Below are 115343 nucleotides of genomic sequence, written 5' to 3'. Positions count from 1 at the left end.
TGCTGTATCCCTTAACCGTGTTGACCAGGTTGGGAATCAAGTCGTTTCGCCGCTGCAGCTGCACGTCGATCTGGCTGGCTGATTCTTCAACCTGATTGCGCGTAGTGATAAAGCCGTTATAGATGCTGACGTACCAAACGATCAGCAGAATTACGACTACTACAGCGATAATTGCTGCCATCATAAAATACTCCTCCTTAGGAAATTGATTTTCTTAATCATAACAGTTAATGCCAGGCGAATAAAATGATTTTGCTGTTTTGCACTAAAACTTAATCTTTTATAAAATTAAACTGTAAAACCATTTATAAGGAGCATTTTTATGAAAGTCTTATTTGTCTGTCTGGGCAATATCTGTCGCTCCCCAATGGCAGAGGCAATGTTTAGACAAATGATCGCCCAAAATCACCTGGCCGATCAAGTCCAAGTCGACTCAGCCGCAACCAGCTATGAAGAAGAAGGCAACGGCCCGCATCCAGGCGCGCTTAAGATCATGCATAAGTATCATCTGCCGACCGAGGGGCTCATCTCGCGTCCCATCACTCAAGCAGATTTCGCCACCGCTGATCTGATCATCGGCATGGACGACATGAACATTCGGCATCTTAAAGCCATCGCGCCAAAAGAGGATCGCTTTAAGATTCATCAGGCCTTTGACGTAGTGCCAGGCAAGGCTGGTACGTCAATTCCCGACCCCTGGTATACGCATCGCTTCCAAGATACCTATGACAGCTTGGCCGAGGCGCTTCCTTATTGGTTGGATGTCGTAAAGCGCCAGCTGCACGATCAGCATTAATTCAGCGACGTAAAATCAATCATAAGTAAAAAGAGATCAGGCGTGAATAACCACGTCTGATCCCTTTTTATTCTTGATCGCGTCCCGTTGTATACTTGCTGCTGAGAGCTTTTTGCGCTTTTTGAGGTGCTTGAGAGAACTTCTCGCTGCGGACCAGTTTCCCTCTGATCATCAAACGTCCTTTACCGGTATCATCACAGGTAATCAAAGTGACGATGGCATTTTTGGTATCATTGACCACTTGAACGTCGGTTGCCTTGATGAACTTGCGCTGATAGATTCGATATTCATAGACCCGCTTCATATCGGTCAGATAGATCATCTGGCCCTTTTTGGCATGGTAATAAAGCGGTGAGAACAAGATTTTGCTGCCATTGGCCATATTATGTCCAGCCAAGGCATAGTTGCCCTTCCCCATCTGCATGTCTTCGCGCATCGTGCCGGCAGCCAAAGCCAACGTGGTATTGTCGACTCCTTTGGCAATCGGCAGCACCATATCAATGTCAGGAATGGCAATCTCGCCAATTACATTAATATCCTGTTTTTTAGCCCGCGCTGCTGCGACGCTTTGCAGGCTAAGATCCTGGACGCTGTCAAAATCATAGCTGGCCTTTTTCTTTTGATTTTTGGCCACAGTCTGCCGCGTAACGGTCGGTCGATAGCTGTCAACCAAAGCCGACTTGATCTGCTGATTAAAAATCAAAGCCAGCCCAACGACAAACAGGATTACGGCAGCGGTCCAGCGCAGCCAGTTTAACTTGCGATGCATATTTAGTTTCCTCGACTTTTATAATGATAAAACAAAAGTCCCACCGCGGAAAAATCCAGCAGTGAGACTTTTTGCCAAAATGCGACTTACTTGAGGCCGTACTTCTTGTTGAACTTGTCCACGGCACCATCGGCTTGCGTGAACTTTTGCTTGCCCGTGTAGAATGGGTGAGAATCTGAGGTAACTTCAACCCGGATCAGTGGGTATTCGTTGCCGTCTTCCCATTTAACGGTTTCGCGAGAAGTAGCCGTAGAACCGGAGATGAACTTGTAGCCGGTTGCTGAGTCTTCAAAAACTACCAAGTGGTAATCTGGATGAATTCCTTGTTTCATAAATTTTACGCTCCTTTTGCCATGAATCATTGCCTGAAACATAGATAATCAACCTTCACAGATTAACATATCTTTGTTCAACTTGCAACTACTCTGTCATTTTCTATTCTTCTTCAATCCTAACGTTGGCATTCAGCCGGTTGAGTTTCCAAACAACCCGGTCATAGCCGCGCAGGATATGATCCGCGTCATGAATCACCGTTTCGCCATCAGCCATCAATCCGGCAATCATCAACGAGGCCCCGGCACGAATCTCGCCAGCCTTGACATCGGCGCCATGCAGCTTTTCAGTATGGCGAACCACGATCCGACCATCCTGGGCCTCAATATCCATTCCCATCTTCTGCAGTTCGGGAATGTGCTTGACCCGCTTTGGATAGATCGTATCAACAATCGTGCTTTCACCAGCCGCTTTAGAAAGCAGTGGCGTCAATGGCTGCTGCAGATCAGTGGCAAAACCAGGATAAGGCATCGTTTTGACGCTGATTGGCTTTAGATGATCCGTTTTGGGAACATAGATCTTATCGCTGTCGATCTGCAAGTCAACGCCCATGTCGATCAGCTTGCTGGTGTAAGCCTCCAAGTGTTCGGGAATCACGTTGTTTAACATGACCCCATCCCCCATCGCAGCTGCTAATGACAGATAAGTCCCAGTTTCGATCCGGTCGGCAATGATCGTATGCGTGTTCATTGACTGCAGCGTATCGACACCGGTAATCCGAATCGTATCGGTCCCAACCCCACGAATCTTAGCCCCCATATTGTTTAAGAAGGTTGCCAGGTCAACGATTTCTGGTTCGCGCGCAGCATTTTCGATGATCGTGGTTCCTTGGGCTCTCACCGCTGCTAAAACCGCGTTGATCGTAGCGCCGACCGAAACCATATCCATAAAGATCCGCGTGCCATGCAGTCCGTTTGGCGCGTCCATCTTAACGGTGCCGCCCGACTCGCTGACGTTGGCGCCTAAAGCCTTGAAAGCCTTCAAGTGCTGATCGATCGGCCGTGGACCAATGTTGTCGCCACCTGGGAAAGTTACCGTTGCTCGGTGAAAGCGGCCAAGCAGGGCTCCCATGAAGTAGTAGGAAGCCCGCAGACTCTTGATCGCCTTGCTGGGCAGTTCAGCTTCCATGATTTGAGTGGGATCAATGTTTAAAACGCCGTGCTTGAATGATGACTTAACGTTCATTGACTCCAAAATAATCATCAGATTGTGAACATCCAAGATATCCGGCACGGTATCAAACTGAACAGGCGTATCGGCCAGAATTGCCGCCGGAATCAACGCCACGGTACTGTTCTTGGCTCCGCCGATGGTAACTTCGCCCGAAAGTCGGTTTCCTCCTTGAATGATCATTTTTTTCATGATTGTGTTTTCCTCGCTTACAAATTGATAATTGTTTTTAGTTGAATCTTTCTTTATTTTTAAAACAGTCAGCTTTAATGATAATTAATAAACCGCTAAATTACAACCTTTTCAAACAATCTTCATAACTTACGTGCCGCTAGCCTAAAAAGCGACGTGACCATCTCTGATCGCGTCGTTTTTTTAATGATACAGACTAATTATTTTTGATTTTCGGCAGCCGCCTTAACAAATGCGGCAAACAAGCCTTCGGGACGGTTTGGCCGTGACAGGAACTCTGGGTGGTACTGAGCCGCTACGAAGAATTTGTTCTTAGGCAGCTCAACGACTTCAACCAGGTTCCGATCTGGATTAACCCCCGAGATCACCAGACCAGCTTTTTCCATGGCTTCACGGTATTCGTTGTTAAATTCATAGCGGTGACGGTGCCGTTCATGAATCATCGTCTTGTTGTCATAGGCAGCCGCTGCTTTGGTCCCGGCCTTAAGCTTGCATGGGTAGGAGCCGAGACGCTGCGTGCCGCCCATGTTCTCAACATCTTCTTGATCCGGCATCAGGTCAATGATGTTGTGTTCAGTATTTGGATTAAATTCAGTTGAGTTGGCATCCTTGTAGCCCAGCACGTCGCGGGCAAATTCAATGCAGGCCGTCTGCATCCCAAGGCAGATCCCCAGGTATGGCACGTCGTTTTCACGAGCATACTTGATGGCAGCAATCATCCCTTCAACCCCACGTGAGCCAAATCCGCCTGGTACCAGGATTCCATCGTACTTACCCAGCTTTTCGGCAACGTTTTCGTCATTGATGTCCTCAGAGTTGAAGTGATCGATCTTAACCTTGGCATTGACTGGGTAGCCGGCATGACGCAATGCCTCATTAACTGAAATGTAGGCATCCTGCAGATCAGTGTACTTACCAACCATGGCGATCGTTACCGTGTTGGTCAGACCAGTTTCGATGTGGTGAATCATGTTGGTCCAGTCGCGCATGTCGGCTTCTGGAACGTCAAGGCCAAAGTGATCGACTACCAGCTGGTCCATGCCCTGTTTTTGCAGCTTCAGCGGAATCTCGTACAATACCTTGACATCGCGGGATTCGATAACGGCATTTTCATCAACGTCACAGAACATGGCGATCTTTTTGCGCATGCTGTCAGTAACCGGTGCTTCCGTCCGTACGACCAAAATGTTAGGCTGAATGCCCAGACCACGCAGTTCGCGAACGCTGTGCTGAGTTGGCTTAGTCTTCATTTCGCCCGCGGCATGCAGATATGGAATCAGCGTAGCGTGAATGTAGAGTACGTTTTCGGCACCGGCATCCTTTTTCATTTCCCGAATGGCTTCCATGAATGGCTGTGATTCAATATCGCCAACCGTCCCACCGATTTCGGTGATCACGATTTCAGCATCCGTACTTTCACCGGCCCGCTTGATCTTGTCTTTAATAGCATCCGTAATGTGCGGAATTACTTGAACCGTCCGTCCCAGATAGTCGCCGCGCCGTTCCTTGTGCAATACTTCTGAGTAGATCTTACCGGTCGTAACGTTGGAATACTTGTTGAGGTTGTTGTCAATGAACCGTTCGTAGTGTCCCAAGTCCAAATCAGTTTCCGTACCGTCATCAGTAACGAAAACCTCACCGTGCTGGTAAGGGCTCATCGTCCCAGGGTCCACGTTCAAGTATGGGTCAAACTTTTGAATGGCCACTTTCAGACCCCGGTTTTTCAGCAATCGACCCAGAGATGCCGCGATAATCCCTTTGCCTAATGATGAAACAACCCCACCAGTTACGAAAATGTATTTAGTCATTATTTCTCTCCTTTTGGAACTGCGTCCGGTTCTCTAATACAAAAAAGCTCCCCATTTCATTGAAACAGGGAGCCTTTTAAAACGAAAAGTCCCAAGATAAACTTGGGAGCCCAAGTAAAATAATACAAAGACCAAACAAGTTAGTCAAGAGCGATGTATTATTTATTCCTCGTCATCATCGTCTTCAACGTCATCTTCATCATCAAAGTTTTCTGATGAGAGCTGATCTTCCAGATTGGTGTCCTCATCGTCATCGGCGAGTGGATTGTCTTCATCGTAATCTGGGTTGTCGTAATCTTCTTCTTCGCCGTCGCCGTCATCTTCATCATCAACGTCGGCCAGATCGTCATCTTCTGGGTCATCATTGTCGTAGTCGATAACGTCATCGTCATCATCAGCCCCTGCCAAGAAGGCATTGACCTTGCGACGCTTCTTCTTTGGACGATCTTCTTCTTCTTCGTTTTCGCCAACCGTGGCTTCGTCGATTGATTCGTATGGGTACCATGCACGCAGGCCCCAAGTATTGTCACCAAGGGAAATAAAACTGCCATCGACGTTCAGGTCCGTGTAGAACTGAGGAAGCCGTTCTCGAATTTCCTCATCGCTCTTACCAAGATATTGCTGAACCTCGTTGGTCAAATCAGCGAACGCCATTGCTTCACCATGGTAAGCCAAAATAGCGTGCGCTACTTCGATCATGGACAGTTCCGACTTGTCTTGGCCATCGAAAACCTTTAAATCCAAATGGGTTAAATCCAAACTGGTGCACATCCCTTCAAAAAGTCTCAAAAAGTCTACTCTACATAATACGATATTACGCGCCAAATTGCAATTGAATCTGATAGTTGCCGATTAATTGATCCTGCATCAGCAGCTGATAGCAGATCTCAACATGACCGGCGATGGCTGCCAGATTCAAATCGGCATCCAAGCGATTGGTAACGACACGCAGGGCAATTCGACCATATTCTGTTTGATAGTGCGTCAGATGCTCGCTGCCATTGGCAAAGCGAAAATGCGTCTTCTGCGCGCCGCTGCGAATCAGATGAATCTCATCCGGCGCTAACCGAAACTGAACCGGCGTGGCTTGACTGCCCTGATGCTCGACATAGCGTAAATAATGCTGGCCATTTTCCAACGTAACGAATTGGCCATCTTCTTCAAAATGATAATGATCGCTTTTGCCATCCTGAGTCATTTTTGTTTTTAAGCTGACCTTAACGGGTACAATGGATTTGATAGACATCGGCCCCCTTTGCTCGATTTTTTCAATTTGATTATACGCGGATTGTTTTTAATTTCTCAACCAATGCGGGCTAAATAATAATTTTGTATAATTAAACCAACTGCTTTTTCTAAGAAAGGATTCGTCATGACATTTAAAGATGAACAGCTGCCGCGCGAAAAAGTCTTTCGTGACCCGATCCACGGTACGATTATCGTTGACAATCAAATCATTCTTGATCTGATTGATACGCCGGAATTTCAAAGACTGCGTCGCATCAAGCAGCTCGGCACCTCTTCAATGACCTTTCATGGCGCCGAGCATTCCCGTTTTGGTCATTGCCTGGGCGTTTATGAGATCACGCGCCGCATCTGCAACCTTTTTCAGCGCAACTATCCGCAGCAGGCGCCCCAAGATGGATTATGGAACGATCAAGAGCGTCCCGTAGCCCTTTGCGCAGCACTGCTTCACGATCTGGGACATGGGCCTTACTCGCATACGTTTGAACATATCTTTCACACTGACCACGAGCAGATTACGCGGCGCATCATCACCAGTGAATCAACCAATATCAATCGCATTCTGCGCCGCGTCGGCAATGATTTTCCTCAAAAAGTCGCCAGCGTGATTGATCACACCTATCAAAATCCACAGGTGGTTCAGATGATATCAAGTCAAGTCGATGCTGATCGGATGGACTATCTGCAGCGCGATTCGTACTATACAGGCACCAATTACGGCAAGTTCGATCTCGATCGCGTTCTGCACATGATGCGGCCGGTCAAGGATGGCATTGCTTTTGAGATCAATGGCATGCACGCTGTTGAGGACTATATTCTCAGTCGGTTGCAGATGTATCTGCAGGTTTACTTTCATCCGGTTTCACGCTCTATGGAAGTCATCTTGGATCACTTGCTGATGCGGGCCAAGTGGCTTTATCAGCATCCAAGTCAATACCAGCCTGAGTTCATGCCGCGACTGCTGATGCCGTTTTTTAACGGTCATTATGACTTGAATGACTATTTAACGCTTGACGATGGCGTTTTGACTACTTATTTTATTCATTGGATGAATTCAAGCGATAGAATCTTAAGCGATCTGGCCCAGCGCTTTATCAACCGGCGGCCATTCAAATCCGCCGTCTATGATCAGCAGACCCGTTCCATGCTGCCCAAGCTGCGTGAATTGATTGCCACGGCCGGCTTTGACGTCGACTATTACACCGCCGTCGACTCCAGCTATAAGCTGCCTTATGATACGTACAACCCGCAAGACTCAAAGCCGCAAACGCAAATTGAGCTCATCTATCCAAATGGCGAGCTGATTGAGCTGTCACAGATCAGCACGCTGGTGGCAAGCGTCTCAGGCCGAGAAGCCGGCGACCAGCGCTTCTTCTTCCCGCGTGAGATGCTGACTCAGCAAAATGACATCGAGATTTTCGAACCAATCTATGAAGCCTTTCAGCACTGCATTAAAAACAATCAAGTCGTTGCCAATTAAAGATCCAGGAGGTATTTTTTATGTCTATTAAACTTGTCGCGATCGATATCGATGGTACGTTAATCAATGACCAGCGTCAGATCACCCCACAAACCGTTGCCGCAATCAATGAAGCCACTAAGCGCGATGTCCGGATCGTTTTATGTACCGGTCGTCCGATGACTGGCGTGAAAGCCTATGTCAACCAGCTGGGGCTCGCCGATTCCGCAAGCGAATACGTTATCTGCTATAACGGTGCTTTGGCCCAGGCGACTGACGGTACCGTTTTGGCTCACTACACGGTTGATTTTGACGACTACATTGATTTTGAATCCTACTGCCGCAAGCAGGACGTTTCATCAATTATCGAGACCAGCGACTATATCTACACGCCTAACCAAGACATCAACCCATACACGGTTTATGAATCCAATCTGGTATCCATGCCATTGCGCTACCGCAGCATGGATCAGCTGAACCACATGCGCGATTCGATTACGATTGGCAAGGCCATGATGACTGACGAAAAAGAAAAAATCGATGCCGCTTTAGCCAACATGCCTCAAGAACTCAGTGATCGTTTCCGAGTCGTTCGCAGTGAGGACTTCTACCTAGAGCTGATCAACAAGCAGACCAGCAAGGGCGTGGCCTTATCTGCCCTGACCGATAAGCTGAATCTGACCGCTGATAACGTTATGGCAATCGGCAACGCGCAAAACGATGAATCAATGATTGAATTTGCTGGAACCGGCGTGGCAATGGCCAACTCGATTCCGCATACGCTGCAGATGGCCGACGTCGTTACCGAAAATGACAATAATCATGATGGCGTCGCCGAAGCTATCGAAAAATACGTTTTAAACGCCTGATCAATTACCAATAAAAACAAACGACGCCGCTCAAAGCAATCGACTGCTTTGAGCGGCATCTTTTTTGTCTGTTTAAGATTTTTAACTGATTCGTTTTTAAGCCTGAGCCTTTTGATGATGTTCTTTAATCAGCCGCTGCTGAAGCTCAAACAGCTTTGGCGTCAGGTAGACCTGGTAGACATCAGGATTGATCAAGCGCTGCGTAGCCTTAGGGAGCTGTGCCAATTGACGTTTCATCGATGCCTGCAGTCTCATTACATCGGTCTCAATCGAGCTGGCATTAGCGCCGACTACTTCCAGCTGCAATGGCTTGGCAACAAAATCGGTCAGCTCGATCTCGTCGTCAGTTGCCAGCGGATCGGCATTAATAGCCAAGAGCTTTTCGGGCAGTTTTTCATCAGCCAGAGCAATCACATCGGCAAAGGCTTGGTCCGGCGCATCTTTTCGGTAAAGCCGGTAGACCATTTTGTCGCCTGGCAGCGTAACCTTCTCACGACTGTTGCTGAGCTTGATCTTTGGCTGCCATTGGCCATCAACCTTGAGCGCTGCCATTTTGTAGACCCCGCTCAAGACCGGCGAAGTCGAGCTGGTGATCAATTTTTCGCCAATACCAAAGTTGTCCAGCGGTGCACCTTCTTTTAGCAATGCTTGAATCACCGTTTCATCCAAAGCATTGGAAGCCGTAATCTTGGCATTTTCAAATCCAGCTTCATCCAGCATCTGCCGGGCCTTGGTTGCCAATTGGGTCAGGTCGCCAGAATCAATCCGAATGCCAATCGGCTCATGACCAGCAGCTCGTAATTCCTTAAAGACCTTGATTGCATTTGGTACCCCACTCTTCAAAACGTCATAGGTGTCAACCAGCAGCGAGGCACTGTCTGGATAAACCTGTGCCCAAGCGCGAAAAGCCGTCAGTTCATCAGGGTAGCTTTCAATCCAGCTGTGTGCCATCGTCCCAGCTGCCTGCAGTCCAAACTTCTTAGCTGCCAGACAGTTAGAGGTACTGGTACATCCGCCGATTACCGCCGCTCTTGCACCAAAGACTGAGGCATCTGGCCCCTGTGCCCGCCGCGCGCCAAATTCCATGACCGCACGACCTTCAGCAGCAGCACAGATCCGCCGCGACTTAGTGGCAATCAGCGACTGATGATTCAAGATGTTCAATACGAACGTCTCCAGCAGCTGACACTGCAGCAATGGCCCTTTGACCGTCAGCATTGGTTCGCGAGGAAATACCGGCGTCCCCTCAGGAATTGCTCGGACCGTGCAGGAAAACTTTAAATTAGCCAGATAGTCCAAAAAGCCAGCCGAAAATAGATTCAATGAACGCAGATAGCTGATGTCATCATCCGTAAAATGAAAATTCTGCAGCGCTTCAACGACTTGAGCCAATCCAGCCGCAATGACGAAGCTGCCATTATCGGGGACATTGCGGTAAAAGACGTCAAAAACCGCTTCTTGATCATGCGGCAGGGTCGCATAATAGCCATTCGCCATTGAAAATTCATACAGATCAGTCAATAATTCTTCAGACATTGCCATTTCTCTTCTCCTAAACTTCTTTCAATCTTCTATCCGAGCGTTCAAAACGTTCTTAAAATGCTTCATCGCCCAGACCTGGCCAGCTGGATCAAAGGTCGCAACGGCTTTTTCGTGAACCACGATTTGATAGTTCAGATCATATGCCGCGATCGCCGTGTGCAGAACGCAGATATCCGTGCAGACACCTGCCAGATGCACCGTGTCAACTTTTCTTTCCCTCAGCCGCAGATCAAGCGGTGTCCCGCAAAACGATGAGTAATGCGTCTTATCCAGCAAAACGACATGCTCATCATCTTGGTGTTTGCGATACCACTTGCCAAGCCGGCCGTACAGTTCGCGTCCCCAGGTTCCTTTGATGTTGTGTGGTGGATAAAGCCGGCTTTCAGGATGGTACGGGTCATTTGGCTGATGAACGTCAGTCGGCAGATAGACCCACTTGCCAGCCTTTATAAAATCATCTGCCAATTGCGTAATGTGCTCGTCTAAAGCCTGAGCAGCCTGGCCACAAGTCAGCGCGCCGTCATCAGCCACAAAATCATTGGTGTAGTCAATAATCAGCAATGCTTCATTTGCCATTTGTCTCACCTCTTTGAATAAAAGTATAAATTACTTTAATCTTTGTAAAAAAAAGTAAAGTTGACTTTAATTGTTGTCAACTTTACTCCTTTCCAACGGATTTGGCAAGCTCGCCAGCGAATATATCTTGGGTGGTCGACCGCTGCGCTTGCGAATCGTTGCTGTCCCAACCTCTTTAAAAAGATGGTGGTGCGTCTTGCGGAAATTTGAATTATCAATCTGATCTGCCGTCAGCTGCCAAAATGGCGCATAGACCTCGCGTGCCTCTTTAAGCGTAAACGTAGGTCCCAATACCTGCAGAACCGTTGGCTGATAGTCCAATTTGTTGCGAATGCGCTGAATGGCCGTAGTAACGATTTGATCATGGTCAAACGCCAGTGCCTGTGAGGTATTCGAAAGATCAAACCGATGCCTGCCATCACTCAATAAGTAATGATGGCCAAAATTCTCAAAGGCAAACCATTCAGCAGCAACGGCACCATATCCCGGCTTAAGCTTAGGCATTGCCGGCAAAAAAGTCATGTACGCCAACGCCAATGCCCGCTCACCGACTGATCGGTGCGGCGCGGTAAACGTTGCCAATTGTTCCGTTGCCGTTGATCGAACCTCAAGCCCGATTTTATCCTTGATCAAGCGCAATGCGGCATCATCGGCACTTTCCGTACTCCGCAGCAGCGTTTCCGGCAGCGCCCAGGCATCTTTAAACGGCGCTTCAGACCGCTTGATCAAAAGCAGCTGCATCTCATGCGTCTGCCGATTAAAGCTCCAGATGATATTGGTGATCGTAATCAACGGACGGGCAATGATTTCCTCACTCATGCCATTTCTCGCCTTCTTACTTAGACTGGTTAATTGATTTTGGTAACTGCGCCAGTAGCAGCGTTGTACTGATAGATACCAATCAAATGAGCAACGGTATTATCATCGTTGTTTTGGCGAACCTCAAAGGTATATACGTCGCCATCCTTGCCTTCTGGAATAATCCCATAGCTCGACTGGTTAAAGTTCATCTTAGCCGCAAAAGCGTTGATTACGTCCATGCCGGTCTGACTGGCTGCTGCCGAATTAACTGCCGAACTGGAACTTGAGCTGGCTGATGCCGTCGTACTTGAACTGCTGGAGTTGGCCTGACTGCTTTGAGCAGAGGAACTGGCAGAAGCTGCCTGTTGAGCCTGCTTAGCCTTGTTCTTCATACTGATGAATGCCGAACGCATCGGTTTAGAATTTGATGATACCGAACTGAGATCGTTGACGGCTTCATCATATTCCTGATCATTATAGGCATCTTGAGCCGCTAAGTATTTCTGCAGATCTTTAATCATGCTGCGCGTCTGCGAATCTGGATTCTTGACCGCCAGCAGCGTTTTTAAGGCTTCCTTGTACTGACCAGACATAATCTGATTATTGGCTTGATCGCGAGCCTTGGAAGCCGCCGTCGTCTTGGTGGTTGATTGCGACGACTCTGATGACGACTCGCTTGACTGCGTGCTGGTCGAGCTGCCACAGCCAACCAGGCTAATCCCGGCTGCAACCGTGACCATACCCAGCATCAGTCGTTTCAGCAAAGTTTTAAATTTCATTTTTTTGCTCCTTTTTCGTCTTGCCTCAACTATTATACCATGGACCGCCTTTTAGTCCCAAAATCAAAAAAAGCCGCTTAGACAGCGACTCTTTTGATTAAATTTAGTCTTCGTTAGCCTGTTCAAAACGGTTGTTAAACAATGGACTAACGGGACGATTTTCATTGATCCGCTTGATTGCCGCGCCAATCAGCGGTGCCACGGAAACCTGCACGATCTTGTCAATCTGCTTTTCATCAGGCAGCTGAATCGAATCCGTAACCACGACCTGTTTTAACGGTGAATTATCCAAGCGTTCAATTGCCGGGCCCGACAAAACGGCATGCGTAGCTGAGGCATAGACTTCTTCTGCACCGGCATCCATCAAGGCTTGCGCACCTTTGGAAATCGTACCGGCAGTATCAATCATGTCATCAATCATGATACATTTCTTGCCCTTGACGTCCCCAATGATATTCATAATCTTGGCAACGTTTGGCCGTGGCCGCCGCTTATCAATGATAGCAATCGGCGCCTTGAGAAACTCTGCCAGGGCCCGTGCTCGCGTAACCCCACCATGGTCTGGCGAAACGACAACGGCATTGGCAGCCACGCCTTCATTGATAAAGTAGTCAGCCAAAAGCGGTGCCCCCATCAAATGATCGACTGGAATGTCAAAGAAGCCTTGAATCTGAGCAGCGTGCAGATCAAGAGCAACAATCCGCGTTACGCCGGAATTCTGCAGCATATTGGCAACCAGCTTGGCCGTGATTGGTTCTCGACTCCGCGCTTTCCGGTCTTGCCGAGCATAGCCGTAGTAAGGCAAGACCACGTTGATCGTATTGGCACTTGCCCGACGCAAGGCATCGATCATGATCATCAGTTCCATCAGGTTATCGTTTACAGGAGCTGAAGTGGATTGAATAACATAAACATTATCGCCACGGACGCTTTCTTCGATATTGATTTGAATTTCGCCATCACTAAAGCGGTCAACCGAAAGCTTACCCAATTCCACGCCTACCTCATCGGCAATTTTTTGGGCCAGTGGGCGGTTGGAATTTAAGGCAAAGATTTTTAATTTAGGGTCAGCATAACGTTCTTTCATGGGGTCCTCCGAAATCTGCATACTTTTTCTATCACTCTAATCATATTGATTTAAAGTCCAAAAAGCAACTGTTACCAGGGAAGCTTCTTAGCATAATCCGGTTTATTGACCTGCCGTGACCGAGCAATTGCCATATCAAAACGCTCCGTGCTGTCCGTAATCGTAGACCCAGCCGCAACAAACGAGTCTTCGGCAATATTGACAGGGGCCACGATATTAGAGTTGCTGCCGATGAAGGCATGATCGCCAACGTTGGTGTGATGCTTCTTGGAGCCATCATAGTTGACAAAGACCACGCCACAGCCGATGTTGATGTTCTTACCCAGGGTAGCATCGCCAACATAGCTCAAATGACCAATCTTGGTGTTTTCACCAATATAGGCTTTCTTGATCTCACAGAAGTTGCCGATATGAACGCCCTTGCCGATCTCAGCCTGAGGACGCAGATGACTGTTGGGACCAACGTCTGATCCGGTGTGCATTTCAGCTTCTTCCAGCGTTGAGGCATAGACCTTGACGTCATCATGCAGAACTGAATCCTTGATAACCGAGTGAGCGCCGATAAAGCAGTCGCTGCCAATCGTGGTATTGCCCTTGATCACAACGTTGCCTTCAATTACCGTATCGCGGCCCACTTTAACATCGGCATCGATATAAGTGGTTTCTGGATCAACCATGGTGACACCGTCTTTCATTAATTGAGTGTTGATCCGCTTACGCATGATCTTGTTGGCCCGTGCCAAGGCAACGCGATCATTGACCCCCATTGATTCGTCAAAGTCAGCCATTCGATAAGCCGTGACGATTTCGCCATGATTCTTTAAAATACCGATGACATCCGTCAAGTAGTACTCGCCTTGGGCATTGTCATTATTGATCAGCTTAAGGGCCTGGAACAGCTTTTGATTGTCAAAGCAGTAGACACCGGTATTGATTTCATGAATTTCCTGTTCTTCATGCGTGGCATCTTTTTGTTCAACGATCCGCTCAACGATACCCACGTCATTGCGAACGATGCGGCCATAGCCAGTCGGATCAGGCGCCACTGAAGTCAGAATGGTAACTGCTGCATGACGCTGCTCATGGTATTCAAACATCTTGTTGAAGGTTGCGGCAGTAAATAAAGGCGTATCCCCACTGACGATCAGCGTCTCGCCTTCTTGATCACCCAGCAGCGATTCAGTCTGCATAACCGCATGACCAGTCCCCAGCTGCTGTTTTTGCAAAGCATATTTGGTCCGATTGCCCAGCGTCTGCTCAACGGTTTCGGCACCATAGCCAACTACCGTCACGATGTTGTCGATCTTAGTTTCTTCCAGCTGACCTAAGACATGTTCAACCATCGTTTTGCCACACACTTGGTGCAACACTTTATAAAGCTTGGACTTCATCCGCGTACCTTTGCCGGCCGCGAGAATAATTGCATTGCGTTGCGTCATTTTTATTTATTTCTCCTTTTTATTGCCAAATACGGCTTCCATATAGCTGCCTGGCTGAGCAGTGATTTTTTTATTGGTCGTATCGTCAACGGCCTGAACCTTGATCAATGAAGTGCAGCCGTCAACCAAGCGCTGGCCACTGAATTGACCTTCTGCAAAGACCGTCATGCCGACCAGATGAGCACCGAATTCTTCAATCAGCGACTTCATCCCATTCAGCGTACCGCCACCCTTCATAAAGTCATCCACGACGATTACGTTGGCACCTTCTTTAAGCGTCCGCCGTGAAAGCTCCATTTTTTTGATCCGCTGTGACGAACCCGAGACGTAGTTGACGCTGACCGTTGAGCCTTCCGTAATGTGAGAGCTGTTGCGCACGATTACGAATGGCTTGTTCAGATACATCGCTACGCTTTGAGCAATCGGAATTCCTTTCGTCTCGACCGTCATTACCACGTCAACGTCATCGTCAACATATTGAGTCGCAATCAAACGACCGACTTCGCGAAGCACGTCTGGCCGTCCCAAAAGATCCGATAGATAGACATAGCCACCTGGTAAGAGCCGACTGTCATCGTCAACCGCCTTGACCAGATCATCAATGACCTGCGCAGCATTTTCTTCAGAGTAGAGCAGCGTCAAGCGGGCCCCGCCACTGGCACCAGGCAGGGTTTCCAGGCGACCGACGCCCCAAGTGTGCAGCGTCCGCCGAATGATGCTTAGATCCTCACTGATTGATGACTTGGCCGAGCCGTAACGTTCGCCAAAAAACTTCAATGAAACCAGCGTCCGTGGATGTTCCATCAAATAGCGCGTCATATCAACCAAGCGATTACTGCGTCTGACTTTCATGTGATTTCCCTCTTTTACTTGAGCTAATAATTATTGATACCTTCAAATCATAACATAATAGTTCGTCTTTTACCGCAATTTTATTCATAATCTTAAGAGCTATTTCGGCAAACAATCATGATGACAGCGCCACCTAAAAGGATTAACCGATTTAATCAAGCAAAAAAGAGAAATTCCGGACTTAGATTGCCAGCGGATGACTGATGCGACTGAAAATAAAAAACACCGCCCAAAGTTTGAGCCGTGTTTTATTTTAACACTTTCTGCTAATCATTGACCAAATGCTGAAAAATCAAGGCAGTCACATAGATCACGACTTCAATCACCGCAATAAAGAAACTCACCGGCCAGTTGGTCAAATATCCCAGATACAATCCCAGCCAGGTTCCCAGCATGGCAAATAGGATTGCCAAAACGATCATCTTGGCCACGCCATGCGTAAAATACTTGGCACTGGCAGCCGGCAGCGTCAGCAGAATAAAGATCAGCAGCGAACCAACGATCTGAGCCGCCACACTGACGCTTAATGCCAGCAAAAGCAAAAAGACGACCGAGATCAGCGTGCTGTTGATGCCATTAACACGCGCGCCGACTGCATCAAACGAATCAAACTTCAGCTGGCGGTAGCCAATCATCACGATCACCATCACCAAAAGCGACAGGCCCACCAGCTGCCAGACCTCTTGCCTGCTGATTCCAACTACGCTGCCAAACAGGATGCTGGTGGCTGAGCTGGCCGTTTGACTGGAAAGCGACAGAAACAAGATCCCTAAGCCGATAAAAAGAGCTGAGACCGCGCTGATAACAGCTTCACGGCGAGATTCCTTAATGCTCATCTGCCCCACTAAGACCGAACTCAGCATGGTGAACAAAAGCATCCCGTTTAATGCCGGCCACCCTGCAAAAACCGCAAATGAAGCCCCAGCAAACCCGATTTCTGACAGTGTGTGCGTCAAAAAAGACATGCTGCGTGCCATCACGAAAACGCCAATCGTACCGCTGACGATGGCAATAAACGTGCCAGCCATAAACGCATTGCGCATAAAGCTCAACTCAAACATTTTTAACCCCCTGTCGGAATTCTTCAATTGATCCGGTCTGATAGCTGCCCGGCATCATCTTTAGATAGCGCGTGCCGTAACTGCGGGCCAGATCCCAGTCATGCGTAATAAAGATGACGCTGAGTCCCTGCTTTTGCAGCTTGGCTACCAGGTCCAAAAGCTCATATTTCATTTCATTGTCGAGACTGGCTGTTGACTCATCCAAGATCAAAAGCCGCGGATTGCCCAACAGTGCCTGTGCCAGGTAGGCGCGCTGCTTTTCACCACCCGAAGCCTGCCCCAGCAAACGATCCTGGATGCGTGTCAGATCCGTCAGTTCTAAAATATGGTGCAGCTGCTGGCGCTCTTTTTGATTCAGCCATGGGCGCAGGCTCTTGCCGGCATTTAAAGCGACAAAGTCTTTAATCGATAAGGGATATTCTTCATCCAGATTGCGAAACTGTGGAACATAGCCGATCTTCAGCTTGTCAGGCATCTCAATCACGCCTTTTTTGGGTTTGAGCTGTCCCAAAAGCGATCTTACCAGCGTGGTCTTGCCGACGCCGTTATCACCAATCACGACCAGAAAATCGCCAGGCGCCAAAGAAAAGCTTAAGTCGTCAACGATATTCTTATCACCATAGGCTAAGGTCAGGTTTTTAACTGTAATAAGAGAAATGATCATTCACCTCGCTGTAGGATTCGATAGAGCTGCCGATACTGCTCCAGCATCCATTGCCGATAAGTTTTGCCATTAGGCTGGGATTCGGTAACGTTAAGGACCGGAACGTGATTTTCTTTAGCCAGTGCGACCAGATTGTCGATCGTCTTGCTCTGCGACTGCTTGTTATTAACAAAGAATGCGATCCGGTGCTCTTGAATATCCTGCTGCAGCTGCTGAATATCCTTTGGCGATGGATCGTTGCCATCTTCAATTGCTTTTTCAAAATGACGGTCATTGATCTGATAGCCTAGATTCGCTAAGGCATAATCAAAAACCGGCTCGCTGACGTCAACTTTTTGTTTTTGAGCGAGCTGACGGCATTTTTCAATCTGCTGATCAATTACTGTCAATGAACTGACATATTTTTTGGCATTGCGATAATAGTATTGTTTATGCTCAGGATCAAGCTTGGCATATTTTTTTGCCAAATAGTACGCCAGTTTTTTCATCGTCTGCGGGCGGTACCAGACATGCTCGTTGGCACCATTCTTTTGGCCGGCGATCTGTCTGCCGACGTTAACGACCGTTTGTGATCCATTTTGATTAGCCTTAACCAGATCATTCATCCACTGATCATAGCCCAGACCATTTAAAATCACAACATTCGCTTTGGCAACCTGCTCGGCTTGAACGGTCGCTGGCTGATACTCATGCGGGTCAACTGCCGCATTATCGATTACGGAAACAGTTTGGCCATATTTTCCCGCGACGGCCTGAGCAGCTTCGCCATAAAAATTCAGACTGGCAACGACTTTAATCGGCCGCTGTGATTTTTGCTGCGGATGCCAGTCGGTAGCTGCCAGGCCAAAAATCACCGCCAATGCCAAGCTCAAGCCAGCCACGATTTTCCAAAAGCGTCGATCCATCTTTTCACCTCACAAAAATAAATAGTAATAATTACGATTTAATAACAGTGACTATCTTACCTAATTTTGTACGTCAGCGCAATCCTTTATATAAAAAAATCGTGTTGGAAAAATCCCAACACGATTTAAATTCGTCTTTAAGCTTTTAAATAGTCTTGATTCATTCAATGACGACCATCCGTCAGAAATTGCTAGCTAATGGTAATCGTACCATTGCATACCAATACGATGGCAACAACGCTCAATACCAGAATCAGGCCCATCGTCCACAGTTCAGCCTTGGAGAATTTGTGGTTGTATTCCTTGCAGCCAGCGTAGTAGACACAGAAGCCTGGAATAAAGCTGATCGTAACCAGCAGAACTTCTTGCCAACCAGCCAGGAACATGCAGGCAAACATGAACAATGCAGAAAGCAGACCGACCGTGTATTGACCCCATTCCTTACGTTCGGAACTCAACTTCATCTGGTAGAGGCCAACGAACAGGTAGGAGAACAAAATTGCGGCAGCACAGAGCGAGTAGGCAAATTCATAAGCCTTTTCCGTAAACAGCAGCGAGAACAGGAAGATCGTCTGCAAAACGGCCGTGATCATCAAGGAAGTCGTTGGCGCGTTCTTGGAGTTAACCTTGCCCCATGCTTTTGGCATTGCCTTGTCATCGGCAACCAGCATCGTCGTTTCAGCTGGCAGCATCGTCCAAGACAGCCAGGAAACGATCGTTGAGATGATCAGACCAACGTTGATCAATACCGCGCCCCAGTGGCCAACCGTCATTTCCAGAACGTGGCCCAAAGCAGGCTGACCCATGCCAGCCAGTTGAGCCCGCGTCAGCGCACCGTATGGCAGGATTGAAATCAGAACGTAGATGATTACCAGCAGAATGAAACTGATAACCGAAGCTTGTTCGGCTTCAGAACGCGACTTAGCACGGTGAGCCATGACTGATGCCCCTTCGATCCCGATAAATACCCAGATCAGAGTCATCAGCGTACCCTTCATTTGAGCCCAGACCGAACCCGTCGTCGTGCCTTTAGTGGCGTTGCTTGCGACCTTGCCCCAGAAGTCAGCCGTAAACATGCCGCCCTTGAAGCAGACAAACATGATGATGATGAAGATGATCAGCGGTACAATCTTGCAGATCGTCCCAATCATGTTGACAAAGGTGGCACTTTCAACACCATTGTTAACCAGAATCGTTAACAGCCAGCAGAAAATAATTGCAACAATAATTGATGGAACGTTTTGACCGCCTTTAAAAGTTGGAATGAAAGTCCCAATTGAACTCATCAGCATCGTAGCAAAGGCAATGTTGCCCAGCCAGGCTGACAGCCAGTAGGACCAGCCAGAAATAAATTCACCCAGCGGACCGAAACCTTCCCCAGCATAGGCAAAGATCCCACCTTGCAGGTCAGGCCGCTTGTTGGACAGGTTGTTTAAAGAAAGCACCAGCATCAGGAAACCAAAGGCAACGAACAGCCAAGCCAAAAGGGCTGGACCTGGAGCAGCTGCAGCCGCAACGTCACTGGTAATCCCGAAAATACCGGTACCGATACATGAACTAACGATCAGGGCAATCAGTTCGCCCTTACCGATACCTTTCTTTTGAGTATCCATAAATATCCCCTCGTTTCTATTCGTAGATCGACTAGAACACTCATCATTAAACTAATCAAACCTAAAGCCGCTTAAATGACTTAAAAATACTTCGACTCCTACTCAATCGCCCACCTCTGAACCCTTACACACCTTAAAAAAATAAATGATTGAGAATTGTCTAATATTATTTTAATTCTTAATCGAAAAAAGCGAAAGTCGTACCGTTGCGAATTCATATCGCGATGATCCAACTTTCGCTTTTAATCTGCACCAAATCTCATTGATCGGCGCCTGTTTTAATGCGGTCAAGCCGCATGCCTGCTTTTAGAGGTCTTCACGAACGATTGGGCAGGACATGCAACGTGGACCACCACGACCCCGAGACAATTCGCTTGAACGAACCTCGTGAACCAAAATGCCGTGCTTGCGCAGCAGATCGTTGGATACGTAGTTACGGTTGTAGGTAACAACTTCACCAGGTGCGATAGCCAGCGTGTTAGAGCCGTCATTCCATTGTTCACGGGCAGCGATGATTGGGTCACCGTTACCAGTTGGGATCAAGTCAATGTCGTCCTTGTTCAGGGCCTTCTTAAGCACTTCCTTGATGTCCGTGTGGTGTTCCATCGTGATTTCGCCGTCTTTGCCTGGGTGCAGTACCCAGTTGTCAACATGACCGTTTTCGTCCAAGATTGCTGGGTGAACAGTAAACTTGTCGTAGTCGATCATCGTAAAGACAGTGTCAAGGTGCATCATTGCGTGGTTGTGTGGAATCTTGATGGCAATGACCGTGTCGTAGTTTGACTTCTTGAACAGGTTCTTGGCGATGTCTTCGATTGCATCGGCAGTCGTCCGTTGGGAAATACCGATCGCAAATACGTGGTCGCTTAATACCAGTTCGTCCCCACCTTCAATGTGCGTTTCGTGGTTGCGGTCGCGCCATACGTTGACTTGACCTGCAAACCGTGGGTGGTGCTTGATGATGTATTCAGTGATTAAGGATTCACGCTGACGAGCTGGGAACGTCATCCGGTTGATGGAAAGACCATCACCGATTGAAGCCTGTGGGTCACGCGTAAAGTATGCGTTTGGCATTGGGTCCATTACGAATGGCCATTCAGTGTCTTCAGCAGCTTGTTGCAGCGTCATGTGTGGGAGATCGATTTCTTCGCGACGAACCCCTTCGAAGATCTTGTTAACCATGTCTTGCGTATTCATGGCCAGCAGGTATTCCTTCAAAACGTCGTGGATTAAGCCAGCTGCGTAGCCGGATTCAGCAACCATGCGGTCAACGAATTCTTCCTTAACGTCTTGGTCAGCCAGTGCCTCAGCAGCCAGCTTTTCGAAATAGAGAACTTCAATGCCTTGGTCGCGCAGCGTTTGAGCAAAGTAATCGTGTTCTTCTTGCGCGATTGGCAAATATGGAATGTCATCGAACAGCAGACGGTACATCGAATCTGGCGTAATGTTTTCAATTTCACGACCAGGCCGGTGCAGCATAACCGTCTTCAGCTTGCCAATTTCCGAAGTTACATGAATTGGACTTGGCATAATACAGTCACTCCTTTGTTTTCTTACTTGACTACGTTCTTAATATAACCCGTCGAGTAAGCGTTGTCAATCCTTTAAAATCAACGGTTTGGCGGCCATTTAATATAAAATGAATACGCTTTCTTAAATATACTCAAGCAATCAATTTATGAATATATTTTAGTAGAATAATGCATAGAATGAGAATATCATTTTTTTAAATAATTTTGAAAATGACTGTTTTTAAACAGACTAATAGTTGTAAAGTTCGCTAGTGTTCATTACTTATAATTGCAAAATGAATAAAAGAGCGTCAAACCACGTTGCAACGTGTCTGACGCTTTTGGACTATAAAAGCATGGCTAAATATACTTCCCGACAGAAACCGCATAAGCTGTTATGCAGCCGGCGTGCTCTTGACTCATTATGGCAAAGCGCAAAAACGGTTGGACCCGTACCGCTCATCTGAACCACGTCCGCTCCCAGCTTTTCCATGCGCTGCTTGAGCTGACGAATCTCAGGATATTCATTCATCGTGACCGGCTCCAAAACGTTGCCCATATAAGCAAACGATTCTTGCCAGCGACCGTTTTGAATACAGTCGACCAGTGAATCAACATTCAGATGCTGCAGCTTTTCATAATTGATCTGCCGCAGAATCGTTGGTGTCGAAACGCTGATCTTAGGCTTGGCCACGACCGCCCAGTAATGCGGAAACGGTCTTAACACCTCGACCTGTTCGCCATGTCCCGTTACATGGGCGGTCTGACTGTAGACGCAGTAGGGCACGTCAGAATCAATCGAAAGCGACAGCTGAGCAAGCTCTCTTAAAGAAAGTCCCAGATTCCAGCCTTGATTAAGTGCTCGTAAGACAGCCGCTGCGTCTGATGAGCCACCGCCTAAACCAGCTGCCACTGGGATTCGTTTTTGAATGTTGATCGTCACGCCCTCATCAATGTGAAAACGATTTTTAAGAATATGGGCAGCCTGGTAGGCAAGATTACGCTGGTCATTAGGCAAAAAGCTGCTGTCGGTATAAACCTTGATACGATGCTGATGCTGATGCGTCTCAATTGTAACGTAATCCGCGAGATCAATGGAGTTCATCACCATATTCCAGCGCGGCAGACCATCAATATAGCGCATTGGGGTATCCAAAGCCAGATTGATTTTAGCGGGAGCTTTTTCAGTTATGATCAAGGTCATACCCCCCTTTTTTGACAAGTAATTTTAATTATTATACAAATGTGGCTGACCGAGTTGCAACTATTGCTCAAAGACTAAAGCCAGCCTTAAGGATTCCCTGCTGCTAAACAAAAAAGCACCGCGTTAAACACGATGCTTTTACTGAGCTATTCAGTTTCTTCGAATGTCAAAGAAATATTATTGGTCAAGAGATCGGCATAACTGTAAGAAACCCGATCAAAAGAACCTTCACGCTTGTTAAGCTTAACGATAAAGATTGCTGGATACGTCTCGCTTAAAATGCCTTGACGCTGGGTAACCTTTTTACGACCAGCCTGCGCCGTGACCAGTACTTTTTGGCCTACCTGTGCATCAAGCTTTTCCTTGATGCCTGCAATTGTCGTTGGCATGTATTCTCACCTCACAAAGAAACATTATACGGCAAGAATCTTTAAAAAGTCAAATTTTATCACAAGACTACCCAAAAATCAATTTATTTTTTAAAGCAGTTTTTGGACGTGAAGTTGATTAGCTAAAGCAATAAACTGCTCCAAGGTTAATTTTTCTGGCCGAATCTGTGGTGAAATGCTTAACTCCGCCAGCACGTCCTGAATAGCAGCCTGTTTAGCAGCATCCTTACCAGCCAAGGGCTTGAGGTTGTTCCACAGGCTCTTGCGACGATGAGCAAAACAGCTCTTTACAAAGCCAAAGAACCGGCGCTCATCAAACGGCTTAACGATCAACGGCTCCGTACGCGGCGTTAAAACCACGATGGCCGAATCTACGTTAGGCGCTGGCACAAAGGCGTGACGTGAAACGCCAAATGCAATTCGGGCCTGCATGCGATACTCAATCGCCAGCGTCAGCGAGCCGTATTCCTTGGTTCCTGGCTGAGCCGTTAAGCGCTGCGCAACCTCTTTTTGCATCATAACGCAGATCGCCGACCAGGCAACCGGGCTTTCCAACAGGCCCATCAAGATTGGACTGGTAATGTAGTAAGGCAGATTGGCAACCACTTTAATCGGCCGACTCGGATCAGCGAACTGTTCTTGAATCAGTGCCGGCAGATCCGCTTTCAGCACGTCTTGGTTAAGCACTTTAACGTTGTCATACGGAGAAAGCACCTCACCCAAAACCGGCAGCAGATCCGTATCGATTTCCAAAGCCACTACCTGGCCAGCAGCCTGTGCCAGCTGCTCGGTCAAGGCACCAAGTCCAGGACCGATTTCGATCACATTGTCTTCTTTGGTGATGGCAGCTGCTTTAACGATATTTTTTAAAACGTTGAGATCCGTTAAAAAATTCTGGCCATAGCCTTTTTTGGCGTGAATGCCATATTCTTTCATAATGGCTCGGGTCCGATTCAGACTGCCGATTTCCGGATTACTGCTCATCGCTTTTTTCCTCCTGGTTGATTCTTTCAATGGCTTTTTCAAACTGTTCTTGGCTGATGCGGAACATATTGAGCCGTTTCTGCAGCTGCTTGGCATTTCCATAGCCGATTCCCAGCAGCTGTCCCAGCCGTTCCCGCCGAGCACGGGCATTTCTGCCGCCCGTCAGATCGGCCTGGCGCATCATGGCAGTCGTGATCGTCATTTCTGGCGCGGTTTCCTGTGTATAGACATGTGCCAGAGCTTCCTTGATGACCGCTGGATCGGCATGCTCAACGCCTAGGCTGCCATGCGCTTCATTCGGCACGCCCTGATCGCGTCTGATAAAGGCATGCTTGACGCCTGGAACGGCTTGACTGATGATCTTGCGCAGCCGCTCGCCATTAAAATCAGGATCCGTAAAAACGATCAAGCCACGTGCTGCTTGTAGTTTTGCTAGCTGGCTAAGGTCTTTTGACGACAACGCCGACCCGTTTGTCTCAAACGTGTCGGCGTTGACGGCCTTAGCAATTTGTTTGGTATCATCCTTGCCCTCGACAACGATGACTTCTTTAATCTTTTCCATAAGGCCTTTCATTAGTGATTCAAAAATAATCGACTGGCATTCTCATAAGTTGCCCTGGCAACGTCTTCTAGTGATTCTTCACGCAGCTCGGCAATTTTTTCAACCGTAAAACGCGTAAAGCCCGGTTCATTTCGCTGACCGCGATACGGCACTGGCGTCAGGTAGGGAGCATCGGTCTCAACCAGCAGATGATCGAGCGGCGTTGCCAGCATGGCTGCTTGAACGTCCTTGGCACTGTTGAACGTCACGACGCCGCTGTAGGAGATTGCCATCCCCAGATCCAAAAAACGCTGCACCCATTCAACATCGCCGTTAAAACTGTGCATGACCCCGCCAAACTCCTCTACGTGCGCGTTTTTGAGAATTTGATAGGTATCAGCCAGAGCGTCACGGCAATGGATCGAGACCGGCAGCCTTAAGTCTCTGGCAATCGCCAGCTGACGCTCAAAGACCCGCTTCTGCTCATCATGCGGTGAGTGCTCATCGTTAAAGTAGTCCAGACCGATTTCGCCGATTCCCACAACGACAGAATCCGTCAGCTGTTTTAAGAGCAGTTCTTCGGCGGCATTATTAAAGCGGGCAATATCTTCTGGATGCCAGCCAATCACGGCATGCAGTCCTTTATAATGGCGTGCCAGCTCAATGGCCCGCTGATTAAGCAGTTCATTGGAGCCGATCATGTTCATTTCAACAACTCCAAAATGCTGAGCTCGTGCCAGATAGGCCGGTACATCATCATAAAAGGCATCGTCATTCAGATGCGTATGCGAATCATAGATCTTTAATTCAGGTTTTAACCCAGCCATTAGCAGACCGTCGTCCCTGGCTGCATGTTTTCCGGTACCGTTACGACTTGAACGTTGCCGGCAGCATCCTCATCAGAAAGGATCATGCCTTGACTCAATTCACCGCGCATCTTACGAGGCTTCAGGTTGGCAACGATCAAGACCTTCTTGCCGACCAGGACGCTTGGATCTGGATACCATTGCGCGATTCCAGACAAGATCTGGCGACCCTCAGCCGTGCCATCGTCCAGTTGGAACTTAAGCAGCTTGTCGGCGCCTTCGACATGATCAGCAGCCTTGATTTGAGCAACCCGCAGATCCACCTTGTCAAAAACATCGATTCGAATATCTTTTTTCATTTCTGGCAGCTGAGCTTGCGCCTTGGCCTTTTCGGCAGCCTCAGCCATTGCCTTGCGACCCTTGGCCTTTTGGTTGGCGCTCATCTGACTCTTAATGAAGGCCACTTCTTCTTCGACATCGCGACGTGGGAAGATTGGCGTCCCCTTGGCCACGACCTTAGCTTCAGCAGGGAAGTCGTTAAATGACAGATCAGTCAAGGCGATATCTTCTTTTGGCAGGCCAAGCTGATCCAAAATTTCTTTTGGCGCGTGCGTCATAATCGGCTGCAGCATTGCGGCTACCATGCGCAGACTCTTGGCCAGGTGCGTCATGACGTCAGAAAGCTCGTCTTTTTTGGCTTCATCTTTAGCCAGCAGCCATGGCGTGGTCTCATCAATGTATTTGTTGGCCCGCGCAATCAGCTTCCAGATAGCGCTCAATGCATCAGCAAAGTGCGTCTTGTCCATCAAGTCCTTGTATTCGTCAAAGGCTTGAGCTGCCGTGGCTTCCAGGTCCTGATCGTAATCAGTGGCAGCTGCATTTTCGCCCTTCAAGACGCCATCTTGGTATTTGTTGATCATGGCAACGGTCCGGTTAAGCAGGTTCCCCAGATCATTTGCCAGATCAAAATTGACCTTGTCGACAAAATCTTCCGGACTGAACACGCCATCGTTGCCAAATGGCATTGCCTTGAGCAGATAATAGCGCGTAGCATCCAGGCCATAACGATCAACCAGTGTTTCAGGATAGATCACGTTGCCCTTAGATTTGCTCATCTTGCCATCTTTCATCGTCAGCCAGCCGTGACCGATGACGTGCTTTGGCAGCGGCAGCCCCAGCGCGTGCAGCATGATTGGCCAGTAGATGGTGTGGAACCGCACGATTTCTTTACCAACCATGTGCACATCGGCTGGCCAGTATTTCTTAAACAGGCTGTCGTCATCGCTGCCATAGCCAAGTGCCGTAATATAGTTGGACAGGGCATCGATCCAGACGTATACGACGTGCTTAGGATCGCCAGGCACCTTAACGCCCCAGTTAAATGAGGTCCGCGTAACGGCCAGATCTTCCAGACCAGGTTCCAGGAAGTTCTTGAGCATTTCGTTCATCCGCGTATGAGGCTCGATAAAGTCAGGGTGTTCCTTGTAGTAGTCCATCAGCCAGTCGGCGTACTTGCTCATCTTAAAGAAATAAGACTCTTCTTTAACCAGTTCCACCTCATGACCAGATGGCGCCTTGCCACCGATTACGTTACCGTTTTCGTCACGGTAAACCTCAGCCAGCTGGCTTTCCGTAAAGTACTCCTCATCATCGACGGAATACCAGCCAACGTATTCGCCCTTGTAGATGTCGCCTTGATCAACGAACTTTTGAAAAATCTTTTGCACGGCTTTTTCATGATAGTCGTCCGTGGTCCGGATAAACTTATCATTGGAGATTTCCAATTTTTTCCACAGTTTTTTAATACCGGCTGCCATCTCATCAACGTAGGCTTGTGGCTCCATCCCCAGCTTCTCAGCCTTTTCTTCAATCTTGAGACCGTGTTCGTCAGTCCCCGTCAAAAAGAAAACGTCATAGCCATCCAGACGCTTGAAGCGAGCTTCGGCGTCACAGGCAATCTCAGTATAGGAATTACCGATGTGCAGCTTGCCAGATGGATAATAGATTGGTGTCGTAATGTAGTAGGTTGGTTTTTGTTCAGCCATGTTGGCCCTTCTTTCTAATACGGATTTAATAATCTTTAGTTTAACATAAAATGAGCGGTTTTTTCTTGATTTTAAAACAGATTCAGCTGTTCGGGATCATGCGGTGCCAATCCCTTAAACTCAAGATGCAAGATTTTCTGCAGTTCCAAAGCGTTGGGCGCTGCGTCTTTGCCTGAGTTGTTGTTGAAGATGACGCAGACTTCTTTAGGCGCCGGCGCAAGGTTTTGAATCAAAGTCGCCAACCCCTGCAGTTCACTGGTTGAATAACGATACAGCGTCCGTTTCTTTCGCCACTCTTTGTCTGGATGATCCCAGCCCTCGCGATTGCGGCCATGCAGTCTGATCATTACCAGCTTGGGATTGGTCGTAATCAGATAAAACGGCACGCTGGTCAAGGTATCGTGCGGCTCATCAGCAGCAACCAGCGTAAGCTGCAGATCGCGGCAAAATTCGGTCAGTGGCTGGAGAATCGCTGGCTGGTACCAGCTGGCATTGCGAAACTCAACGGCGATTGGCAGATTTCCCATTAGTAGACGAATCCGCCGCAGATAGTCGATATGATCGAGCTGTGCATCAAAAAACGGTGGAAACTGAAACAGGACGCATTTCAGCTGACCAGCGGCAATCAATGGCATGATGGCAGCGCAATATTTTTGAAATACTTCCTCTAATGACGAGTCCTGCTCGGTCAGGTTCTCATGCTGAGTCATCAGCCGGTGTGCCTTAACGATAAACTGAAAGTCGCGCGGCACCTCGGTCAGCCATTTCTGGACAGTCGCCGATTTAGGCAAAGCATAGAAAAACGTATCGATCTCAACGGTCGGAAAATGCTGAGCATATTCATTAAGCGTTGTTGTCTGCCGTTGACCATCAATCAGCGCGGGATGCTCTGACCAGGTCGTCAAACCAAGCGTAATCTGGGTCACAAAACCATTCCTTTCGCCTTGGAACTATGCATCGAGATTAAGAAAGGCTCAGCTTGCAGCAGCAGGCTGGGCCTTCAGTAGCTTTTAAGCGCGCAGTTCGGCAAAAAAGCTGGTGGCATCGGCTTGAATCATCTCAAATGGAAATGGGAAGTCAAGCTTTTCTTGATTGACTGCCATCACTTTGACCTGCGGATTGCGATACTCCAATAGTCCGGCAAATGGATAGACGCGCATGCTGGTACCGACGATTACGACCAGATCGGCTTTTTGCATCGCATGAACGGAGTCGAGAATATCATCCTGCTTGATGCCTTCATCGTATAAGACGATGTCAGGACGGAGCGGCCCTTGATCAGTCTGGTGCAGCCGACTGTCTAGATACTCACTGACTGGTACCGTCTGCCCGCATTTTTCACAATAGACATGGTAAAGATTGCCGTGAAAATCAATTAAATGTCGCGGCTTGGCACCTTGTTTTTGAAATTCCACTTCATAAAGATTGTCGATGTTTTGGGTAATAATCGTTGCGCGATCTTGAAGTGCCAAGGCGACCTGCTTTTGATGGATCGGATTGGGCAGTGCATCGGGAAAATACAGATTTTGCTTGCAGAATTCATAAAAGCCATCCGGATCAGTTTCAAAATAGCGGTGGCTCAAATAATATTCGGCATTGTGATTCTGCGTATATAAGCCATTGGCACTGCGAAAATCCGGAATTCCCGAAGCCGTTGAAACGCCGGCGCCGGTCAAAAAGACAATCTGCTTTGCCTGATCGAACAATTCTTGATCTTTAGCATCCATCAAACCACTTCCTTAATTATTTTCTAACGATAAATGGCACGTTTAGATCCGTCAGCAGTTTTTCAACCGGCTCATCATACAGTTTCAAGAATTCAGCCGGTGCATCGTTTTCAGGAGCCGGAATCGTAAACGAGTTCTGTCCATCATTGCGCCGTACGCCGATGTAGGCCCGCTTGCCAGTCTTACGATCTTTCATGTCGGAATGGAAAATCTCAAATACCTGCCGAACGCTCAACCGTAATTGCCGTTCGCTTAAAACCGGCGACAGCGTAACGAATTCCTTGTTGTGCAGCTTAGGCAGCTCCCAGGCCGTCATCTGCTCATCAAACAGCTCAAACAGCTTGACGACGTTGCGACGCAGGTCAAACGGCGAATTGATCGGCTTGGCGACCAGTTTTTCATACATTGCCACGGCTGCCTGGGTTGCAGCTGGGTAAAGCTTGGTCAGCTTGGCTTCATATTCTGCCAGGTGATCGCCGGTACCGTAAAAGACCAGGGCATCCAAAATCGTCAAAAGCCGCATCGTTCGCTCATCGTCAGCCTGATCGGATTCAGGCGTCAAGGTATGTTCGATGCCTTTAAAATACTCTGCTTCGATCTGATCGTCAATCAAGCCGTGCTTGCGCTGCTCAGCCGTAACTACCCGATGCATGACCGTATCGTAAAGATCGGTTGCCATAATCATCATTTGTTCGTCCAGCTCCTCACTGCCTAATGAAAGCTGAAAGAAAATCTGCGGAAAGCCGCGTAAAAGCATCAATAAATGCAGCAGCTCATGTGAAGCAGTATAGTCAGGGGCCGTTAGATCAGTCACCGTAATTACCAAACCGCCAGGCAGCGTTGTCTGACGGGCCTGATCGTGTCTGAGCCAGCCAGATTTCTCGCCTTCAAACTGGACAAAGACGCTGCCCTGCGGATAGATGGCATTAACGGCATCCAACAGACTTTGGGCCTCTTGATTCAATTTAATTGGTTGTTCTTCTGTCATAATGAGTCCTTTCTCAGTTCCTGAAGTGCTTGCTTGGCAATATCCTGATTAACCTGCGGCAGTTTCTTGAGACGCTTGACCAGAACCGGAACCTCAGCTGCCGTCGCGCCTACTGCAACAGCCAGCGAGCGATACTGCATCTGCATATGACCAGCCTGAATGCCACTGGTTGCTAAAGCCCGCAGTGCAGCCAGATTCTGTGCCAAACCGAGACTGGCAGCTACCCTGGCCAATTCACCCGCGGAATGAATATCATTGATCTTAAAGTTGAGCCTGGTCAAAGGGTTAAGCCCAATTGAGCCGCCGACCGTTCCTACTGGCAATGGCAGTTTTATCCGGCCCAATAAGGCATCACCGTCAATTTCCCAGGTGCTGAGTCCTTTAAGCCGACCGCTGCTTGCTGCATAGGCATACGCGCCGCTTTCGATTGCTCGCCAATCATTGCCGCTGGCGATCATCAGTGCGTCAATGCCGTTCATGATTCCTTTGTTGTGAGTAGCCGCCCGATATGGATCGACTTGCGCCAGCTGGCTTAATTCAGCAATCCGCTGTGCCACGACTTCGCCATTCATCGTTGCCGTTGCCAGGTTCTTAAAGCTGACCCGACAAGCAGCCGACTGCAGGCTCATAAAGGCCGCGTTGCTCAAGATTGCCGTTAAGACGTCATAGCCCTGCTCTTTTAAGTAATGGGCGACTGCCTCAGCCATCGTATTGACGGTATTGGCGCCCATTGCCTCACCCACGCCGATGATCAGATCAACGCTGACAAACGGTGCTGCCGGTCTGATTCTGATCCGTTTGGCGCCCCCGCCGCGTCTTTGCATTGAGGGATGCGCGGCATTGGCAACCGCCAGGATCTCGGCTTCGTGTTCAAGCAGCCACTTGTTTAGTGCTGCAGGGTCTGCAACGTTTTTTAAAACCACCTGCCCCAGCATTGCCCGCTCAGCTGCCGGAGCCGTAAAACCGCCGCTTAAAGCTGCCCGATTAGCACCATTACAGGCGGCCGCTACGACGGAAGGCTCTTCGGTAACCACTGGCACGGCGTAGGTCTTGTGATTGACGACCAGGTTGGTTACCACCCCTTCTGGCAAGCGGTAGTCGGTCAGATAGTTTTCAATCAGCTGACTGCCAAGCTGGCTGGCATTCTCCTTCATTAAGGCCTGCTGATCATCCTTTAATGAAAACTGATCACTGATAATCTGCTGCCGCTGGCTGGTTGGCAAGCGGTAGAGGCCATGCATCCAATCATGATTAAGATCATTGTTTTTCATCGTTTTGACTCCGTTTTTCGCGCTGCTGAATGTATTCGGTAATAATTCCTTCCCGCACGCCGCTTTCCGAAAAAATAACGCGGCCATCGCTGTTGCGCTCCAAAAGCGTCACTAATGGCAGCATGCCGCCAATAATGATGTCGGCTCGATCTGGTTCTAATCCGGGCATTTTCTTGCGCTGGGCCAGATTGCGGCTCAAAAGCTCGCGATAGGTCGCGTAGACCACTCGCGACGTTAAGCGATAGCCATGAATCGAGCCGCGATTTTTATGCCGATACGAACGACTCATCCGAGCCAGCGTTCGATTGGCGCCTCCTAACAAGACGATCGGCATCCGAGTAGCATAGCGCAGCCACGGAATCTTATTGAGTCGATCACAGACGGCTGCCTGGGCCTTAAAAAGGTCGGCACTGCGCACGTATCCGCCCAGATGATACTGCTCAGACAGGTTGACCGCGCCAATCGGCAATGAGATCAGATCTCTGGCCTTGCGATGCTGGACCAAAACCAGTTCGCAGCTGGCCCCGCCAACATCCAGAATCAGGCAGTGATTGAGCTTAAGGGTGCGCACCACGCCTAAATAGTCATAATATGCTTCTTTATAGCCGGAAAGAACGCGGACCGTCAGACCGGTTTCTTGTTTGACCCGTTGAAGAAATTCTTGTCGATTCTTGGCTTGCCGCACTGCTGCCGTTGCAATCGCCTGGACCTGCAGATTGGGCAGACCTTGATACTGACGCTTAAAGTGCTTGATTGCCTGGATTGTACGTTCCATTGCCTCGGGCTGGAGAATCTTTTCATGACCCATCCCTTCCGAAAGACGCGTATTTTCCTTAACGCGCTTGATTTCCCGAAACTTCCCATCCGGAGAGATTTCAGTTACCGCCATTCGAGCTGAATTTGATCCCAGGTCAACAATCGCGAGGTTTTCCACCACTTTCACCTCCGCTTTACTTGTTGATCATTAATTTTTTCAATATCCATTTAATGTTACCATTATCTTTCGCTATAAACACCGATTTTGCCATTAAAATTCGGTTTAGCCGCAATCGATGTTCGGACGTGCTAAAATAGTTAAGCTAATTTTTTGGAAAAGTGAGGAATTCAGCTTGGCAGACGAATACTCAGAACGAAAACTTGAACAGCAGCGCGTTGACTGGACGATTCAGCAGATTGACGCCCAGATCAAAAAAACGCAGGCTGCCTTAGACAGTGCCCACCAGGAAACGCGGGCCGTGGAAAAGAACTTTGGCGAAAACGCCTCGATCAACCGCTATGAAGTCGATGATATTGCCGAATCCCGCTCTGAGCTTGAGCAGCAGCGGCAATTGGTGGCGCGAACGGTCGAAAACGAGACCATCTTGCGTCATCAGCTGCAGACCCTGCAGCAGCTGCGGGAATCGCCTTATTTTGGCCGCATCGACATTCTGGATCCCGGCGAAAAAGAGCCCGAATCGCTTTACATCGGTACGGCTTCTTTAATGAACGATGACAAGACCGATTTTATCGTCTATGACTGGCGCGCGCCGATTTCTGGAATCTACTACAACGGTACGCTGGGCAAGGTCCAATACCAGACACCGGCTGGCACTCAGTCAACGACGCTGATCAAAAAGCGGCAGTTTACCATTAAAGATGGTCAGATCATCAATATGTTTGATACCAATGAGACCGTTGGCGATCAAATGCTGCAGGAAGCTTTAGGTCATCAAAACGACCAGTACATGCAAAATATCGTGGCGACGATCCAAAAAGAACAAAATGATATTATTCGTGATACCAAAAGCGATCTGCTGCTGGTTCAGGGGGTGGCAGGATCCGGCAAGACTTCAGCTATTCTGCAGCGAATCGCTTATCTGCTTTATCATAGCCGAACCGCACTCAATGCCGATCAGATCGTCTTGTTCAGCCCCAACCTTTTGTTCAGCCACTATATCTCTGACGTGCTGCCCAGCCTGGGTGAGCGCAACATGCGTCAGGTAACGCTGGAAGGATTTTTAAGACGCCGCTTTGAAGGACTGAACGTTGAATCCTTGTTTGAACGCTACGAGACGCGATCGCAAAACCCCGCTATCAGCCTCGACATTGCCAATTATCTGGAAGGCGCCGACTGCATGCATCAAGTCAAGGCATATCTGGAATTTCTCCAGCAGCACCCAAATGCAATCTGCTTTACTGATTTGAACTTTAGACAGCAGCCGTTTTTCAGTGCCGAACATATCCAGGCGATCTATCAAGCACAGCCAGCAGCCATGACGATTGCCGATCGCCTGTTGAAAACCAAAAACGCCTTGATCAAAGAACTGAAGAGCCGCATTCAAGACGTTGCCAAAAGCGACTGGATCGCCAAGGAACTTAACGATCAAGACGTCATTGGCCTGCATAATCTGTATGGCCAGAAAACCATTGACGACTTTGCCGATGAAGATGAACAGTATGCCTATCTTTCCTATCAGCTGGCCAAAAAGCGGCTCCGGATCGTCTATGATGCCATCTATAACGATTACTTCATCGACTTTAACAGCCAATACGAAAAATTTCTGCAGCAGCTCAGCCGGCCCGCAGCAGTCAAAAACAGCGACTGGCAGTCCATGCTCTTTGGCTATCGGCAGCAGCTTGAGTATCATCGCATCGCTCTAATGCATACGGCACCGCTGATGTATCTGCGCGACTTGATGAGCGGCAGCGGTCAGAATCGTTCTTTTCAATACGTCTTTATTGACGAGATGCAGGACTACTCACTGGCCATGCTGATCTATCTGAAGCACGCCTTCCCTAAAGCCAGGTTTACGATTCTTGGCGACAGCGAGCAGGCCCTCTTTAAACCGCTTCAGCTGCCCGGTCAGCTTTTGCAGCAGCTAAACGATGCCCTGGCCTTCAAGCATCCCAACTTGATCGAACTCAAGCGCAGTTATCGATCAACCATGGAGATTACCGATTTTGCCAAGAGCCTGCTGCCAGATGGCGATCAGATCATCTCGTTTACCAGACATGGCGCCAAGCCGCGACTGATTACTGCCGCTGATTCAGCCGATGCCGCCGCCGCGCTTTTGCAGCAGACCGCAATTTTGCATGAGCGCTACGCAACGATTGCCGTTTTAACCAAGGACCGCGCGCAGGCCAAGCAAGTCTACCAAACGCTGCACCGCCAGTTTAAGTCGATCGTGCATCTGCTCGACAGCCAAGACAGCGTGCTGCCAGTCGGTATTGTTGTCTTGCCAATCTATCTGGCCAAAGGATTGGAGTTTGACGCTGCAATTGCCTGGAACGTCTCAGACCAAAACCTGCCAGCCGAGCGTGCCGTTGGCTTGATCTATACTATGGCCTCCCGCGCAATGCATGAGCTGACTTTGATCAGTGCTGGTCCCGTCAGTTCGGTGATCAAGCAAAACGCAACCCAGCTTTTGGAAACTACAGAATCCTGACAATTCAAAAAGTCCCCGTGCCAATCTGCACGGGGACTTTTTTATCATGCTTGACTTTTGACTGTCTGCTTAACCTTCTGCAAGGCATTTTTCAAGATAAACGGTGCCAGAATCGTTGCCAAAACGATCACCGTAATCACATCGGAATAGTACTTTTCAGAAAGCAGGTGGGCTTCATAGCCAATCTGGGCCGTAATCAAAGCCATTTCGCCACGTGCGACCATGCCGCTGCCGATCACATAGCTGCTGTTGAAGTCAAAGCCCATCAGCTTGGCACCGCCGCCACAGCCGATCAGCTTGGTCAGACAAGCCAGAATCGTCATGACGATGATAAACAGCAATGAGTCGACAAAATGATCCAGCCGCATGCTCAAGCCGACGTTTACGAAAAACACCGGAATAAACAAGGCATAGCCAAGCGGTACGAAACTCTGATTGATGACTTCACTGGTCTTGGTATTGCCGATCGCGATTCCAGCAAAGAATGCTCCCACGGCACCGCTCAAGCCAACCTTATCAGCCAAGGCGGCCATCGTCAGACAGATGATCATTGCCGCGACTGCGGGGGCCGCAATCGTCAGCAGGCGTTGACTGGCATGCATCAGATAAGGCGCTAAAAACTTAACCAGCAGATAGGTACCGACAAAAAACAGCAGCTGCAAAAAGATGGTCAGACCCAGACTCATGTTCTGTTCGCCATCAAATCCCTGACCGCGCATCATGCTGATCAAAACGCTCAACGCAATCACACCGCCAATATCATCGGCAACTGCCGCACCAAGAATCGTTGCGCCCTCTTTGCTGTCGAGCTGCTGATACTCGCGCAAAACGGCCACCGAGATGCTGACTGAGGTCGCTGAAAAAATCACGCCGACAAACAATGACTCAAACCACTGCATGCCGAACAGATCAGCCGCCAGTCCCATGACCACAACCGGCAGAATCATCCCCATCAAGGCTACCACCACTGCCGGCTTAAGGTACTTCTTCAGCAGGTTCAAGTCGCTTTCCAAACCAGCGATAAACATTAAAATGATCACGCCGATTTCTTGGAACTCATTGATCATTTCTGTTTGGTGAACCCAATTCAGCATGGCCGGTCCAGCCACGACTCCGACTAAGATCTGCCCAATGACATCGGGAATGCCCCACCGCGCAAACAAATGCGAAACAAGCTGCGTGGCTAGAAGAATTCCCGCCAAAGTGGCAATAAAGCTCATGTCTTTCTCCTTTCTTTAAATGTTCAAAAACGAGACTATATTTTTATCTTACCAAAAACAACCACCGGCTTCATCAAAAAAGAAAAGCCTTCTGCCCAAACTGCAGAAAGCCTTTGTAAATTATCGCCGGTTTGATAGAGCCGTCTAGCGGACTTGAACCGCCGACCTCATCCTTACCATGGATGTGCTCTACCTATCTGAGCTAAGACGGCACTGGTAGTATAGCGAAGAATCGTGCTTCACGCAAGTCAGCAGTCCAGCAGTTTGATTTTTAACTTTGCCTATTCCGGTTTGGCATCGTTTAGGCGTGGCAGAATCAAAAAGATGACCAGACCGATCACGAAAAGAATCACCAAAGAAAAGATTCCCCAGCGCGAGTTGCCGGTCCATTGCGTAGCCAGTCCAACCAAAACCGGTCCCAGAATTGCCGAAAACTTGCCCAGAATGTTGTAAAAGCCAAAGAACTCACTGCTGTCGCTTTTGGGAATCAAGCGGCCAAAATAAGAACGGCTCAGTGCCTGAATGCCGCCTTGACTGGTTCCGACCAAAATCGCCAGCACCCAGAAATCAGCGGCAGACTTAAGCTTCAAGGCATAAAGGCAGATCAGCATGTAGACGATGATGCTTAACAATAATGCTCGCCGCGTTGAGGTCTTTTTGGCCAGCCAGACATACAGCATTGAAAACGGCGCGGCAATCAGTTGGACTACCAGCATGACAATCATCAGCGTCGTCGTCTTGATGCCCAGATCCTCACCGATAACCGTAGCCATGGTAACGATCGTGTCAACACCGTCAATAAAGAAGAAATAAGCCACCAGAAACCAAAATGCCTGACGATAGTGATTGATATGCCGCAGCGTCTGCAAAACGCGCTGCCAGCTGTTGGTAATGCGATTTTTGGTATCTGGAACGCCATAGCGCTGCTGCCCGTTTTTCATCAATGGCCAGGCAAACAGCAGCCACCAAATTGCCGAGAGCCAAAAACTGAACCGAGCCACGCCATTGCCATCCAATATGCCAAAACCATTCGTCAATTCAGCGGCTAAAAAGACGGCAAATGAGAGCACGCCGCCCAGATAGCCAAAGCCAAACCCAGCTGATGACACGGCATCCATCTGCTCATCGTCAGCCACGTCAGTTAAAAAACTGTCATAAAAAAGATTGCTGCCAGAATAGCCCATATTGGAAATCACATAGACAATGATCAGCCATAGCCAGGCCATCGTGCCATTTGCGGGCAGACTGCCTAAAATCATAGCGGTCACGATACCCAGCCAGGTAAAAATATTCAGCCAGCGCCGCTTAGCATGCGGATAATCGGCCAATGCTCCCAGCAAAGGCGCCAGCAGTGCAATGATCAAGGTACTGAAACTATTGGCATAGCCCCAATAGGCAGTTGAATCCGCTGACGAGATGCCGCCCTGCAAGGCAACGGCTTTAAAGTAAATGGGAAAAACCGCGGTCGTTACCAGCATGGCATAGCCGGAATTGGCCCAGTCGTAAAAGATCCATTCCCATTGCTGCTTGTTGAATTTCAAACTAATCATCCTTTCAAGACGTAATTCCAAACATAATAGAGCGGTTTTTGACTGAAAAGATTCTCTCTAGAATATATTTTAGCGCTATTTGATCAATTTTGATGCAACTACTCAAATATTAAAACCCACCAGCAGCTGCTGATGGGTTGATAGCAAGCCGGCCGTCCTAGTCCTCATCAGCTTGATAAGGACCAATGATCAGCTTGGTTTTTGACAGCGGGTAAGGAACGTGCTGACCGTCAACGATCTGGATTCTTTCGATTCGGCCAATTGCCAGATGATTGTCCCGCCCCACGGGAACCCTGACCAGATCGCCTTCTGCCAAGCGCTCGTCTTCCGTACGATAGCAATACGTGCGTCCATCTTCTTCAAAGGAGACGTCACAATAGATATATTGGCCCGGCCGCCGCCATTGATGATTGTAGAGTGCCGGATCGATAAGCTCATTGTTGCCGTAAAAGCTTAAGAAGTCTTCGATTATCATGGCCAGTTTGGGAAAATCAATCGGCAGACCCTGCTTGTCAAACGAGCCATTGATGATTCGAGTCTGACCAGCAGCGGTTTGAATCTCAATTGCATAGCGGCGCTGGTCATCCGGATCAAACACCACGTCGTCATCATTGCCGTTGACGTATGCCAGAAAATCCGGTGTCTGCAGTACGTCCAGCAAGGCATCGATCGTATCCGCAATATGGTAACGGTGCTCCATTTCGCAATCGTCGCTCAGATGCTTGCGATAGATCAATTCCTGCTGGGCACGGTCGATTACGATGCTTTCCAGATAATCAAGCTGAACCGGTTCGCCATCTTCTTGGTAGGCATTGAGCTGCCGATGATAGCGAATCGTGAGCCGATCGATCTTTTCCGCGTGGATTAGACCATCAAACAGCCATAGCTTGGCATCCCCAGTCCAGATCTGCCGCAACTCTTGAGCCAGTTCACCCAGCGCCGCGTCGGTCAGCCAATATCCGCGCGTCTGAAATTTTTGCCCATTCGTCGCCGTCAAAGTCAGCTGCCATTCGTTTTCAATATTGGTTGGCTTAAAATCATGCCGTTTTGCAAAATAAAGAGCCAGTTTCTCGAAAAAGACGTTGAGCTGCGGACCTTTTAGATTCTCATTTTGCGTTGTCAGCAGCTCGTATTGATCATTCATGATGCGCAGCTCGGCCTTGCCATTGCGACCGATCTTCAGCCATTGCACGCTTGCCGGCGAATCGGTGGCAGCCTGAGAGATCAGCTCCAGATGCGCGATGACGCCATGAAACACAAATGGTAGGGATTCATTGGCCAGCGCCAGTTTCTTTAACTGCTGCAGGGCCGCGATCAACCAGGCTTTTTGCGTGTCGGCTGGTTGGGCATGCCAATTTTGCCATTGACGATAGATCGCATGTCCCAGCATCATCTTGTCATTGATTTTAGAAATGATCTTTTTCAAGCCGGTCAGCGACGTCATCGGCTGCTCAATTGGAAAGGCCGCATCCAGGTCAAGCGTTGGCTGATCAAAATGCAGTTTTTGACATTGCCAGACAAATTCTGAATCCAACAGTACTTCAGTCGGCTGATCCTGTTTTAGCAGTACCGACAGCCACTGATCGACAAAATCCAAAATTGCTTGATCCTTTTTCATCTGCGCATCCCCCTTTGAACTGATTATTCTTAATTTACCATTCTTTGCGATCTTGGGGTTAAAAAAAGCGCTGCCGCTGAGCAACGCTTATGAAAAATTCCGAATCGTCAGTGAAACTGCCAAGATCAAGGCGCCGATCCCGACCAGAATCTGCATCAGTCGACCAGGCAGGTGCCGTACGATGATTGGTCCCAAGATGCCGCCAATAATATTGCCGATCATCAGAGGCAAGACATAGTGCCAGCGAATCGGCGTCTCCAAGGCAAACACGATCCAAGCCGTCGTATTGGTTGCCGTCATTGCCACGTTTTTTAAGGCATTGTTGATGGCAAAACTCTCTTGACGGTTGATGATTGAAAGCAGCGTCAGACACAAAACGCCCGCGCCCGCATTGAAGTATCCCGCATAGACGCCGATCAAAAAGATCCACAGCATGTTGAACCCACGCTGCACCAATGACTTGCCAAACATGCGACTGTTGGCCGACATCGTTTCTTGGGCCTGCTTAGGCTGGTGGGGAAACAGCAGGATCACCCCGCCAATGCCGATACAGATTGGCACCAGATATTTAAACCATGACCCTGGCAAGGCAAACAGCAGCCAGGCCCCCAGCACCGAACCGACCAAAACCAATGGCAAAACGATCTTGACCTGCTTTTGATGGCCCTGCAATTCCTTGGTCGAGGCAAACAGTGAGCTGTAGCCGCTGGCAATCGTTGAAAAGGCACTGGTTACATTGGCCGTCACCGGTGGCAGCCCCATGGCCAACAGCGAAGGATAGGTCACCAACGACGCCAAACCGGCTGCGGCACTGATGATCCCTGCCAAAATGCCAATGCCGATCATCAAAAAGATAAATTCCACTCCCGTCATCTCTTTCCCTAAATAATGTCAGAATTGTTTTTAATTATAGAACATTCATCGATGATTTAGGCCTGAGTTTCTTAAAAAAAACTTAAAAAATCACCAACCATCACTTCGACTACTGTTGTTGATGAATTCTTAATTACCAGGAGCTATCCTGCCGCCAGCTGCCAATGCCGCATCGTTAAGCAGTCAATTATCGAACGCTCCCATCATACTAGGCATATTTATGGGCAATCTTGCCGCAGACTGCTGCCACGATCGCGCCCAATAGATCATCAATAAACGTGTTGATGTGGTTTTCATCGGTATCAAAGCTTTTGATGATGCCGTATTTGACCCGGTCCAGATAGCCGAAGTTCGTTGCGCCGATCGTGCCATAGATATCAGAGATCTGCAGCGCCAAAGCCTCATCAACGCCAAAAACACCGGCATCTTTTCTGATGATTGAAAGCAGCGGTTCTTTGATTTGATTTTCTTCAGCCAGGCGATCCAGTTCCAGTGCCACCATGGCATTATTGAGCAGCTCGCGTTTGTGCATGACGTTGAGCAGCTCCTCATAGCAGTCGGCTTCCGTTAATTCAGGAATAAACTGCTGCTGCAGGTCAAAAGCAATCTTGGCCAGCTGATGCAGATCAACGCCGCGTTCTTTTAAGCGCGTAATTACAAATTCATGGGCCTTGGTATCTGGATATTTAAAATCTTTTGTCAGCAAAATCTTCACCTCATTTTGAAACACTCACCGCGAAAAATCACAGGCATCAAACTGACTACGACTGAAAATCACCGCTCAGACCGATGACTTTCCCGTCGTCTGCCACCACCAGAGCAATAAGATCAGCAATCCTGCCAGACCAATCAGTTCAACGATCAGCCACTGCTTCTGGTGCGAACCGGCTGGCAGCGGAAAGACGAACACGAATGGCAAAATCAGCCAGCCATGCCTTAACAGCCAAAACAGCATTTAAATCCCTCTTTTAATCTAACATATTGCAATTATAACGCCTATGATCTTCACGCCGGTTTTTATTGCCGTTTTGTGGTAAAATATTTTTCTTAAAGAACACTATAGAAAGTTGGCACTAGTTATGGGAACGGTCATCGTTTTGCCTGATTTAAAACAATCATCTGCATTTTGGCAGCAGCTTAAAGTCGGTCATCATCAGCTAAGACTGATTGATTATCGTCAATTCAGCGATGCGGCTTTAGACTACCAGTCCTTGGCGCAGGCCGTTGAACAACTGGTGCGCCAGGTTCCGCAGCCGGTTACGCTGATTGGGGATGGCATTGGTGCCGTCATCGCGCTTAAAGTCGCCGTTACCGCGTTTGGCCGCATTGATAATCTGCTGCTGGTCAAACCGCAGTATCAAATCCCAACGGCCCGCTTGAAACGGCAGGCAGCTCGGTGGCGACTGCTTCCCCAAGGCAGTTTTAAAGACCGGCCACTCGACAAAAAATCATCCTTGGCTCTGCTGCAGTCGTTATATGACGCAGACCTGACCAATCAGCTGATGCACGTTCAATGTCCCACGACCGTTTTCTGCGGTGCCCGCGATCGGCAGAACCGCACGGCAGCGCAAGGCCTCAGCAATCGACTTTTTGATGGTCATCTGGTCTGGATCGACAGAATGGAAGCAGCCATTAATGATGACGGCTTAAAAGCTTTGGGCAATCAATTACGCTGATCAGACAAAAACCGCTTGGAAATATTTCCAGGCGGTTTTATTTAAGGCTTAGTTTTGCCAGTTGATGTTTTGTTCGTTTACCAGATCATAATCAATCAATTCCCGGCCATCCAAGTCAACCTTGTGCATGTCAACGGCATTGATCTGATTGTTGTCGTAGGTGGTGTAGTAATAGATACCACGGTCGGCATTGACACAAGATGAATAGATCGTAAATTCAAATTGATTATTCTCGACGCCATCCAGGTTCTTTTGCTGTTCAACCGAGTGCAGAATGTGGAAGAAGTTGCCGACGTTTTCATTTTCGGTTTCTCCCTTAGGCGCGTTAAGCTTGGTAAAGGCAACCTTGACAAAGCGCGACATTGAGTCCATCCCGCCAGGCAGGCCCCGCGTTCCCAGACCACGGCTGTAGTTGTCGAGCTCAAGGTCTTGGCTGAACTTGTTTTCTGGCTGCTGAGGGCTCAAGAACTGGTAGTTGTTCAAGTTGAACAACTGCTTGTCGAATTGAGGATTGTTGGTCAAGACGCCAACTGGATTGTCATAGACATGCAGGCCATCACGATCGCATTCAATCGTTAAAGTCTTTTCAGAGGCCGTTTCAGCCATCAGCCAGTGCAGCGGTGAAAGCGGCAGCTGTTCGCTAAAGTCGATCTTAACCAGGTTGATCTTATCCAGCAAAACCTTAGCTTCAGCCAGCGTTGCGCATTGACCCAGAATCCATGATACGAATTCAAATGGCGATACGTTGTCCTTGCCTTCTGCATATGGCTTGTAGTCGGCATTGCCTGGGTAGTTTAAGCCAGCCATGCTCAAGCCTTTTTCATTAGTAGCGTCAAAATAAAGGGGATAGTTGTCGACCGTCGTTGCCATACCGATCAGGGCATAGTGATGTTCAAGCGTTGGCATCTTACGGAAAGTCAGCGGAAAATTACGCGGCGTGATCGTAACCTTTTCACCATAAGACAATTCCAGATCCAAATTCCGACCAAAATAGTGGTCACCAGCAGTATAGGTTGCTGCAGTACACATGAGCCTTCACTCCTTTACAGATGTAAATTATCATTTTCGATCATCATTTTAGTGCAAACTATTTTTAAAACAAGTATTGCATAAATTAAAAAAACTGCTACCACGGGGGCCCAATCCCGTCATAACAGTCTTTTCGCGTTTTGTCGATTAATAGATTTAAATAATTCTTATTGTGTTTTTAAACAATTCTTAAGCTGATTTTTTGTCATTTTTACTAACAAATCAGGTAGGGAAAACATAACACTAGTCGGTAACGTTCAGCTCAACCGTGCCAAAGCCATGATCAAACTTAGCTTCCCACTTGCCAGCAGCCAGTTTTGGCGGTAAGACGAACGTTCCGGAAGATACCAGCTGACCCTTTTTAAACTGCTTGCCTTGTGAAGCCAGCTTAGCCACCAGCCATTGCAGCGACTTCAGCGGATTGCCCAGCACTTCTGAGGAATCTCCTTCATCCTTCTTCTCACCATTGAAATATAGCTCGGCGTGAACTTTGGCGGCATCTTCAGGCGTAGCAAATACCTTATCCGTATCACGTTCTTCGCCATAGACGACCAGACCGCCCACGGCACAGTCAGACATAACGTTGTACTTGGACAGATTAGGGAACCAGTCCTTAAAGCGTGAGTCGGGAACTTCAAGCGTGCCGCACACCGTCGTCTTCTTCATCAGGTCTTCAAGCGAATCGTCTGGAGACAGATCTTCTTTAGCTCGGAAGCCCAGCTCAACTTCGGCCAGCGCAGCCATGCGATCACTGAGCTTGACTTCTGCTGGCGACTTTAAGAAGTGATCTTCTACCTGCTGGCCATACAGCGGCGAATCAGAGTCAAACATCTTTTGCGTTTCCTCACTGGTCAAGGAAACCTTGTAGCCGCCAACCGGTTGATCCTTTAAAGCCGTAACGCGATCCTGAACTAAGTAGGCCGTGTCGTCATCATTAACGACGCCTTCCCATTCAGATTCTAACAGCGGGTTGCCAGACTTGTAGGCATCATACAGTGCTTGAGCGAATTTTTCTTGGTTTGCGGTCAGGTTTGCTTGTTGTTCAGTCATATTAGATTCCTCCATTTTTAATTGCCTCACGCTGGCAGATTATAATGGTTACCGCGTGAGTGTCCTTGTTTAAGGCGTTTTGCGAGTTGATTTTTAATATTGGTAATGTCGCTAATGTCGCTGTCTTTCATGACACTCACCTCTCTTGATGCTTGGTTTTGAATACGAATTAAAAAACGCCCTTTAAATGCCTGCTTTCGCAAAGCACTTAAAGGACGTCACATGGGCGTGGTACCACCTTTTTTCGTTAAGCTTAAACTTAACCTCAAACAAACCCAGCCAGACTGGATTCATCGGCACGATAATGGGTGCTGCCAGGTACGTCTTACTAAGATTTTGACGCCCAACTCATAGGTGATTTTCACTTGACCGCGCGGCTGACTCGCAACTACCGTCAGCTTTCTGCTTGGCTGGCTGATCAAGCTACTCTTCCTAATCAACGTTTTTAATTTATTTCTAATTCGCATTTAATTTATGCTTATATAATAAGCACCACAATCCTCAAAGTCAATAGGTTTTTAAAATTTTATCATCATTTTCTAATTTAACGCTTATAAAACACCACAAAAATGCTGATTCTGTCGTTACATTATTGCCCCGCCAAGCGTAAAATATAATCAATCAACGACGCGAGGTGAGAAGATGCGGTGGAACAATAATCGCCAAATTGGCCAAAACTATCGTGCTATGATCAGACTGATGTTTGCCGTTGCCATCATTGCGGCTGTAATTATGGCCATTTTTGATGATCATCCCGATCTGGATCCGACCATTTTACAAAGTCGTACCACACACCTAAAAAGATCGCTCAACCAAAATCTAGACCATGATCAATACATAAAAATCGATGTATCTGAACGCCGCATTCTTTTAAAAACATCGGCACAGAATCTTACCGATCAGCAGCTAAAAAGTCAGCTGGATCAGTTGACCAATCAGATCAGCACGCTGCAAAAAGCTGCCCAGACACATCTACCCATCTACGTACAAAATCCGCACGGCCAGATCATTGCCCAGATCAAAACCGATCATCGCGGCTGGTACCGCAGTCAAAAAGGCCTTAAAGTCAAAGCTGTATTCGGAACGCAATAGTCATCGCCAACAGCGGTGGCTTTTTTACGATCACTCAACAACTTACCTGGATCTGTTTTTGCGAACCTCATGTGGCAAGATTCCATACATTTTTTTGAACTGTTCACGACTGGTCCGTCGGTTGGTCAAGCCATGTCGATCCATCAATTCATTGATTGGCTTATCGGTTTCGAGCAGGTCATCATAAAAACGGCTCAAGCGAATCTCATAAATATATTCAGTCAGTGTGATTCCCATATTTTTCTTAAACAGTCGCGACAGGTAAGAAGCATTATAGCCTGACTGTCTGGCCATTTGCTGAATTGAGATTTCTTCTCGATAATGACTGTCAATATAGACCAACAAGTTCTTAAGATTGCTGCCAACATTTGAAAAAACGTTTTTTCCCTCTTCTCCAAGATTCAGAACGATCAGCTTTAAAAATTCGGTTAGGGCAATCTCGGCATCAAACAGGTAACCAGCCGGCTTTTCATAAACTGCCTGATTAATCTTTAATAGCTGAGCAATGATCTGTTTTTTCAGTTTAGTACTGATTGGACGACTCATATCAAATAGGATCTCTTCTGGCTTGGCAACGTATGGATCAAGAATCTGAAGCGGTATCTGCAAAACCAAGGCTTGATTGGGCGTATTTCTGACATCATGAATGACCCCTGATGAAATGATAATAAACTCATTATTGGTAATACTGGTGGTTTTTCGGTTCATGGTTACTGTCAACTCACCATTCAGTACTAATAGCACCTCAATGCTGTTATGCCAATGAAAAGGTACGTAACCGGAAGTCGTAACGTCCGATTGATAAAAACGTACTCCTAATGGCAGATTGCTGACAACGTATTCATGATGACTGCTGCTCATAATAATTCTCCTATCAGAAAGTTACAATTTTTACTTTTTGAAAATAACATTTTTACAACATCCAGTTTTTCTATTGGAAACGGCTTCAAGATATTATATTATAATTTCACAAAATAAATGTAAACGCAATCATAAACCGATATATATGCATTTGGGAGGATATTCAAAATGACTGAAATTCAAAATCCAATCATCCCTGGAATGGCTCCGGATCCATCAATTATTCGTGTAGGTGAAGATTATTACATTGCAACCTCCACATTCCACTGGAATCCAGGCATTCAGATTTTTCATTCCAAAGATTTGGTCAACTGGGATCTTTTAACCCACGTTCTGCAGCATGGTGAGGTTAACCTGCGCGGAACCAATACGCCAGCCGGCATCTGGGCTCCGCACCTGTCCTACGATGAAAAAAACGGCCTGTTTTGGCTGGCATACTGTCATATGCAGAATATGGCCGGTCGTGAGTTTAATTCTGAATCCTACGCCATGTATGCCAAAGATATTACTGGTCCTTGGTCAGAACCAATCTATTTGACCTCAATTGGTTTTGATCCATCCCTTTACCACGATGAAGATGGTCATCACTATCTTTCCATTCTGGAATGGGAAACACGTTTGGGCTATCAGGCACCCGGCCATCTGGTAATTGCCGAGGCTGATCTTGAAAATGGTGGCATCAAAGGGAATTGGCATCGCGTCTCGACTGGCTTCACCACGCGTGGCTGCGTTGAGGCTCCCCAGATCTACAAACATGACGGCTGGTTTTATCTGCTGGCGGCTTCTGGCGGTACCGGCTATGGGCATGGTATCGAGATCGGTCGCGCAAAGCACGTTTTTGGACCATATGAGCCAAACCCAACCGGCGAGCCAATCATTACCTCATCGCCACGCCATCTGTTCTCATTGGGTGATCCAGATGCTGGTCACTTCGAGATGTATAATCCACACTCGATCATGCAAAAAGCTGGGCATGGTTCGTTGGTTGAAACACCTAACCATGAATTCTACATTGCTCATCTAATGTCACGCCCGCTGCCTGGTACAACCTTAAATCCACTGGGACGCGAAACCTCACTGCAAAAAGTCATTTGGAATGAAGATGGCTGGCTTGAGATGGCGGATGGCTCCAATCTGGCAAAGATGTCAACTCCAGCACCTGCTGGCATAACCAATTCTCGTAATCAAGAGTTTGATGACGTCTTTGACGATTTTAAAGGCGACGCCTACAATCTTAAGTTTATGACTCCTTACCATGAACAAAATGCTTCCTGGGTCGGTATCGTAGACAATCAGCTCATGATCAAGGGTGCAAATTCTCTTTTCTCGCAAGTTAGCCCTTCAATCATGGCCACGCGCGCTACTTCACTTGACTACTCACTGCAAACCAAAGTGACATTTGATCCTGTTCATTATTCACAGACTGCTGGGGCTGGACTGTACTATGATTCCAATAACTGGCTGTACGCAAGTCTGCATCTGGATGATAAGGAACAAAAGCTGGTATTGGGCATCATTCAAGCCAAACTAGGTGAAAAGATTGATTATGTCTATGATCAAGTCGAGGTTCCTGGCAATAGTGCTGAAATCAAGATTAACTATCACCTGGGGACGGCTCAGATTTACTGCCGCTTTAACGAAAACGATGAATGGATCAAAGTTGGCAAAGACTTTGACGTCAGCTATCTATCTGATGAAGGCGTCAATGGCGAGCCCGGCGAAATTGGCGGTTTTACCGGCCTGTTCAACTTTATCGGCAGTGTCGATGCCTACCAGCATGATTCAGCAGCTGCTTTCGACTACTATCAGGTTAAAAATGGGGAGAAGTAATTATGAGTAAAAAAGCAACCGTTTCAATCAAACGACTGGTTCCCGGTCTGATTATCGGTCCTGCCAGCTGGCTGGGACCATACATTGTCATGAATAGTCTATTTCTGCCAGCCATGTTGCAACAATTGGATCCAGCCAAAAAGGTGCAGCTGGTCGCCCTTTTCTCAACGATGGGGATGATTGTTGCCGCTATTTCGAATATGATTGCTGGGGCCTTATCCGACCGTACCAAGTCACGTTTTGGTAAGCGGACACCATGGATTATGGGTGGTGCGTTGGCCTTCATGCTGTCAATGATTGGTGCCTCATTTGCCCAGAACGTTACGATGCTGCTGATTGCATGGATGATTGGTCAAGCAGCCTTGAATTTCATCGTTGCGCCAATGGTTGCCTGGCTGGATCTGGCTCCTGAAAACCAGAAAGGGACCGCTTCCTCTGCTTATGGTGGACTGGGGATGGCACTTGGGAATAACGGTTTTAACGTGGTTGGTGCCATGTTCCTTAGCCAGTTCCGACTGGGATTCATCATCTTTGGGATCGTTGAATTTATCGGTACCTTGATTGCAGTATTGATCGTTCATGAGCCATCCAGTCTTGATGCTGTTGATGATCAAAAACCAGAAGCCAAGGAGAAATTCTCCTTCAAAGATATCAAAAACGTTTTTCCTGGCTGGTCGGTTGGTCGCGACTACTACCTGGCCTTTATCGGTAAGATGTTCCAAGGGGTCGGCAACTTTGCAATTACTGGCTACATTCTCTACATTATGACTGACTTTTTGAAGCGGGGATCACAAACCCAATCTTCTATTCAATTGATCAACACGATTATGCTGATTTTCGGGATCTTGATGGGTCTCTTTGCTGGTCCGGTTTCTGATAAGCTTAAAGTATTGAAGTTACCGGTTGGTTTTTCGACCATCTTCTTGGCACTTGGCGCAGCATCCCTTTATTTCATGCACTCAACTGTGGGGATTGCAATCTACGCCTTATGTGCTGGTATCGGGATGGGGCTGTGGAACGCCTTGGACAACCTGCTGAACTTGGAAGTAATTCCTGACCCAGATCGCGTTGCCTTTTTCTTAGGTGTCTACAACTTGGGTAACACGCTGACGCAGGCTATTGCTCCAGTCATTGCCGCTGCTGCAATTTCGGTATTTGGCTTCTCAAGCATCTTCTTGATTTCATTTGTCTTTTCTATCATTGGTGGACTCTGCGTATTGTCCATCAAGACCGTTAAGCGTTAAGTCAACCACCATCGGCTAAAGTCGATGGCTTGTGGGCAAACACCCCTGTATTGAGTGTCTGAACCACAATTTGCATAGATACGGACGATTTACTCAAACAGCCGCAGTTGCTTGAGCAGTGATCATCTAATTACCAATGCCTTTTACATTCCCAGGTTGCCATAGGAATGAGCCTAGCTTTTTGACTAGGCTTTTTGTTGTTTCTGGAGTCCTTTTTTAAGAATATTTAGTGCTGCATTGTAATCACGGATATGATGAACATGGCATTTTGGACATATCCATTCACGATCTGCCAGTGTCAGCTTTTCGGTCCCGTCACTTCCCATTACAAAACCGCAGTCATGACAGGTTTGGGTCGTGTTTTTAGGGCTGACCGTGATAAATTGACGGTCATAGAGGTCGGCTTTGTATGACAACATCCCCAAGAAAGACCGCCAGCCAACATCACTGATGCTCATTGCCAAGGCATGATTTTTTAGTAGATTCTTACTCCTCAATTCTTCGGCTACAACGAGATCTTGGTTCTTGATCAGTGCTGTAGACGTGCGCTGGAGAAAATCATGGCGGCGGTCAAATACCCGTGCATGGATCTTAGCGACTAACAAACGCTGCTTCTGGTAGTTTTTGCTTTCTCGCAAGGAACGCTGCTCTTTTTTAGCCCGGCGCTGGCGGCGTGAAAGAGTGCGCTGTGCTTTAGCTAATTTTCCCTTGATTGTTCGATAGTAGCGTGGGTTAGCGATGGTTCGACCATCACTGACAGTCAGAAAGTTTTCTGTGTTTAGGTCAATGCCAATTTGCCGATTAGTACGGCTAAGCTTAGAAACAAACGGTGTATCGGAACCTAATTGCAGCGACAAAAAGAATCGATCGGCAGCATCTTTGGAAATGGTCACCGTACCAATGCGTGTTTCGCCTTGACGATCCAATAGTCGCTGCTGAGCGCCTTTGATCCGCAAACGTCCTAGTTTAGGCACCACAATATGTTTGCGGTCTTCAAAGCAGACGGTACCGTTGTCTAGCCGGGCTGTCTTTTGCTTTGGATATTGACAGTTGGTCTGGTATCGCCAGGCATAGCTTTTACGATGAAATTTTGGCACACCGGCTTCATGAACCTTGCGAAAAGCGTTCCAAGCCTTGTGATAGTTTTGAATTGCATTAGCCTTAGCAAGACTGTCAATGCGCTTATCTTCCAAAAACTGGAAATGATTTGACATCTGCTTAGCGTTTTGACGAAGCTTTAGCTGTTGGATCCGATCCTGAACCGTATCAATCGACAGTTTGATTCGGTTTAATTGCCAGAGTTCTTTACCGATCGCAACCATCTCATTATAGATGAAACGACTGGCATCGCTGTTAACCTTGATTATTTGTTTCTGGTAATCACTCGGATAGATGCGAACCTTCAATCCATAATGGTATTCCAATTGTGCCATTGACTTCATTTTTTCACCTCCTTTAATTGAATTATATCATCAGCTAATGACTAAAGAAAAAATTCAAGATGCAGTTTATACTCGTCGCTTTGTCTATAATTTTCATTATCACTTAATCTGGGTAACCAAGTATCGTCCCCAGACCTTCGCTACTAAAAAACTAGCCGATGAAATGAAAGATATACTGCGAATGGTCGCAAAAGATAACGATATTGTGATGGAAAAGCTGGAAGTCATGCCGGATCATGTGCTGATCAGTTTTCCACCTAGCAAGGCACCAACCAGCACTATCGCTCAAAGGACATTTATTTTTCTCAAACGGCATCCAGAAATTTGATAATCTGAATATTGGGGTGGGCATTTATGGTCTCCCAGTTACTATATGAGTACGCTTGGCAATATGAGTAAAGATGTAGTGGAAAACTATATCAACAATCAAAAATACAATGCATTCCAAAAGAAAAAGTATCCAAATGGACGCTGAGTAAGCCTATCCATCCCATGACTAAAGTCACGGGATTTTCGGCTAGGCATAATTAAATCAAACTCCTACTTTTTAAAACACTCACAAAAACACTTAAAATTCCTATTCAAAAGACCTGTCCTGTAAATAACTGGACAGGTCTTTTATAATTACCGTTACGACTTTCTTTGACATGATTATTCTGACAGTGCCGCCACAGCAAACCCTTTTGGCAAAAGTATGCCGTTTGAAAAGCCCTGAGCAAAAAATGGCGCAAGCGTAACTTGCAATGGCTCGCTACTGGTATTAAAAACTGCTATCAATTGCTGATTATTGAGTCTGCGCTTGATAACTACACCTTGATTGTCATTTAAGGCAGTCAGTTCAATCGTGCCCTGTGCTATCAGCTGCCAGTGTTCTTTTCGCCATTTAATCAAATCACGAACAAAATCATGCATTGCCATCGCTTTTGCATCGGGGTACCAGTTCATCGGCTTGCGACAATCCGGATCATTGCCCCCCGTCATCCCATATTCGGTACCGTAATAAATTGATGGACTCCCCGGCTGTAGAAACGTAAATGCCAGTGTCTGTCTGACCAGCTGATCATCTTCGTTGGCTAAGGTCATAATACGAGCCGTATCATGCGAATCAAGCACATTAAACATCATGGCATTAGTCTGATCGCGATAAAGCATTAATTGATGACTTAAACGATCAACCAGTCCTTGGCTGCTCAGCTCGTGTTTGATGAAATGATTAATAATCGCTCCAGTATAGTCATAGTTCATCACACCGGTAAACTCATCGCCATTGAGCCATGGCTGTGCAGAATGCCAGATCTCCCCCAGAATATAAAAATCATCTTTGAGTGTCAGCATCTCATTATGGAAACGACGCCAAAAGTGATGGTCAATCTCATTGGCAACGTCCAGCCTCCAGGCATCAATATCAAATTCACGCACCCAATAGCCCGCAATATCTAAAAGCCAGTCCTGTACCTTGGGATTGGCCGTATTAAGTTTTGGCATATGTGGCGTGTAGTCAAACGTGTCGTAGGTTGCATCCTTGGCAAATTCAAAGTTGTCCGTCGGTGTATAGGTAACTGGGAAACGATTGATATGAAACCAGTCGGCATACTTTGAATCCTGGCCATTTTTCAAAACGTCTTGCCACATAGGCGATTGATCACCAATATGATTAAAAACGGCATCCAGCATAACGCGTATCCCTCTTTGATGTGCCTGCTCAACCAGTTTCTTAAACAGCTTAGCATCACCAAAATGTGGATCAATTTGATAATAATCTTGCGTGTCATACTTATGATTAGAAGGTGCCTTAAAGATTGGATTAAAGTACAAGCCATTAACGCCTAGCTGTTTAAGATAATCCAGATGATTGATAACACCTTGCAGATCACCACCATAAAAGTCTTGTCGTCTTGGATGCTCGTTGGGATTCCAAGGTTTGGTATCTTGAGGGTCGTTGGTTGAATCACCATTGGCAAAGCGCTCTGGAAAAATCTGATACCAAACCGTCTGCTCGACCCATTTTGGTGCGTGAAAAGCATCAATATCTTGAAAATAAGGCATGCGAAAATAAGTATTGGCATCGTTCAGCTTCCTTTGGTCGGTCGGCTGGATAAATCCCTGATCAGAATAGATAAAACAATTGTTAGACTGATCAATCAGTTCAAAGGCATAGGCTAAACGTTTCTTAGGCTCAGTTACGGCTAATTGCCAATAGTCAAACAGCTCATCGGTATGAATCTTTTTCATTGGCGTCGGCTGCGTATAAAATTTTGGTAGGTCCGGTCGGCTGCGCAGGCTGTATGGATCACCGTGCAATAGACTGACACCAGCAATATCATCTTTAGCCGTTTTCAAACGAATATGCATGATATCTTTAGTATAAAGATAGGCCATTTCGCTTTCTGGCCGATGATAGACTCCAGCAAAGTTCATAAAATGCTCCTTTATTCAGAATCAGTATTTTAAGTTACAGTTGATTTTAATTTTTTGCCAGCATAAAATCAAGCCAAGATAAGCACTCAATATCATCTCTAACTATAAAACTCCAAAACCGCTATGGATCAACCTGTCCATACGTTTCATCAATCGGCCCATTTTGTCGCTAATAGTACCAAATATGACTACTCCAATGGTCCACTGGAAGGCATCAATCATAAGATCAAAAACTTAAAGCGTAGCTGTTTTGGCTTCCGTAACTTTGAAAATCTGCTTCGGCGCATTGAATGCATCCGTTATTAAAAAATCCCCACTTCATTTTTGAAGCAGGGAATAGATCTTCACCAATACGATTTGACAAAGACCAAAAAAACTCGATGATGGATCTAACCATCACCGAGTTATCAAATAGTGCTGACTAAAGGATTCGAACCTTCGACCTACGCATTACTAGTGCGTTGCTCTGCCAACTGAGCTAAGTCAGCATGATGCGTGGCGATGCCCTATCCTCGCAGGGAGCGATCCCCCAACTACTTTCGGCGCGTTGAAGCTTAACTTCTGTGTTCGGCATGGGAACAGGTGTATCCTTCAAGCCATCACCACCACACTAATCCTTTTCAGGACTGAGAGCTTGCACTCTCAAAACTAAACAATATCTATTCTTCTCACGTTCAATCGAAACACCCTAAACTTGGTTAAGTCCTCGACCGATTAGTAATGGTCCGCTCCATGCCTCGCGGCACTTCCACTTCCATCCTATCTACCTCATCATCTCTGAGGGGTCTTACTTCCATAAGGAATGGGAAATCTCATCTTGAGGCGAGTTTCACGCTTAGATGCTTTCAGCGTTTATCTCATCCATACATAGCTACCCAGCGATGCTCCTGGCGGAACAACTGGTACACCAGCGGTATGTCCATCCCGGTCCTCTCGTACTAAGGACAGGTCCTCTCAAATTTCCTACGCCCGCGACGGATAGGGACCGAACTGTCTCACGACGTTCTGAACCCAGCTCGCGTACCGCTTTAATGGGCGAACAGCCCAACCCTTGGGACCGACTACAGCCCCAGGATGCGATGAGCCGACATCGAGGTGCCAAACCTCCCCGTCGATGTGGACTCTTGGGGGAGATAAGCCTGTTATCCCCAGGGTAGCTTTTATCCGTTGAGCGATGGCCCTTCCATGCGGAACCACCGGATCACTAAGCCCGACTTTCGTCCCTGCTCGACCTGTCTGTCTCGCAGTCAAGCTCGCTTGTGCCTTTACACTCTGCGAATGATTTCCAACCATTCTGAGCGAACCTTTGGGCGCCTCCGTTATCTTTTGGGAGGCGACCGCCCCAGTCAAACTGCCCACCTGACACTGTCTCCCACCACGATCAGTGGTGCGGGTTAGAGTGATCATAATGCAAGGGTAGTATCCCACCAGCGCCTCTGCCAAAACTAGCGTCCTGGCTTCTATGGCTCCTACCTATCCTGTACAAGCAGTACAAGCACTCAATATCAAGCTACAGTAAAGCTCCATGGGGTCTTTCCGTCCTGTCGCGGGTAGCCTGCATCTTCACAGGCAATTCAATTTCACCGAGTCTCTCGTTGAGACAGTGCCCAGATCGTTACGCCTTTCGTGCGGGTCGGAACTTACCCGACAAGGAATTTCGCTACCTTAGGACCGTTATAGTTACGGCCGCCGTTTACTGGGGCTTCAATTCAGGGCTTCGCCGAAGCTAACTCTTCCTTTTAACCTTCCAGCACCGGGCAGGCGTCAGCCCCTATACTTCATCTTACGATTTTGCAGAAACCTGTGTTTTTGATAAACAGTCGCCTGGGCCTTTTCACTGCGGCTGATCTTGCGATCAGCACCCCTTCTCCCGAAGTTACGGGGTCATTTTGCCGAGTTCCTTAACGAGAGTTCGCTCGCTCACCTTAGGATACTCTCCTCGACTACCTGTGTCGGTTTGCGGTACGGGCAGTTGATTATTCGCTAGAAGCTTTTCTCGGCAGCGTGACATCAACGACTTCGCTACTATAATTTCGCTCCCCGTCACAGCTTGTCAACCTGCTGATAAGCATTTGACTCATCAACTGACTTGCTGCTTGGCCGGACACTTCCAATCGTCCGGATCGCTTAGCCTTCTGCGTCACTCCATCACTCAAGCACAATCAACTGGTACAGGAATATCAACCTGTTGTCCATCGTCTACGCCTCTCGGCCTCGACTTAGGTCCCGACTAACCCTGGGAGGACGAGCCTTCCCCAGGAAACCTTAGTCATTCGGTGGACAGGATTCTCACCTGTCTTTCGCTACTCATACCGGCATTCTCACTTCCAAGCGCTCCACCAGTCCTTACGGTCTGACTTCATCGCCCTTGGAACGCTCTCCTACCACGCATCCTGATGGATGCATCCATAGCTTCGGTAATATGCTTAGCCCCGGTACATTTTCGGCGCAGAGTCACTCGACTAGTGAGCTATTACGCACTCTTTAAATGATGGCTGCTTCTGAGCCAACATCCTAGTTGTCTGTGCAATTCCACATCCTTTTCCACTTAGCATATATTTAGGGACCTTAGCTGATGATCTGGGCTGTTCCCCTTTCCACGATGGATCTTATCACTCACCGTGTGACTCCCGAGTAAAAATCAATGGCATTCGGAGTTTATCTGAAGTCAGTAACCCATGACGGGCCCCTAGTCCAAACAGTGCTCTACCTCCATGATTCTAAACCTCGAGGCTCCCCCTAAAGAGATTTCGGAGAGAACCAGCTATCTCCAAGTTCGTTTGGAATTTCACCGCTACCCACACCTCATCCCAACCATTTTCAACTGATACGGGTTCGGTCCTCCAGTGCGTTTTACCGCACCTTCAACCTGGACATGGGTAGGTCACCTGGTTTCGGGTACATAACTGCGTACTTCGTACGCCCATTTCAGACTCGCTTTCGCTGCGGCTCCGGTTTTTCCACCTTAACCTTGCACGCAATCATGACTCGCCGGTTCATTCTGCAAGAGGCACGCCGTCACACGTAAATGTGCTCCGACAGCTTGTAGGCACATGGTTTCAGGAACTGTTTCACTCCCCTCCCGGGGTGCTTTTCACCTTTCCCTCACGGTACTGGTTCACTATCGGTCACTAGGGAGTATTTAGCCTTGCGAGATGGTCCTCGCGGATTCCGACGGGGTTTCACGTGTCCCGCCGTACTCAGGATCCTGAACTGAGAGTGTGACGTTTCGTTTACTGGGCTATCACCATCTTTGGCGTCGCTTCCCAACGACTTCAACTACGTCGCACTTTGGTAACTCAAATGTTCAGTCCTACAACCCCAACAAGCAAGCTCGTTGGTTTGGGCTCTTCCCGTTTCGCTCGCCGCTACTCAGGGAATCGAATTTTCTTTCTCTTCCTGCAGCTACTTAGATGTTTCAGTTCACTGCGTCTACCGCCTGACAGCTATGTATTCACTGCTCAGGCAATCATCGACTAAGATGATTGGGTTTCCCCATTCGGAAATCTCCGGATCAAAGCGTACTTACCGCTCCCCGAAGCATATCGGTGTTAGTCCCGTCCTTCATCGGCTCCTAGTACCAAGGCATTCACCATGCGCCCTTCATAACTTAACCTTGATGATCTTACGATCACCTCAGTTATTGAGTATGCGATTAATTTCGTTAATAAAACTCAAATAACGCGGTGTTCTCGGTTTAATTGTGAATAAAGAAATAAATATTATTTAGTTTTCAAAGTACAAGCTGAGGGTAGACCCCTCAAAACTGAACGCAGTTTCAACGAATGTGCAGGTTTCCGATTAATTCCTTAGAAAGGAGGTGATCCAGCCGCAGGTTCTCCTACGGCTACCTTGTTACGACTTCACCCTAATCATCTGCCCCACCTTAGGCGGCTAGCTCCCCGAAGGGTTACCCCACCGACTTTGGGTGTTGCAAACTCTCATGGTGTGACGGGCGGTGTGTACAAGGCCCGGGAACGTATTCACCGCGGCATGCTGATCCGCGATTACTAGCGATTCCGACTTCGTGCAGGCGAGTTGCAGCCTGCAGTCCGAACTGAGAACGGTTTTAAGAGATTAGCTTGCCCTCGCGAGTTCGCGACTCGTTGTACCGTCCATTGTAGCACGTGTGTAGCCCAGGTCATAAGGGGCATGATGATCTGACGTCGTCCCCACCTTCCTCCGGTTTGTCACCGGCAGTCTCACTAGAGTGCCCAACTGAATGCTGGCAACTAGTAACAAGGGTTGCGCTCGTTGCGGGACTTAACCCAACATCTCACGACACGAGCTGACGACGACCATGCACCACCTGTCATTGCGTTCCCGAAGGAAACGCCCTATCTCTAGGGTTGGCGCAAGATGTCAAGACCTGGTAAGGTTCTTCGCGTAGCTTCGAATTAAACCACATGCTCCACCGCTTGTGCGGGCCCCCGTCAATTCCTTTGAGTTTCAACCTTGCGGTCGTACTCCCCAGGCGGAGTGCTTAATGCGTTAGCTGCGGCACTGAAGGGCGGAAACCCTCCAACACCTAGCACTCATCGTTTACGGCATGGACTACCAGGGTATCTAATCCTGTTCGCTACCCATGCTTTCGAGCCTCAGCGTCAGTTGCAGACCAGACAGCCGCCTTCGCCACTGGTGTTCTTCCATATATCTACGCATTCCACCGCTACACATGGAGTTCCACTGTCCTCTTCTGCACTCAAGTCTGACAGTTTCCGATGCACTTCTTTGGTTAAGCCAAAGGCTTTCACATCAGACTTATCAAACCGCCTGCGCTCGCTTTACGCCCAATAAATCCGGATAACGCTTGCCACCTACGTATTACCGCGGCTGCTGGCACGTAGTTAGCCGTGACTTTCTGGTTAGATACCGTCACTGCGTGAACAGTTGCTCTCACGCACGTTCTTCTCTAACAACAGAGCTTTACGAGCCGAAACCCTTCTTCACTCACGCGGTGTTGCTCCATCAGGCTTGCGCCCATTGTGGAAGATTCCCTACTGCTGCCTCCCGTAGGAGTATGGACCGTGTCTCAGTTCCATTGTGGCCGATCAGTCTCTCAACTCGGCTACGCATCACAGCCTTGGTAGGCCGTTACCCTACCAACAAGCTAATGCGCCGCAGGTCCATCCCAAAGTGATAGCCGAAACCATCTTTTAAATTTGAATCATGCGATTCAAATTGTTATGCGGTATTAGCATCTGTTTCCAAATGTTATCCCCCGCTTTGGGGCAGGTTACCTACGTGTTACTCACCCGTCCGCCACTCGTTGGTAAACCAACGTCAAGTCCGTGCAAGCACGTTCAATCAGTTGGGCCAACGCGTTCGACTTGCATGTATTAGGCACACCGCCGGCGTTCATCCTGAGCCAGGATCAAACTCTCATATAAAATATAAGAACTTGAAAAGCTCAAATTTAAATTAAGCGAATTGACTTCGCAAATGTTTTGCATCAATCGTAATGATTGATGACCCTGCACATTTGTGTTCGTCGAAACTGTATTCAGTTTTCAAAGGTCTACCGATCATCGATCTAATTGCTTCGATGACGTATTTAAGTTTAACATATCATTTGAAGTAAGTCAATAACTTTTTTCAAATCAATTTATCAAACAAGTCATCACTCATCAATCGACAACTTTTATAGTTTAACAAAATCAAATCAATCTGTCAACTACTAATTTGATTTTGTTACTTATCGTCATCAGCCAAACGCTGTGACAACGGTATATAACTATACAGGTTTTAACAGCCATCGTCAATAGTTTTTCGACGATTTTTCAATTTCTTTTGTTTAGGCTGATCAGCAAACACTTTAACTGCTAATCCATCATTTAAATTAAACATTAGGCGGGAATTCAATAATGCTTAAGTGGGAGTATTACATCATTGTTTTTCTCAACAAGCTAGTCAACCGACACCCTTTTCTCAGCATTTTTCGCCCCACGACTAAAATTTCCAGTCAATCATCATTGAAACAGTCACTAAATCCTGTCAGTAAATGACGTACGTTCACACTGATCATCAGCCAAGAATTAAGAAATCGATTCAAAAAGAAAACCCAATTCTGATTGGAAAAGAATTGGGCATAACGAATTAATTAATGATGAGGCATCAATTGCATCTCAGGATCGGGAGCAACTGCTGGCTTCTCTGTCACGTAAGCTTTGCGCGTCACTGATTCATATAAAAGCATTACTGCCGTTCCAGTAATGATCCAGGTAACCGGATAAATCAGCGCCACTTGAGTAAAGCTCGTGAAATGCGGCAGCATGACAGCAATATAAACAACCCGCAAAATGCAGCAGCCTACCAGCGTAATAACGGCTGGTGCCATTGAATGACCAATTCCGCGCAGACTACCGCCAGCAATCTCATAAGTTGCCGTTAACGGTTCTAACAGCGCGATAAAGGTAATCCGAATAATTGCATAATGGACGACTGCCGAATTGGTTGAGAAGATATCATCAACCAATGGATAGCGGAACAGATAAAACGTGGTTGAAACGACTGTCGTAAATAAAATGGCGCTAACCATTGCGACTCGAGCAATTCTGCGACAACGCTGATATTGATGTGCTGCATAGTTTTGACTGATAAAAGTAACCGTTGCCTGGGCAAAACCATTAACAAAGAAATAGCTGATATATTCAAAATTCAAACCAGCCGAATTACCAGCCACACATGCCGCGCCAAAATGGTTGATGGCTGCCTGAATAACAATATTGGATATTGAGAAAATCATTCCCTGCAGGCCAGCTGGTCCCCCAATTGCAATGATTCGTTTCAGATAGGTACGATTTAATGCCAGCTTTTTCCAATCAAAGTGCAGCATACCGGTTTCCTTAACCAAGAGACGATAGATTAAAGCCGCGCTGACTGCATTGGCAATGGTCGTGGCAATCGCCGTTCCATCTGAACTCATCTGAAAACCGATTACCAAAATCAGATTCAAAACCACATTGACCATTCCCGAAAACATTAAACAAAACAAAGGTCGCTTGGTATCACCAACTGCTCTTAAAACTGCATTGCCAAAATCATAAATCATTAAAAACGGCATACCAAGAAAGTACAGTTTTAAATAGCTGACCGCTAACGGCATAATACTGGCTGGTGTATCAAGCAGACCTAAAATCGGCTTGGCAATCAGGCAGCCGACCGTCAGCATAATCAGCCCACTGATCAATGCCACCGAAAAACCAGTATGCATCGCCGCGTTGACTCGTTCTTTCTTGCCTGCACCAACCAAACCAGCAATCAATACGTTTGAACCGATTGAAAGTCCTGTAAACAGCATCACCACGATATTAATGACTGGCGCATTGGAACCTACCGCAGCCATGGCATTACTTGAGGCAAAACGCCCAGCTACCGCCATATCAGTCGCGTTAAACAGCTGCTGCAAAGTACTCATTAAAGCAATTGGAATCGCTACTTTACACATTTTACCGAAGATGCCACCCTCAAGCATGTTGAGTTGGTGAGAAGGTCTCGTCGCTTCTTCGTCCATTAGATAAATTCACTCTCTTTTCTCTATAAAATTGCACAAAGGCTAGTGTAACGCTTATTTTGACGCAATAAAACCCAAAACTGACAATTGGTAGGATTCCTTTAACCCTAAAGCAGCTGCCAATTGAAAATCAGTAAATATTTTTATCTGCCGCTACACTTCAAGCACGCCCCGGCATAATCATTTTGAGGGTAATTCTAATGGAAGTGAGTTTAATATGACTAAAAAGATAAAAAGTAAAACAGAGTGTTTGTAAAAAAGAGTCTGGCCATTAACAACTGCCAAACGTTTCAACGGCCGTCATCTCATTTTGCAGGAACTGATTGACGGCATCTTCGACCTGGGCCCGAAACAGCTCTTTTAAAGCCGAATCGTCATCTACCAGTAGCGCGGTAATGATATTTTTGATAGAATCTTCCATGGGGAAAGCCTCCGTATTCTGATTGTTTTAAGCAGTTCAATCATACGGGGAGGGCTTTCCCTTTTTCAATACCTCCTTTAAATTTACACAAACAATTTTACACTCCCAAAGTTAGACTGACGGAATATACAATTACCTCCTTCTGGCGTCAAATCAGCCAATAGTAGGTAATTTGGGTCTCTTTATGCTGTTCACTCAAGCTTTCCTTCACAAGCGCAACGCCAAATCCACTTAATTTTTCTCGTTCAACACCTGCAGACCAATTGAATCTTGTTGTCATCAAGCTTCTCAGGTTTGATCAGTCATTGAATCATATTAACTTCGATCTTCTAATAGTTCCTTTTTGTCCGCAGTAGGTGTGAGTTAGCAGCCATAGTTTGACAATAGATTTTCCTAGTTTCCAACTCCTTGATTGCATTCAAAAAAAATCCCCACTTCATTTTTGAAGCAGGGAATTGATCTCCACCAATACGATTTGACAAAGACCCAGTTTAACAAAGGCCCTCAAAAACCGATACGACAAAAAAACGCCACGATCATCTGACCGTGACGTTTTTAATTTGCATGGCAATGCCCTATCCTCGCAGGGAGCGATCCCCCAACTACTTTCGGCGCGTTGAAGCTTAACTTCTGTGTTCGGCATGGGAACAGGTGTATCCTTCAAGCCATCATCACCACACTAATCCTTTTCAGGATTGAGAGCTTGCACTCTCAAAACTAAACAATATCTATTCTTCTCACGTTCAATCGAAACACCCTAAACTTGGTTAAGTCCTCGACCGATTAGTAATGGTCCGCTCCATGCCTCGCGGCACTTCCACTTCCATCCTATCTACCTCATCATCTCTGAGGGGTCTTACTTCCATAAGGAATGGGAAATCTCATCTTGAGGCGAGTTTCACGCTTAGATGCTTTCAGCGTTTATCTCATCCATACATAGCTACCCAGCGATGCTCCTGGCGGAACAACTGGTACACCAGCGGTATGTCCATCCCGGTCCTCTCGTACTAAGGACAGGTCCTCTCAAATTTCCTACGCCCGCGACGGATAGGGACCGAACTGTCTCACGACGTTCTGAACCCAGCTCGCGTACCGCTTTAATGGGCGAACAGCCCAACCCTTGGGACCGACTACAGCCCCAGGATGCGATGAGCCGACATCGAGGTGCCAAACCTCCCCGTCGATGTGGACTCTTGGGGGAGATAAGCCTGTTATCCCCAGGGTAGCTTTTATCCGTTGAGCGATGGCCCTTCCATGCGGAACCACCGGATCACTAAGCCCGACTTTCGTCCCTGCTCGACCTGTCTGTCTCGCAGTCAAGCTCGCTTGTGCCTTTACACTCTGCGAATGATTTCCAACCATTCTGAGCGAACCTTTGGGCGCCTCCGTTATCTTTTGGGAGGCGACCGCCCCAGTCAAACTGCCCACCTGACACTGTCTCCCACCACGATCAGTGGTGCGGGTTAGAGTGATCATAATGCAAGGGTAGTATCCCACCAGCGCCTCTGCCAAAACTAGCGTCCTGGCTTCTATGGCTCCTACCTATCCTGTACAAGCAGTACAAGCACTCAATATCAAGCTACAGTAAAGCTCCATGGGGTCTTTCCGTCCTGTCGCGGGTAGCCTGCATCTTCACAGGCAATTCAATTTCACCGAGTCTCTCGTTGAGACAGTGCCCAGATCGTTACGCCTTTCGTGCGGGTCGGAACTTACCCGACAAGGAATTTCGCTACCTTAGGACCGTTATAGTTACGGCCGCCGTTTACTGGGGCTTCAATTCAGGGCTTCGCCGAAGCTAACTCTTCCTTTTAACCTTCCAGCACCGGGCAGGCGTCAGCCCCTATACTTCATCTTACGATTTTGCAGAAACCTGTGTTTTTGATAAACAGTCGCCTGGGCCTTTTCACTGCGGCTGATCTTGCGATCAGCACCCCTTCTCCCGAAGTTACGGGGTCATTTTGCCGAGTTCCTTAACGAGAGTTCGCTCGCTCACCTTAGGATACTCTCCTCGACTACCTGTGTCGGTTTGCGGTACGGGCAGTTGATTATTCGCTAGAAGCTTTTCTCGGCAGCGTGACATCAACGACTTCGCTACTATAATTTCGCTCCCCGTCACAGCTTGTCAACCTGCTGATAAGCATTTGACTCATCAACTGACTTGCTGCTTGGCCGGACACTTCCAATCGTCCGGATCGCTTAGCCTTCTGCGTCACTCCATCACTCAAGCACAATCAACTGGTACAGGAATATCAACCTGTTGTCCATCGTCTACGCCTCTCGGCCTCGACTTAGGTCCCGACTAACCCTGGGAGGACGAGCCTTCCCCAGGAAACCTTAGTCATTCGGTGGACAGGATTCTCACCTGTCTTTCGCTACTCATACCGGCATTCTCACTTCCAAGCGCTCCACCAGTCCTTACGGTCTGACTTCATCGCCCTTGGAACGCTCTCCTACCACGCATCCTGATGGATGCATCCATAGCTTCGGTAATATGCTTAGCCCCGGTACATTTTCGGCGCAGAGTCACTCGACTAGTGAGCTATTACGCACTCTTTAAATGATGGCTGCTTCTGAGCCAACATCCTAGTTGTCTGTGCAATTCCACATCCTTTTCCACTTAGCATATATTTAGGGACCTTAGCTGATGATCTGGGCTGTTCCCCTTTCCACGATGGATCTTATCACTCACCGTGTGACTCCCGAGTAAAAATCAATGGCATTCGGAGTTTATCTGAAGTCAGTAACCCATGACGGGCCCCTAGTCCAAACAGTGCTCTACCTCCATGATTCTAAACCTCGAGGCTCCCCCTAAAGAGATTTCGGAGAGAACCAGCTATCTCCAAGTTCGTTTGGAATTTCACCGCTACCCACACCTCATCCCAACCATTTTCAACTGATACGGGTTCGGTCCTCCAGTGCGTTTTACCGCACCTTCAACCTGGACATGGGTAGGTCACCTGGTTTCGGGTACATAACTGCGTACTTCGTACGCCCATTTCAGACTCGCTTTCGCTGCGGCTCCGGTTTTTCCACCTTAACCTTGCACGCAATCATGACTCGCCGGTTCATTCTGCAAGAGGCACGCCGTCACACGTAAATGTGCTCCGACAGCTTGTAGGCACATGGTTTCAGGAACTGTTTCACTCCCCTCCCGGGGTGCTTTTCACCTTTCCCTCACGGTACTGGTTCACTATCGGTCACTAGGGAGTATTTAGCCTTGCGAGATGGTCCTCGCGGATTCCGACGGGGTTTCACGTGTCCCGCCGTACTCAGGATCCTGAACTGAGAGTGTGACGTTTCGTTTACTGGGCTATCACCATCTTTGGCGTCGCTTCCCAACGACTTCAACTACGTCGCACTTTGGTAACTCAAATGTTCAGTCCTACAACCCCAACAAGCAAGCTCGTTGGTTTGGGCTCTTCCCGTTTCGCTCGCCGCTACTCAGGGAATCGAATTTTCTTTCTCTTCCTGCAGCTACTTAGATGTTTCAGTTCACTGCGTCTACCGCCTGACAGCTATGTATTCACTGCTCAGGCAATCATCGACTAAGATGATTGGGTTTCCCCATTCGGAAATCTCCGGATCAAAGCGTACTTACCGCTCCCCGAAGCATATCGGTGTTAGTCCCGTCCTTCATCGGCTCCTAGTACCAAGGCATTCACCATGCGCCCTTCATAACTTAACCTTGATGATCTTACGATCACCTCAGTTATTGAGTATGCGATTAATTTCGTTAATAAAACTCAAATAACGCGGTGTTCTCGGTTTAATTGTGAATAAAGAAATAAATATTATTTAGTTTTCAAAGTACAAGCTGAGGGTAGACCCCTCAAAACTGAACGCAGTTTCAACGAATGTGCAGGTTTCCGATTAATTCCTTAGAAAGGAGGTGATCCAGCCGCAGGTTCTCCTACGGCTACCTTGTTACGACTTCACCCTAATCATCTGCCCCACCTTAGGCGGCTAGCTCCCCGAAGGGTTACCCCACCGACTTTGGGTGTTGCAAACTCTCATGGTGTGACGGGCGGTGTGTACAAGGCCCGGGAACGTATTCACCGCGGCATGCTGATCCGCGATTACTAGCGATTCCGACTTCGTGCAGGCGAGTTGCAGCCTGCAGTCCGAACTGAGAACGGTTTTAAGAGATTAGCTTGCCCTCGCGAGTTCGCGACTCGTTGTACCGTCCATTGTAGCACGTGTGTAGCCCAGGTCATAAGGGGCATGATGATCTGACGTCGTCCCCACCTTCCTCCGGTTTGTCACCGGCAGTCTCACTAGAGTGCCCAACTGAATGCTGGCAACTAGTAACAAGGGTTGCGCTCGTTGCGGGACTTAACCCAACATCTCACGACACGAGCTGACGACGACCATGCACCACCTGTCATTGCGTTCCCGAAGGAAACGCCCTATCTCTAGGGTTGGCGCAAGATGTCAAGACCTGGTAAGGTTCTTCGCGTAGCTTCGAATTAAACCACATGCTCCACCGCTTGTGCGGGCCCCCGTCAATTCCTTTGAGTTTCAACCTTGCGGTCGTACTCCCCAGGCGGAGTGCTTAATGCGTTAGCTGCGGCACTGAAGGGCGGAAACCCTCCAACACCTAGCACTCATCGTTTACGGCATGGACTACCAGGGTATCTAATCCTGTTCGCTACCCATGCTTTCGAGCCTCAGCGTCAGTTGCAGACCAGACAGCCGCCTTCGCCACTGGTGTTCTTCCATATATCTACGCATTCCACCGCTACACATGGAGTTCCACTGTCCTCTTCTGCACTCAAGTCTGACAGTTTCCGATGCACTTCTTTGGTTAAGCCAAAGGCTTTCACATCAGACTTATCAAACCGCCTGCGCTCGCTTTACGCCCAATAAATCCGGATAACGCTTGCCACCTACGTATTACCGCGGCTGCTGGCACGTAGTTAGCCGTGACTTTCTGGTTAGATACCGTCACTGCGTGAACAGTTGCTCTCACGCACGTTCTTCTCTAACAACAGAGCTTTACGAGCCGAAACCCTTCTTCACTCACGCGGTGTTGCTCCATCAGGCTTGCGCCCATTGTGGAAGATTCCCTACTGCTGCCTCCCGTAGGAGTATGGACCGTGTCTCAGTTCCATTGTGGCCGATCAGTCTCTCAACTCGGCTACGCATCACAGCCTTGGTAGGCCGTTACCCTACCAACAAGCTAATGCGCCGCAGGTCCATCCCAAAGTGATAGCCGAAACCATCTTTTAAATTTGAATCATGCGATTCAAACTGTTATGCGGTATTAGCATCTGTTTCCAAATGTTATCCCCCGCTTTGGGGCAGGTTACCTACGTGTTACTCACCCGTCCGCCACTCGCTGGTAAACCAACGTCAAGTCCGTGCAAGCACGTTCAATCAGTTGGGCCAACGCGTTCGACTTGCATGTATTAGGCACACCGCCGGCGTTCATCCTGAGCCAGGATCAAACTCTCATATAAAATATAAGAACTTGAAAAGCTCAAATTTAAATTAAGCGAATTGACTTCGCAAATGTTTTTGCATCAATCGTAATGATTGATGACCCTGCACATTTGTGTTCGTCGAAACTGTATTCAGTTTTCAAAGGTCTACCGTTGCTTGCTCGTTTTGAACAAGCAACTTAATCAGTTTAACAAATTGTCAACTACCTGTCAAGAACTTTTTTAATTAATTTTTCTTGGCAGTTAGACGAAAAGTCGTTAATCTAAAGCAATCAACAGCTCATCGCCGCGACAACGTTATCTAATATACCGAGATTACAAGCGAATGTCAACGACAAATTTAAACTTTTTCGAAAAAAGCAATGAAGCAGAACGCCTTTGTCACCCCACTGGCAAAACGTTGTGCAATTACCGAAGATTGTAATCGTTATCTATTTTTAATCATCGTTAGGTTCAACAGCCGCAACCAGCACGTTTTTTAAAAATCAGCTGCTTCGTTTTTGCTAAGACACCTAAATTAAATTCATTGGCAAATAAAAAACGCGCCATCATGATTGATGACACGCTTAGAATTATTTTTGATTTTCGACAATCGGCTCACCATCGTCAACTGCTGATGGCTCATCGGCAGTATCGTCATAAGCCTCGCCAGTCAATACCTCAACTGGCTTGAAGGTCTTAACGAAAGCATCCTCAACCGAAATTGGTGATTGCGGCTTGCTTTGTTCATAAAATTGAGCCGTTGCCAGGTAGACAACTGGAGCATAGGCGCAAAAGCCCAGCAGCATGATGATCAATCCGGCATACATAACAAAGTAGGTTGCCGTGTAGTTACCGTAATAGGCCAATCCACCAAAGATCGCACCCCATACCAGCATCGGCAGGAAGCTGACTACCAATTCAACCGTGAAGAATGAAAGCTTCTTGCCACCCATAAAGCGGCGACTGGCCGTCAAAGCATGGCGCATTGACTGTCCCAAAAAGGCTGGCTGCTGATCACGGTACAGCAATGGTGCCTGCGAGTATTCCAAAGTCTTCCAGAAAGTAATCAAGAAATTGGCGATCCGAACTGCAATTACCAACGCCTGGTTCTTGGCTACCAAGGCTGCCACGATATCCAATGGCAGCGTCCACAAGAAGATGAACAGACTACTGTAAAGCGTCAGCCGCAGCAGCTGATTTTTGTTCAGATGCTTAAAGTGCTTCCAGATCGTCGTCGCACTGACTTTTAGATTAGGATTCTTGATTTGATCCTGGTAGCTGTACAAGATACTCATGTTGACAAAGTACATGCCAAACGTTACCAAGAACCACAAAACCAAGATACCTAATGCCTCGACCACTGCAAGCAGCACTTGGCTGATCATGCCATACATAATCAGCATCGTGGCATAACCCAGCATCATGGCGCTGCGAGTGAACAGCAGTGCCAAAAGGGCCGTCAACGCCAGGTAAAGCAGCGTGATGCCGGCAATCGGCCAAACCGCGGCGTTATATTTGCCCTTCAGCGTACTCTTTAATTGGTTGATGAATTCTTTGAGAGGCAAGTGATTGCGTTTCATTAATTCAATTCTCCTCTTTTAACTTAATTATGTTTAAAAATGTTCTTCGTGTATCTTAACACATCTTTGAGATTGTACCACCGTCAACGTCTATGCTTTACAAAGTCTTCACAAAATCACGAATCAGCTTCTTAAATAACAAGGCTTTTTTAACTGATCCAATGGCTAAGCACCGTTGCTGAGCTAAAACGGGTAAATTCGGTACGATTGCCGTTATTAAGCGCAAAAGCCGGACTGGTTTCTTTGCTTGGCAAGTCAACCACTCAACTCTTTTTATTGATCTATGAAAGAAAAAAAAGACTCGCAAGCGATTCGCGAGTCTTTAAAGAACGTTTAAGAAATTATTAGTACTTTTCCTTGCTCAAAACGTTCAGCTTTTCATCGAAGTCGTAAACAACTGGTTGGCCAGTAGCCATTTCCAGGTTCATGATGTCTTCGTCAGAAATGTTTTCGATGTACTTGGAAAGGGCACGCAGCGAGTTACCGTGGGCAGCAATGATAACGTTCTTGTTGTCCAACAGCTTTGGTGCGATTTCGTCTTGCCACAATGGAATAACCCGTTCCAGCGTAACTTTCAGGTTTTCACCACCAGGAATGGCGCGTGGATCCAGGTTGGCGTAGCGACGGTCCTTAGCTGCAGAGCCTTCGTCATCGGCACTCAGCAGTGGAGGCAGCACGTCGTAGGAACGACGCCAAATGTGCACTTGTTCGTCACCGTACTTTTCAGCAGCCTTTTGCTTGTTCTTGCCTTGCAAAGCGCCGTAGTGACGTTCGTTCAGACGCCAAGTCTTGAATTCAGGAATCCAAAGCTGGTCGCATTCTTCCAGTGCGTAGTGCAGCGTCTTGATCGCACGCTTCAGAACAGAAGTGTAGGCGTAGTCAAATTCCAGACCGTGTTCCTTCAGTGCCTTACCGGCAGCCTTTGCTTGTTCAACACCTTCTGGAGCCAAGTCAACGTCTACCCAGCCAGTAAATTGGTTGGACTTGTTCCATTCACTCTTACCGTGACGAATCAGTACTAATTTAGCCATTGTTCGTTTGACCTCTTTCTTCTTTTAGTGAGCCGTATATAAAATACACAACAATTCAAGCTATATTTTAAATCAGATTTTCGCTCGTGCCAATAGAAAGCACTCATTTATTGTCATGATGTTCGCGATTGTTTTGCCAATGCATCAAGATCTCGCCAATAATCAAAGCCAGAATCGCCAAGCTGGTCAGCATATTCTGCGTTGGCGTGCCATGCTCGGCAATCAGTCCTCTCAACAACGCCGTGATTCCCAGACTGATCAAAAAATCAGCTGCCAAGTGACCATGATTCTGCATCGCTGCGGCTGCCATCGCCAAAAACTCAAACAGCAGAAAGAAGGTGATGATCTTTTCCAATACTGGATCAAATGAGGTTAAATGCCCGGCAAAAAGTGGCGATAGCTTAACCAGCTGCCACAATTCGACAAAAACAAAGCCAATCAGACACAGCCCAAAGACAGCCATTGAGATTTCGGCAAAGCATTCTAAGAAATTGCCAACGCGCTTTGCCAGACGATCGAATTTTTCCATTGTCACCGCTCCGTTTTCATTTTTTACTTTATCGTATCAAAATTCCAACGACTACGGCAGTTTTTTAACGACTTTCGCTGACTGGTCCTAGATAGTTGCTGTCGATGCCAAGCCATTTTTTATTAATGCGGCGCAGCGTTCCATTTTTCTGCAAAACGCCCAATGCATAGTTGATCTTTTTACGCAAAGTGACATCCCCTTTTCGCATGCCGACTGCTACCCGATCTTGCGGGAACTGGTCAGTCGTGATCAATTTGTAGTTGCTGCTGTGAGCAATGTGGGTTGCATAATAGCCTGCATATTCCGTCCCAGCCAAAACGCCTTGAATGCGGCCTGCCTGCAGATCCAGAAAGGCCGACTCGTTATCCTGGTAAAGAATTGGCTTTCGATCCTTAATGTAGTTTTTCAAAACCTGGGGATATTTGTTTAAATCAGTCTGAGCCGTGGAGCTTTGCTGAACGCCCAAAATCTTACCCTGCATATCAGCCAGCTTATTGATGCCAGAATCTTTTTTTACGACCAACGACTGTCCCGAAAGCTCATAGACTCGACTAAAGGCAATCCGTTTTCTACGAGCGGGCGTTGCCGTATAACCATTCCAGATAACGTCAATCGTACCATTTTTTAATTCAGTTTCTTTCATTGACCAATCAATCGACTGAAAATCCGCCTTAAGTCCTAAAACTTTACAGACAGCCCGTGACAGATCAACATCATAGCCAACCAGCTTGCCATTTTTCTGCCTAAAATCCATCGGTACAAAACTGTCATCAACCCCAATCGTCAACTTACCGCTCTTTTTGATTGCCTGCCAGGTGTCAACATGATTGGCGCGCCAGGTTACACTGTGCTTTACGCAGCCGCTTAATCCCAAAACCGGCAGCAGCATTAAAATAACGATCAATAGTCTTGTCAGTTTTTTCATCTCAATCAACCCCCTAGTTTTAGCAAATAAAACATACTAATCTAGTGTTGGATGATTACTCGACGGAGTAGTCGTTCAACACTTTTTCTTTTACTATGTAAAGTGGAGATGAAGCCAATGCCGTGGAGCTCTTGGACACATGATGTCGTAAACAAAACTGGCAGCTTCACCATTCAATTGAGAATCTCGTCTAAGTATGTTGGCTGTTAAAGTCCGGTTGAGAAAATTAGATCTGATTGAATTGGGTGAAGGCAGCTCATCTCCAAGTAAAGCGGAGGTTTATTCTTATGGATTTATTGAAAACTGTTTTCGGTATTGATGTTAGCAGCCGGAAGTCTAACGTATGCATTATGGTCAATGGCCAAAAAGTTAATGACTATGCCATCTCCAACGATATGGTAGGCTTCAATCAGCTGCTAGATGATCTTAAACAGGTTACCAACCCGCAAATTATTTTTGAAGCAACTGGCGTCTACTCCAGAAGACTTCAGGCGTTTTTGGACATGCACGAATTACGCTATGTCATGATGAATCCGCTGGAAGCCAAAAGAAAGACAAAGGATGACCTGCACCAGAACAAGACCGATAAGCTTGATGCCTTGTGCCTTGCCAAGCTGCAGTCTGAGCACCCACAACGGCTGGCCTATGTTCAAAGCGAAGAATATCAAGAATTGATGGCCAACAACCGCATCTACGAGCAGGCTTCGCACGATCTGATAACCAACAAGAATAGACTGCACAAAGCCATTCAGCTCACTTTCCCAGAGATTGAGCACCTAATGGCTAATCCGAGAGGAAAAAACTACTGGAGTATTGTTCTCAGATTCCCGCACCCTGATATCGTATTAGAAACAAAAGAAGCCGATATCATCGACTTCTTAAAGAGCTTATCTGGTATTGGTGAAAAACGTGCCAATGATCTGGCACAGAGGCTTATCCGGCTGGCTAAGCTCGCATGCCCAGCTGTCAAAAAGAGCAGTGCTTATGTTCGTGGCCTTGAAATGGCCATTAACAACATCCTAAGCGCTGAAGAAGAGTGCCAGACTGCTTTAAAGGAGATGACCAAGCTCGCTCCCAAGCGGGATCTGGAGATCCTTAAAAGCATTCCTGGCATCGCCGAAAATACTGCCTTGAGAATTATTAGTGAGCTCGGAGATATCAGACGCTTTAAAAACCCTAACCAATTAAATGCCTTCGTTGGCGTTGACCCTCAGATTTATGAATCTGGCAACCTTGCGGCCCACCTGTCAATTTCAAAGCGCGGGACAGCTATTGGCAGAAAGGTGCTGTACTTGGCCATAAACCAAATTCAGTCGGCTAAGAAAGCGGGAAACCCTTGTCATATTGCGGATTATTACGAGAAACGAAAACGGTCTTCTGAGACTGCAAGTCACAAGAAGGCCGCTATCGCATCGATCCATAAATTATTACGGACGATCTTCGCTTTAATTAAGAATGATCAATTATATAGCTATGACGTAGCCAAACATAACCAAAGACTTTTGTCATAAAAATTGATCCAATAGATATTATAACAGCCTCTTTTTGAAATTACAGAAGGTGGCTGTATTTATCATGCCCTAAATCAGATATTTGACTTGATCCTTCGGGAGTCATTTCCCGATCAAGTCCTTATTTTAAAATAAAATTGCCTAAAATCGTTGATAACACTTGACTTAGAGTAGAAAAAAGCGCCGCCCAAAAGCCTGTCGCTCTTGGGGACGCTGACCGTGGTTCCACCCCGCTTTGCAATCGCCTCGCAGCCATTGCCTCATTAAGTTCACGACGATACAGGAAAGCCCCCACTGCCTAAACGGCAACGAGGGCGTGATGGGCGCGGTTCCACCTCGAATCTGCCGCTTTCTCGCAAAAACGGCCTCAGTGAGTTTCATCGTCTAAACTCTTGGCGGTAACGGGCTCCCCGGATTCTCCTACTAATTCGTTCAGAAAATCGACTCTCAGTTGTGTTTCATCAGATTGTTCGGATCGCTTCCCAGCCACCAGCGACTTTCTGGACCAATCAATCAGACTACTTTTCCGATCATCGTCTGTCGATATTCAATCTTTATCAGCATTATATCTGCATTTTTATTAAAATTCAATGATTATATTAAAAATGTATTAAAATAAAAAACTGAACTGAAACAGCTAAAAAATGCTATTCTTCAAAATACTAATTTGACTCAACTGCTTATAAAACATTTCGCCTAGTCAATAACCGTCTGCAGTCTTGATTGCCCACTTTTTTAGTCATCACCAAAAAAATCCTTAGCAATCTGCAGGTAGACCTGATCAGCCTGCAGATACTCCGCAACTGGCAGACTTTCATCAATTTGGTGCGACATTTCTTCTTGGCCCGGCCCCCATTCAACGATTGGAAAACGGTGCTCATCCAATATGTAGCGCGAGGCATCCGTGGCACCATGCGAAACGGCAAGCGGCAGCGATTGGTTGGCAACGGTTTGATATGATTGCTGCACCAAAGAAACGAATGGATCAGCCGGATCAGTCGCCATTGGCATAAAACTGGCTACGACCTCTAATTCAAACTGACCATCCATCTCCGCGTTCAAACGATCTACCAGCGTCTGGAGCCGATTCTGCACGGCCGTATTGTCAAATTCCGGAATCGTCCGCACGTTGCCTTCCAGATAGGCGTAGTCAGGAATCGAGTTGAGCTGACGGCCGCCATGAAAGACCGTAATGCTATGAATCAAGCTGCCCAGACTGGGACTTGCCTTTACGTCATCAAACGCATGCCGCTCGTATTCAAAAAAGCGCGCCAGATTGGCAACGGCATTAACACCCAGACTGGGATCGGAACTGTGCGCCAGGCGGCCATATGATTTCACGCGGTAGTCAAACGAGCCGCTGTGTGCGTATTCCAAGCGATTGGTCGTCGCCTCGCCCACAATCATGGCATCAACATCGCGGACCAGTCCTTGCCGCGTCAGTTCAAGCGAGCCCAGACCGCCAATTTCCTCGTCAACCGTTGCCAGCAGGCGGACCTTGCCATGTTTAGGCAGACCGGCTTCCTTTAGCTCAATCAAGGTGTTGACCATTGCTGCCAGGCCGCCTTTCATATCAACGCTGCCGCGGCCATAGATGGCATCATCAATTACCTGACCGCAGAACGGATTATGCTGCCATTTATTTGAATCGCCAACGTCTACGGTATCAAGATGTCCCGCCAAAGCCAGCACCGGGCCATCATGTTCGCCAACCTCGGCAACCAGATTCGTACGGCCAGCTGCCAGGGCAATCAGATCAGCTTCAATCCCATGATCGCTCAATACCTGTTTAAGATATTCAGCAGCCGGCTGTTCATGGCCATTGACCGTATTGATCTGGATCAGTTCCTGCAAAATGTTGAGCTTGACGCTGTCTTCCATTTTTTCCACGTCCTTTTACTCTCATTTTATTTTAATCTATTTTTAATTTTAACACAAAAAGCTAAAATCGCCAATGATCAGGCAGTACATTTGCCAAACAATCATCGCGCACCAGCAGTCGTCAAGCAGTCAAACCAAAACGGCCGGCAGCTCAGATTGAGTCACCGACCGTTTTCGCTATTTTAATTAATCTTTCAAGGCTTTGTCGCCAATGTCATGACGGTAGAAGCATTCCGGCTCATCTAATTTGGCCAGATAGTCATAAACCTTGTCTTGAGCCTTTTGCAGATCAGCATCCTCGCCAATCACCATCAAAAGCCGACCGCCATCACCATGCAGATCATCAAGATGTCCCTTGACGTTGGCATAGTCAATGGCAATGTCTTTAGCAGCCGGGAACGAGCCCAGCTTTTGACCATGCACCGGCTTTTTTGGATAGCCCTTAGAAGCCAGAATCACGCCCAATACGGCAATGTCGCGTTCTTCAATGGCAGGCATCGGCTGATCATTGACGTTGGCATCGATCAGCTCAACCAGATCCGTCTGCAAGCGTGGCAAAACGACCTGGGTTTCCGGATCGCCCAGCCGCACGTTGTATTCAATGACTTTCGGCCCGGCCGCCGTCAGCATCAGACCGATATAAATGATGCCATGGTAGTTGTAGCCTGCCTGGTGCAGTCCGCTGACGGTTGGTTCAACGACATCATCGATCATGCGCTGACGCTCGGCATCACTGAGCTGCGGCAGCGGACTGTAGGCACCCATACCACCCGTGTTGGGACCCTTATCACCATCGTAGGCCCGTTTGTGATCCTGCGCCATTGGCAAGATCCGGTATTGATCGTCTTGGACTACGACAAACATGGAGTATTCCGGTCCGACCAGACATTCTTCCAAGACCAGCTTTTCTTCACCCAGCTCAAACATTTCCGTAATCGTGTCTTCGGCTTCTGGCGTCGTCTGCGCAATCACTACTCCCTTGCCGCCTTGCAGACCATTGGCTTTGATGACTACTGGCCGGTCGAAGTCGTTTAACCCCGCCAATGCCGACTTCAGATCCGTAAACGTCTCGTGCTTGGCAGTTGGCACGTGGTACTTGTTCATGAAGTTCAGTGCATAGTCTTTGGAGCCTTCCAACTGAGCAGCTTCTTGATTAGGGCCAAAAATCTTCAGACCAGCTTTTTGGAACGCATCCACGATCCCAGCACATAAGGCATCTTCAGGGCCAACAAACGTCCAGGCAATTGATTGATCCTTGGCAAATTGAATCAGCGCCTCAAAATCGTCTTCTTCAATATTTAAAGGCACGATTCCCGCCGTTACCATGCCGATATTGCCCGGTGCACAATAAACCGTGTCGACATGAGGACTTTCGTTGAGCTTCTTGGCAATGGCAAATTCACGACCACCGGCGCCGATTACCAGCAATTTCATCTTTTCCATTTTTCAAACCTCTTTTACCCAAAAAAGCCCGCGAAATCAATCCGCGGACCTGCAAATGCAATTAGTGGCGGAAGTGACGAACACCCGTCATTACCATGGCAATTCCCATTTCGTTGGCCATGTCGATTGATTCTTGGTCCCGAACCGAACCACCTGGCTGTACGATGGCCTTAATGCCGTGCTCACCGGCAAACTTGACACAGTCGTTGAATGGGAAGAAGGCGTCAGATGCCATTACCGTCCGATCATCAATGGCATCGCCGGCATGCTTGACCGCAATCTTCAAAGAGTCGATCCGGTTAGGCTGACCAGAGCCCACGCCAAGCGTCCGTTCATCGTTGGCAACCACGATGGCGTTGGACTTGGTGTGCTTAACGGCTTTCCAGGCAAACATCATCGTCTTGAGCTGTTCTTCAGTTGGCTTGACGTCCGTGACGCATTCCCAGTCATGCCAGTCTTCTTTAAGCGTATCCTGTTCCTGCATCAGAATCCCGCCCATGACGGAAACGACTTCATGACGCGTTGGCTCGTCCTTGGCTGAGAAGTCAACCTTGAGCAGGCGAATGTTCTTCTTCTTGGCCAAAACGGCATAGGCATCTTCATCAAAGTCAGGCGCAATAATGATTTCCAAGAAGATCTTGCGCATTTTTTCGGCCGTTGCCAGATCAACAGGCCGGTTCAAGGCAATCACGCCGCCAAAAATGGAGACCGGGTCAGCTTCATAGGCACGATCCCAAGCTTGTTCCAGCGTTTCGCCGCGGCCAATGCCACAAGGGTTCATGTGCTTCATAGCAACAACGGTTGGTTCATCAAACTCGCGTACGCTGCGCAGAGCTTCATCGGCGTCCTTGATGTTGTTGTAGGAAAGCTTCTTGCCGTGGAGCTGTTCGGCTTCCAGGATTGAGAACTTCTTAGGAATTGGATCCTCGTACAGCCAAGCCTTTTGATGACTGTTTTCGCCGTAGCGCATCGTATCCTTCAAGTCGTAGGTCAGCGTAAGCTTTTCGGGGTCTTCCAAATCTAAACGCTTAGTCAGGTATTGCGAGATCAGCGCATCATAGGCCGCCGTAGTCCGGAATGCCTTGGCCCCCAGCATCGTCCGCGTTTCCAGCGTCGTGTTGCCGTGCGCCTTGATTTCGTTAAGAACCGTTTCGTAATCGTTGATGTCAGTTACGATCGTCACGTCGCGATAGTTCTTGGCTGCTGAACGAACCATGGAAGGACCGCCAATGTCAATGTTTTCAATGGCATCGGCCAGCGTAACGTCTGGCTTTTCGATGGTTTCCTTGAATGGGTACAAGTTGACGCAGACCAGATCGATCGGCGTGATGTTTAATTCATGTAGCGTGTCCATGTGTTCAGCAACGTCACGACGCGCCAGCAGTCCACCATGAACATAAGGATTCAGCGTCTTGACCCGGCCATCCAGAATCTCTGGAAAGTGGGTAACTTCTTCAATGCTGATGGTCTTGATGCCGGCTTCGTCCAAAGTCTTCTTCGTTCCACCAGTCGAAACGATTTCAAAGCCATTTTCACTCAGACCCTTGACGAAAGGCACCAGGTTGGTCTTATCAGATACGCTAACTAATGCACGTTTCATTGGTTGTTTTTCTCCTTTGCAATGCGTTCAGTCAAAATCTTCTTAACGGTTTCTGGATAGAGTTCATGCTCGGTTTCGTGAACCCGCGTCTCCAGCGTATCGACCGTGTCATCAGGATAGATCGGCACGTGGCGCTGCGCAATAATCGTTCCAGCATCCAGATTTGAATCAATGTAATGGACCGTTACGCCGGTTTCCTTACGGTGATCGGCAAAGGCCCGCTCAATCGAATGCAGGCCCGGATATTCAGGCAGCCAGGCTGGATGCAGATTGACGATGCTGCCTTCGTATTTATCAAGAATCGTTGGTCCAATAATGCGCAGATAACCGGCCAAAACGATAAAGTCAATGTCATACTGCTTCAATACGGCCATGATCTTCTCTTCATAGGCCTGCTTGGATCCGCAAGACTTCACGGTAAAAGTTTCATATGGAACGCCCAGTCTTTGAGCGCGTTTGATTACGTAAGCATCGGGGTGGTCGCAAAAAAGCAGGGCTTCTTTGCCGGGAATATCGCCATCTTGAAAATGCTTGGTCAGTACTTCAAAATTGGTCCCGTTCCCCGAGGCAAAAATTGCCACGTTCATGTTCTTGCCTCTTTTATTCAATAATCAGTTTTTCTTCATCAGCTGGTCGGTCCTGAAGCCGGCCAATCTGCCATGAGTCTTCGCCAGCCTGCTTTAATGCATCCTGAACGGCAGCAGCGTTTTCGGGAGCCACGGCTAAAATCAACCCCAGCCCCATGTTAAACGTACCGTACAGATCATCAGCATCCAAGTCGCCCATCTTTTGCAGATAGCTGAAGATCGGCAGCTTGGGCCAGGTGCTGGCATCAACTACGGCCTGCAGCGAATCAGCAAACATCCGCGGCAGATTTTCCGGCAGGCCGCCACCAGTGATATGGCTGACCCCGTGAATCAGGCCCTTTTTGATCAACGGCAGCACCGGCTTGACATAAATGCGCGTAGGCATCAGTAATGCTTCGCCAACCGTTTGACCGTTCAGTTCGGCCGGCTGATCGCTGAGCTTAACGTCATTGTCCTTAAACAGTACCTGACGCACCAGCGAGTAGCCGTTGGAGTGAATTCCGGATGAGGCCAGCCCGATCAAGACGTCGCCAGCTTTTGGCAAGGCCGTCGTCAGCATCTTGTCTTGGTCAACGACACCGGTAGCATAGCCAGCCAGATCGTATTCATCTTGACTGTACATGTCAGGCATCTCGGCCGTTTCCCCGCCAACCAGGGCCGCCCCGGCTTGACGGCAGCCTTCTGCCACGCCAGATACGATCTGAGCCATCTTGTCAGGCGTGTTGTGACCCGTTGCGATATAGTCCAGGAAAAACAGCGGTTCTGCGCCCTGGGCCAGAATATCGTTGATGCACATGGCCACGCAGTCGATACCGATCGTGTCATGACGATTCAGCTTTTGGGCGATCAAAAGCTTGGTCCCCACGCCATCCGTACCTGAAACCAGAATTGGATGCGTTAGTCCGGCAACTGCCGTCAGATCAAACATCCCGCCAAAGCTGCCGATGCCGCCGACAACGCCGGGACGATCAGTTGAAGCAACGGCATCCTTGATCTTTTTTACCATTTCATAGCCGGCATTGACGTTGACGCCGGCTTCTTCATAACGTTTCCGCTTCATTTGGAGAGTCGTTCCTTTCGCGCGCGCTTTTCTTGTTCGTTCAACGACTTAAGATAGCCTTCTTCAAAATCATACAGCGGCGTTGGGTAGTCGCCGTTAAAGTAGGCCACCGTCAGCCCGCCATATGGTGCATCACCGGCGTCTGGAACGTTAATCGCCTTAACGACGCCATCAACGCTCAAGAATCCTAATGAGTCGGCTTCCATCAATTTACACATCTCAGGGACGGAATAATGAGCTGCCATCAGTTCAGCTCGGTTGGAGACGTCGATCCCATAAAAGCATGGGAAACGGAATGGCGGCGAGGCGATCCGCATATGAACCGACTTGGCGCCAGCTTCTTTCAGCATCCGGATGATCTGTTTGGAAGTCGTCCCCCGTACGATTGAATCGTCGACTACGACCACGTTCTTGCCGGCAACGACCCCGCGGACGGCTGAAAGCTTCATCTTAACGCCTTGTTCCCGCAAAGCCTGCGTTGGCTGAATAAAGGTCCGGGCAACGTACTGGTTCTTGATCAGCCCCATTTCATAAGGCAGACCAGCTGCTTCAGCATAACCAGACGCCGCGGAAAGCGATGAGTTGGGAACCCCAATGACCATGTCGGCATCAGGCGCTGGCTGTTCTTTGGCCAAAAGGCGCCCCATCTGCTTGCGGGCACTGTGCACCGTCACGCCATGAATAATGGAATCAGGACGGGCAAAGTAGATGTATTCCATTGAACAGATGGCCAGCTTGGTGTCATCAGTATAACGATCCTCATGCAGGCCATCCTTGTCGATCACCAGCAGCTCACCTGGCTGAACGTCGCGAATCAATTTGGCACCTACAATATCCAAGGCACAGCTTTCACTGGTTACGACATAGGCGCCATTTGGCATCTGCCCTAAGCAAAGCGGCCGAATACCATTAGGATCCAAAGCTGCAATCAACCGATCCTTTTGCAGGAACAAAAAGGCAAAGCCCCCCTTGACCATGTTCAGCGTCTTCTTTAAGGCCGGTATAAAGCCCATATGAATGTTTTGCCGAATCAGATGAATCAAGATCTCAGTATCGGAGTCAGACTGGAAAACGGCGCCATTGTCTTCCAGCTTGCGGCGCAGCGTGACGGCGTTGGTCAGTTGACCATTATGTGCCATGGCAATGTCACCATCATGAAAATGGAACAGAAATGGCTGTACGTTGTTGATCGAGTTGTGGCCGCTGGTACCGTAGCGAACGTGACCAATCGCGGCATCCCCGACCAGACGCTCCATATCGCTTGGATCGGCAAAGACTTCCGAAAGCAGGCCACGATCCCGGTGCTGATAAAGGTGCTCGCCGTCAGTCGTGACGATCCCGGCCCCCTCTTGTCCACGGTGCTGCAGGTTGTGCAGACCAAAGTAGGTGACCCGGTTGGCTTCTGGCACGCCAAAGACGCCAAAAACCCCGCACTCTTCATTTAGTCCTTTGATTTCATTGCGCATGGCAAAGCTTCCTCCCAAAGTTTTTGCATTTGAGCCACCGGCAAGTTGAGCTCAGCATCAGCCAGATGGATTTCCAGCCATTGCGTTGCTGCGACCTCACCAGCTGGCATTGCGTCGTCTTGCATGATTTCTTCAAAAGCCGCTGCATTTTCTGGTGCCACGCTGACCAGCATCCGGCCTGGCGTTTCACTGAAGAACTGCTTCTTGTCCAATGCTCGGAAATCAGCGTTTAAGCCCAGTTCCGTCTTAAAGACCGTTTCAGCGGCAGCTACGGCCAAACCACCTTCGCTTAAGTCATGGGCACTGGCAACCAGACCGCTTTGTTCAGCCTTCAGCAGACGGCTCAGGTAGTCATGGACGTGTTCCAGATCAAAGTCAGCCAGCGTACCGGCAATCTCGCCCGTCATCATCTTCTGCAGTTCGGAACCGGCGTAGTCATCGCCAGTCTTGCCGACCAGATACAGCTTGTCGCCCGCATGCTGAACGCGGGATGGGATGACGTACTTGGCATCCTTGATCAGACCCACCATGCCGACCATTGGCGTTGGGTAGATGGCAGAGCCGTTGTTTTCATTGTAAAGCGATACGTTACCGGAAATAACCGGCGTATCAAAGACGCGGCAGGCCTCAGCCATTCCTTCGATTGAGTGATGCAGCTCCCAGAAGATTTCTGGATCGGTTGGATCACCGTAGTTCAAGCAGTCCGTAATGGCCAATGGCAAAGCACCTGAGGCAATGATGTTAGAAGCGGCCTCAACCAGCGCGATCTTGCCGCCGACGTATGGGTTTAAGTAGACCAGCCGACCATTGCCATCCGTCGTCATCGAAAGCGCCTTTTTGGTTCCGCGTACCCGAATGACCCCGGCATCAGAACCTGGGCCAACTACCGTGGAAGTCCGCACCTGTGAGTCGTATTGACGCGTGATCCATGATTTGTCAGCAATCGTTGGCTGCGTGAGCAATTCTTGGTAGACTGCTGCAGCGTCATTGATTTCAGGAACCCAGTTGGCTGCTTTTTCAGCATCGATCAGGCGCTGTGGCTTCTTTTCCTCGGATTCGACTTCCAAAACGTCGTCCGTCAAGGTGGAGACTGGAATATCGCAGACAATCTGACCATCATGATGCAGCACGTATTGATGGCCTTCCGTGATCCGGCCGATCGTTACGACTTCCAGATCATAGTAGTCAAAGATCTTCTTAACGTCTTCTTCGTGCCCCTTCTTAACGCACAAAAGCATCCGTTCCTGAGACTCGCTCAGCATGATCTCATAAGCTGACATCCCAGGTTCGCGCTGTGGTACCAAATCAAGATCCAGGTCCATGCCTGAGTTACCTTCAGAAGCCATTTCGGCACTGGAGGAAACGATGCCGGCCGCACCCATATCTTGAATCCCGACCAGCCATTCTGCATGATCTTGAATCAGTTCCAGGCAGGCTTCCATCAGCAGTTTTTCCATGAATGGATCGCCGACTTGAACGGCCGAGTGCTGTGACTCGTTGCCAGAGCCAAAGTCAGCCGAGGCAAACGTTGCCCCGTGAATCCCGTCACGACCAGTCTTGGCCCCGACGTACATCACGGCATTGCCAACCCCAGAGGCATTCCCTTCCTGCTGGTTCTTTTGGTCCATCAAGCCCACGCTCATGGCATTGACCAGCAGATTGCCCTTGTAGCAAGGATCAAAAGTCGTTTCACCAGCGACGGTTGGAATCCCCATGCAGTTGCCGTAATCGCCAATCCCGCGCACAACGCCATCGACTTTCATCCGCGTCTCGGCATCGCTTAATTCGCCAAAGTGCAGCGAGTCTAAGGAAGCAATTGGCCGGGCACCCATACTGAAGATGTCACGCAAAATTCCGCCGACACCAGTAGCCGCACCCTGGTATGGCTCAACCGTTGATGGGTGGTTGTGACTTTCGGCCTTGAAAACGACTGCCTGACCGTCATCAATATCAACGACACCGGCACCTTCACCAGGCCCTTGCAAAACCCGGTCATTCTTGTTGGGGAACAGCCGCAGCACTGGCTTGGACTTTTTGTAGGAACAGTGCTCGGACCACATTGCCGAGTAAAGGCCCGTTTCCGTGTAGTTTGGCAAACGGTGCAGCAGCTTTTCGCTGATGTAGTCATATTCTTTTTCGGACAGACTCCAGTCGAGATATGGTTTCTTTTCCTTAATTTCTTCAGGGGTCATTGCTTGCTTCATTCTAATTATGCCTCCGTCTTAACCGTGCCGTTTTCCAATAAAGACTTGAACAGCCGCAAACCGTCCGTCGAACCCAGGAGTGCTTCTACGGCGCGCTCTGGGTGGGGCATCATGCCCAATACGTTGCCGCGCTTGTTAACGATCCCCGCAATGTTGCGCAAAGAGCCGTTGGGATTTTCGCTTGCGTAGCGGAACACGACTTGATGGTTGGCTTCCAGCTCGTCCAGCGTTTTTTCATCCGCGTAGTAGCTGCCCTCACCGTGTGCAATTGGCAGGGCAATGCGTTCGTGAGCCTGGTACTGCGTGGTAAAAAGCGTGTTGTTGTTAACGACTTCCAAAGGCACCGTTTCACAGACGAACTTTTGGCTGTCGTTTTTCTTCAGGGCACCTGGCAAAAGGCCCGCTTCCGTTAAGATCTGGAAGCCATTGCAGGTACCAAAGACTGGCTTGCCTTCATTAGCGAGCTTGATGACAGCGGGCATAACGTTGGCGAACCGAGCAATCGCACCAGCCCGCAGATAGTCGCCATAGGAAAAGCCCCCTGGCAGCATGACCGCATCAAAGCCATCCAGACTCGTGGCCTTGTGTGAAACGTATTCGACGTCGGCATTGCAGACATCGTGCAGTGCCGAGTACAGGTCGATGTCACAGTTCGAGCCTGGGAATTGAATGACCGCAATCTTCATTTATTTCGCCTCCAGCACTTCAAACTTGTACGTTTCGATGTTGAAGTTGACCAGCAGCGATTCAGCTACTTCCTTAACCGTGTTTTCAACGGCTGCCTGATCGCCTTCAACCTGCAGATCAAAGAACTTGCCAACCGTCAGATCCTTGACTTCTTCATGACCCAACTGGTGGATGGCATTTAAAACGGATTCGGCTTGGGGATCAAAAACAGATTGCTTGTAGGTAACGTAAATACGAACGGTAGTCATTTGATTAGTCCTCCTTAACGGCTTCTTGCAGGCGTGCGTAAACTTCATCATAGGTCGTGGTCAGATCGGCCAGGTTCTTGCGGAAGACGTCTTTGTCCATGTGGGCGTTGGTCTTGATGTCCCACAGACGGCAGTTGTCAGGCGAGAATTCGTCAGCCAGCACCAGCGAGCCATCCGAAAGCTTGCCGAATTCCAGCTTGAAGTCAACCAGCTTCATGCCAGCCTTCTTAAACAATGGCGTCAAAAGCTTGTTGCAGCGACGGGCCAGTTCCCAGCATTGCTGATATTCTTCATGCGTGCAGGCCTTAATGGCAACCGCGTCGGATTCATTGGCGAATGGATCGTCCAAGGCATCGCTCTTGTAGAAGGTTTCTTCAACCGGTTCGTCCAGCTCCATGCCATCCTCTAAGCCGAAACGGGAGGCAAAGTGACCGGCGCAGACGTTGCGCGTAACGAATTCCAGCGGGAACATGTGGCACTTCTTAACCAATTCTTCCTTTTCAGAAAGGCGCTTGATGAAGTGAGTTGGAATGCCGTTATCAATCAGGTATTCAAAGACCAGCGTTGAGATGTCGTTGGCTGCTTCGCCCTTTCCGTCAAAGTGGTCCTTACGCTTACCGTTGAGCATCGTTGCCTGATCCAGGTAGACAACCCGCAAGACGTCAGGATCTTCGGTTTGCCACATTTGCTTTGCTTTGCCGGTATATAACAGCTTTTCCATTTTTGATTGCCCTCCTTATAGGCTAAAAACGAATTGATGAATTGGTTAACGGAAAATTGTTCGTTAAATCCTGCTATTATCGTACGCATATTTTTAAAAATCGTCAAGCGTACAACCGAACCTTTTTCAGTTTTTAATCATAAAATAATGGTTTTTCTAAGTTTAACGTTTAACTAAAGGCGGTTTTTAATTTTATAGTTCGTGTTTTAATCGATTTCAAGCCAAGCAAAAAAGCACCGATCGTTTCAATCGATGCTTTGGTTTAATGATGATTAGTCGTCTAAGCCAACCCGCTTGAAGATGTCGTCAACGTGACGCAGGTGCCAGTGGTAGTCAAAGGCGTCATCCAGATCTTCTTTGGTCAGCTGCTTTTGAATGGTTGGGTCAGCTTCCAGCAGTGGCCGGAATGGTACTTGTTCGGCCCAGCACTTAGCCGTGTATGGCTGAATCAGATCGTAGGCATTTTCCCGCGTCATACCGGACTTGACCAGCTTGAGCAGAACTCGGCCAGAGTAGATCAGACCCAGCGTCTTGTCCATGTTCTTCTTCATGGTTTCAGGGAAGACGTCCAGGTTTGCCAGGATCCGGCCAAATCTGTGCAGCATGTAGTCCAAGAGCGCCGTCGTGTCTGGCAGAATCATCCGTTCGGCGCTGGAGTGGGAAATGTCGCGTTCATGCCACAGTGCCACGTTTTCGTAGGCCGTAACGACATGACCGCGCAATACCCGCGCACAGCCGCAGATATTTTCGGAGCCGATTGGGTTGCGCTTGTGCGGCATTGCTGAAGAACCCTTTTGACCCTTGGCAAAGTGTTCTTCAACTTCATGGATTTCCGTCCGCTGCAGGGAACGAATCTCAGTCGCCATTTCCTCCAGGCTGGTACCGATCAAAGCCAAAGCGGCGATGTATTCAGCATGCAGATCCCGTGGCAGCACTTGACTGGAAACTTCTTGGGCCCGCAGACCGAGCTTTTCGCAGACGTATTGTTCAACGCGTGGGTCAACTTCGGCAAACGTTCCCACGGCCCCAGAGATCTTACCGGCTTCAACGCCAGCCGCCGCGTGTTCAAAACGTTCGTAGTTGCGCTTCATTTCAGAGTACCAGCGGGCAACCTTGAGACCAAAAGTCGTTGGCTCAGCGTGAATCCCGTGCGTCCGGCCCATGCAGACCGTGTACTTGTATTCATTGGCCATCTTTTTCAGGATTTCCATGAAGTCCTTGATGTCTTGACGCAGAATCTCGTTGACCTGCTTAAGCTGGTAGCCTTGCGCCGTATCAACGACATCAGTACTGGTCAGGCCATAGTGTACCCACTTGCGTTCAGGGCCCAGCGACTTGGAAACGTCACGCGTAAAGGCGATCACGTCATGGTGCGTAACGGCTTCGATTTCTTGAATGCCTTCAACGGTGAACTTGGCATTCTGCTTAATCTTTTCAACGTCTTCGGCTGGAATCTTGCCCAGCTTGCTCCAGGCTTCATCAGCCGCGATTTCTACGGCCAGCCAACATTGGTAGCGGGTTTCATCGCTCCACAGCTTCTTCATTTCTGGACGGGTATAACGATCAATCATTAATCTTTTCTCCTATTCATCGTCCCAAACATGGGAATCTTTAATTTGCTTTAACGTTGCTTCAATATCATCAGTCAAAATGGTAACATGCCCCATCTTGCGGTTGTGGCGGCTCTCAGCCTTGCCGTAGTCATGAAAATGCCATTGCGGATATTCATGAATCAAGCGCCGCGTGCCGGCCACGTGCTGCCCCAAGACATTGACCATCACGACTGGACTCATCAATTTGATCTTAGGCAGCGGCCAGTTGCAGATTGCCCGATTGTGAACCGCAAACTGCGAAAAGTTGCAGGCCTCGATCGTGTAGTGGCCAGAGTTGTGCGGCCGCGGTGCCAGTTCGTTGACATAGAGCTGACCATCAGCCCCAACAAACATCTCAACGCCTAAGATGCCTTTGAGATCAATCGCTTCGGCAATCTTTTCGGCCATCTGCTGAGCGCGCTGCTGCCATTCAACCGGCATCCGGGCTGGCACGATGCTCAGATGCAGGATTTCATGGGCATGAATGTTTTCGCTGACTGGAAAGACGGCAATGTCGCCATCAGTATTGCGGGCTACCATGACCGAGCATTCCTTTTCAAACGGCACCCAGCCTTCCAAGATGTCATCACCGTACTGCAGCACTTCTTCAGTGATCGGGTCATCCAGGTCCTGAGCACTTTTTAAAACCATTTGGCCATGACCATCGTACCCGCCTTCACAGGTCTTCAAAACACATGGATAGCCCAGTTTTTCAACCGCGGCATTCAGATCGGCCCGGTTCTTGACCGCTGCAAATGGTGCCGTCTGCAGGCCTGCGTCGCGCAAAAACGTTTTTTCGCGAATCCGGTTCTTGGTCGTGTATAAAAGATTGGTCCCTTGAGGAATGGCAACCTGATCAGCAACGTCTTTTAAGGCCTGCAGATCAACGTTTTCAAACTCATAGGTCAAAACGTCAGCCCGCCGCGCCAGTTCCTTGATCGCCGCCACGTCGGCATAGGGTGCTACGATCTGATCATCGGCTGCCTGAGCGGCTGGGCACTGCGGCGTAGGATCCAAAATAATAACCTTCATCCCGGCTGCTTTGGCAGAAAAAGCCATCATCTGCCCCAGCTGACCACCACCGATAATGCCAATGGTCTTGCCTTGTTCAATGTAGGCTTCTTGATGCTTAGTCAAGTTCGGCATTGCTGGCCACCGCCTTGTCATGCATTTCTTTACGGAAAGCCACGATCTTGTCCTGCAGCGTTTGGTCATTGATGCCTAAAATCTGAATGGCCAATAAGGCAGCGTTCTTGGCCCCGGCATTGCCGATCGCCGTCGTGGCTACCGGAATCCCCGCTGGCATCTGAACGATGGAAAGCAGCGAGTCCATGCCGCCCAACGCCTTGGTCTGCCCCGGAATCCCAATCACCGGCAATGGCGTATTGGCCGCGATCATTCCTGGCAGATGAGCGGCCCCGCCGGCACAGGCAATAATGACCTTAACGCCATTTTCGGCCGCGTGCTGGGCAAAATCGAACATTTCATTTGGCATCCGGTGCGCTGAGATAACCTGCTTATCGTACTTGACGCCAAACTGATCCAAAATATCACATGCTTGCTTAACTGTTGGCCAATCGGACTTGCTGCCCATGACCACGCTGATTTCACTGCTCACAATGGCACCTCCTAAAAACTGTCTCTAGCATAGCAAAAGTTTTCGGCAAAAACAAGATTTTTCACGAACCAGAAGAAATAAGAGAATTATAATGTTCGTCTTTATCGTGATGATTCCAACGCAAAAAAGAGCGCCAGCCGCGCCCTTTTCTTTAGTTATCTTAGAATAAACCGGTAATGTTGCCTTCACCGTCAATGTGCATGTTAACGGCAGCCGGCTTCTTACCCAGACCAGGCATCGTCATCACGCTGCCGGACAGTGCTACGACAAAGCCCGCACCCAGCTTAGGAACGAATTCGCGAATGTGGAACGTGAAGTCGGTTGGGGCTCCCAGTTCCGTTTGGTCATCGGTAAATGAGTACTGCGTCTTGGCAATGCAAACTGGCATGTTTTCCCAGCCCATTTCATGGAACTTCTTGAGCTGTTTTTGAGCCTTCTTGGAGAATTCAACGTCCTTGGCCCCATAGATGGTCTTGGCAATCGTGTTGACCTTGTCTTCAATCGAGTCGCCTTCAACACTGTAGAGCTCATGGAATTCACTCGGCTGATCGGCCAGCTTAACGACTTCCTTAGCCAGATCAACCGTACCTTCGCCGCCCTTAGCCCAGGCATCAGCCAGAACCACGTTGACGCCTAATTCGCGGCAGTTGTCTTCAATGGTCTTGATCTCGGCTTCCGTGTCAAAGGTAAAGTGGTTGATGGCCACGACAACCGGCAGGCCATAGCGCTGCATGTTCTTAATGTGGCGGTTCAGGTTGGCCAGCCCCTTCTTCAGTGCCGGCAGCTGTTCATCTTTCAGATCAGCCAGCGCTGCACCGCCGTTGTATTCCAGCGCCCGCACCGTAGCTACGATTACCAGCGCGTCAGGCGTTTTGCCCAATACCGGCCGCTTGATGTCCAAGAACTTCTCAGCCCCCAGATCTGCACCGAACCCGGCCTCAGTCACCGTGTAGTCTGCCAGCTGCAAAGCCGTTTTGGTAGCCAGAACCGAGTTGCAGCCGTGAGCGATGTTGGCAAATGGGCCCCCATGAACGATGGCCGGCGTGTGTGCCAGCGTCTGAACCAGGTTTGGCTTTAAGGCATCCTTAAGCAGAATCGTAATGGCATCGCTAAAGCCGAGCTCACCAACCGTAACTGGCTTTTGGTCGTAGGTGTAGCCCACCACGATCTTGGAAATCCGCTGTTTCAAGTCGGCCAGATCCTTAGAAAGACAAAGGATTGCCATCAATTCAGAAGCTGCCGTAATGTCAAAGCCGGTTTCACGCGGTACCCCCTGCATTACGCCGCCCAGACCGGTTACCACGTGGCGCAGCACCCGGTCGTTAACGTCAGCCACCCGCTTCCAGATAATGCGGCGTGGATCCAGGTTCAGTTCGTTGTCCCGCATGATGTAGTTATCGATCAAAGCTGCCAGCGTGTTGTTGGCACTGGTCAAGGCATGCAGGTCACCCGTAAAGTGCAGGTTGATGTCTTCCATTGGCACGACTTGGCTGTAGCCGCCGCCAGTTGCGCCACCTTTGATCCCAAAGACTGGGCCCATGGATGGTTCCCGCATTGCGATTACGGTTTGGTGGCCCAGCAGGTTCAGGGCATCCCCCAAGCCGACCAGCACCGTTGACTTACCCTCACCAGCAGGAGTTGGGTTGATTGAGGTTACCAGAATCAGCTTGTGCTTTTTGTCAGGGGCTTCTTTGACCGGCAGATCGATCTTGGCCTTGTACTTGCCATATGGTTCGATCTCATCGGCACTTAAGCCCAGTTTTTCAGCAATCTTGGTAATAGGTTCCATTTCGGCAGCGTTGGCAATTTCTAGATCAGTCATTGATGCGGTTCCTCCATTTCGTAAAAAGCGAACATTTTAGCATTTGATCTGCTAAACAAACTTCAAATTAAGTACATTCATAACAATAACGACTTTATTACGATTTGTAAACCGTAAATTAGCAAACTTAATAAAAAAGCTCCATTCTGACTGAATGGAACTTTTCTACTATTATATATCATTATTAAAGCGCTTTTAAGCCGATTCGCCAAGATAGGCCCGCTTAACCTGAGGATCGTTCAACAGTTTCTCACCGCTGCCCGTTAACTGGATCTCACCTGATGCAATCACATAGCCCCGATCAGCAATTGAAAGGGCCTGATGCGCGTTTTGTTCGATCAGCAGAATCGTGGTCCCCTGCGCGTTGATTTTTTGAATGATGTCGAAAACTTTTTGAATGTAGATTGGCGCCAGTCCCATTGATGGCTCGTCCAAAAGCAAGAGGTCTGGATTGGCCATCATTGCCCGCGCCATTACCAACATCTGCTGCTCACCGCCGGAAAGCGTCGCCGCGTCTTGATGCTGGCGTTCCTTTAAAATGGGAAACATTTGGTAGATTTCCTGCAGACGGGCTTCAATCTGGCTGCGATCCTTTTGCAGATAAGATCCCAGCTGCAGGTTCTCCATGACGGTCATGGCCGGAAAAACATGCCGCCCTTCTGGAACCTGAGAGATCCCGGCTGCCACGATCTGAGGCGCTTTTTTGCCCACCAGCGATTCATTTTGATATTCAATTGATCCAGACTGTGGCTTGACGATTCCCGAAATGGTTTTCAGGATCGTTGACTTGCCCGCACCATTCGCCCCAATCAAAGTTACGATCTCGCCTTTTTTCACTTCAAACTCAACGTGACGCACGGCTTGAATCGCGCCATAGCTGATGCTTAAGTCCTTAACCTGCAGCATTGATGTCACCTCCCAGGTATGCCTTAACGACGGCTGGATTCTGGCTGACTTCTTTAGGCGTACCGCTGGCCAGAACCTCGCCTTGATCCAGAACGTAGATGCGCTCAGCCAAACTCATCACCAATGACATGTCGTGTTCGATCAAAAGCACGGCCAGATTATTCTCATCGCGCAGCTGACGAATCATCTTAGTCAGTTCCGCGGTTTCTTCAGGGTTCATCCCAGCAGCCGGCTCATCCAAAAAGATAATCTTGGGGTTGGTTGCCAGGGCCCGCACGATCTCGACCCGCCGCTGCATCCCATAAGGCAGCTTATTGGCCGGACTATCGGCAACTGCCGTCAAATGATAGCGATCAATCAGTTTTTGGGCTTCATCGTTCATCTCACGCTCGGTGCGATAATAGCCCGGCGTATGAAAAATCGTACTCCAGAAATTTTCCTTAAATTGGTTGTTCAAAGCTGCCATGATGTTTTCCCGCACCGTCATATCTCCAAACAGCCGAATATTTTGAAACGTCCGCGAGATGCCGTGCTGGGCAACGCTGGTGGCTCCCTTGCCGCTGACCTTGTAGAAGCGCCCATCATGACGAATCGCGATCGTGCCGCTGGTGGCTGGTAAAAGACCGCTCAGCATGTTGAACAGGGTCGTTTTGCCCGCGCCATTGGGACCAATCAAGGCGACCAGCTCGTTGTCATAAATCGTCATCGAAACGTCATTGACCGCTGTCAGCCCACCAAACTGCCGCGTGACGTTGCGGACGGTTAACAATTTTTCTGCCATAAGGGCTCCTTTCTATGATTCAGTAACAGCCGCCTGCTTTTTGGCCGCGCGCTTAGTCAGCCATTTGCCGATCGAAAACTTGCGCCGCCCCATCAGTCCGCTTGGCTTGGCAATCATAATGACGATCAGCATGACCGCGTAGATCACCATTCGCAGCGAGCCGAAGTTTTGCAGAATCGTATCGATCGCGCCTAAGACGATGGCGGCAATTACGGATCCAGTAATGCTGCCGATCCCACCCAGCACGACGATGATCAAAATTGAGACTGACTCCATGATGTTGAAGTTGCTAGGGGCAATACTCTGCAGGTATGAGGCGTAAAGCGAACCGCCAACCGCTGCCAATGATCCGCCCATCACAAAGGCCATCAGCTTGTACTTGGTAGCGTTGATTCCCATGGCCGTGGCTGCCAGCTCGTCATTGCGAACCGCGCGAATTGCCCGTCCCGTCTTACTGTGAACGAAATTGGCCACGATGATAATCGTCAGACACATCATGATATAGACGATCGGCCAGCTGACGAGCTGCGGAATGTTGTAGAGTCCAGCGGGGCCATTGGTAATCTTTAAGTTATTGGCAGTCAGGCGAATAATCTCGGCTGCCCCCATCGTAGCAATCGCCAAATAGTCGCCTTTGAGCCGTAACGTTGGGATACCTACGATCAGCGCAATCACGATGGCAAGCGCGATCCCGGTCACCATTGAAAAAATCAGGCCGGCAAAAGTTGATTCGGTCTGGGTCATGATCCCCGTTGCGTAGGCGCCAATTGCCATAAACCCGGCATGTCCCAGTGAGAACTGTCCCGAAAAGCCCACGATCAGGTTCAGACTGACGGCCAGGATGATATTGATGCCCATCATCACCAGCATGTTTTCAATAAACGTATCCACCACGCCGGTCATTTCACCAGCATAGATGATGCCATACCCGGCCGCCATACAGACGATCCAGATGGCAATGGTCTGCCAACGTATTTTCATCCTCATGCCTCCTAAACCTTTTCCGGCTGCTTATTGCCAAACAGACCTGCCGGCAAGAACAGCAATACGATAATCAAAACGACATAGACGGCCGCATCCTTGAATGCCGAGAAGCCAATTGCCTGCATCATTGATTCCAGACAGCCGATAATCACGGCCCCGACTGCCGCCCCTGGAATGGAGCCGACGCCACCAACTACGGCTGCAACAAAGGCTTTGATCCCCGGCGTCATCCCCATCGTCGGTTCAATCGAGTTGTAGTAGAGCCCGATCAAGACGCCAGCCGCCCCAGCCATTGCCGAACCGATTGCAAAGACAAATGAGATCGTGCCATTGATGTTGATCCCCATCAGTTCCGCTGCCACCGGATCAGCCGCGGCCGCCCGCATTGCCCGTCCCATTTTGGTTTTCTTGACGATCAGCTGCAAAACGATCATCAGGATAATTGTCGTGACAAAGATCAGCAGCTGGACGTTGGTTACGCGAATGCCAAACCATTCATAGTTGACCTGCTTGATGACTTGAGGAAAATCGCGCGTGTCGCCTGAAAAAAGGACCGACATGCCGTTTTCCAAAAAGTAGGACACCCCAATTGCCGTGATCAAAACGGCAATCCGTGATGAATGACGCAGCGGCCGATATGCGACAAACTCGATCAGCATGCCCACCAAAGCGCAGAAGATCATTGAGCCAAACAGCGCCATGATAAAGTTGAAATGCCAGACGTTGATCGTATAGTAGCCAAAGAACGCCCCCAGCATGTAGACGTCACCATGTGCGAAGTGAATAATCTTGACAATCCCGTAGATCATCGTGTATCCCAGAGCCAACAGCGCATAGATACTGCCGAGCGAGAGACCATTGATCAGTTGCTGCATAAAGATTTGCACGGTTGGTGCCCCCTTTCTTTAATTACTTAACAGTGTAGCCGGCGACAACCTTGCCATTGGTCATTTGTTCAACCGACATCTTCATTTGTGGATCGTGGTGCTTGTTGACCGTGATCGTACCAGTAACACCCTTCATGTTCTTAGTCTTGGCCAAGGCATCCGTAATCTTGTTGGAGTTGGTTGAGTCAGCCTTCTTGATGGCGTTGGCAACCATCATCGTCGCGTCGTAACCTAATGCAGAGTAGGTTGGCGCCGTCTGACCGTACTTAGCCTTGTATTCCTTCATAAACTTGCGAGCTTCTGCGTTCTTTGCCGCCGTAATCGTGGAGAATGGCGTCGTGTAGTAAACGTTGGTTGCATTTGAATCGCCAGCAATCTTAGCAAGCTTTGGATCTGCCATCCCACCAGAACCAACGATTGGTGCCGTAATGCCTGCTTCACGCGCTTCCTTGATAATTACGCCGACTTCAGAGTAGTAGCCGGGAACGTAGATGGCATCAATCTTCTTGTTCTTGATAGCCGTGATCAAAGAGCTAAAGTCCTTGTCGCCTTCTTGGAAGTACTGCGTTGAAACGATCGTACCCTTGAAGTTCTTCTTAAAGGCTTTGGCAAGTCCCGTTCCGTAGTCGCTGGAGTTGTCAGCCAAGATAGCAACGCGCTTGGCCTTTAAATGATCGTTGGCAAAGTTGGCTGCCACCTGACCTTGATAGTTGTTTTGTGCCTGGGCCCGGAAGACGTACTTTTGAACGCCGCCCTTCTTAGTCCGCGTAAAGCTTGGATCAGCCGCGGTTGGTGAAACCAGTGGCACCTGCGCCTTAGTCTGGTTTGGAATGGCTGCCGTAGCCGCGTTGGTCGTTGCTGGACCGACCGTAGCGACAACCTTGTCCTTGTTGGTTAACTGTGAAGCAACCGAAGCCGCCGTGGAAGTTGAGGTCTTGTTGTCGCGAGTAACGATCTTGACCTTCATCTTCTTGCCGTTAACCTTGATGCCGCCGTTTTTATTGATGTCATGAACGGCAAGCTTGATCCCGTTTTCTTCTTGTTGACCATAGCCAGCTGCCGCGCCAGACAGTTCCATGTTGACCCCAATCTTAATGGTGTTGCCCGAAGCCGAGTTGCCTTTTTGTGAGCCAGTCGCGGAACAGCCCGCTGCCATCATCGTCATCGCTGCCATCATTACGGCAATTCCTGTTTTCTTGCTTTTAATCTTCATAAGCCTTGCTCCCCTATTTTTAATCTTTTTCTCATCATTCAATCAATCAAATATCTGTCAAACGCATCTAAGGCAAAAAGAAAAGCCCTCATCCGCTATGGAATGAGGGCTTTTCTCAACCGGTATCGATCGGCCCCCATGCCAACAGAAATAAGGGCTCAATCGCTGATCAGCAAAAGTGCTTAATCAAGCAACCGGGTCCTTGACCTGCAGTAGCAGTAGGGCGTTCAATTGAAGAGCCATGTTGTTGAGTTGTACGAATAATTGCTTTTTCATGATCCATGGCTCCTTTCTTTTGCCGTAGTAAATATTTGATGTGTTTTAGTCTACTGATTCTCAATTAGAAAGTCAACACGTTTTTTAATTTATTTTTAACTTTGTCTTAATCAACAATTCAAGGCAGCTGATTTTGATAGTGAATAACAATTATCAATCTGTTCACGAACTCATCATGATCATTAATCGTGCACCCCTTAAGTTAAAAGGCAACAATCCGCAACCGTCTCGCACTGCACAGCACCACCATTCTCAAATTACCGTCATTCTCAGATCAGTTGCATGGATCATTGATAGTTACATTTGTAAACTTCTATTCTTAAATCAACGCCATGGATTACCCGTAATTACATTTGTAAACTTATATTCTCAGATCAACTTCATGGATTGCCCGTAATTACAATTGTAAACCAAAGCTGCCAAATCCCAGCCTAATAGGAGTACGAGTCAACTATTCACGTTCCGCTCGCCTTATCGCCATTGAGCATCGGCCGACTTGTTATTTATCTCATCGTCAAGCTTGATGCCACTGTTGTTAGGCTAGCGGTAGACATCAGCAGTTTTACCATTTACCCCATCGTCAAGCTTGATGCCACTGTTGTTAGGCTAGCGGTAGACATCAGCAGTTTTACCATTTACCCCATCGTCAAGCTTGATGCCACTGTTGTTAGGCTAGCGGTAGACATCAGCAGTTTTACCATTTACTCCATCGTCAAGCTTGATGCCACTCATCCACGATTTACCTACTATTTTGCGTTTTCATGGCAATAGTAGGTAATGTATAACCGATCTTGGCAATTTTACCTACTATTGCCGAATTTTTTGCTAATAGTAGGTAATTTTGTATATTCTCGCCAATTGGTCTTAACCAGTTACCTACTATATTGAAATTTATCGATAAAAGTAGGTAAGACACACCCGGATTGTCTCTGAAAACAGTTTTATACAACGAATTTTACCTACTATACATCGCTTTTTCGATAAAAGTAGGTAATGATATTTCCGTCATACGTTTTATACAAGAATCTTTGTATATTTCATCTGCTAAACATTTTAACAAGCAGCTGAAACGTCAAATCGACAATCAAGAGCAGTTTCCTAACGATGATGTCCTTAATCGCTTCATTATGACTCAGGCATCAGCCACGATGGCGGAAAGTTTAAATCGCTCGACTGCCCTGCATCGCTTCATCGTAACTCAGGCAGCAGCCACGTTAATGAAGAGCTGGAATCGCTCGGCTGCCCTACATTGTCTCATCATAACCCAATTAGCGACCACGATGGCGAAAACCTTAAACCGCTCAAGCCGGCTGCACCAGTTGGATTAAAAAACCAGCACCGATTTTCATCAAGGCTGGTCATTAAACCTATTCACTTTGTTTTTTGTCTCCAATCGACTTTACGCCCATGATATCAAGCAGGAAAGTAAAAATCGGCACACCGACGATCAAGCCCCAGGTACCAAACAGCTTTTCACTGACCAGCAGTACGACGAACGTATAAAAGATCGGCAGTTCCGTACGGCTGGACATAAACTTGGGATTCAAGACATATGATTCCAGCGCGTGAATTGCAATAATCATAATGATGATATAGATTACATCGCGAATGCCGCCAACCGAATAGCCAACCATGCTCAAAGGAATCAGTGAGATGATCACCCCGGCAACCGGCACCAGGCTGAAGATAAAGACCATCAAAGCCAACGCTAGAATCTGCGGCATATGCATAAACATCAGACAGATCGTCGTCAGCGCCGTGTTGCAAAGCGCGATGAAGAACTGCGCCTCTAAGACCACCCCAAACGTATTGACAAACTTCTTGCCAAAAAAGTAGATGTCCTCAAACAGCCAGCTGAACAGATCACTGGTCAAAAACAGCCGACTGAACGAATACATCTGCTTGAGCTCAATCGTATAAAAGAAACTCAGAATAAATGACATGAAGAACGTCACTGCCATCTTCGTCAGACTGGTTAAAGTTGAAAAGGCCAGATTAATCCCATGCTTGACCTGCGCAGTTACGGTACTGGCACTAATATAGTGATTAAGCTGCTTGATCAGCCAATAGCCATCCTGCGACTGATAAAATTTCAAGACCGAATTGACCATCTTGATGATTTCATTGATCAGCAGCGGCAAGTATTTGGTTACCGCAAAATAAACAGCCGCAATCAAAACGACATAGGTTGCCAGGACTACCAGCAGCGAGGGCAGTCTGGGAATCCAGCGCTGAACGAAGCGAACCCAGTGCACGACAATGTATGTAAAGATAAACGTCAGCAGAATCGTACTTAGCATGCCCCGCATCAAGTAGAGCACCCAGATCAGCAGTGCCAAAACGGCAAAGCGCCGCAATGGTACGTTGTCGATGAATCGATGCCATGCATTGACCATCTAATCCCTCCTATTTTTAGACAATTTAGCCTAAGTATAGCATGTTATGATTCAAATTCCGCCTAATTTTACTGTGGGGTGTATAATAACGTGCATATGGATTGGAAAGAAGGAAAATTTCATGTTGGAAAAGACGTTTTATAAAGTCCTGCTGAGTCGCTCATTTACCATCCCTGTCAAAATTGTTTTCTGGGATGGTTCCTCAGTCGTTTACGGCAATGGCGAGCCGCAAGCAACGATCCGGTTCAACGAGAAGATCCCAGTGCGCGACCTGACCAAAAACGCTTCAATCGCTTTAGGCGAGGCCTTCATGGATAAGAAAATCGAAATTGACGGCAGCATTCAAAAAGTCATTGAATCGGCCTACGAAAGCAAAGACAGCTTTATGCGCAGCAGCAAGTTCCGCCATGTGCTGCCTAAACAGGGGCATGGCGAAAAGGAAAGTGCCAGTGACGTCCAGAGCCATTATGACGTCGGCAACGATTTTTACAAGCTGTGGCTGGATGACACGCTGACCTATTCATGTGCCTACTTTACCAATGGCAACCACGATGATCTGAAGGCTGCTCAAATGGCTAAGGTGCACCACATCATCAACAAGCTCCACCCGCAACCAGGCAAGACGCTGCTTGACATCGGCTGTGGCTGGGGCACCCTGATGCTGACGGCTGCTCGCGAATACGGGCTGAAAGTTACCGGCGTTACATTGAGCAAGGAACAGTATCGGTTGGTGCAGAACACGATTGAAAAAGAACACCTGCAGGACGTGGCCGAGGTCTTGTTGATGGACTATCGTGAACTGGGCGATCGACAATGGGACTACATCGTTTCCGTGGGGATGTTCGAACACGTCGGCAAGGAGAATCTGGGCCTGTACTTTAAAGACGTTGCCCGCTACCTGACCAACGACGGCGTGGCACTGATTCATGGCATCACGCGGCAGCAAGGCGGGGCCTACAACGGCTGGATCAACAAGTACATCTTCCCTGGCGGCTATGTCCCTGGGCTGCAGGAAATGGTTGGCCATATCGTTGAAAACAACCTGCAGATTGCTGATATCGAAATGCTGCGGCGCCACTATCAGCGCACCCTGGAAATCTGGGACATGAACTTCAACGCACACCGGGCCCACATTCAAGACATGATGGGTGAACGATTCACGCGGATGTGGGATCTGTATCTGCAGGCATGCGCGGCCTCGTTTGAATCCGGCAATATTGACGTTATGCAGTTTCTGATTACTAAAGGCGCATCCGGCAAGAACCTGCCAATGACGCGCGACTACATGAGCAACAAGCACTAAATTAACTACCCGCGCTTATGGCAGCAGGGGATGAATCGCCAAAACTGGATAAAAAGATCCGTCACGTCAGCAGCGTGGCGGATTTTTTTGAGGATTATGGTGCAATGGATCTTAATAAGAATGCCATTGCAGGAGCCAGTCAGTCAACACCGCTAATTACTAAATAATGCCTGTCGAATTGAATCTGGCAAACGCCACCCAGTCCGTTATTCAACGCCGGCAGTTACAAAATAATGTTTGTTGAGTTGAATCTGGCAAGTGCCACCCAGCCCAGTCAATCAACGCCGGCAATCCGCTTCAATTCCGTCAACGCCAGCGGAAATTCCGTAAAGCCATCGCTGGTTAGGAAATGCCCGCCATCAGGACGCACGATCAGCTTGGCACCTAACTGATTGGCCATGGCAACCCCGAATTGATAAGGCGCGATCGGATCATTTTGCGCTACGATCACGGTCGCACGGCTGATCTTTGGCCGTACCTGGCGATAATCAACACTGTCCTGCATGAATTCATCCAGTCCGGCATAGTTTGGCAGCGGCTGATCAAATGCCCCCACCAAAAGCAGGCCCACGTTCTTGACGTCATGACGAGCCAGCCAGCGTACTGCCGTTATGCAGCCCAGACTATGCGCTACCAGCGTAATCCCATCTTCGGCCTTGATTTGATCATCAACTGCCTGATCCCATGCTGCCTGTTGCGGGGTAAACGGATCCGGCAGCCAGAGACGATCCAGTTCAATTGCCGGCCGGGCCGCTTTTTCCAGCCATGGGAACCAGTCATCATCACGAGTAGAGGTCCCATGAATCAAATATGCTTTTTTCATTAAATTACTCCTCTCGTTTTATCAATGCTTGGCTTAATTATAAGATGAATCGCCCCAGCTGGCTTGACGCAAAATGAAAAAGCGCCATTTTCAAATCGAACCAGGCAATCCCGCAACCATTTGGCTAACCAATGACGGATTCAATAGATTGACTAAAGGATGACAAATTAACTGATGCGGACATTCTGGCAACCACTAACGGAACATTATCGGCAGTCCAAATGGCAGGCAAGCACCAATGAGACCTTACCCGCAACTGATCAACCGCCGATACGTCACTACATGTAGCCGAATAGTCACCGATGCAAACCCGTCAGCTGTCCAAACGTCAGGCAACCACCAATGTAATCCTACCCGCAGCTGATCAACCGCCGATGGAACCTTGCCGGCAGTCGGACAACCACCGATGCAAACCCGTCAGCTGTCCAAACGTCAGGCAAGCACCAATGAGACCTTACTCGTAGCCGGACAACCGCCGATACGTCACTACATGTAGCCGATTAGTCACCGATGCATTGCTCATAGCACTCGCTTTGCCCAAAATGGTGAATAAGCGGGTAATCAAGAAGGGCGAAACCGTTCAAAATTGACTTTCCACTGTAAATTCAGCTGGCTGGTTGTCATAAAAGTCGTTGCCGAATCTCATTAGAGCGAATTATGCAAAAAATCATGCATAATAACATATGACGAAAATCTCATTACCTACTTTTTTCGAAAAAGCGATGTATAGTAGGTAAAAATCAATGTATATCGAGTTAGGGTATCCTAACATTACCTACTATTTGGGAAAAAGCTCCAAATAGTAGGTAATTCACAAAGTCGGTCTGACCCAATCAAGCCATAATTATGCAACTTTACCTACTATCCGAAGAAAAATCGTCTTAAGTAGGTAAAGTTAAGCCGGCCGAATATACAGTTACCTACTATTGGTCTCAAATCAGCCAATAGTAGGTAATTTGGGCCCCTTCAGACTCCACATCCCTATTTTTCTTCACAAAGCCGGACCCAAATCAGCTTTTTTAACTGTCCCATCACTAAAGTTCAGCCGTAGCTCATCCGCTCGCACCATATCAACAGCCGGGCAGACCCAGAACTTTACCGATGCCGCTGTTCATGGCCGAATCAACAGCGGGGCCAGACAAGTTCACGACACCAACGCTTAGCCGTAGCTCATCCGCTCGCACCATATCAACAGCCGGGCAGACCCAGAGCTTTACCGATGCCGCTGCTTATGGCCGAATCAACAGTAGAGCCAGACAAGTTCACAATACCAACGCTTAACCAAATCCCCAGCGAAACCAGATCAACTAAAACAACTAACGATTCGAACGCGCCGATTTGGCAAAGCCATTATAATGCACCACGACGGCTCAATGATCAAACCGCAATGAAATCTAAAAAGCGCCATTTTCAGCCAGCGCGGACAATTCCGACGCAAGGCAGCCCATGATGATCATGCCAGGCTCAAAACCCGGCCATCATGCTTTTGAAAATGACGCTTCAATTATTTGCAATTATTTTAAATTACCAAAGAAATCAGCCATACCGCGGCTAGCCCGCCAATTACCGAAACGGCCATGGAACGCGTAAAGTAGGCAACGATCATTACGATAACGGCCGCCAGAATTTGACTGACATGACCAAATGGCACAAAGGCGTAGGTCTTGCTCATAAAGATCGACTTAACGACCAATGCCGTAAACAGACTGACCGGCACGTACTTCATCCATTCGTTAAACCACAGCGGAATTTTCCGGTTGGTAAAGAAACGCATTGGAAAGTAGCGCGGGATGAATGCCGCAATGGCCGCGATCACGATGACGATCAAATGATAGGTCAGGTTGTGATGACTGGGCACCAACGACAGCACCGGCATACCAGTTAATAAATCACTCATGTCTATTTATCTCCACTCGATTTCTTGCTCTCCTGCTTGACCGCTGCCGAATCACTGGCTGCTTCATCGGTTTTGGCATCATTTTGCAGTTTTTCTTTCAACTCGGCTTTCAGCTCGGCCTTAACCTCAGCTTCTCGGTCCTTTTCCTGCCGGTCGCTGATCGTATCACGCGATGAAGCCGGTCGGAACAGTTTGCGCATGATCCAGGCATCGTCGGGATGATCAGAACGTTGACGAACCGTATTTTCGATCATGAAACCGATAAACGAGGCAATCAAAGTAGCAATGATGATTCCCAGCGTACTCTTGGTCAGGCTCAAGAAGATGACTGCCAGTACCGCTGAAACCAGACTGATCAACAGTGACAAGTGATTGCGCACCTGCATTACAATCATGTACAAGAACAGCGCCGTCAAGGCAAAGTCAACGATTTCCAGATCGATGTGCACGGCACTGCCGATCAGACCGCCGACCATATTGCCCCCCGCCCATGATAAAAGCGAATAGTGCTCTACCAACAAGGCATCTTTAGGCGTCCAGTTTTTGTCGGTCGCAAATTTCAGATAGTTGACGGCATAGTTTTCATCGTTCATTGAAACGGAAAACAGCCAGACGAAGCGCTGCGACTCATTTTGCATATACTTGGAAAGACTGGATCCCAGCAATGCATAGCGCAGTTCCAAGAAAAACAGCGTCATAAAAATTGAGGAGATGGGTGCATCAAGCATCAACAGCGAAGCCAAGATGAATTGAGCCCCGCCGGAGAAAACCATCACCGAAACAAGAAACGTCAGCAGGAAGTTCATCCCCGCGGCGTGTAACAAAATCCCACAGGCAACGCCAATTGGCACGTAACTCAGGCAAAGCGGCATCGAAACGCCTAAAACCTGCAGCCATCTGGCACCTTCTGGATTGATTTGCTGTGCTTTAGCCAAAAAGTATATCCCCCAGCATTTAAATGTTTTTCATCTTTTATCTCGTATTCCTTTGAACACGATGCAATTCCAGTCTAACATATTTAAATTTTAAAGAATACCAGAATAGCCCGATTTAGTTCGGTTTTTGCTGATCGTTAAGCAAAACTGATTTTCCGACTGCCCAAATCATTGATCAAACGTCAGCCCAACGATTCAGCCGACTGCGCTTTGATAGATACTCAACTACTCAGCTGGCTGTGCTTTGGCAGAGTCCTCATTGACCGCTGCTTCTGATGGCGCGGTTTGACTGGCCGGCAGCACCACGGTAAAGGCAGTTTCCTTTTCATCAGAGGCTACCGAGACCTGACCATGGTGCCGATCCACGATGCCCTTGACGATTGCCAGACCCAGCCCAGTCCCGCCAGTTGCTTTGGAACGCGATGACTCAACGCGGTAGAATCGGTCAAAGACGTGCCTGAGCGACTTTTGCGGAATCGGTTCCCCGTTGTTGGCGACTTTGACGATAATCATTTCATGGTAGCGCGAGGCCGAAAGCTTGATCCAGGTTGCTCCATGACCATACTTTAAGGCATTTGACACCAGATTGCTGAAGACCCGGCCCAGTTTTTCCGGATCGGCTTCAATCATCAGTGGTTTAGGATCAACATGCGTGGAAATCTCAATCCCTTTTTTCTCGGCTTCCAGCTCAAAACTGGCACTGACCTGTTCCAACAGCGGATCCAGATCGACTTTCATGAAATTGAGCGGGGCGCCATGCTGCTGCACCTTGGTAAATTCAAACAGGTCATCAACCATGCCCTTCATCTGCTTGGCTTTTTCATAAGCAATGTGGTTGTACTGCAGAATGTCCTGCTCACTGCGGTACTGCTTGTCTTCAATCAAGCCCAGGTAGCCGATAATGCTGGTCAGCGGCGTGCGCAGGTCATGGCTGACGTTGGTGATCAGCTCATCTTTGGACTTTTCCACCTGCCGCTCATCATCCATTGACTGAACGACGCTATCGACCAGCGTATTGACACTGGTGATGACGTCTTGCAGCGAACCATTGAGCTTAAATGGAATGCGGTGATCCAAATGTCCCTGCGCGATGTAATGCAGCTCTCTGATAATGTGATCCTGCTGGTATTGCCGGTAGCGCCGCATCAATCGCCACCAGAGAACCCAGATATCGATCACCAGCATGATGCCGATCACGATACGCTGATAGCTCCAAATGCGAATCTCCATCGGGCCAAACGCCAAGGACTGCTTAATGATGAAAATCCCGCTGTTGACGCCGGGATTACGCCGCACGATCCATTGCAGAATCACAATGATGGCCAGATTGATCATGCCCAGCAAGATCACCGTTGAGACGCCCTCGAAAAACAGCGAACTCTTTTCACGCGTAGTTAATTTCAAATTTTACCCCCTAACCGCCCACGAAAATGCCGCGAGCCTGCCGATCAAACATGATAAAAGGCCCAATGCCCATTCATCTGAGCGCCGGACCTCATCCATCAAACTAAAAGACCTCATCTATCAAATCAAAACTAGTGGCTTTCAACCTTGTAGCCGACGCCCCACACCGTTTCGATGACCTTTTCGCCACCGGTAGCGGCTTCGATCTTATCGCGCAGGTGGCTGACGTGAACCATAACCGTCTTGGCCGAAACCACGGACTCCTGCTGCCAAACCCGTTCAAAAATATCATCCGCACTGAAAACACGGTTGGGATGACTGGCCAGCAGGTACAAAATCCCAAATTCCAGCGCCGTCAGCTGAATCGTATCGCCTTTGAGCGTCTTGACCTCGTGTGAATCTTTGTTGATCACCAGTGGGCCAACGTTTAAGACATCTGGCTCATCGTTGGTCAGATCGCCTTTACTCCGCCGCAGCAGGGACTTGACGCGGGCCATGACCTCCAGCGGATTGAACGGCTTGGTGACATAATCGTCGGCTCCCGTAATCAAGCCTTGAATCTTGTCCATGTCCGTTGTCTTGGCCGAAACCACCAAAATAGGAATGGATGAATCCTTGCGCACCTGCTTGATAACTTCCATCCCATCCATTTCTGGCATCATGATGTCTAGGATTACCAAGCCAATGTCCGGATTGGTGTTTAACTTGGTCAGGGCTTCTTTGCCGTTGTAGGCCGTGATTGGCTCATAGCCTTCATTGCGGACATAGATTTCTAATAATTGAACGATGTCTTTATCGTCATCAACAATCAAAATTTTCATAAGCCGTACTCCTCATTTTTTCGTAATTTAACTTCTTTCATTATAACGAGCCTAAAAGAAAAAAGCTCGCATCAGGCGCGGGCTTTAGAAATGTTTAAATTACAATCGTTCCAGCGCATGGTACTTCAAAATATCATCATCGCTCAACAAGGTGTTTTGCCCTTTTGCATGCGCGATGCTCCAAGGGGTTCCCGGCCGATGCGTCAGATTGTCTGCCTCATGGTTCCAGGCATCATGCTGCTGATAGTATTGACCGTATTTTTGCGCCGTTTCGTTAATGACGTCAATAATGTGCTGGGCATCATCAAGCGCGACGACCTTTGGCATGAAGTCATAGTTATCAGCCAGCTTATCGGTATATTTGTTGTCGCGGTATACCGATCGCTCAACTGGACCTCTGTCGTAGGCCTCAAATTCGGCTTTGAAGATCGGGCGGCCATATTCAGTCAGCAGCTCGGCATAGACAAAGTACAGCGTTTTTTGCAGAACGAATGATGGAAATGCATACCGCCGCTGCAGGTAGCTGGCAACGTCAATGGCATCAAATTCGATATCGCCCTGCAGCTCTTTTAAGAAGTCGTGGTAGTCCATGACTTGTCTGACATCGCGGAAATAAGGATCCATTTTTTGAATATCTTTGAATGTTTTAGTCTTGCCGTTGAAAAAATGGGTTGAGAAGTATGAAAACAACTCAGATGGGATTTCTTCTGCCATTTTTTGACTAAAATCAATATATTCTTGGCGATTTTCAGTTGAAAAACAGTAGGCGTACTGCTTGGATGAAATTTTCGCCAACATCACTAATTGATACATCTACCTAACCTCCTATCTAAAGTTCTTTTCTTCTTCATGCCGATCATGATCTGCAAAGTTTGCCTGTTTATCAAGCTCATCCCATATTTGCAGCTCCCAGGGAAAAGCGAAATTATCTTTTTTAAAATAACAATGGAGCGCATGATATTTGCCATCATCACGGTGATAATAACGTGAGATAATCTTATTTGATTTTTTCTGATCTAATAGCGCAATAATTTCTGCCAGATCATCATTAACATTGTTACCAATAATTCGTACACCCAAAAAATCATTAAGCCCTTTTAGTAAAGGAATCTTATTCATACTTTTTTCTTTATGCGCATAGTAGGCGATCTTTTTATCAATTGTGTCAATGTTCTTTAAACGATGTCGGATTGTTGCTTCTTCAGAATTATACGCTAATCGATAAGCATTTATAAACATAAAGGTCTGAAGCTGACTCAACTCAAAATCAATCATTTGATGGAACTCGGCATTATCCTTGATCTCGGTAAAGCCTACTTTTTTCAGATTGAAAGCCGAGTTGCGCTCTTGTAGGTACTCGCCTTCGAATTCGTTATGCAATGAATAGATGTCATCGATCAATTCATCAATTACTGATATCACATCCATCTCGGCTATTCTCCGTCAGTTTTCTTATTGACATAATAAGCGGCGATCTCTTCCATTACGGCCCGCGGAATCTCAACTTGGTCATCGTCTTTTTCTGAAACGACCGCAACGCGAAACGGGATGGCTTTTTCCTTGGCGACCCGCTTAACGAAGATATTCAGCAGTGCCGATGAAGACAGTCCCAATTCCTGAGCAACTTCATCAAACTGCTTTTTGCTTTCGGCGTCTGTTTTAAAATTCATAGATACGGTTGCCATCATTAAGACCTCTTTTTAATATTTTTGTTATACTGATATTATATATTATTAACCAATATTAATCCAAAATATTGCGCTTGGTGATTGGAATTTGCAGCCAAGTTTAAAAGAGTTTAAAACAAGATCAGAAGTTTAAAAGAGTTTAAAAGAGAGGAGCAATTATGAATCCATTTAACCCTACTTTTGGTGATGTTCCTAAAATCTTAATTGACAACGATCCTAAAACAACTGACATCTATAAATTAGTTCAACAAAGTCTATTCGCTCGTTTATTTTTTATCACCGGGGTGCGCGGCTCGGGAAAAACGGTTCTGCTTTCTCATCTAACCAAAATGTTTCAGCAGGATGCTGCTTGTTACTGCATCGATCTGCTAAATAATGACGAGATTCTGACCAGCTTGGCCCAGCAGCTTTATGATCAAACTCATTCTCCCGCTGCCAAATTTTTTGACGAGTTGGGCAGCATTTCAATTGGCGGCTTCAGCGTTGAGCGCCATTTCAATAAATCAAGCCTGGCCCTGACAATCGATAAAATGATGGCTGAGATTCAAACCAAGCACCACTATGTCGTAATTACAATTGACGAAGTTTCCAACAGCGAGTCGATTCGTGACTTTGCTCAGCTGTTCAGCGCACTTAAACGTAAACAATATCCAATTTATGTCATTATGACCGGCCTGCCAGAACTTGTCTTAGATATTCAAAATGACGACAAACTGACATTTTTGCTGCGCTCCGATAAAATCGTCATGACGCCGCTCCAAAAAGCTGAAATGATCAGTACCTATGCCCAAGTGTTCAATTGCTCAACCCAGCTCGCCAGCAAACTAGCCCAGGCCACTGCTGGCTACTCATATGCCTTTCAATTGCTTGGGTATCTGCTGTTTGAGCATTGCCAGGGTAAAACACCTACTATCCATGACTATCAAGCCGTCTTTCCCCAATATCAGCTGTATCTTTTCGACAATGCCTACCAAAAAATCTTTGCCAGTCTTTCTGAAATGGATCGACGCTATCTGATCGCCATTCAAGGCAACCAAAAGCTGCAGACGGTCTGCGAGATAATGGGAAAAGATAAGATCTACGTTTCTCAATACCGGCGGCGAGCTATTGAACGCGGCTTAGTTCTGCCAAGCGGTCGTGGGTTCGTCAAATACACGCTGCCCTGCTTTGATCAGTACGTCAGTGAGGTGCAGAATCCTGATTCAGCCTACTACCTGGGATATTGATCGATTTTTCCGACTGACCACCGCCCAAAATATAAACCGGATCGCAGTCCAGGCCGCGATCCGGTTTTTAGTCTGTAATTTATTTTTCGGTGCAATTTGAGCTGATTTTGCACCGAAAACAGAATCGATGCACCGCTAAATTTTGATTGTCCTTAAGTTTATCGATGACACTTGCTTAGCCTTGCGCTAAAATCAAGACATATCGTTGGCAGTCTTTGCCACATTCGTATTAATTTCTACTATATATTAAGGAGTTTTCCATGAACGAAAAATGGCGTTCCTACTTCAACGCGACCATTCTAAAGCGCGGCCGTGATTACGTTGCTAATGACTGTGTCAAATCATTTCATATTTCAAAAAACAATGACAACGTGCTGCTCATCAATGCGAAAGTAATCGGCAGCAAGGCTTACCGTGTTTCGATTACCCACGATCTCGCCAGCGGGCAATGGAACATGCAATGCAGCTGTCCTTTTGCTAAAAAAGGCAATTACTGCAAGCATGAAGCCGCGGTCCTGTATGAATACGAAAATCAAGCTAATCGGCCCAAGTCCCATCAGTCGGCTGATCGAATTCTCTGGCGGGAGTATCTGGATACAGTCTACAATGCTCGCTGTGCTAACGGCCAATTCTATTTTGACATTCGCGCCATCCTCGGTGATTTGGAAATGCCAATGGCCAAGTGGCTGAGCACGCCTGATCTGCCATATGATGATATCTTTGACTACTCTGATCTGCAGCCAATGTACAGCTTTTCTGCTGCCGACCGCGAACCAGAAGCGGCTTTTAAACGCTCCTTTCATTTCTCATACAAACCTGGCAAAAAAGCAATCGGTTCGCTCACATGTACCAAAAACAAGCTGCTTACCCTGCAGTGTACCAATCCAGCTCACCGCGATCGAATCTGCTCGCATAAGATCACGCTGATTGATGCCTTCATTGAATTCGTCACTATCATTAACATCAACGACGCAACCAGTGTCTCGGCCGAAAACTTTATTCAATTCGTTGATCAGCATCTGCTTAGCAATCGGCCGCTTGAAGAAAATCAGGCAGCACGCCAGCTGCAGATTATCCCGAATATCGTTATCCAAGACTACTGGGACAGTTGCGAGCTGCGGGTGGGACTGCCCGATGGCTTTAAGTATAAGATCACTTCATTTCCACGCTTCTTAGCGGCCTGGAATCACAAGGAAAGCTTAAAGCTCGGGGCTAAACTGACGATCAATTTTGCCGCGGATCAATTTGATGCCCCCTCACTCAAACTATTGAATGAGTTTTATACCGCTTTTGGCTATGAAGCGCTGTTGAATTCTGACACGGGTTATGGCGTTGAAACCAAAGACATTCCAATTAATGGCCGCATTGCCGACGTGCTGTATCATTACGCACAGGAAAACAATGGTATCCCGGCAACCATCAATGGTGATAAGACGATTCTGCAGGCGACCGTTGAACCGCTGAGCAAGCCTAACCTGATCATTAAGACGTCCTTTGACAAGCAGCAGCTGGAAGGCATCAACATCACCCATCCAAAGACTGATGATTTTAAAACCGTACCGCATGCACATGGTTTTGAAGCTGAATATGAGATCGCGGACGATGAATTCATTAAACTTACCCCGACCAGCAGCATCACCAATGAACTGGTCAACGAACTCGACAAGCCAGGCGAGCCATTTACGATTGGCCGTGTCCGCGTGCCAGTCTTCATGAACGACATCTTACCGGATCTTAAGCAAAACGCCAACGTGGACTTCCAAGACGAAGAACTGGTGCGCAGCAAGATCCTGCCGCGGCCTGAATTTATTTTTCGCTTTAATGCCACCAGTCATGAACTGCTTTCAAAGGCGTTTGTAAAATATGGCAAGTTCACGCTGCCTTTAAGAGGACGATTTGAAGGGGAAATGATGGAACGCGGCTTATTTCAAGACGTCCCCGCTGAAACACGCATTCTTGAACAGCTTAGCGAGCTTGATCCAGGAACTCTGCTGGATAATGAACATTATGAAAATACCTATGTCCTAGAGCGCACCCCAGCCAACACCTATCATCTGCTTCAAGAAGTCATCCCCGCCCTCAAGCGACTTGGCCATGTTGAAGGATCGGCTGCCTTCCGTCGGCTCAAGGTCATGCCAGCACCTAATTTCAGTATTGAGGCCGCTTTTGAAAACGATCTGCTGAACCTGGAATTTGTTGGCGAGGGATTGAATGCCAAACAAGCCGTGAAAATCCTGCAAAGCTATCATGAAAACCAATCATATGCTGAGCTCGATGACGGCACGATTCTTGATCTGACGAAAAAAGCGCAGCAGCTGGCTCAGATTGAAAAATTGGTTGCTGGGCTGGAGCTGACGCCAACCCAGCTGGCTAAAGGAAAAATTCAGCTGCCCGGCTACCGTGCCGTCTACCTGGATACCATGCTGCAAAAGCAACATGAACTTGACTACCGCCGCAATGGCCGTTTGAGCGAGCTGATCGAAAACTTTGATCATGATGACCAGCAACCGTTTGATCTGCCTGACGACCTGGCTTCAACGCTGCGCGACTACCAGAAAAAAGGGACGGCTTGGCTGATGAAGCTGGCTCATTATCAGTTTGGCGGGATTCTGGCCGATGAGATGGGACTGGGGAAAACCCTGCAGATCATTGCCATGCTAAGATCCATGCCAACCAAACAGCCAGCCTTGATCGTCGCGCCGGCTTCATTGGTCCTGAACTGGGAAGCCGAGTTTAAGAAATTTGCGCCGCAGACCAAGCTTACGACGATCATCGGCACCAAGGCTCAGCGGCGTAAGCTCATTGCCCAGGCTGATGATTATGAAGTCGTGCTGACCTCCTATGATCTGCTCAAGCGCGACATTGAGCTTTACGCTGACCAGACCTTCTCATTTGAAATCATTGATGAGGCCCAGGCGATCAAGAACCATTCCACGGCCGTCGCCAAAGCCGTTAAAACAGTCGCGGCTCAGCATCGGTTTGCTTTGACTGGAACGCCGATCGAAAACCGTTTGGACGAATTATGGAGCATCTTTGACTTTATCATGCCGGGATACCTGTTCAATCACCGCCAGTTCAACAAGCGCTTTGTCAATCCAATCCAGGCGGGTGAGCAAGCGGCCCTTACGCAGCTGCAGGAAATGACCGCGCCATTTATTCTGCGGCGAACCAAAAAGCAGGTGCTCAAAGAAATCCCCGATAAAATGGAAGAAACCTATTTTGTGGGGATGAGTAAGGCCCAGCAGGATCTATACAACGCGCATGTTGCTCGCTTAAAGGATCGGCTGAATAATACTGACGAAGCCGAATTCAAAAATACCAAGCTGGAGATTTTGGCTGAGTTCACCCGCATCCGCCAGATCTGCTGCGCGCCACAGACAGCCTACGAAGACTTCAAGGGGTCCGCGGCTAAGCTGGATACCTGCGTGGAGTTTGTTGAAAATGCCTTAGAAGAAGATCATAAGCTGCTGATCTTTTCTCAGTTCACCTCCATGCTGGCCCTGATTAAAGAACGGCTGCAGAAAAAAGGCATCCCGACCTATGAAATCATTGGCCAGACGCCAAAAGCCGAGCGCTTAAAACGGGTCAACGACTTTAACGCAAACGATGACGTCAAAGTCTTTTTGATCTCGCTGAAAGCTGGAGGTACCGGTTTGAACCTGACCAGTGCCGATACCGTTTTGTTCTTTGATCCTTGGTGGAACGCCGCGGCTGAAGAACAGGCAATCGGCCGTGCTCATCGAATGGGACAAAAGCACGTGGTTTCGGTCTACCGTTTGATTGCCAAGGGAACGATTGAAGAAAAGATTCTGGCCATGCAGGAACAGAAGCGGCAATTGGCTCAAGATCTGCTATCAGGCTCTCAAGTTGCCAACTCAAGCCTTACCAAACAAGACCTGGTCAAAATCTTGGCCTAAATAAAACCGGATCGCTGTTCAGGCTGCGATCCGGTTTTTTAGTCTATAATTTATTTTTCGGTGCAATTTAAGCTGATTTTGCACCGAAAACAGAATCGATGCACCGCTAAATCTAATCATGATATCATTGGCAGCCTCAAAATGCTCAAAAATGGCAATCTCAAATTGAACAACGATGATTGCCAAACGTCTTCAATTGCGACGATTGGCTATTTTAGAATATAGCGACTGGCGCGGCCTTTGCCAACCAGATCGATTTTTTGCTGTTGGCGCAGGCTAGCCAATGCATGCTTAATCGAGGTTTCGCTATATTGCGGGATCAGATTCATTAACTCACGCCGGGAAAGTGGCTTCAATGAATTTTGTAAAGCCTTGATAATCATTTCTGAAGCATCCAGCGTTCGATCACTGGTGAAATCAATCCGATCATTTAATTCACGATATGCCTGCAAAACAATACTCAAAAAATAATTAACATATGGCTGATAATTATTTTCATTATGCTCCCAAGCTGGCCCGGCACTCCTCAACAAAGTATCGTAATAAGCGGATTTAGTTTGTTCAATCAGGCGTTCCAAACTGATGTATTTACCGACATCGTAGCCAGCACGATAGGTCGTTAGAAGCATCAGCAGTCTAGACATTCGACCATTGCCATCACGAAACGGGTGAATTGAAACAAAATCCAGCATAAAAGCCGCGTCAATAATCAATTCTGGAAAAGTATGTTCTTGAATGGCCTGATTATAAGCATCACACAAATTTTCAACCAATTCGTGGGTGATAAAAGCTGGCGGCGGATTAAAGCGAACCTCAGAGTGACCATCCGCAAATCTAGTAACAATCTGATTGTCGCTGTCTTTAAATGACCCACCCCAAGTACTGCTGGTAAAGGCAAATAATTCTTTATGCAGCGCAAGAATCGAGTTGGCTGTAATGGGAATATACGGATAGTTTTCATGAATCAGCGTTAAAACGTTCCGATAGCCAGAAATTTCTTCTTCACTGCGATTTTTGGGCATGGTCGACTGGTTGATCAGTTTTTCCAACCGCGTGGCACTGGTAAAGATTCCCTCAATTCGATTGGAAGCATCTGTACTTTCAATTTTGGCAACTTTAACCAACTGAGTGAGAACGTCTTTGGCCTTGAGTGAAATATGTTCCGTTTTTCCCTTCAATTCACCAATCTGGCTTAGCTTATCGACAATTTCCGTATTCATTACCAGATGATTTAGAGTTTGGTAGTCAAATTCTTTCAGTGTTCTCCACCTCTTTTCGGTGCAATTATATCAAATTTTGCACCGAAAACAGAATCGATGCACCGCTGAATCTAATCACGAGAATGAGACGCTAACGAAACTTCAATACTTTTTGCCAAAGCGTCAACATCAATTTCATCAAAAAATTCTTCAACATTTTCTTGAGTAATATTAATATCTTCTATTCGCATTAGAGTCATTCCTCCTTGAATATGCCTTCAAGTATAGGAGAATTTGGGATTTAATCATATGCAGTTGGTTATAGTGTGCTTACGATTGTTTCTTACTTTAGCAGGTCATAGATTGCATGCTCCGACCCATTCTTATACTTTCGATACTGCTCTAAAACATCGATAAGTCTGTCAAAATGCTGATTCCAAAAGTCATAGTTTTCATCATATGCTTTTAGATTTTGGACATCATGATAGTTCTTCTTGGCAAAAGTACTGGGCTTATCTGTCTGATTAGCAAATTTTGAATAGTCATTATGGTAAAGAATATACAGAATTTCTATCTCTGGTCGCGTATATATATTAGTAATAGATGACACTTTCTTCTCATAAGCTTTCGGAAGTTTAAAGTTTTCAGCACGTGAATCCAAAACTCGGTATATATCAATCTTAGACTGTAATCCCTTATTAAGATATCTTTTAGCAAATAACCTTCCTGCACGAACTCTCAACACTTCTTCTTGTAATAAGTCAGTACGGTTGAATTTCAATACATCATGATCAAGCAACACATTCAAAATCGCTCGTTCTGTACTTCCTTCAGCGAGTAAAGCAATCACTTACTTCACCGCCTTTTCTGTAGCCTTGAGCAGTTTCAGATAGGACTCGTATTCTGGTGCGGTGCCACCTAAATAATCCGAATCAAAGACATCGGTTTTATTCAGATCCTTCCTTACATCCGCATCTGAGTACCTTAGTAGTGAAATCTTAGGATCACGGCGCGTAATATAGATTTCATCGCTTCGGTCAATATCACTCAGCAGCTCTGAATAGTGAGTACTGTATATTAACGTAGCCCGCTTCTTGTTAATTCTTGGGTTCGTAAAATACTCAATAAAGCTCTGCACAATGGCATGATTAAAATGATTTTCCAATTCATCAATAAAAATAATGCCACCAGTTTTTAAAGCAAATAAAACATTGCCATACAGGGTGACTCCCTTAGCAGTACCTGATGAAAGGTAGTGTTCAATATTCGTAAAGTTCGTCTCAACGAATTCTTCCGGCTGATTTTTAAACTTTAATCGGTAGACAAGCCGATTTTGGTCATTTATCGATTTAGTTTCAACCTTTAAATATTCAATAGTTGGGTCCAAAAACTTCAGGATTTCTTCAGGTACGTTTTCTTTGGCATAAATCAAGGCATTGAAATTGGTAAAGATCAACGTATCAACAATCAACTGAACCGTGTATTTTTCAGTAGCAATCACCATCCGAAAAATCGAATCATCATTTGCCAGCACAGATGCCGTTATTGGATCAAGAGCATTCCGATCGTATTCTGGCTTAAGCGTTTCGGGAAAATCAAATAGTTTCTTTTTGGAAGTCTTGCTATCAATCTTTTTAACGTAGATTTTTTCTGAATCAACATGCCACCGCTGACCATCATCAGTAGGCTTAAAAATTGTGATGTCTTTATAGATTTTGCGATCTTCACCATAGAAAAAGGTAGTAATGGTTATTGGCTGTGTACCAAGCAAAACATCAGCCAACTGAGTCTGTTCAATTGATTTATCATTGAGCAGAAAAGTCAGCATTCCAATAATAGTTTTCATAATAGTGGTCTTACCAGTAGCATTTTTCCCAACAATCGTTATCACGTTGTCGGTCCAAAGGCGCTGGTAAAGATGAGTTAAGTCTTTGTTCTGATCAGTTATCGAAACTCTAGTATCATTTAAAACCGAAAATTCAATCTGCTTGCTAAATAATGGATGATTCTCAATTATTATCTTTAAAAAGGTTAACTTCTTTGGCATTTTATTCCCTCCGTCATTATAATTTTAATCCGTCCTTCTTGGCATTTCAAACATATAATCCGTTTGAAGCGTTCCAAAAATGGTAAAATAAAAAAATATCATCCAATCACAAACGCCAATCACGTTCATAATCGGATGATAGCAATCTAAAATCTAAAAGATCCTAACTTAATTTAAACTCCGGGTAGTAGCGCTCAATCAGGTCAATGGCATGGTTGGAGATTTCGATGCCATCATAAGCCTGGCGATAGTAACGAATCAGTCGTTTAAGTCGCCAGTTGAGTTCATCTTGGTTGTAGTAGTTCAAGGTGAAGACATCTGCTACATAAAATAAAGGCTCTGGCAGCATTGTTCCAAAATCATTCAATTGATCGTCTGAGCGTTTCAGATCACGGCCAAATTCCTTTAAGGCATCAACGCCACCAACGTTTTCAACAATCCCAAACCCTTTGCCAGCAATGATTCGTGGCAGATTCTTGGCACTCAGCTCATTTTGATCGTCTAGCTGCTCAATTTTCAGCTTGATTTCCCAGCCATCGCCAAAGTCATAGCGGAATAAGAATTCATCCCCGACATTAAAATAGTTGAGCCGGAAATCATTTAAGCCAACGTACTTGATCTTGGGTCCGCCTGGAAAACTTGGTACCATGCTGTATTCTTCAGGATTATTCACCATCACCACGAGACCATCATCAGATTGGTAGGTGAAGTCATACTGATGCTCCGCGTACATTTCAAACATAATTTCCAGATAGTATGCCAGCTCAGTAATTGGCAGGTTCTTTTTGATTTTGAATCGCCGCCAGGTTGCCGGTGATCGAAAGTCTTTCAGTTGAGCCTTGATAGTATAGGTTGGAATTGGCTTTGCCATATCAGTTTCCTCCAAAGATTTGCTTTGCAGCCATTGTATTCTAAAGCTTTTAAACCGAGTATATCATAACGCACCTGCCTGCTGAAATCATAAGCCATAGTAATGAAAACGCTCTATCCGGTTGCTGATGATAGCCCATAGCGCTAAAATAATTATATAAATACATATCTTTCTAGCAGATTTTACACACTAAAGGGCTAGGTGCTTGGTTGCGCCTAACCCTTTTTTCTTAAAATATGTATGACTAATTTAGGTAACTATCGGCAATATCTTCAGCATAGTGAGTAGCATCAGGATAAATGAAGCTCTTGCTAATGCCAATATTGCTTAGTTCTTTTCTGATTTTCTCTTTCATGCAGCAGGGAATTGTAAAAGCAACTGCTTCATTCTCTTTGTTTGTATATAGCAAAGTATTGATACGTGACTGAATTCGATTTCTCCTCTTTTTTGTTTTAACTTCAGGATCAAGATCGGGATTGGGATCAAAATCAATTGGAATCAGCATAAACAATCCTTGTTGATTCTTAATTCGTTGATCAATAATTCTTGGAGTAACGATTTTAGGCAGATACATTTCTACTGGGTTGATAATATGGTCAAAATTGCCACTGTCTCTTTCGATCGCATGATATAAACGAATAGTAGGAATTGCATTGTTAAAATCATCATATAAGTTTAAAATCTTTTTAGTATTACACATGCATATATCTTTGAATAAACACTTATGTTGTTGTCTATGTAAATTTTGCAAATACTCTGCATAAGCATCTTTCCAATAAACTTTCTGATTTTTGGCTGAATAGTACTTACTGAGCCCCTCATAAAATTTCATAACTTCTTTTATGAAACCCTCGCCATCTTTTCGTTTCATTCTAGCTAAAGACGTTTCAATTTCAACTTGATCACTAAAAGAATCCCGCTTAGAGGACTTAATCCTCAAAAATTTAAAAATACTATGGGAGACATTTAGTTCAGAGAAAGAGACATTTAACGCTTTATCAACAAACTCTTCATTATAAAAGTTATTAAAAACATATACCACGCCATCTTTATAATTATCTTTTTCTACGGCAAAATACAGAGCTATCAGCGCATTAGTCGTTAAATCTAACAGCCTAGTAGGCAATTGATGATGCTGCATCAGGGCTAATCT

Annotated in this window: 93 protein-coding genes, 2 tRNA genes, 6 rRNA genes, 2 pseudogenes and 2 other annotated features (2 of these 105 cut by a window edge); of the genes and pseudogenes, 15 read left to right on the top strand and 88 right to left on the bottom strand. The window is 47.6% G+C overall.

The annotated features are described in order from the left end of the window. Positions 1-181 carry the 5' end (the start) of a LemA family protein gene (locus ABC765_RS00990; RefSeq protein WP_347953967.1) on the bottom strand. 377 nt of this gene lie to the left of the window's left edge, so 181 of the gene's 558 nt are visible here — the first part of the coding sequence; the start codon lies at positions 179-181; its stop codon lies beyond the left edge, outside the window. Positions 182-322: 141 nt separating this feature from the next. Here ABC765_RS00990 and ABC765_RS00985 point away from each other — a divergent pair, with 141 nt between their 5' ends. Beyond that, on the top strand, positions 323-796 hold the full coding sequence (locus tag ABC765_RS00985; RefSeq protein ID WP_033935249.1) for a low molecular weight protein-tyrosine-phosphatase: 474 nt from the start codon (positions 323-325) through the stop codon (positions 794-796). A 67-nt stretch (positions 797-863) separates the two neighbouring features. On the opposite strand, the gene ABC765_RS00980 is transcribed toward ABC765_RS00985, so the two are convergent. The 6 genes from ABC765_RS00980 to ABC765_RS00955 all read right to left on the bottom strand — a co-directional run bounded on the left by ABC765_RS00980 (position 864) and on the right by ABC765_RS00955 (position 6314). Further along, positions 864-1565 (bottom strand): class A sortase, encoded by a 702-nt coding sequence (locus tag ABC765_RS00980; RefSeq protein WP_347980527.1) that lies wholly within the window; start codon positions 1563-1565, stop codon positions 864-866. 86 nt (positions 1566-1651) lie between these two features. Next, positions 1652-1897, bottom strand: a complete 246-nt coding sequence (locus ABC765_RS00975; protein WP_033935267.1) for a type B 50S ribosomal protein L31 — start codon at positions 1895-1897, stop codon at positions 1652-1654. A gap of 103 nt (positions 1898-2000) precedes the next feature. After that, positions 2001-3260, bottom strand: a complete 1260-nt coding sequence (locus ABC765_RS00970) for a UDP-N-acetylglucosamine 1-carboxyvinyltransferase (protein ID WP_006499401.1) — start codon at positions 3258-3260, stop codon at positions 2001-2003. 200 nt (positions 3261-3460) lie between these two features. After that, positions 3461-5068, bottom strand: a complete 1608-nt coding sequence (locus ABC765_RS00965) for a CTP synthase (protein ID WP_347952641.1) — start codon at positions 5066-5068, stop codon at positions 3461-3463. 162 nt (positions 5069-5230) lie between these two features. Continuing rightward, positions 5231-5812 (bottom strand): DNA-directed RNA polymerase subunit delta, encoded by a 582-nt coding sequence (rpoE, locus tag ABC765_RS00960; RefSeq protein WP_347980909.1) that lies wholly within the window; start codon positions 5810-5812, stop codon positions 5231-5233. Between the two features lie 70 nt (positions 5813-5882). After that, positions 5883-6314: a DUF1934 domain-containing protein gene (locus ABC765_RS00955; protein ID WP_347952640.1), complete on the bottom strand. Its 432-nt coding sequence runs from the start codon at positions 6312-6314 to the stop codon at positions 5883-5885. A gap of 126 nt (positions 6315-6440) precedes the next feature. On the opposite strand from ABC765_RS00955, the gene ABC765_RS00950 reads away from it, so the two are divergent. Together ABC765_RS00950 and yidA are read left to right on the top strand one after the other, a co-directional pair. Beyond that, a complete protein-coding gene (locus ABC765_RS00950) occupies positions 6441-7793 on the top strand; it encodes an HD domain-containing protein (RefSeq protein ID WP_347980526.1) in 1353 nt (450 codons plus the stop codon). Positions 7794-7813: 20 nt separating this feature from the next. Continuing rightward, positions 7814-8641, top strand: a complete 828-nt coding sequence (gene yidA / locus ABC765_RS00945) for a sugar-phosphatase (RefSeq protein ID WP_347952638.1) — start codon at positions 7814-7816, stop codon at positions 8639-8641. A gap of 96 nt (positions 8642-8737) precedes the next feature. Here the strand turns inward: yidA and ABC765_RS00940 are convergent, their stop codons facing one another. From ABC765_RS00940 to ABC765_RS00830, 23 genes are all read right to left on the bottom strand, one after another. Beyond that, positions 8738-10183: a nicotinate phosphoribosyltransferase gene (locus tag ABC765_RS00940; protein WP_347980525.1), complete on the bottom strand. Its 1446-nt coding sequence runs from the start codon at positions 10181-10183 to the stop codon at positions 8738-8740. Positions 10184-10204: 21 nt separating this feature from the next. Further along, the gene (locus ABC765_RS00935; protein WP_347980524.1) at positions 10205-10759 is read right to left on the bottom strand and encodes an isochorismatase family cysteine hydrolase; all 555 of its coding nucleotides are present in this window, start codon (positions 10757-10759) and stop codon (positions 10205-10207) included. A gap of 66 nt (positions 10760-10825) precedes the next feature. Beyond that, on the bottom strand, positions 10826-11578 hold the full coding sequence (locus ABC765_RS00930) for an NUDIX domain-containing protein (protein ID WP_033935242.1): 753 nt from the start codon (positions 11576-11578) through the stop codon (positions 10826-10828). A gap of 29 nt (positions 11579-11607) precedes the next feature. Then, positions 11608-12339, bottom strand: a complete 732-nt coding sequence (locus ABC765_RS00925) for a hypothetical protein (protein WP_347952635.1) — start codon at positions 12337-12339, stop codon at positions 11608-11610. Positions 12340-12442: 103 nt separating this feature from the next. Further along, the gene (locus tag ABC765_RS00920; protein WP_006499391.1) at positions 12443-13426 is read right to left on the bottom strand and encodes a ribose-phosphate diphosphokinase; all 984 of its coding nucleotides are present in this window, start codon (positions 13424-13426) and stop codon (positions 12443-12445) included. Positions 13427-13497: 71 nt separating this feature from the next. Then, the gene (glmU, locus tag ABC765_RS00915) at positions 13498-14865 is read right to left on the bottom strand and encodes a bifunctional UDP-N-acetylglucosamine diphosphorylase/glucosamine-1-phosphate N-acetyltransferase GlmU (RefSeq protein WP_347980523.1); all 1368 of its coding nucleotides are present in this window, start codon (positions 14863-14865) and stop codon (positions 13498-13500) included. Positions 14866-14871: 6 nt separating this feature from the next. Beyond that, positions 14872-15717: a pur operon repressor gene (gene purR, locus ABC765_RS00910; RefSeq protein WP_033935239.1), complete on the bottom strand. Its 846-nt coding sequence runs from the start codon at positions 15715-15717 to the stop codon at positions 14872-14874. Positions 15718-15983: 266 nt separating this feature from the next. Further along, positions 15984-16778, bottom strand: coding sequence for a metal ABC transporter permease (locus tag ABC765_RS00905; RefSeq protein ID WP_347980522.1), 795 nt, complete (start codon positions 16776-16778; stop codon positions 15984-15986). Further along, a complete protein-coding gene (locus ABC765_RS00900; RefSeq protein ID WP_376752309.1) occupies positions 16771-17442 on the bottom strand; it encodes a metal ABC transporter ATP-binding protein in 672 nt (223 codons plus the stop codon). The genes ABC765_RS00905 and ABC765_RS00900 overlap by 8 nt, the downstream gene beginning before the upstream one ends. After that, positions 17439-18347, bottom strand: a complete 909-nt coding sequence (locus ABC765_RS00895; protein WP_347980521.1) for a metal ABC transporter solute-binding protein, Zn/Mn family — start codon at positions 18345-18347, stop codon at positions 17439-17441. Before ABC765_RS00895 ends, ABC765_RS00900 begins: the two co-directional genes overlap by 4 nt. A gap of 191 nt (positions 18348-18538) precedes the next feature. After that, positions 18539-19960 carry a basic amino acid/polyamine antiporter gene (locus ABC765_RS00890; protein WP_347980520.1) on the bottom strand — a complete coding sequence of 474 codons (1422 nt, stop codon included), beginning with the start codon at positions 19958-19960 and terminating at the stop codon, positions 18539-18541. Between the two features lie 306 nt (positions 19961-20266). Beyond that, on the bottom strand, positions 20267-21490 hold the full coding sequence (arcA, locus tag ABC765_RS00885; RefSeq protein ID WP_006499384.1) for an arginine deiminase: 1224 nt from the start codon (positions 21488-21490) through the stop codon (positions 20267-20269). A 327-nt stretch (positions 21491-21817) separates the two neighbouring features. After that, on the bottom strand, positions 21818-22669 hold the full coding sequence (gene ispE, locus ABC765_RS00880; protein WP_347953964.1) for a 4-(cytidine 5'-diphospho)-2-C-methyl-D-erythritol kinase: 852 nt from the start codon (positions 22667-22669) through the stop codon (positions 21818-21820). 152 nt (positions 22670-22821) lie between these two features. Continuing rightward, a complete protein-coding gene (locus ABC765_RS00875) occupies positions 22822-23064 on the bottom strand; it encodes a Veg family protein (protein ID WP_347980519.1) in 243 nt (80 codons plus the stop codon). Positions 23065-23154: 90 nt separating this feature from the next. Beyond that, the gene (gene rsmA, locus ABC765_RS00870; RefSeq protein WP_347980518.1) at positions 23155-24048 is read right to left on the bottom strand and encodes a 16S rRNA (adenine(1518)-N(6)/adenine(1519)-N(6))-dimethyltransferase RsmA; all 894 of its coding nucleotides are present in this window, start codon (positions 24046-24048) and stop codon (positions 23155-23157) included. Further along, positions 24038-24610 (bottom strand): ribonuclease M5, encoded by a 573-nt coding sequence (rnmV, locus tag ABC765_RS00865; RefSeq protein WP_347980517.1) that lies wholly within the window; start codon positions 24608-24610, stop codon positions 24038-24040. The genes rsmA and rnmV overlap by 11 nt, the downstream gene beginning before the upstream one ends. Positions 24611-24621: 11 nt before the next feature. Continuing rightward, positions 24622-25416, bottom strand: coding sequence for a TatD family hydrolase (locus tag ABC765_RS00860; RefSeq protein WP_347980516.1), 795 nt, complete (start codon positions 25414-25416; stop codon positions 24622-24624). Next, the gene (gene metG, locus ABC765_RS00855; protein ID WP_347980515.1) at positions 25416-27440 is read right to left on the bottom strand and encodes a methionine--tRNA ligase; all 2025 of its coding nucleotides are present in this window, start codon (positions 27438-27440) and stop codon (positions 25416-25418) included. The genes ABC765_RS00860 and metG overlap by 1 nt, the downstream gene beginning before the upstream one ends. 71 nt (positions 27441-27511) lie before the next feature. Then, on the bottom strand, positions 27512-28366 hold the full coding sequence (locus ABC765_RS00850) for a DUF72 domain-containing protein (RefSeq protein WP_347980514.1): 855 nt from the start codon (positions 28364-28366) through the stop codon (positions 27512-27514). Positions 28367-28450: 84 nt separating this feature from the next. Continuing rightward, positions 28451-29167, bottom strand: coding sequence for an NAD-dependent protein deacylase (locus tag ABC765_RS00845; RefSeq protein ID WP_347980513.1), 717 nt, complete (start codon positions 29165-29167; stop codon positions 28451-28453). Between the two features lie 16 nt (positions 29168-29183). Beyond that, positions 29184-30155, bottom strand: coding sequence for an IpaB/EvcA family protein (locus tag ABC765_RS00840; RefSeq protein ID WP_347980512.1), 972 nt, complete (start codon positions 30153-30155; stop codon positions 29184-29186). Further along, positions 30152-31426, bottom strand: coding sequence for a hydroxymethylglutaryl-CoA reductase, degradative (locus ABC765_RS00835; protein WP_347980511.1), 1275 nt, complete (start codon positions 31424-31426; stop codon positions 30152-30154). The genes ABC765_RS00840 and ABC765_RS00835 overlap by 4 nt, the downstream gene beginning before the upstream one ends. Then, positions 31413-32360 carry a Ppx/GppA family phosphatase gene (locus ABC765_RS00830; protein WP_006499373.1) on the bottom strand — a complete coding sequence of 316 codons (948 nt, stop codon included), beginning with the start codon at positions 32358-32360 and terminating at the stop codon, positions 31413-31415. Before ABC765_RS00830 ends, ABC765_RS00835 begins: the two co-directional genes overlap by 14 nt. A 175-nt stretch (positions 32361-32535) precedes the next feature. On the opposite strand from ABC765_RS00830, the gene helD reads away from it, so the two are divergent. Continuing rightward, the gene (gene helD, locus ABC765_RS00825) at positions 32536-34851 is read left to right on the top strand and encodes an RNA polymerase recycling motor HelD (protein WP_347980510.1); all 2316 of its coding nucleotides are present in this window, start codon (positions 32536-32538) and stop codon (positions 34849-34851) included. A gap of 44 nt (positions 34852-34895) precedes the next feature. On the opposite strand, the gene ABC765_RS00820 is transcribed toward helD, so the two are convergent. From ABC765_RS00820 to ABC765_RS00790, 7 genes are all read right to left on the bottom strand, one after another. Beyond that, complete coding sequence (locus tag ABC765_RS00820; RefSeq protein WP_347952621.1) at positions 34896-36071, bottom strand: cation:proton antiporter; 1176 nt, start codon at positions 36069-36071, stop codon at positions 34896-34898. A gap of 138 nt (positions 36072-36209) precedes the next feature. Next, positions 36210-36283, bottom strand: a tRNA-Thr gene (locus tag ABC765_RS00815). A 69-nt stretch (positions 36284-36352) separates the two neighbouring features. Further along, entirely contained in the window at positions 36353-37612 is a 1260-nt protein-coding gene (locus tag ABC765_RS00810) for an MFS transporter (RefSeq protein WP_347980509.1), read from the bottom strand. Positions 37613-37778: 166 nt separating this feature from the next. After that, entirely contained in the window at positions 37779-39239 is a 1461-nt protein-coding gene (locus ABC765_RS00805) for a hypothetical protein (RefSeq protein WP_347980508.1), read from the bottom strand. Positions 39240-39326: 87 nt separating this feature from the next. Beyond that, positions 39327-40112, bottom strand: coding sequence for a sulfite exporter TauE/SafE family protein (locus tag ABC765_RS00800; protein WP_347952618.1), 786 nt, complete (start codon positions 40110-40112; stop codon positions 39327-39329). Between the two features lie 208 nt (positions 40113-40320). Next, positions 40321-40818 (bottom strand): phosphatidylglycerophosphatase A, encoded by a 498-nt coding sequence (locus tag ABC765_RS00795; protein WP_033935224.1) that lies wholly within the window; start codon positions 40816-40818, stop codon positions 40321-40323. A gap of 75 nt (positions 40819-40893) precedes the next feature. Continuing rightward, on the bottom strand, positions 40894-41067 hold the full coding sequence (locus tag ABC765_RS00790; RefSeq protein WP_347980507.1) for a hypothetical protein: 174 nt from the start codon (positions 41065-41067) through the stop codon (positions 40894-40896). Between the two features lie 124 nt (positions 41068-41191). Here ABC765_RS00790 and ABC765_RS00785 point away from each other — a divergent pair, with 124 nt between their 5' ends. Next, complete coding sequence (locus ABC765_RS00785; protein WP_347980506.1) at positions 41192-41788, top strand: hypothetical protein; 597 nt, start codon at positions 41192-41194, stop codon at positions 41786-41788. A gap of 48 nt (positions 41789-41836) precedes the next feature. Here ABC765_RS00785 and bsh read toward each other — a convergent pair whose 3' ends face one another. Further along, positions 41837-42817, bottom strand: a complete 981-nt coding sequence (gene bsh, locus ABC765_RS00780; RefSeq protein WP_347952615.1) for a choloylglycine hydrolase — start codon at positions 42815-42817, stop codon at positions 41837-41839. Positions 42818-43060: 243 nt separating this feature from the next. Then, the gene (locus ABC765_RS00775) at positions 43061-43867 is read right to left on the bottom strand and encodes a 2-keto-4-pentenoate hydratase (RefSeq protein ID WP_272223517.1); all 807 of its coding nucleotides are present in this window, start codon (positions 43865-43867) and stop codon (positions 43061-43063) included. A gap of 208 nt (positions 43868-44075) precedes the next feature. Further along, positions 44076-44316: a binding site (T-box leader), on the bottom strand. 193 nt (positions 44317-44509) lie between these two features. On the opposite strand from ABC765_RS00775, the gene ABC765_RS00770 reads away from it, so the two are divergent. Continuing rightward, entirely contained in the window at positions 44510-44959 is a 450-nt protein-coding gene (locus ABC765_RS00770) for a hypothetical protein (RefSeq protein ID WP_347952614.1), read from the top strand. Positions 44960-45001: 42 nt separating this feature from the next. Here the strand turns inward: ABC765_RS00770 and ABC765_RS00765 are convergent, their stop codons facing one another. Further along, the gene (locus ABC765_RS00765; protein WP_288718836.1) at positions 45002-45820 is read right to left on the bottom strand and encodes an AraC family transcriptional regulator; all 819 of its coding nucleotides are present in this window, start codon (positions 45818-45820) and stop codon (positions 45002-45004) included. Between the two features lie 168 nt (positions 45821-45988). Between ABC765_RS00765 and ABC765_RS00760 the strand changes: the two genes are divergently transcribed. Both ABC765_RS00760 and ABC765_RS00755 read left to right on the top strand, forming a co-directional pair. Continuing rightward, positions 45989-47650: a family 43 glycosylhydrolase gene (locus ABC765_RS00760; protein ID WP_347952613.1), complete on the top strand. Its 1662-nt coding sequence runs from the start codon at positions 45989-45991 to the stop codon at positions 47648-47650. Between the two features lie 2 nt (positions 47651-47652). Further along, entirely contained in the window at positions 47653-48894 is a 1242-nt protein-coding gene (locus ABC765_RS00755; protein WP_347952612.1) for an MFS transporter, read from the top strand. Positions 48895-49079: 185 nt separating this feature from the next. Here the strand turns inward: ABC765_RS00755 and ABC765_RS00750 are convergent, their stop codons facing one another. Continuing rightward, complete coding sequence (locus tag ABC765_RS00750; protein ID WP_347952611.1) at positions 49080-50336, bottom strand: transposase; 1257 nt, start codon at positions 50334-50336, stop codon at positions 49080-49082. Between the two features lie 37 nt (positions 50337-50373). Between ABC765_RS00750 and tnpA the strand changes: the two are divergent. Continuing rightward, positions 50374-50811: pseudogene (gene tnpA / locus ABC765_RS00745) on the top strand (IS200/IS605 family transposase). 176 nt (positions 50812-50987) lie between these two features. Here the strand turns inward: tnpA and ABC765_RS00740 are convergent. Continuing rightward, positions 50988-52754, bottom strand: a complete 1767-nt coding sequence (locus ABC765_RS00740) for a glycoside hydrolase family 13 protein (RefSeq protein ID WP_347952610.1) — start codon at positions 52752-52754, stop codon at positions 50988-50990. Positions 52755-52877: 123 nt separating this feature from the next. Between ABC765_RS00740 and ABC765_RS00735 the strand changes: the two are divergent. Beyond that, a pseudogene (locus ABC765_RS00735) lies at positions 52878-53042 on the top strand (transposase); the annotation flags it as partial. Between the two features lie 127 nt (positions 53043-53169). Here ABC765_RS00735 and ABC765_RS00730 read toward each other — a convergent pair. The 13 genes from ABC765_RS00730 to ABC765_RS00670 form a co-directional block, all read right to left on the bottom strand. Next, positions 53170-53242 (bottom strand) — tRNA-Thr (locus tag ABC765_RS00730). A gap of 5 nt (positions 53243-53247) precedes the next feature. Further along, positions 53248-53364, bottom strand: a 5S ribosomal RNA gene (rrf, locus tag ABC765_RS00725). A gap of 84 nt (positions 53365-53448) precedes the next feature. After that, positions 53449-56370, bottom strand: a 23S ribosomal RNA gene (locus tag ABC765_RS00720). Between the two features lie 197 nt (positions 56371-56567). Beyond that, a 16S ribosomal RNA gene (locus tag ABC765_RS00715) occupies positions 56568-58144 on the bottom strand. Together the 16S, 23S and 5S rRNA genes with 1 tRNA gene alongside form the textbook arrangement of a ribosomal RNA operon. Positions 58145-58854: 710 nt before the next feature. Next, entirely contained in the window at positions 58855-60267 is a 1413-nt protein-coding gene (locus ABC765_RS00710; protein ID WP_347980505.1) for an MATE family efflux transporter, read from the bottom strand. Between the two features lie 271 nt (positions 60268-60538). Next, on the bottom strand, positions 60539-60688 hold the full coding sequence (locus ABC765_RS00705; protein ID WP_347952607.1) for a hypothetical protein: 150 nt from the start codon (positions 60686-60688) through the stop codon (positions 60539-60541). A 562-nt stretch (positions 60689-61250) separates the two neighbouring features. After that, positions 61251-61367, bottom strand: a 5S ribosomal RNA gene (gene rrf, locus ABC765_RS00700). An 84-nt stretch (positions 61368-61451) separates the two neighbouring features. Next, positions 61452-64373 (bottom strand): 23S ribosomal RNA (locus ABC765_RS00695). 197 nt (positions 64374-64570) lie between these two features. Further along, positions 64571-66147 (bottom strand): 16S ribosomal RNA (locus ABC765_RS00690). A 554-nt stretch (positions 66148-66701) separates the two neighbouring features. Then, positions 66702-67691: a hypothetical protein gene (locus ABC765_RS00685; RefSeq protein WP_347963226.1), complete on the bottom strand. Its 990-nt coding sequence runs from the start codon at positions 67689-67691 to the stop codon at positions 66702-66704. A gap of 344 nt (positions 67692-68035) precedes the next feature. After that, positions 68036-68722 carry a 2,3-diphosphoglycerate-dependent phosphoglycerate mutase gene (locus tag ABC765_RS00680; RefSeq protein WP_006499355.1) on the bottom strand — a complete coding sequence of 229 codons (687 nt, stop codon included), beginning with the start codon at positions 68720-68722 and terminating at the stop codon, positions 68036-68038. A 103-nt stretch (positions 68723-68825) separates the two neighbouring features. Next, a complete protein-coding gene (locus tag ABC765_RS00675) occupies positions 68826-69251 on the bottom strand; it encodes a phosphate-starvation-inducible PsiE family protein (protein WP_347952605.1) in 426 nt (141 codons plus the stop codon). Between the two features lie 64 nt (positions 69252-69315). Next, positions 69316-70140, bottom strand: a complete 825-nt coding sequence (locus tag ABC765_RS00670; RefSeq protein WP_376751282.1) for an amino acid ABC transporter substrate-binding protein — start codon at positions 70138-70140, stop codon at positions 69316-69318. Positions 70141-70463: 323 nt separating this feature from the next. Between ABC765_RS00670 and ABC765_RS00665 the strand changes: the two genes are divergently transcribed. Beyond that, positions 70464-71687: an IS110 family transposase gene (locus tag ABC765_RS00665; protein ID WP_347979951.1), complete on the top strand. Its 1224-nt coding sequence runs from the start codon at positions 70464-70466 to the stop codon at positions 71685-71687. A 203-nt stretch (positions 71688-71890) separates the two neighbouring features. Then, positions 71891-72230 (bottom strand) — a binding site (T-box leader). A 192-nt stretch (positions 72231-72422) separates the two neighbouring features. Here the strand turns inward: ABC765_RS00665 and ABC765_RS00660 are convergent. The 19 genes from ABC765_RS00660 to ABC765_RS00570 form a co-directional block, all read right to left on the bottom strand. Continuing rightward, entirely contained in the window at positions 72423-73568 is a 1146-nt protein-coding gene (locus ABC765_RS00660; protein WP_347953963.1) for an ArgE/DapE family deacylase, read from the bottom strand. A 186-nt stretch (positions 73569-73754) separates the two neighbouring features. Continuing rightward, positions 73755-75011 carry a phosphoribosylamine--glycine ligase gene (purD, locus tag ABC765_RS00655; protein WP_347952603.1) on the bottom strand — a complete coding sequence of 419 codons (1257 nt, stop codon included), beginning with the start codon at positions 75009-75011 and terminating at the stop codon, positions 73755-73757. A gap of 61 nt (positions 75012-75072) precedes the next feature. After that, complete coding sequence (gene purH, locus ABC765_RS00650; protein WP_347952602.1) at positions 75073-76611, bottom strand: bifunctional phosphoribosylaminoimidazolecarboxamide formyltransferase/IMP cyclohydrolase; 1539 nt, start codon at positions 76609-76611, stop codon at positions 75073-75075. Further along, positions 76608-77198: a phosphoribosylglycinamide formyltransferase gene (gene purN, locus ABC765_RS00645; protein ID WP_347952601.1), complete on the bottom strand. Its 591-nt coding sequence runs from the start codon at positions 77196-77198 to the stop codon at positions 76608-76610. Before purN ends, purH begins: the two co-directional genes overlap by 4 nt. A 13-nt stretch (positions 77199-77211) precedes the next feature. Beyond that, complete coding sequence (purM, locus tag ABC765_RS00640) at positions 77212-78258, bottom strand: phosphoribosylformylglycinamidine cyclo-ligase (protein ID WP_347952600.1); 1047 nt, start codon at positions 78256-78258, stop codon at positions 77212-77214. Further along, entirely contained in the window at positions 78255-79724 is a 1470-nt protein-coding gene (gene purF, locus ABC765_RS00635) for an amidophosphoribosyltransferase (RefSeq protein ID WP_347952599.1), read from the bottom strand. The genes purM and purF overlap by 4 nt, the downstream gene beginning before the upstream one ends. Further along, entirely contained in the window at positions 79700-81928 is a 2229-nt protein-coding gene (purL, locus tag ABC765_RS00630) for a phosphoribosylformylglycinamidine synthase subunit PurL (RefSeq protein WP_347952598.1), read from the bottom strand. Before purL ends, purF begins: the two co-directional genes overlap by 25 nt. A 5-nt stretch (positions 81929-81933) precedes the next feature. After that, positions 81934-82614: a phosphoribosylformylglycinamidine synthase subunit PurQ gene (gene purQ, locus ABC765_RS00625; protein WP_048345595.1), complete on the bottom strand. Its 681-nt coding sequence runs from the start codon at positions 82612-82614 to the stop codon at positions 81934-81936. Then, positions 82615-82863, bottom strand: a complete 249-nt coding sequence (gene purS / locus ABC765_RS00620) for a phosphoribosylformylglycinamidine synthase subunit PurS (RefSeq protein WP_006499343.1) — start codon at positions 82861-82863, stop codon at positions 82615-82617. Positions 82864-82867: 4 nt separating this feature from the next. Further along, a complete protein-coding gene (gene purC, locus ABC765_RS00615) occupies positions 82868-83584 on the bottom strand; it encodes a phosphoribosylaminoimidazolesuccinocarboxamide synthase (RefSeq protein WP_033934858.1) in 717 nt (238 codons plus the stop codon). A 272-nt stretch (positions 83585-83856) separates the two neighbouring features. Further along, entirely contained in the window at positions 83857-85155 is a 1299-nt protein-coding gene (purB, locus tag ABC765_RS00610; protein ID WP_033934859.1) for an adenylosuccinate lyase, read from the bottom strand. A gap of 12 nt (positions 85156-85167) precedes the next feature. After that, complete coding sequence (purK, locus tag ABC765_RS00605) at positions 85168-86322, bottom strand: 5-(carboxyamino)imidazole ribonucleotide synthase (protein ID WP_347963224.1); 1155 nt, start codon at positions 86320-86322, stop codon at positions 85168-85170. Next, positions 86306-86770 carry a 5-(carboxyamino)imidazole ribonucleotide mutase gene (gene purE, locus ABC765_RS00600; RefSeq protein WP_033934896.1) on the bottom strand — a complete coding sequence of 155 codons (465 nt, stop codon included), beginning with the start codon at positions 86768-86770 and terminating at the stop codon, positions 86306-86308. The genes purK and purE overlap by 17 nt, the downstream gene beginning before the upstream one ends. Positions 86771-86954: 184 nt before the next feature. Further along, positions 86955-88616, bottom strand: coding sequence for a formate--tetrahydrofolate ligase (locus tag ABC765_RS00595; protein WP_347963223.1), 1662 nt, complete (start codon positions 88614-88616; stop codon positions 86955-86957). 195 nt (positions 88617-88811) lie between these two features. Then, complete coding sequence (locus ABC765_RS00590) at positions 88812-89522, bottom strand: ABC transporter ATP-binding protein (RefSeq protein WP_347980504.1); 711 nt, start codon at positions 89520-89522, stop codon at positions 88812-88814. Then, complete coding sequence (locus tag ABC765_RS00585) at positions 89509-90303, bottom strand: ABC transporter ATP-binding protein (protein WP_347952594.1); 795 nt, start codon at positions 90301-90303, stop codon at positions 89509-89511. Before ABC765_RS00585 ends, ABC765_RS00590 begins: the two co-directional genes overlap by 14 nt. Positions 90304-90315: 12 nt before the next feature. Beyond that, on the bottom strand, positions 90316-91284 hold the full coding sequence (locus tag ABC765_RS00580) for a branched-chain amino acid ABC transporter permease (RefSeq protein ID WP_347980503.1): 969 nt from the start codon (positions 91282-91284) through the stop codon (positions 90316-90318). An 11-nt stretch (positions 91285-91295) separates the two neighbouring features. Next, positions 91296-92174 (bottom strand): branched-chain amino acid ABC transporter permease, encoded by an 879-nt coding sequence (locus tag ABC765_RS00575; protein WP_278781895.1) that lies wholly within the window; start codon positions 92172-92174, stop codon positions 91296-91298. A gap of 22 nt (positions 92175-92196) precedes the next feature. Further along, positions 92197-93387: an ABC transporter substrate-binding protein gene (locus tag ABC765_RS00570; protein ID WP_347980502.1), complete on the bottom strand. Its 1191-nt coding sequence runs from the start codon at positions 93385-93387 to the stop codon at positions 92197-92199. Positions 93388-94586: 1199 nt separating this feature from the next. Here ABC765_RS00570 and ABC765_RS00565 point away from each other — a divergent pair. Further along, entirely contained in the window at positions 94587-94991 is a 405-nt protein-coding gene (locus ABC765_RS00565; protein ID WP_347980501.1) for a hypothetical protein, read from the top strand. A gap of 39 nt (positions 94992-95030) precedes the next feature. Here ABC765_RS00565 and ABC765_RS00560 read toward each other — a convergent pair whose 3' ends face one another. Beyond that, positions 95031-96059, bottom strand: coding sequence for an AI-2E family transporter (locus tag ABC765_RS00560; RefSeq protein ID WP_347952591.1), 1029 nt, complete (start codon positions 96057-96059; stop codon positions 95031-95033). 121 nt (positions 96060-96180) lie between these two features. Here ABC765_RS00560 and ABC765_RS00555 point away from each other — a divergent pair, with 121 nt between their 5' ends. Continuing rightward, positions 96181-97362: a cyclopropane-fatty-acyl-phospholipid synthase family protein gene (locus ABC765_RS00555; RefSeq protein WP_347952590.1), complete on the top strand. Its 1182-nt coding sequence runs from the start codon at positions 96181-96183 to the stop codon at positions 97360-97362. A 274-nt stretch (positions 97363-97636) separates the two neighbouring features. Here the strand turns inward: ABC765_RS00555 and ABC765_RS00550 are convergent, their stop codons facing one another. The 8 genes from ABC765_RS00550 to ABC765_RS00515 all read right to left on the bottom strand — a co-directional run bounded on the left by ABC765_RS00550 (position 97637) and on the right by ABC765_RS00515 (position 104927). Further along, a complete protein-coding gene (locus ABC765_RS00550) occupies positions 97637-98185 on the bottom strand; it encodes an alpha/beta fold hydrolase (RefSeq protein ID WP_347980500.1) in 549 nt (182 codons plus the stop codon). A gap of 1519 nt (positions 98186-99704) precedes the next feature. Next, on the bottom strand, positions 99705-100082 hold the full coding sequence (locus ABC765_RS00545; protein WP_006499329.1) for an AzlD domain-containing protein: 378 nt from the start codon (positions 100080-100082) through the stop codon (positions 99705-99707). A 2-nt stretch (positions 100083-100084) separates the two neighbouring features. Beyond that, entirely contained in the window at positions 100085-101017 is a 933-nt protein-coding gene (locus ABC765_RS00540; RefSeq protein WP_270628741.1) for an AzlC family ABC transporter permease, read from the bottom strand. Positions 101018-101242: 225 nt separating this feature from the next. Continuing rightward, positions 101243-102421: a HAMP domain-containing sensor histidine kinase gene (locus ABC765_RS00535; RefSeq protein ID WP_347980499.1), complete on the bottom strand. Its 1179-nt coding sequence runs from the start codon at positions 102419-102421 to the stop codon at positions 101243-101245. A 131-nt stretch (positions 102422-102552) separates the two neighbouring features. After that, complete coding sequence (locus ABC765_RS00530) at positions 102553-103242, bottom strand: response regulator transcription factor (RefSeq protein WP_180304923.1); 690 nt, start codon at positions 103240-103242, stop codon at positions 102553-102555. A gap of 99 nt (positions 103243-103341) precedes the next feature. Then, complete coding sequence (locus ABC765_RS00525) at positions 103342-104055, bottom strand: type II toxin-antitoxin system antitoxin SocA domain-containing protein (RefSeq protein ID WP_347952587.1); 714 nt, start codon at positions 104053-104055, stop codon at positions 103342-103344. Positions 104056-104067: 12 nt separating this feature from the next. Further along, positions 104068-104670, bottom strand: coding sequence for a hypothetical protein (locus tag ABC765_RS00520; RefSeq protein ID WP_347980498.1), 603 nt, complete (start codon positions 104668-104670; stop codon positions 104068-104070). 5 nt (positions 104671-104675) lie between these two features. After that, on the bottom strand, positions 104676-104927 hold the full coding sequence (locus ABC765_RS00515) for a type II toxin-antitoxin system RelB/DinJ family antitoxin (RefSeq protein WP_185910572.1): 252 nt from the start codon (positions 104925-104927) through the stop codon (positions 104676-104678). 161 nt (positions 104928-105088) lie between these two features. Here ABC765_RS00515 and ABC765_RS00510 point away from each other — a divergent pair, with 161 nt between their 5' ends. Continuing rightward, positions 105089-106156: an ATP-binding protein gene (locus ABC765_RS00510; protein WP_347980497.1), complete on the top strand. Its 1068-nt coding sequence runs from the start codon at positions 105089-105091 to the stop codon at positions 106154-106156. A 260-nt stretch (positions 106157-106416) separates the two neighbouring features. Next, on the top strand, positions 106417-110073 hold the full coding sequence (locus ABC765_RS00505; RefSeq protein WP_347980496.1) for an SNF2-related protein: 3657 nt from the start codon (positions 106417-106419) through the stop codon (positions 110071-110073). Positions 110074-110282: 209 nt separating this feature from the next. Here ABC765_RS00505 and ABC765_RS00500 read toward each other — a convergent pair whose 3' ends face one another. The 5 genes from ABC765_RS00500 to ABC765_RS00480 all read right to left on the bottom strand — a co-directional run. Continuing rightward, entirely contained in the window at positions 110283-111293 is a 1011-nt protein-coding gene (locus ABC765_RS00500) for a Fic family protein (RefSeq protein ID WP_347980495.1), read from the bottom strand. A 322-nt stretch (positions 111294-111615) separates the two neighbouring features. Continuing rightward, entirely contained in the window at positions 111616-112122 is a 507-nt protein-coding gene (locus ABC765_RS00495; protein WP_347980494.1) for an N-6 DNA methylase, read from the bottom strand. After that, a complete protein-coding gene (locus tag ABC765_RS00490) occupies positions 112123-113319 on the bottom strand; it encodes an AAA family ATPase (RefSeq protein ID WP_347980493.1) in 1197 nt (398 codons plus the stop codon). Between the two features lie 163 nt (positions 113320-113482). Then, entirely contained in the window at positions 113483-114190 is a 708-nt protein-coding gene (locus tag ABC765_RS00485) for a hypothetical protein (RefSeq protein ID WP_347980492.1), read from the bottom strand. A 244-nt stretch (positions 114191-114434) separates the two neighbouring features. Next, positions 114435-115343: the 3' portion of an FRG domain-containing protein gene (locus ABC765_RS00480; protein ID WP_347980491.1), read on the bottom strand. 324 nt of this gene lie beyond the right edge of the window; 909 of the gene's 1233 nt are visible here — the last part of the coding sequence; the start codon falls outside the window, past its right edge — the gene reads right to left on this strand; the stop codon is at positions 114435-114437.

The organism is Limosilactobacillus sp. WILCCON 0051, from assembly GCF_039955095.1.
Lineage (GTDB): Bacteria > Bacillota > Bacilli > Lactobacillales > Lactobacillaceae > Limosilactobacillus > Limosilactobacillus allomucosae.
Note: the sequence above shows the minus strand (reverse complement) of the source record. Positions and strands in the feature narration are given on the sequence as shown.

Coding starts and splice junctions, on each gene's coding strand:
- ABC765_RS00580 (WP_347980503.1), bottom strand. CDS start 91,284: ATGAAAATACGTTGGCAGACCATTGCCATCTGGATCGTCTGTATGGCG.
- arcA (WP_006499384.1), bottom strand. CDS start 21,490: ATGCCAAGTCCAATTCATGTAACTTCGGAAATTGGCAAGCTGAAGACG.
- ABC765_RS00930 (WP_033935242.1), bottom strand. CDS start 11,578: ATGAGTGAGGAAATCATTGCCCGTCCGTTGATTACGATCACCAATATC.
- purR (WP_033935239.1), bottom strand. CDS start 15,717: ATGAAAGTCAGACGCAGTAATCGCTTGGTTGATATGACGCGCTATTTG.
- ABC765_RS00820 (WP_347952621.1), bottom strand. CDS start 36,071: ATGAGCTTTATTGCCACTTTGGCGGGAATTCTTCTAGCCACGCAGCTT.
- ABC765_RS00920 (WP_006499391.1), bottom strand. CDS start 13,426: ATGAAAGAACGTTATGCTGACCCTAAATTAAAAATCTTTGCCTTAAAT.
- metG (WP_347980515.1), bottom strand. CDS start 27,440: ATGGCTGAACAAAAACCAACCTACTACATTACGACACCAATCTATTAT.
- ABC765_RS00980 (WP_347980527.1), bottom strand. CDS start 1,565: ATGCATCGCAAGTTAAACTGGCTGCGCTGGACCGCTGCCGTAATCCTG.
- ABC765_RS00900 (WP_376752309.1), bottom strand. CDS start 17,442: ATGATCATTTCTCTTATTACAGTTAAAAACCTGACCTTAGCCTATGGT.
- purN (WP_347952601.1), bottom strand. CDS start 77,198: ATGAACGTGGCAATTTTTGCCTCGGGGAACGGGACCAATTTTGAAGTA.
- ABC765_RS00935 (WP_347980524.1), bottom strand. CDS start 10,759: ATGGCAAATGAAGCATTGCTGATTATTGACTACACCAATGATTTTGTG.
- ABC765_RS00845 (WP_347980513.1), bottom strand. CDS start 29,167: ATGGATGCTAAAGATCAAGAATTGTTCGATCAGGCAAAGCAGATTGTC.
- purB (WP_033934859.1), bottom strand. CDS start 85,155: ATGATTGATCGTTATACCCGTCCAGAAATGAAGAAGCTGTGGAGCGAT.
- ABC765_RS00985 (WP_033935249.1), top strand. CDS start 323: ATGAAAGTCTTATTTGTCTGTCTGGGCAATATCTGTCGCTCCCCAATG.
- yidA (WP_347952638.1), top strand. CDS start 7,814: ATGTCTATTAAACTTGTCGCGATCGATATCGATGGTACGTTAATCAAT.
- ABC765_RS00500 (WP_347980495.1), bottom strand. CDS start 111,293: ATGAATACGGAAATTGTCGATAAGCTAAGCCAGATTGGTGAATTGAAG.
- purS (WP_006499343.1), bottom strand. CDS start 82,863: ATGACTACCGTTCGTATTTACGTTACCTACAAGCAATCTGTTTTTGAT.
- ABC765_RS00550 (WP_347980500.1), bottom strand. CDS start 98,185: ATGAAAAAAGCATATTTGATTCATGGGACCTCTACTCGTGATGATGAC.
- ABC765_RS00675 (WP_347952605.1), bottom strand. CDS start 69,251: ATGGAAAAATTCGATCGTCTGGCAAAGCGCGTTGGCAATTTCTTAGAA.
- purD (WP_347952603.1), bottom strand. CDS start 75,011: ATGGAAAAGATGAAATTGCTGGTAATCGGCGCCGGTGGTCGTGAATTT.
- ABC765_RS00790 (WP_347980507.1), bottom strand. CDS start 41,067: ATGCTGTTTTGGCTGTTAAGGCATGGCTGGCTGATTTTGCCATTCGTG.
- purQ (WP_048345595.1), bottom strand. CDS start 82,614: ATGAAGATTGCGGTCATTCAATTCCCAGGCTCGAACTGTGACATCGAC.
- purL (WP_347952598.1), bottom strand. CDS start 81,928: ATGAAGCAAGCAATGACCCCTGAAGAAATTAAGGAAAAGAAACCATAT.
- ABC765_RS00740 (WP_347952610.1), bottom strand. CDS start 52,754: ATGAACTTTGCTGGAGTCTATCATCGGCCAGAAAGCGAAATGGCCTAT.
- ABC765_RS00490 (WP_347980493.1), bottom strand. CDS start 113,319: ATGCCAAAGAAGTTAACCTTTTTAAAGATAATAATTGAGAATCATCCA.
- ABC765_RS00585 (WP_347952594.1), bottom strand. CDS start 90,303: ATGGCAGAAAAATTGTTAACCGTCCGCAACGTCACGCGGCAGTTTGGT.
- rsmA (WP_347980518.1), bottom strand. CDS start 24,048: ATGAGCAGTAATCCGGAAATCGGCAGTCTGAATCGGACCCGAGCCATT.
- purH (WP_347952602.1), bottom strand. CDS start 76,611: ATGAAACGTGCATTAGTTAGCGTATCTGATAAGACCAACCTGGTGCCT.
- ABC765_RS00975 (WP_033935267.1), bottom strand. CDS start 1,897: ATGAAACAAGGAATTCATCCAGATTACCACTTGGTAGTTTTTGAAGAC.
- ABC765_RS00520 (WP_347980498.1), bottom strand. CDS start 104,670: ATGGATGTGATATCAGTAATTGATGAATTGATCGATGACATCTATTCA.
- ABC765_RS00555 (WP_347952590.1), top strand. CDS start 96,181: ATGTTGGAAAAGACGTTTTATAAAGTCCTGCTGAGTCGCTCATTTACC.
- ABC765_RS00770 (WP_347952614.1), top strand. CDS start 44,510: ATGCGGTGGAACAATAATCGCCAAATTGGCCAAAACTATCGTGCTATG.
- ABC765_RS00775 (WP_272223517.1), bottom strand. CDS start 43,867: ATGACTGAACAACAAGCAAACCTGACCGCAAACCAAGAAAAATTCGCT.
- ABC765_RS00590 (WP_347980504.1), bottom strand. CDS start 89,522: ATGCTGCAGGTTAAGGACTTAAGCATCAGCTATGGCGCGATTCAAGCC.
- ABC765_RS00755 (WP_347952612.1), top strand. CDS start 47,653: ATGAGTAAAAAAGCAACCGTTTCAATCAAACGACTGGTTCCCGGTCTG.
- ABC765_RS00570 (WP_347980502.1), bottom strand. CDS start 93,387: ATGAAGATTAAAAGCAAGAAAACAGGAATTGCCGTAATGATGGCAGCG.
- ABC765_RS00515 (WP_185910572.1), bottom strand. CDS start 104,927: ATGGCAACCGTATCTATGAATTTTAAAACAGACGCCGAAAGCAAAAAG.
- ABC765_RS00660 (WP_347953963.1), bottom strand. CDS start 73,568: ATGGAAGACAGCGTCAAGCTCAACATTTTGCAGGAACTGATCCAGATC.
- ABC765_RS00890 (WP_347980520.1), bottom strand. CDS start 19,960: ATGGATACTCAAAAGAAAGGTATCGGTAAGGGCGAACTGATTGCCCTG.
- ABC765_RS00905 (WP_347980522.1), bottom strand. CDS start 16,778: ATGTTTGAGTTGAGCTTTATGCGCAATGCGTTTATGGCTGGCACGTTT.
- ABC765_RS00485 (WP_347980492.1), bottom strand. CDS start 114,190: ATGGCAAAGCCAATTCCAACCTATACTATCAAGGCTCAACTGAAAGAC.
- purE (WP_033934896.1), bottom strand. CDS start 86,770: ATGGGCAGCAAGTCCGATTGGCCAACAGTTAAGCAAGCATGTGATATT.
- ABC765_RS00705 (WP_347952607.1), bottom strand. CDS start 60,688: ATGGAAGATTCTATCAAAAATATCATTACCGCGCTACTGGTAGATGAC.
- ABC765_RS00785 (WP_347980506.1), top strand. CDS start 41,192: ATGGGAACGGTCATCGTTTTGCCTGATTTAAAACAATCATCTGCATTT.
- ABC765_RS00925 (WP_347952635.1), bottom strand. CDS start 12,339: ATGAAATTTAAAACTTTGCTGAAACGACTGATGCTGGGTATGGTCACG.
- ABC765_RS00965 (WP_347952641.1), bottom strand. CDS start 5,068: ATGACTAAATACATTTTCGTAACTGGTGGGGTTGTTTCATCATTAGGC.
- ABC765_RS00875 (WP_347980519.1), bottom strand. CDS start 23,064: ATGCCAACGACAATTGCAGGCATCAAGGAAAAGCTTGATGCACAGGTA.
- bsh (WP_347952615.1), bottom strand. CDS start 42,817: ATGTGTACTGCAGCAACCTATACTGCTGGTGACCACTATTTTGGTCGG.
- ABC765_RS00505 (WP_347980496.1), top strand. CDS start 106,417: ATGAACGAAAAATGGCGTTCCTACTTCAACGCGACCATTCTAAAGCGC.
- ABC765_RS00545 (WP_006499329.1), bottom strand. CDS start 100,082: ATGAGTGATTTATTAACTGGTATGCCGGTGCTGTCGTTGGTGCCCAGT.
- ABC765_RS00840 (WP_347980512.1), bottom strand. CDS start 30,155: ATGACAGAAGAACAACCAATTAAATTGAATCAAGAGGCCCAAAGTCTG.
- rnmV (WP_347980517.1), bottom strand. CDS start 24,610: ATGGAAAAGATTAAAGAAGTCATCGTTGTCGAGGGCAAGGATGATACC.
- purF (WP_347952599.1), bottom strand. CDS start 79,724: ATGCGCAATGAAATCAAAGGACTAAATGAAGAGTGCGGGGTTTTTGGC.
- ABC765_RS00800 (WP_347952618.1), bottom strand. CDS start 40,112: ATGACGGGAGTGGAATTTATCTTTTTGATGATCGGCATTGGCATTTTG.
- ABC765_RS00530 (WP_180304923.1), bottom strand. CDS start 103,242: ATGAAAATTTTGATTGTTGATGACGATAAAGACATCGTTCAATTATTA.
- ABC765_RS00595 (WP_347963223.1), bottom strand. CDS start 88,616: ATGACTGATCTAGAAATTGCCAACGCTGCCGAAATGGAACCTATTACC.
- ABC765_RS00970 (WP_006499401.1), bottom strand. CDS start 3,260: ATGAAAAAAATGATCATTCAAGGAGGAAACCGACTTTCGGGCGAAGTT.
- glmU (WP_347980523.1), bottom strand. CDS start 14,865: ATGACGCAACGCAATGCAATTATTCTCGCGGCCGGCAAAGGTACGCGG.
- ABC765_RS00765 (WP_288718836.1), bottom strand. CDS start 45,820: ATGAGCAGCAGTCATCATGAATACGTTGTCAGCAATCTGCCATTAGGA.
- purK (WP_347963224.1), bottom strand. CDS start 86,322: ATGCCGAACTTGACTAAGCATCAAGAAGCCTACATTGAACAAGGCAAG.
- ABC765_RS00750 (WP_347952611.1), bottom strand. CDS start 50,336: ATGAAGTCAATGGCACAATTGGAATACCATTATGGATTGAAGGTTCGC.
- ABC765_RS00760 (WP_347952613.1), top strand. CDS start 45,989: ATGACTGAAATTCAAAATCCAATCATCCCTGGAATGGCTCCGGATCCA.
- purM (WP_347952600.1), bottom strand. CDS start 78,258: ATGAAGCGGAAACGTTATGAAGAAGCCGGCGTCAACGTCAATGCCGGC.
- ABC765_RS00805 (WP_347980508.1), bottom strand. CDS start 39,239: ATGAAAAAGGATCAAGCAATTTTGGATTTTGTCGATCAGTGGCTGTCG.
- ABC765_RS00955 (WP_347952640.1), bottom strand. CDS start 6,314: ATGTCTATCAAATCCATTGTACCCGTTAAGGTCAGCTTAAAAACAAAA.
- ABC765_RS00860 (WP_347980516.1), bottom strand. CDS start 25,416: ATGGCTGGGTTAAAACCTGAATTAAAGATCTATGATTCGCATACGCAT.
- purC (WP_033934858.1), bottom strand. CDS start 83,584: ATGGAAAAGCTGTTATATACCGGCAAAGCAAAGCAAATGTGGCAAACC.
- ABC765_RS00680 (WP_006499355.1), bottom strand. CDS start 68,722: ATGGCTAAATTAGTACTGATTCGTCACGGTAAGAGTGAATGGAACAAG.
- ABC765_RS00670 (WP_376751282.1), bottom strand. CDS start 70,140: ATGCTGCTGCCGGTTTTGGGATTAAGCGGCTGCGTAAAGCACAGTGTA.
- ABC765_RS00510 (WP_347980497.1), top strand. CDS start 105,089: ATGAATCCATTTAACCCTACTTTTGGTGATGTTCCTAAAATCTTAATT.
- ABC765_RS00895 (WP_347980521.1), bottom strand. CDS start 18,347: ATGGATCGACGCTTTTGGAAAATCGTGGCTGGCTTGAGCTTGGCATTG.
- ABC765_RS00560 (WP_347952591.1), bottom strand. CDS start 96,059: ATGGTCAATGCATGGCATCGATTCATCGACAACGTACCATTGCGGCGC.
- ABC765_RS00940 (WP_347980525.1), bottom strand. CDS start 10,183: ATGGCAATGTCTGAAGAATTATTGACTGATCTGTATGAATTTTCAATG.
- ABC765_RS00835 (WP_347980511.1), bottom strand. CDS start 31,426: ATGAAAAACAATGATCTTAATCATGATTGGATGCATGGCCTCTACCGC.
- ABC765_RS00685 (WP_347963226.1), bottom strand. CDS start 67,691: ATGAAACGCAATCACTTGCCTCTCAAAGAATTCATCAACCAATTAAAG.
- ABC765_RS00525 (WP_347952587.1), bottom strand. CDS start 104,055: ATGTATCAATTAGTGATGTTGGCGAAAATTTCATCCAAGCAGTACGCC.
- ABC765_RS00950 (WP_347980526.1), top strand. CDS start 6,441: ATGACATTTAAAGATGAACAGCTGCCGCGCGAAAAAGTCTTTCGTGAC.
- ABC765_RS00710 (WP_347980505.1), bottom strand. CDS start 60,267: ATGGACGAAGAAGCGACGAGACCTTCTCACCAACTCAACATGCTTGAG.
- ABC765_RS00665 (WP_347979951.1), top strand. CDS start 70,464: ATGGATTTATTGAAAACTGTTTTCGGTATTGATGTTAGCAGCCGGAAG.